This window comes from Ramlibacter sp. P4_H7 (genome assembly GCF_056400765.1).
Genome location: NZ_JBFUKP010000003.1, coordinates 1 through 112,359 on the forward strand (window position 1 = coordinate 1; position 112,359 = coordinate 112,359).

At 69.7% G+C, this 112,359-nt stretch carries 102 protein-coding genes (1 of these 102 only partly in view); 46 read left to right on the top strand and 56 right to left on the bottom strand.

Going from position 1 to position 112,359, the window contains the following annotated elements; all coding sequences use genetic code 11:
* Positions 1-265: 265 nt before the first annotated feature.
* On the bottom strand, positions 266-661 hold the full coding sequence (locus AC1DSA_RS05215) for a hypothetical protein (RefSeq protein WP_477886768.1): 396 nt from the start codon (positions 659-661) through the stop codon (positions 266-268).
* Positions 662-1,127: 466 nt separating this feature from the next.
* Between AC1DSA_RS05215 and AC1DSA_RS05220 the strand changes: the two genes are divergently transcribed.
* Positions 1,128-1,730, top strand: a complete 603-nt coding sequence (locus tag AC1DSA_RS05220) for a DUF3455 domain-containing protein (RefSeq protein WP_477886770.1) — start codon at positions 1,128-1,130, stop codon at positions 1,728-1,730.
* A gap of 8 nt (positions 1,731-1,738) precedes the next feature.
* Here AC1DSA_RS05220 and AC1DSA_RS05225 read toward each other — a convergent pair whose 3' ends face one another.
* Together AC1DSA_RS05225 and AC1DSA_RS05230 are read right to left on the bottom strand one after the other, a co-directional pair.
* On the bottom strand, positions 1,739-2,236 hold the full coding sequence (locus tag AC1DSA_RS05225) for an N-acetyltransferase family protein (RefSeq protein ID WP_477886772.1): 498 nt from the start codon (positions 2,234-2,236) through the stop codon (positions 1,739-1,741).
* Positions 2,237-2,335: 99 nt separating this feature from the next.
* Positions 2,336-3,019, bottom strand: coding sequence for a winged helix-turn-helix transcriptional regulator (locus AC1DSA_RS05230; RefSeq protein ID WP_477886774.1), 684 nt, complete (start codon positions 3,017-3,019; stop codon positions 2,336-2,338).
* Positions 3,020-3,146: 127 nt separating this feature from the next.
* Between AC1DSA_RS05230 and AC1DSA_RS05235 the strand changes: the two genes are divergently transcribed.
* Positions 3,147-4,034, top strand: a complete 888-nt coding sequence (locus tag AC1DSA_RS05235; RefSeq protein ID WP_477886776.1) for a class I SAM-dependent methyltransferase — start codon at positions 3,147-3,149, stop codon at positions 4,032-4,034.
* Between the two features lie 18 nt (positions 4,035-4,052).
* Here the strand turns inward: AC1DSA_RS05235 and AC1DSA_RS05240 are convergent, their stop codons facing one another.
* Complete coding sequence (locus AC1DSA_RS05240; protein ID WP_477886778.1) at positions 4,053-4,874, bottom strand: IclR family transcriptional regulator; 822 nt, start codon at positions 4,872-4,874, stop codon at positions 4,053-4,055.
* A 117-nt stretch (positions 4,875-4,991) separates the two neighbouring features.
* On the opposite strand from AC1DSA_RS05240, the gene AC1DSA_RS05245 reads away from it, so the two are divergent.
* Genes AC1DSA_RS05245 through fahA form a run of 3 tightly spaced genes read left to right on the top strand, consistent with a single transcriptional unit; the run spans position 4,992 to position 8,311 of the window.
* Positions 4,992-5,954 (top strand): MBL fold metallo-hydrolase, encoded by a 963-nt coding sequence (locus AC1DSA_RS05245; protein WP_477886780.1) that lies wholly within the window; start codon positions 4,992-4,994, stop codon positions 5,952-5,954.
* 43 nt (positions 5,955-5,997) lie between these two features.
* Positions 5,998-6,975, top strand: a complete 978-nt coding sequence (locus tag AC1DSA_RS05250) for a Bug family tripartite tricarboxylate transporter substrate binding protein (protein ID WP_477886782.1) — start codon at positions 5,998-6,000, stop codon at positions 6,973-6,975.
* 16 nt (positions 6,976-6,991) lie between these two features.
* Positions 6,992-8,311, top strand: a complete 1,320-nt coding sequence (gene fahA, locus AC1DSA_RS05255) for a fumarylacetoacetase (RefSeq protein ID WP_477886784.1) — start codon at positions 6,992-6,994, stop codon at positions 8,309-8,311.
* Between the two features lie 142 nt (positions 8,312-8,453).
* Here the strand turns inward: fahA and AC1DSA_RS05260 are convergent, their stop codons facing one another.
* Genes AC1DSA_RS05260 through AC1DSA_RS05270 form a run of 3 tightly spaced genes read right to left on the bottom strand, consistent with a single transcriptional unit; the run spans position 8,454 to position 10,823 of the window.
* Entirely contained in the window at positions 8,454-8,660 is a 207-nt protein-coding gene (locus AC1DSA_RS05260; protein WP_477886786.1) for a DUF2783 domain-containing protein, read from the bottom strand.
* Positions 8,657-10,279: an FAD-dependent oxidoreductase gene (locus AC1DSA_RS05265; RefSeq protein ID WP_477886788.1), complete on the bottom strand. Its 1,623-nt coding sequence runs from the start codon at positions 10,277-10,279 to the stop codon at positions 8,657-8,659. Before AC1DSA_RS05265 ends, AC1DSA_RS05260 begins: the two co-directional genes overlap by 4 nt.
* 7 nt (positions 10,280-10,286) lie before the next feature.
* On the bottom strand, positions 10,287-10,823 hold the full coding sequence (locus tag AC1DSA_RS05270) for a VOC family protein (protein ID WP_477886790.1): 537 nt from the start codon (positions 10,821-10,823) through the stop codon (positions 10,287-10,289).
* Positions 10,824-10,995: 172 nt separating this feature from the next.
* Between AC1DSA_RS05270 and AC1DSA_RS05275 the strand changes: the two genes are divergently transcribed.
* A complete protein-coding gene (locus AC1DSA_RS05275; protein WP_477886792.1) occupies positions 10,996-11,436 on the top strand; it encodes a MarR family winged helix-turn-helix transcriptional regulator in 441 nt (146 codons plus the stop codon).
* Positions 11,437-11,475: 39 nt separating this feature from the next.
* On the opposite strand, the gene AC1DSA_RS05280 is transcribed toward AC1DSA_RS05275, so the two are convergent.
* Positions 11,476-11,859, bottom strand: a complete 384-nt coding sequence (locus AC1DSA_RS05280; protein ID WP_477886794.1) for a septal ring lytic transglycosylase RlpA family protein — start codon at positions 11,857-11,859, stop codon at positions 11,476-11,478.
* Between the two features lie 36 nt (positions 11,860-11,895).
* The gene (locus AC1DSA_RS05285; protein ID WP_477886796.1) at positions 11,896-12,375 is read right to left on the bottom strand and encodes a VOC family protein; all 480 of its coding nucleotides are present in this window, start codon (positions 12,373-12,375) and stop codon (positions 11,896-11,898) included.
* A gap of 218 nt (positions 12,376-12,593) precedes the next feature.
* On the opposite strand from AC1DSA_RS05285, the gene AC1DSA_RS05290 reads away from it, so the two are divergent.
* The gene (locus AC1DSA_RS05290; protein WP_477886798.1) at positions 12,594-14,006 is read left to right on the top strand and encodes a phospholipase D-like domain-containing protein; all 1,413 of its coding nucleotides are present in this window, start codon (positions 12,594-12,596) and stop codon (positions 14,004-14,006) included.
* A gap of 92 nt (positions 14,007-14,098) precedes the next feature.
* On the opposite strand, the gene AC1DSA_RS05295 is transcribed toward AC1DSA_RS05290, so the two are convergent.
* The 5 genes from AC1DSA_RS05295 to AC1DSA_RS05315 all read right to left on the bottom strand — a co-directional run bounded on the left by AC1DSA_RS05295 (position 14,099) and on the right by AC1DSA_RS05315 (position 17,826).
* Positions 14,099-14,620: a hypothetical protein gene (locus AC1DSA_RS05295; RefSeq protein ID WP_477886800.1), complete on the bottom strand. Its 522-nt coding sequence runs from the start codon at positions 14,618-14,620 to the stop codon at positions 14,099-14,101.
* 235 nt (positions 14,621-14,855) lie between these two features.
* The gene (locus tag AC1DSA_RS05300; RefSeq protein WP_477886802.1) at positions 14,856-15,074 is read right to left on the bottom strand and encodes a hypothetical protein; all 219 of its coding nucleotides are present in this window, start codon (positions 15,072-15,074) and stop codon (positions 14,856-14,858) included.
* 291 nt (positions 15,075-15,365) lie between these two features.
* Entirely contained in the window at positions 15,366-15,794 is a 429-nt protein-coding gene (locus AC1DSA_RS05305; RefSeq protein ID WP_477886804.1) for a hypothetical protein, read from the bottom strand.
* 25 nt (positions 15,795-15,819) lie between these two features.
* On the bottom strand, positions 15,820-17,223 hold the full coding sequence (locus tag AC1DSA_RS05310; RefSeq protein WP_477886806.1) for a vanadium-dependent haloperoxidase: 1,404 nt from the start codon (positions 17,221-17,223) through the stop codon (positions 15,820-15,822).
* 186 nt (positions 17,224-17,409) lie between these two features.
* Positions 17,410-17,826, bottom strand: a complete 417-nt coding sequence (locus tag AC1DSA_RS05315; RefSeq protein ID WP_477886808.1) for a DUF1801 domain-containing protein — start codon at positions 17,824-17,826, stop codon at positions 17,410-17,412.
* A gap of 126 nt (positions 17,827-17,952) precedes the next feature.
* Here AC1DSA_RS05315 and AC1DSA_RS05320 point away from each other — a divergent pair, with 126 nt between their 5' ends.
* From AC1DSA_RS05320 to AC1DSA_RS05340, 5 genes are all read left to right on the top strand, one after another.
* Positions 17,953-18,792, top strand: a complete 840-nt coding sequence (locus AC1DSA_RS05320) for a PA4780 family RIO1-like protein kinase (protein WP_477886810.1) — start codon at positions 17,953-17,955, stop codon at positions 18,790-18,792.
* A gap of 10 nt (positions 18,793-18,802) precedes the next feature.
* Positions 18,803-19,327 carry a YgjP-like metallopeptidase domain-containing protein gene (locus AC1DSA_RS05325; protein ID WP_477886812.1) on the top strand — a complete coding sequence of 175 codons (525 nt, stop codon included), beginning with the start codon at positions 18,803-18,805 and terminating at the stop codon, positions 19,325-19,327.
* Positions 19,328-19,340: 13 nt separating this feature from the next.
* Positions 19,341-20,288: a pseudouridine-5'-phosphate glycosidase gene (locus tag AC1DSA_RS05330; protein ID WP_477886814.1), complete on the top strand. Its 948-nt coding sequence runs from the start codon at positions 19,341-19,343 to the stop codon at positions 20,286-20,288.
* Positions 20,289-20,675: 387 nt separating this feature from the next.
* A complete protein-coding gene (locus tag AC1DSA_RS05335; RefSeq protein WP_477886816.1) occupies positions 20,676-21,080 on the top strand; it encodes a hypothetical protein in 405 nt (134 codons plus the stop codon).
* Positions 21,077-21,253: a hypothetical protein gene (locus tag AC1DSA_RS05340; RefSeq protein ID WP_477886817.1), complete on the top strand. Its 177-nt coding sequence runs from the start codon at positions 21,077-21,079 to the stop codon at positions 21,251-21,253. The genes AC1DSA_RS05335 and AC1DSA_RS05340 overlap by 4 nt, the downstream gene beginning before the upstream one ends.
* 25 nt (positions 21,254-21,278) lie before the next feature.
* On the opposite strand, the gene AC1DSA_RS05345 is transcribed toward AC1DSA_RS05340, so the two are convergent.
* On the bottom strand, positions 21,279-24,554 hold the full coding sequence (locus AC1DSA_RS05345; protein ID WP_477886819.1) for a hybrid sensor histidine kinase/response regulator: 3,276 nt from the start codon (positions 24,552-24,554) through the stop codon (positions 21,279-21,281).
* A 108-nt stretch (positions 24,555-24,662) separates the two neighbouring features.
* Positions 24,663-24,869 (bottom strand): hypothetical protein, encoded by a 207-nt coding sequence (locus AC1DSA_RS05350; RefSeq protein WP_477886821.1) that lies wholly within the window; start codon positions 24,867-24,869, stop codon positions 24,663-24,665.
* Positions 24,870-25,211: 342 nt separating this feature from the next.
* On the opposite strand from AC1DSA_RS05350, the gene AC1DSA_RS05355 reads away from it, so the two are divergent.
* Both AC1DSA_RS05355 and AC1DSA_RS05360 read left to right on the top strand, forming a co-directional pair.
* Positions 25,212-26,618 carry an FAD-binding oxidoreductase gene (locus AC1DSA_RS05355; protein WP_477886823.1) on the top strand — a complete coding sequence of 469 codons (1,407 nt, stop codon included), beginning with the start codon at positions 25,212-25,214 and terminating at the stop codon, positions 26,616-26,618.
* A gap of 7 nt (positions 26,619-26,625) precedes the next feature.
* Positions 26,626-27,030, top strand: coding sequence for a VOC family protein (locus AC1DSA_RS05360; RefSeq protein ID WP_477886825.1), 405 nt, complete (start codon positions 26,626-26,628; stop codon positions 27,028-27,030).
* Between the two features lie 35 nt (positions 27,031-27,065).
* On the opposite strand, the gene AC1DSA_RS05365 is transcribed toward AC1DSA_RS05360, so the two are convergent.
* Both AC1DSA_RS05365 and AC1DSA_RS05370 read right to left on the bottom strand, forming a co-directional pair.
* A complete protein-coding gene (locus AC1DSA_RS05365) occupies positions 27,066-27,317 on the bottom strand; it encodes a hypothetical protein (RefSeq protein ID WP_477886827.1) in 252 nt (83 codons plus the stop codon).
* Positions 27,318-27,435: 118 nt separating this feature from the next.
* The gene (locus tag AC1DSA_RS05370) at positions 27,436-27,945 is read right to left on the bottom strand and encodes a hypothetical protein (protein ID WP_477886829.1); all 510 of its coding nucleotides are present in this window, start codon (positions 27,943-27,945) and stop codon (positions 27,436-27,438) included.
* Positions 27,946-28,032: 87 nt separating this feature from the next.
* Here AC1DSA_RS05370 and AC1DSA_RS05375 point away from each other — a divergent pair, with 87 nt between their 5' ends.
* The 6 genes from AC1DSA_RS05375 to AC1DSA_RS05400 all read left to right on the top strand — a co-directional run bounded on the left by AC1DSA_RS05375 (position 28,033) and on the right by AC1DSA_RS05400 (position 32,200).
* Complete coding sequence (locus AC1DSA_RS05375) at positions 28,033-28,458, top strand: helix-turn-helix domain-containing protein (RefSeq protein ID WP_477886831.1); 426 nt, start codon at positions 28,033-28,035, stop codon at positions 28,456-28,458.
* An 80-nt stretch (positions 28,459-28,538) separates the two neighbouring features.
* On the top strand, positions 28,539-29,759 hold the full coding sequence (locus AC1DSA_RS05380) for a helix-turn-helix domain-containing protein (protein WP_477886833.1): 1,221 nt from the start codon (positions 28,539-28,541) through the stop codon (positions 29,757-29,759).
* 44 nt (positions 29,760-29,803) lie between these two features.
* Positions 29,804-30,484, top strand: coding sequence for a Vgb family protein (locus tag AC1DSA_RS05385; protein ID WP_477886835.1), 681 nt, complete (start codon positions 29,804-29,806; stop codon positions 30,482-30,484).
* Between the two features lie 136 nt (positions 30,485-30,620).
* Complete coding sequence (locus AC1DSA_RS05390) at positions 30,621-31,415, top strand: DUF899 domain-containing protein (RefSeq protein ID WP_477886837.1); 795 nt, start codon at positions 30,621-30,623, stop codon at positions 31,413-31,415.
* 36 nt (positions 31,416-31,451) lie between these two features.
* Entirely contained in the window at positions 31,452-32,063 is a 612-nt protein-coding gene (locus AC1DSA_RS05395; protein ID WP_477887420.1) for a hypothetical protein, read from the top strand.
* A gap of 14 nt (positions 32,064-32,077) precedes the next feature.
* The gene (locus AC1DSA_RS05400; protein WP_477886839.1) at positions 32,078-32,200 is read left to right on the top strand and encodes a hypothetical protein; all 123 of its coding nucleotides are present in this window, start codon (positions 32,078-32,080) and stop codon (positions 32,198-32,200) included.
* Positions 32,201-32,239: 39 nt separating this feature from the next.
* Here AC1DSA_RS05400 and AC1DSA_RS05405 read toward each other — a convergent pair whose 3' ends face one another.
* The 6 genes from AC1DSA_RS05405 to AC1DSA_RS05430 all read right to left on the bottom strand — a co-directional run bounded on the left by AC1DSA_RS05405 (position 32,240) and on the right by AC1DSA_RS05430 (position 38,941).
* On the bottom strand, positions 32,240-32,845 hold the full coding sequence (locus tag AC1DSA_RS05405; protein ID WP_477886841.1) for an SCO family protein: 606 nt from the start codon (positions 32,843-32,845) through the stop codon (positions 32,240-32,242).
* Positions 32,846-32,876: 31 nt separating this feature from the next.
* On the bottom strand, positions 32,877-34,007 hold the full coding sequence (locus tag AC1DSA_RS05410) for an MBL fold metallo-hydrolase (protein WP_477886843.1): 1,131 nt from the start codon (positions 34,005-34,007) through the stop codon (positions 32,877-32,879).
* Positions 34,008-34,123: 116 nt separating this feature from the next.
* Complete coding sequence (gene mgtA, locus AC1DSA_RS05415) at positions 34,124-36,661, bottom strand: magnesium-translocating P-type ATPase (protein ID WP_477886845.1); 2,538 nt, start codon at positions 36,659-36,661, stop codon at positions 34,124-34,126.
* Positions 36,661-37,401, bottom strand: coding sequence for an RNA pseudouridine synthase (locus AC1DSA_RS05420; RefSeq protein ID WP_477886847.1), 741 nt, complete (start codon positions 37,399-37,401; stop codon positions 36,661-36,663). Before AC1DSA_RS05420 ends, mgtA begins: the two co-directional genes overlap by 1 nt.
* A gap of 71 nt (positions 37,402-37,472) precedes the next feature.
* On the bottom strand, positions 37,473-38,273 hold the full coding sequence (locus AC1DSA_RS05425; protein ID WP_477886849.1) for a class I SAM-dependent methyltransferase: 801 nt from the start codon (positions 38,271-38,273) through the stop codon (positions 37,473-37,475).
* An 11-nt stretch (positions 38,274-38,284) separates the two neighbouring features.
* Positions 38,285-38,941 carry a peroxiredoxin gene (locus tag AC1DSA_RS05430; RefSeq protein ID WP_477886851.1) on the bottom strand — a complete coding sequence of 219 codons (657 nt, stop codon included), beginning with the start codon at positions 38,939-38,941 and terminating at the stop codon, positions 38,285-38,287.
* A gap of 268 nt (positions 38,942-39,209) precedes the next feature.
* Here AC1DSA_RS05430 and AC1DSA_RS05435 point away from each other — a divergent pair, with 268 nt between their 5' ends.
* The gene (locus AC1DSA_RS05435; RefSeq protein ID WP_477886853.1) at positions 39,210-40,598 is read left to right on the top strand and encodes an FAD-containing oxidoreductase; all 1,389 of its coding nucleotides are present in this window, start codon (positions 39,210-39,212) and stop codon (positions 40,596-40,598) included.
* Positions 40,599-40,601: 3 nt separating this feature from the next.
* On the opposite strand, the gene AC1DSA_RS05440 is transcribed toward AC1DSA_RS05435, so the two are convergent.
* Positions 40,602-41,600 (bottom strand): phosphatase PAP2 family protein, encoded by a 999-nt coding sequence (locus AC1DSA_RS05440; RefSeq protein ID WP_477886855.1) that lies wholly within the window; start codon positions 41,598-41,600, stop codon positions 40,602-40,604.
* 542 nt (positions 41,601-42,142) lie between these two features.
* Between AC1DSA_RS05440 and AC1DSA_RS05445 the strand changes: the two genes are divergently transcribed.
* From AC1DSA_RS05445 to AC1DSA_RS05465, 5 genes are all read left to right on the top strand, one after another.
* Positions 42,143-47,941 carry a beta strand repeat-containing protein gene (locus tag AC1DSA_RS05445; protein WP_477886857.1) on the top strand — a complete coding sequence of 1,933 codons (5,799 nt, stop codon included), beginning with the start codon at positions 42,143-42,145 and terminating at the stop codon, positions 47,939-47,941.
* Positions 47,942-48,004: 63 nt separating this feature from the next.
* A complete protein-coding gene (locus AC1DSA_RS05450) occupies positions 48,005-49,717 on the top strand; it encodes a type I secretion system permease/ATPase (RefSeq protein ID WP_477886859.1) in 1,713 nt (570 codons plus the stop codon).
* Entirely contained in the window at positions 49,714-51,042 is a 1,329-nt protein-coding gene (locus tag AC1DSA_RS05455; RefSeq protein WP_477886861.1) for an HlyD family type I secretion periplasmic adaptor subunit, read from the top strand. Before AC1DSA_RS05450 ends, AC1DSA_RS05455 begins: the two co-directional genes overlap by 4 nt.
* Positions 51,043-51,216: 174 nt before the next feature.
* The gene (locus AC1DSA_RS05460; RefSeq protein ID WP_477886862.1) at positions 51,217-52,254 is read left to right on the top strand and encodes a glycosyltransferase family 4 protein; all 1,038 of its coding nucleotides are present in this window, start codon (positions 51,217-51,219) and stop codon (positions 52,252-52,254) included.
* Positions 52,255-52,264: 10 nt separating this feature from the next.
* Complete coding sequence (locus AC1DSA_RS05465) at positions 52,265-54,433, top strand: amylo-alpha-1,6-glucosidase (RefSeq protein WP_477886864.1); 2,169 nt, start codon at positions 52,265-52,267, stop codon at positions 54,431-54,433.
* Between the two features lie 55 nt (positions 54,434-54,488).
* Here the strand turns inward: AC1DSA_RS05465 and AC1DSA_RS05470 are convergent, their stop codons facing one another.
* Complete coding sequence (locus AC1DSA_RS05470) at positions 54,489-55,331, bottom strand: universal stress protein (RefSeq protein WP_477886866.1); 843 nt, start codon at positions 55,329-55,331, stop codon at positions 54,489-54,491.
* A gap of 148 nt (positions 55,332-55,479) precedes the next feature.
* Positions 55,480-56,640 carry a glycerophosphodiester phosphodiesterase gene (locus AC1DSA_RS05475; RefSeq protein ID WP_477886868.1) on the bottom strand — a complete coding sequence of 387 codons (1,161 nt, stop codon included), beginning with the start codon at positions 56,638-56,640 and terminating at the stop codon, positions 55,480-55,482.
* A 234-nt stretch (positions 56,641-56,874) separates the two neighbouring features.
* Here AC1DSA_RS05475 and AC1DSA_RS05480 point away from each other — a divergent pair, with 234 nt between their 5' ends.
* Positions 56,875-57,771 carry a formate/nitrite transporter family protein gene (locus AC1DSA_RS05480; protein ID WP_477886870.1) on the top strand — a complete coding sequence of 299 codons (897 nt, stop codon included), beginning with the start codon at positions 56,875-56,877 and terminating at the stop codon, positions 57,769-57,771.
* On the opposite strand, the gene AC1DSA_RS05485 is transcribed toward AC1DSA_RS05480, so the two are convergent.
* From AC1DSA_RS05485 to AC1DSA_RS05515, 7 genes are all read right to left on the bottom strand, one after another.
* Positions 57,768-58,070 carry a hypothetical protein gene (locus tag AC1DSA_RS05485; protein WP_477886872.1) on the bottom strand — a complete coding sequence of 101 codons (303 nt, stop codon included), beginning with the start codon at positions 58,068-58,070 and terminating at the stop codon, positions 57,768-57,770. The genes AC1DSA_RS05480 and AC1DSA_RS05485 overlap by 4 nt on opposite strands.
* A gap of 205 nt (positions 58,071-58,275) precedes the next feature.
* Positions 58,276-59,352 (bottom strand): FUSC family protein, encoded by a 1,077-nt coding sequence (locus tag AC1DSA_RS05490; RefSeq protein WP_477886874.1) that lies wholly within the window; start codon positions 59,350-59,352, stop codon positions 58,276-58,278.
* 142 nt (positions 59,353-59,494) lie between these two features.
* The gene (locus AC1DSA_RS05495; RefSeq protein WP_477886876.1) at positions 59,495-60,979 is read right to left on the bottom strand and encodes a 3-hydroxyacyl-CoA dehydrogenase; all 1,485 of its coding nucleotides are present in this window, start codon (positions 60,977-60,979) and stop codon (positions 59,495-59,497) included.
* Positions 60,980-60,998: 19 nt separating this feature from the next.
* Positions 60,999-62,291 carry a benzoyl-CoA 2,3-epoxidase subunit BoxA gene (gene boxA / locus AC1DSA_RS05500; RefSeq protein ID WP_477886878.1) on the bottom strand — a complete coding sequence of 431 codons (1,293 nt, stop codon included), beginning with the start codon at positions 62,289-62,291 and terminating at the stop codon, positions 60,999-61,001.
* A 49-nt stretch (positions 62,292-62,340) separates the two neighbouring features.
* Entirely contained in the window at positions 62,341-63,768 is a 1,428-nt protein-coding gene (gene boxB / locus AC1DSA_RS05505) for a benzoyl-CoA 2,3-epoxidase subunit BoxB (RefSeq protein WP_477886880.1), read from the bottom strand.
* A 14-nt stretch (positions 63,769-63,782) separates the two neighbouring features.
* Positions 63,783-65,456 carry a 2,3-epoxybenzoyl-CoA dihydrolase gene (gene boxC / locus AC1DSA_RS05510; protein ID WP_477886882.1) on the bottom strand — a complete coding sequence of 558 codons (1,674 nt, stop codon included), beginning with the start codon at positions 65,454-65,456 and terminating at the stop codon, positions 63,783-63,785.
* 97 nt (positions 65,457-65,553) lie between these two features.
* Positions 65,554-66,525 carry a helix-turn-helix transcriptional regulator gene (locus AC1DSA_RS05515; protein ID WP_477886884.1) on the bottom strand — a complete coding sequence of 324 codons (972 nt, stop codon included), beginning with the start codon at positions 66,523-66,525 and terminating at the stop codon, positions 65,554-65,556.
* A 97-nt stretch (positions 66,526-66,622) separates the two neighbouring features.
* On the opposite strand from AC1DSA_RS05515, the gene AC1DSA_RS05520 reads away from it, so the two are divergent.
* The 9 genes from AC1DSA_RS05520 to AC1DSA_RS05560 are packed head-to-tail and all read left to right on the top strand — an operon-like array spanning position 66,623 to position 75,269.
* Positions 66,623-67,117, top strand: a complete 495-nt coding sequence (locus tag AC1DSA_RS05520; RefSeq protein WP_477886886.1) for a 4-hydroxylaminobenzoate lyase — start codon at positions 66,623-66,625, stop codon at positions 67,115-67,117.
* A 13-nt stretch (positions 67,118-67,130) separates the two neighbouring features.
* Positions 67,131-68,678 carry a 3,4-dehydroadipyl-CoA semialdehyde dehydrogenase gene (locus AC1DSA_RS05525; RefSeq protein WP_477886888.1) on the top strand — a complete coding sequence of 516 codons (1,548 nt, stop codon included), beginning with the start codon at positions 67,131-67,133 and terminating at the stop codon, positions 68,676-68,678.
* An 8-nt stretch (positions 68,679-68,686) separates the two neighbouring features.
* Positions 68,687-70,282: a benzoate-CoA ligase family protein gene (locus tag AC1DSA_RS05530; RefSeq protein WP_477886890.1), complete on the top strand. Its 1,596-nt coding sequence runs from the start codon at positions 68,687-68,689 to the stop codon at positions 70,280-70,282.
* A 45-nt stretch (positions 70,283-70,327) separates the two neighbouring features.
* Positions 70,328-71,491 (top strand): ABC transporter substrate-binding protein, encoded by a 1,164-nt coding sequence (locus AC1DSA_RS05535; RefSeq protein WP_477886892.1) that lies wholly within the window; start codon positions 70,328-70,330, stop codon positions 71,489-71,491.
* 51 nt (positions 71,492-71,542) lie between these two features.
* On the top strand, positions 71,543-72,424 hold the full coding sequence (locus AC1DSA_RS05540; RefSeq protein WP_477886894.1) for a branched-chain amino acid ABC transporter permease: 882 nt from the start codon (positions 71,543-71,545) through the stop codon (positions 72,422-72,424).
* A 13-nt stretch (positions 72,425-72,437) separates the two neighbouring features.
* Positions 72,438-73,454, top strand: coding sequence for a branched-chain amino acid ABC transporter permease (locus AC1DSA_RS05545; protein WP_477886896.1), 1,017 nt, complete (start codon positions 72,438-72,440; stop codon positions 73,452-73,454).
* The gene (locus AC1DSA_RS05550) at positions 73,451-74,200 is read left to right on the top strand and encodes an ABC transporter ATP-binding protein (RefSeq protein ID WP_477886898.1); all 750 of its coding nucleotides are present in this window, start codon (positions 73,451-73,453) and stop codon (positions 74,198-74,200) included. Before AC1DSA_RS05545 ends, AC1DSA_RS05550 begins: the two co-directional genes overlap by 4 nt.
* 2 nt (positions 74,201-74,202) lie before the next feature.
* Positions 74,203-74,922: an ABC transporter ATP-binding protein gene (locus tag AC1DSA_RS05555; RefSeq protein ID WP_477886900.1), complete on the top strand. Its 720-nt coding sequence runs from the start codon at positions 74,203-74,205 to the stop codon at positions 74,920-74,922.
* Between the two features lie 50 nt (positions 74,923-74,972).
* Complete coding sequence (locus tag AC1DSA_RS05560) at positions 74,973-75,269, top strand: hypothetical protein (RefSeq protein WP_477887422.1); 297 nt, start codon at positions 74,973-74,975, stop codon at positions 75,267-75,269.
* Here the strand turns inward: AC1DSA_RS05560 and AC1DSA_RS05565 are convergent.
* From AC1DSA_RS05565 to AC1DSA_RS05610, 10 genes are all read right to left on the bottom strand, one after another.
* A complete protein-coding gene (locus tag AC1DSA_RS05565) occupies positions 75,155-75,934 on the bottom strand; it encodes an MlaA family lipoprotein (protein WP_477886902.1) in 780 nt (259 codons plus the stop codon). The two genes, AC1DSA_RS05560 and AC1DSA_RS05565, sit on opposite strands and share 115 nt — an antisense overlap.
* A gap of 75 nt (positions 75,935-76,009) precedes the next feature.
* Positions 76,010-77,707: a methyl-accepting chemotaxis protein gene (locus AC1DSA_RS05570; RefSeq protein WP_477886904.1), complete on the bottom strand. Its 1,698-nt coding sequence runs from the start codon at positions 77,705-77,707 to the stop codon at positions 76,010-76,012.
* A 155-nt stretch (positions 77,708-77,862) separates the two neighbouring features.
* Positions 77,863-78,438 (bottom strand): MarR family winged helix-turn-helix transcriptional regulator, encoded by a 576-nt coding sequence (locus AC1DSA_RS05575; protein ID WP_477886906.1) that lies wholly within the window; start codon positions 78,436-78,438, stop codon positions 77,863-77,865.
* A gap of 53 nt (positions 78,439-78,491) precedes the next feature.
* Positions 78,492-78,815: a hypothetical protein gene (locus AC1DSA_RS05580; protein WP_477886908.1), complete on the bottom strand. Its 324-nt coding sequence runs from the start codon at positions 78,813-78,815 to the stop codon at positions 78,492-78,494.
* On the bottom strand, positions 78,812-81,184 hold the full coding sequence (locus AC1DSA_RS05585) for a DUF3141 domain-containing protein (protein ID WP_477886910.1): 2,373 nt from the start codon (positions 81,182-81,184) through the stop codon (positions 78,812-78,814). Before AC1DSA_RS05585 ends, AC1DSA_RS05580 begins: the two co-directional genes overlap by 4 nt.
* A gap of 94 nt (positions 81,185-81,278) precedes the next feature.
* On the bottom strand, positions 81,279-82,460 hold the full coding sequence (locus tag AC1DSA_RS05590) for an acetate/propionate family kinase (RefSeq protein WP_477886912.1): 1,182 nt from the start codon (positions 82,458-82,460) through the stop codon (positions 81,279-81,281).
* A complete protein-coding gene (locus tag AC1DSA_RS05595; RefSeq protein ID WP_477886914.1) occupies positions 82,457-83,419 on the bottom strand; it encodes a phosphate acetyltransferase in 963 nt (320 codons plus the stop codon). Before AC1DSA_RS05595 ends, AC1DSA_RS05590 begins: the two co-directional genes overlap by 4 nt.
* Positions 83,416-83,850: a response regulator gene (locus tag AC1DSA_RS05600; protein ID WP_477886916.1), complete on the bottom strand. Its 435-nt coding sequence runs from the start codon at positions 83,848-83,850 to the stop codon at positions 83,416-83,418. The genes AC1DSA_RS05595 and AC1DSA_RS05600 overlap by 4 nt, the downstream gene beginning before the upstream one ends.
* 17 nt (positions 83,851-83,867) lie before the next feature.
* On the bottom strand, positions 83,868-84,614 hold the full coding sequence (locus AC1DSA_RS05605; protein ID WP_477886918.1) for an MgtC/SapB family protein: 747 nt from the start codon (positions 84,612-84,614) through the stop codon (positions 83,868-83,870).
* A complete protein-coding gene (locus AC1DSA_RS05610; protein WP_477886920.1) occupies positions 84,611-86,056 on the bottom strand; it encodes a patatin-like phospholipase family protein in 1,446 nt (481 codons plus the stop codon). Before AC1DSA_RS05610 ends, AC1DSA_RS05605 begins: the two co-directional genes overlap by 4 nt.
* Positions 86,057-86,234: 178 nt before the next feature.
* Here AC1DSA_RS05610 and AC1DSA_RS05615 point away from each other — a divergent pair, with 178 nt between their 5' ends.
* The 3 genes from AC1DSA_RS05615 to AC1DSA_RS05625 are packed head-to-tail and all read left to right on the top strand — an operon-like array spanning position 86,235 to position 87,796.
* Positions 86,235-87,104 carry a S1C family serine protease gene (locus AC1DSA_RS05615; protein ID WP_477886922.1) on the top strand — a complete coding sequence of 290 codons (870 nt, stop codon included), beginning with the start codon at positions 86,235-86,237 and terminating at the stop codon, positions 87,102-87,104.
* Positions 87,101-87,493, top strand: coding sequence for a PRC-barrel domain-containing protein (locus tag AC1DSA_RS05620; protein ID WP_477886924.1), 393 nt, complete (start codon positions 87,101-87,103; stop codon positions 87,491-87,493). Before AC1DSA_RS05615 ends, AC1DSA_RS05620 begins: the two co-directional genes overlap by 4 nt.
* Before the next feature lie 36 nt (positions 87,494-87,529).
* Positions 87,530-87,796, top strand: coding sequence for a hypothetical protein (locus AC1DSA_RS05625; protein WP_477886926.1), 267 nt, complete (start codon positions 87,530-87,532; stop codon positions 87,794-87,796).
* Positions 87,797-87,814: 18 nt separating this feature from the next.
* Here AC1DSA_RS05625 and AC1DSA_RS05630 read toward each other — a convergent pair whose 3' ends face one another.
* The 5 genes from AC1DSA_RS05630 to AC1DSA_RS05650 all read right to left on the bottom strand — a co-directional run bounded on the left by AC1DSA_RS05630 (position 87,815) and on the right by AC1DSA_RS05650 (position 95,271).
* Positions 87,815-89,173 (bottom strand): NAD(P)/FAD-dependent oxidoreductase, encoded by a 1,359-nt coding sequence (locus AC1DSA_RS05630; protein WP_477886928.1) that lies wholly within the window; start codon positions 89,171-89,173, stop codon positions 87,815-87,817.
* Between the two features lie 5 nt (positions 89,174-89,178).
* Complete coding sequence (locus AC1DSA_RS05635) at positions 89,179-92,283, bottom strand: efflux RND transporter permease subunit (RefSeq protein WP_477886930.1); 3,105 nt, start codon at positions 92,281-92,283, stop codon at positions 89,179-89,181.
* Positions 92,280-93,392, bottom strand: coding sequence for an efflux RND transporter periplasmic adaptor subunit (locus AC1DSA_RS05640; RefSeq protein WP_477886932.1), 1,113 nt, complete (start codon positions 93,390-93,392; stop codon positions 92,280-92,282). The genes AC1DSA_RS05635 and AC1DSA_RS05640 overlap by 4 nt, the downstream gene beginning before the upstream one ends.
* Positions 93,393-93,420: 28 nt before the next feature.
* Positions 93,421-94,956, bottom strand: coding sequence for an efflux transporter outer membrane subunit (locus AC1DSA_RS05645; RefSeq protein ID WP_477886934.1), 1,536 nt, complete (start codon positions 94,954-94,956; stop codon positions 93,421-93,423).
* A 108-nt stretch (positions 94,957-95,064) separates the two neighbouring features.
* A complete protein-coding gene (locus tag AC1DSA_RS05650) occupies positions 95,065-95,271 on the bottom strand; it encodes a hypothetical protein (protein ID WP_477886936.1) in 207 nt (68 codons plus the stop codon).
* A 153-nt stretch (positions 95,272-95,424) separates the two neighbouring features.
* On the opposite strand from AC1DSA_RS05650, the gene AC1DSA_RS05655 reads away from it, so the two are divergent.
* Positions 95,425-96,438, top strand: coding sequence for an AI-2E family transporter (locus AC1DSA_RS05655; protein ID WP_477886938.1), 1,014 nt, complete (start codon positions 95,425-95,427; stop codon positions 96,436-96,438).
* Positions 96,439-96,467: 29 nt separating this feature from the next.
* Here AC1DSA_RS05655 and AC1DSA_RS05660 read toward each other — a convergent pair whose 3' ends face one another.
* Together AC1DSA_RS05660 and AC1DSA_RS05665 are read right to left on the bottom strand one after the other, a co-directional pair.
* Positions 96,468-99,383 carry an ATP-binding protein gene (locus AC1DSA_RS05660; protein WP_477886940.1) on the bottom strand — a complete coding sequence of 972 codons (2,916 nt, stop codon included), beginning with the start codon at positions 99,381-99,383 and terminating at the stop codon, positions 96,468-96,470.
* A 4-nt stretch (positions 99,384-99,387) separates the two neighbouring features.
* Entirely contained in the window at positions 99,388-99,612 is a 225-nt protein-coding gene (locus AC1DSA_RS05665) for a hypothetical protein (RefSeq protein ID WP_477886942.1), read from the bottom strand.
* A 79-nt stretch (positions 99,613-99,691) separates the two neighbouring features.
* Here AC1DSA_RS05665 and AC1DSA_RS05670 point away from each other — a divergent pair, with 79 nt between their 5' ends.
* On the top strand, positions 99,692-102,580 hold the full coding sequence (locus AC1DSA_RS05670; protein WP_477886944.1) for an ATP-binding protein: 2,889 nt from the start codon (positions 99,692-99,694) through the stop codon (positions 102,578-102,580).
* A gap of 55 nt (positions 102,581-102,635) precedes the next feature.
* Here the strand turns inward: AC1DSA_RS05670 and AC1DSA_RS05675 are convergent, their stop codons facing one another.
* Both AC1DSA_RS05675 and AC1DSA_RS05680 read right to left on the bottom strand, forming a co-directional pair.
* The gene (locus AC1DSA_RS05675) at positions 102,636-103,337 is read right to left on the bottom strand and encodes a TetR/AcrR family transcriptional regulator (RefSeq protein WP_477886946.1); all 702 of its coding nucleotides are present in this window, start codon (positions 103,335-103,337) and stop codon (positions 102,636-102,638) included.
* A gap of 47 nt (positions 103,338-103,384) precedes the next feature.
* On the bottom strand, positions 103,385-105,364 hold the full coding sequence (locus AC1DSA_RS05680; protein ID WP_477886948.1) for an acyl-CoA synthetase: 1,980 nt from the start codon (positions 105,362-105,364) through the stop codon (positions 103,385-103,387).
* A gap of 114 nt (positions 105,365-105,478) precedes the next feature.
* On the opposite strand from AC1DSA_RS05680, the gene AC1DSA_RS05685 reads away from it, so the two are divergent.
* From AC1DSA_RS05685 to AC1DSA_RS05695, 3 genes are read left to right on the top strand one after another with little or no spacing between them, the layout of a single operon-like run.
* A complete protein-coding gene (locus tag AC1DSA_RS05685) occupies positions 105,479-106,618 on the top strand; it encodes a VOC family protein (RefSeq protein WP_477886950.1) in 1,140 nt (379 codons plus the stop codon).
* Positions 106,619-106,637: 19 nt separating this feature from the next.
* Positions 106,638-107,642, top strand: a complete 1,005-nt coding sequence (locus tag AC1DSA_RS05690) for a fumarylacetoacetate hydrolase family protein (RefSeq protein WP_477886952.1) — start codon at positions 106,638-106,640, stop codon at positions 107,640-107,642.
* Positions 107,639-108,715, top strand: coding sequence for a quinone oxidoreductase family protein (locus AC1DSA_RS05695; RefSeq protein WP_477886953.1), 1,077 nt, complete (start codon positions 107,639-107,641; stop codon positions 108,713-108,715). Before AC1DSA_RS05690 ends, AC1DSA_RS05695 begins: the two co-directional genes overlap by 4 nt.
* A 253-nt stretch (positions 108,716-108,968) precedes the next feature.
* On the opposite strand, the gene AC1DSA_RS05700 is transcribed toward AC1DSA_RS05695, so the two are convergent.
* The 3 genes from AC1DSA_RS05700 to AC1DSA_RS05710 form a co-directional block, all read right to left on the bottom strand.
* The gene (locus AC1DSA_RS05700) at positions 108,969-109,547 is read right to left on the bottom strand and encodes an acyloxyacyl hydrolase (protein ID WP_477886954.1); all 579 of its coding nucleotides are present in this window, start codon (positions 109,545-109,547) and stop codon (positions 108,969-108,971) included.
* Between the two features lie 168 nt (positions 109,548-109,715).
* On the bottom strand, positions 109,716-110,072 hold the full coding sequence (locus AC1DSA_RS05705) for a DUF4148 domain-containing protein (protein ID WP_477886956.1): 357 nt from the start codon (positions 110,070-110,072) through the stop codon (positions 109,716-109,718).
* 124 nt (positions 110,073-110,196) lie between these two features.
* Positions 110,197-111,135 (bottom strand): LysR family transcriptional regulator, encoded by a 939-nt coding sequence (locus tag AC1DSA_RS05710; RefSeq protein WP_477886958.1) that lies wholly within the window; start codon positions 111,133-111,135, stop codon positions 110,197-110,199.
* A 93-nt stretch (positions 111,136-111,228) separates the two neighbouring features.
* Between AC1DSA_RS05710 and AC1DSA_RS05715 the strand changes: the two genes are divergently transcribed.
* Positions 111,229-111,696 carry a DoxX family protein gene (locus tag AC1DSA_RS05715; RefSeq protein ID WP_477886960.1) on the top strand — a complete coding sequence of 156 codons (468 nt, stop codon included), beginning with the start codon at positions 111,229-111,231 and terminating at the stop codon, positions 111,694-111,696.
* Between the two features lie 85 nt (positions 111,697-111,781).
* Positions 111,782-112,359, top strand: the 5' portion of a protein-coding gene (locus AC1DSA_RS05720; protein ID WP_477886962.1) for a pirin family protein. 304 nt of this gene lie beyond the right edge of the window; the window shows 578 of its 882 coding nt (coding positions 1-578); the start codon lies at positions 111,782-111,784; its stop codon lies beyond the right edge, outside the window.

The window sequence follows — 112,359 nt, forward strand, 5'->3', positions numbered from 1 at the left end:
GCGCCAAGGACTGATCGCCCCCTCATGGCCAACAGGGACGAACCCCAGGAAGTGCTGACGCCGATAACAAGTCCGGCTCATTGCAAGCCGATCGAACGTTTGGCGCTGCTTCCTACCACGCGGAACCCATGACGGCACGGGCTCAAGCAGCCCACACACGATGCCGGATATACGACCGCAGGCGTTGCTCTTGAAGCCAACAACAGTGATCAGGGCCTTGTCGTTGGAGAGGAGTCCATATACGACTTGTTAGGCAGCATCGCCCTCATCGCGGCTTCATGTCCGTGATGTCGAAGTAAACAATTCGCTGATTACCGCCGGGCGTGTCGATTCGTGCTGCATAGAGAACGCGGGTCGACAGAATGTACCGGCTATCCAAACGGTTTAGCTTTCCACCCGGAATGTTCGATTCAATCCACTTGGTCATTGCTCGATCTTGTTCCTCGAGCGTCAGCGGGCCAACAAGCCGGACGGCCGAATCAGCTGCGGCTCCATCTCCACCAGCGATACGAGGGCTGCCAACGCATGCGGCGAGCAAGACCGTGATTCCGAGAAGGAGGAGAACCCGGAAGTTCATGCTGTCTAACGTGATATAGCCCGCAACCCTGCGGAATAACACCAAGCTGCTGCCATCAAGATCTCCTGTCGAATGCACGTGCAAGTGCTTGATTTATATCATCGGGCCCTGCGCGCCGCGCCGACTGTTGTCCGCGAAAACCGAGCGCATTCCCGCAAGTCCGCGGGATAACATTTTGGTGACCTGAACACCTGCCGCGTCCACGGCCCTTGCTACATCGACATGGACGCATGTTTCTGGAGGCCTGAACAGCGCCGAAAATGCCGCTGATTCCCGCAGATGAACGCAGGGACTGGGCCAAGCCGATCGGGCTGGTGGTTCTGGCGATGGGCGGGTTGTTCATCGTGATGATGATCCTCGCCCTGATTGCCGGGGCCTGACCCATCGCGACGGCCTCGCGATACGTCCCGGCTACAAATCCGCACCCCGTTCGCATCACCCGCGATACATCGCGCCCGCAGACTGCATTCCGGTCGGAACAGCTGACTCCAGCCGCTTCTGCCGGCAGGTCCGCGGGGCCTGCTCCATCGCCACGCCGAAGGAGAAAACGATGCGAACCTTTCAATTCCAGGACGCAATGACGCGGCCGATTCGCGGCCATGGCGCTCGCCTGCGCCCGCTGCGCTTCCTGGCCGGGCCGCTGGCGGTCCTGCTCGCCGGGTGCGGGACGCTGCCGGCGCCCGTCACCGACGCGCCCGTTCCCGCGCAGCTCGACCCCGGACCCGGGCACCGCCTGGTCGCCACGCTGCATGCGCGCGGCGTGCAGGTGTACCAGTGCCGCGAGGCCAAGGAGACGGCCGGCCGCTACGAGTGGGCGTTCGTCGGTCCCGAGGCCGAACTGTTGGACACGCGGCTGCATCCGGGCGGCCGGCACTTCGCGGGGCCGTCCTGGGAAGCGCCGGACGGCAGCCGGGTCGTCGGCAGCGGCGTGCGCGCACGCGCCGATGCGTCGGTGCCCGGCGCCATCCCGCAGCTGCTGCTCGCGACGCATTCGGAAGGACCCACCGGCCGCTTCAGCGACGTGGTCGCGGTCCAGCGCGTGAACACGCGCGGCGGCATCGCTCCCGACAGCGCCTGCGCACCCGCCAACACCAGCGAGAAGGTGCGCGTGCCGTACACGGCCGACTACCGCCTGTTCAGCGCAGCGCGCTGAGCGCGCCATCACTTCGTGGAGCCTCCCGAGCCCGCAAACTCCAGGAGCGCCGATCCGGCCAGCCGGTGGCGCACCCATTCCTCCATCGGCCGCGCGCCGATGGAGCGGTAGAACTCCAGTGCCGGCTCGTTCCAGTCCAGCACGCTCCATTCGAAGCGCCCGCACCCTTCCTGCACGGCGACGCGCGCCAGGTGCTGCAGCAGGACCTTGCCGGCGCCGAGCCTGCGGTACGCGGGCGTGAGGTACAGGTCTTCGAGGTACAGGCCCTTCCTGCCCTGCCAGGTGGAGTAGTTGAAGAAGTAGACGGCGAAGCCCGCTGCCACGCCGTCCACGCTGCAGATCAGCGCGCGGGCCGGACTGCCAGCACCGAACAGCGACCTGCGGATGTCGTCTTCGTCGGCGACGACCTCCTGCTCGGCCTTCTCGTAGATGGCAAGTTCCCGGATGAAGCGCAGGATCAGCGCGGCGTCGTTCGCCTCGGCGGCTCGGATCTCGATGGAAGGCATGGGGCGACTTTAACTGCGTCGCAATGCCGGTTGGGTGAGGTGCGCGGGATCGGGGTGCATCACCGTTGTGCTGCGGCCTGCGGGCCCGGACCGCGGGCCTCACCGCATGGCGAGTCGTGTCGGCGCGAACATGCTTCGCCCCAGCCAGCGCCACAGCAATTGCCCTTGGCGCCCGGCGCCCTGCACCACCAGCAAACCGGCGCTGATCTCCTGCCCCGGGTCGCTGTCGCCGGTCCAGATCTCGGTCAGCGAGCGGACGGTGGAATCCACGATCACCGTCACCTCGTGCCCGGGGTCGTCCCGGCACAGATCGGCGGCGCCGTCGTCCACCACCAGCCACCACAGCCGCTCCGCCACGGGCGCGTCGCGAAAGCGGAAATGCACGACGGTGCGCCGGCTTGCCGGGAACGCGTCGATGCGCGCGAAGCGCCGGATGTCCCACATCAGGAAACCGGCATCGAGCTGCTCGCGCCGCAGTCGGCTGCCGATCCACCGCGCGCCCCAGTGGCCGATGGCGACCACGATCGGACGCAGTTCCTCGCCGGCCGGGGTGAGGTGGTATTCCCAGCTCTTGCCGGCCCGCCGCCGCTCGACCACGCCGATCGCCTCCAGCTTGCGCAGCCGCTGCGTCAGGAGGGTCGGGGACATCCGCGGCACGCCGCGCTGGATGTCGTTGAAGCGGCAACTGCCGCAGAGCAGTTCCCGCACCACCAGCGGGGTCCAGAGCTCGCCCAGCACCTCAGCGCCGCGGGCCACCGTGCAGAACTGCATGTAATCGATCATGGCGGAGTCTATGCCTCACCCTCCGCATCGAACACTCCAGAATCTGGACTTGAGGCAAGCACCCCCGCGGAATACCTTGCGATCAGCCCTCGCATGTCGCGCCGGCACCCCCACCAGGAGAGCCGCCATGGCTGCAACCCTCCAAGTCCCCCCTGTCGCCACCCGCTTCGACCCGGACAAGTTTCGCGCCACGACCCGAACCCAATGGGAGGCCGCGGCCGGAGCGTGGGACCGCTGGTCTCCCCTGCTGGCCCGCTGGCTGGGCCCGGCGACCGAAGCGATGATGGACGCGGCCGGCGTCGCGCCCGGCGCGCGCGTGCTCGACATCGCAGCAGGAGCCGGCGAACAGACCCTGGTGGCCGCGCGCCGTGCCGGTCCAACCGGGCACGTGCTTGCCACCGACATCTCGCCCGCCATCCTGCGTTACGCCAAGGCGGCCGCAGAGCAGGCCGGCCTGGCGAATGTCGAGACCCGCGAGCTCGACGGCGAACGCCACGACCTGCTGCCGGCGGGCTCTTTCGACGCCGCGATCTCGCGCGTCGGCCTGATCTACTTTCCCGACCAGCAGCGCGCGCTGGCGGGCATCCGCCACGCACTGCGGCCGGAAGGCCGATTCGCCGCGGTGGTGTACTCCACGCCGGAGAAGAACCCGTTCTTTGCGCTGCCGGTCGGCATCATCCGCCGCCGCGCGCAGCTGGCGCCACCGCTGCCGGGCCAGCCGGGACCTTTTTCGCTGGGCGCCGAGGGCGTCCTGCAGCGCACGCTGGAGGAGGCAGGCTTTCGCGACGTGCAAATTCGGAAGGTCGACTCGCCGCTGCGCCTGCCGACCGCGGCGGAGTGCGTGCGATTCGAGCGCGAGTCCTTCGGCGCCCTGCTGCAGATGATGTCCGGCATGAGCGACGACGAACGCGCCGCCACCTGGGACGAGATCGAAAGCACGCTGCGCCGCTTCGAGACGGCGGAAGATGGCTTCGTGGGTCCTTGCGAAATGCTGGTCGGCAGCGGAACGCGCTGATCGAACGCGCGCCGCGCTTCAACCCGCCGCTGCGCCCAGCCCGCGGCTGATGGCCGCGGCGGCCTCGCGCACCGCGCGCGCGCCGGCGCCGTTCCAGTCCGCCTTGAGCCGGTCTTCATGGTCGAGCGCGGTGAGCACCAGGGCCGGCCGGCCCTCGTGGTCGAAGGCCGCGGCGCTGAAGGCATTGACGCCGGGAATCGGCCGGCCCGCGGCGCGTGCCACTCCATGGCGCCGCACCTCCGCGGCGGCCTCGTCGACTTCCTTGCGCCAGGTCCGTGCGCCCGCGCGCGCGGCGCCGACTTCGTAGCCGGGTGACAGGGTGATCGCGCGTTCCAGCTGCTCGGCAGGCATCGCCGCGGCGAATGCGCGTCCCGTCGCCGTGCCCAGCACCGACATCACGCTGCCCACGCGCAGCATGATGTGCAGCGGCTGCTGTGCCTCCTCCAGGCGGACGATGGTCGGCCCGAAATTGCCCCACACCGCGATGGCGACCGCGTGTCCCGTAGTGCGGGCGAGGTCCTGCGCAATGGGCTCGGCGAGCTTCAGCGGGTCGAGCTGGTGCAGGCAGGCCAGCCCGATCTGCAGCGCCGCCGGGCCGAGCGCGTAGTAGCCGCTGCCGGATTCCTGCGCGACCAGGCCGAGCCGCTGGAAGCTCACGAGATAGGGGTGCGCCCGCGAAGGCACGAGCCCGGCGCGGGCGGCCAGTTCCTTCAGGGGCAAGGGGCCGGGACACTCGGCCAGGGCCAGCAGCAGCCGGCCTCCGACTTCCACCGATTGCACGGCACGGCGGCCGTCTTCCGCTTCTTCTGCGGCCGGCTGGTTCTTCTGGGATGCGGGCATTCCCTGATTTTGTTCATTGCAAACCCGTTTGACAAGCGTCGGCCGCTGCGCCATGATCGCAAACTCGTTTGGTATCAACAAATCCCGATCCACGCCCCCTCCTCCACGCCCTCCCCCATGAGCACCAGCACCAAAGCCTTTGCCTCCCAGGCCGACCTCGAGGAAAAGAAGGTCAGCTTCGTCCAGCTGTCGCCGAACGCCTATGCCTACACCGCCGAGGGTGACCCGAACACCGGCGTGATCGTGGGCGACGACGCCGTGATGGTGATCGACACGCAGGCCACGCCGGTGATGGCGCAGGACGTGGTGCGCCGCATCCGCGAAGTGACCGACAAGCCGATCAAGTACGTGGTGCTGAGCCACTACCACGCGGTGCGCGTGCTCGGCGCCTCGGGCTACCAGCCCGAGCACGTGATCGCCAGCCGCGACACCTACGACCTGATCGTGGAGCGCGGCGAACAGGACAAGGCCAGCGAGATCGGCCGCTTTCCGCGGCTGTTCCGCGCCGTCGAATCGGTGCCGCCGGGGCTCACCTGGCCCACCATGACTTTCGAGGGGCGGATGTCGGTCTGGCTGGGCAGCCTGGAAGTGCAGCTGCTGCAGCTCGGTCGCGGCCACACCAAGGGCGACACGGTCGTCTGGCTGCCCCAGCAGCGCATCCTGTTCTCGGGCGACCTGGTGGAATTCGACGCGACGCCCTACGCCGGCGACGCCTATTTCCGCGACTGGCCGCAGACTCTCGACAACCTCGCCAAGCTGGATCCGGTGGCCCTGGTGCCCGGGCGCGGCGCAGCGCTCACCACCCCGGCCCGGGTGCGTGAAGGCCTCGCCTGCACGCGGGCGTTCATCAGCGACGTGCATGCGTGCGTGCAGGCCGGCGTGAAGGCCGGCAAGGACCTCCACGCCGTCTACCGCGACACCTGCGCCAAGCTCAAGCCGAAGTATGGCCACTGGGTGATCTTCGACCACTGCATGCCCTTCGACGTGACCCGCTGCTACGACGAGGCCACGCAGCATCCCGACCCGCGCATCTGGACCGCCGAGCGCGACCGCCAGATGTGGGCCGCGCTCGAGGGCTGAAGCCCCACCGCGCATTCTTTCAACCCTCGTGGAGACAAGACCCGTGAACCTGAACAAGCTTTCCCGCCGCGGCGCGCTGGCGCTCGCCGTCGCCGCCGCCACCCTGCCCGCATCCGTACTGGCGCAGGACAGCCGCCCCATCGAGTGGGTGGTCGGCTACGCCGCCGGCGGCGGCTCTGATGCCGTGGCGCGCACCGTGGCGGAGGCGATGGGCAAGACCCTTGGCCAGCCCATCGTCATCAACAACAAGCCGGGCGCGGCCACCAACATCGCCGCCGCCTACGTCGCCAACGCCCGGGACAACGGGCACCTCCTGTTCACGGCGGACTTCGCCACCCTGGCCGCAAACCCGTGGCTGTTTCCCAAGCTGCCGTACAACGCGGAGAAGGACTTCATCCCGGTCGGCATGCTGGCCCGCTTTCCGCTGCTGCTGGTGGTGTCTCCCAACGTCCCGGCGAAGAACTTCAAGGAGTTCGTCGCGTGGGTCAAGGCGCAGTCGGGTCCGGTGAGCTACGCGTCGGCCGGCGTCGGCAGCCCGCACCACCTGGCCACCGAGCTGCTGCGCGAGCGCACCGGCCTGAAGCTGCAGCACGTGGCCTATCGCGGCGCCGCCCCGGCGGTGCAGGACCTGCTGGGGGGCCAGGTTCCCTTCGGCCTGATCGACACCGCCAGCGTGCAGCAGTACGTGGCCACCGGCAAGCTGCGCGCGCTCGGCGTCGCCAGCCCGGCGCGGCTGGCCACGATGCCCGAGATCCCGACGCTCGCCGAGCAGGGCGTCGCCGACTTCGCCGCCTATGCGTGGCAGGGCCTGGTCGTGCCGGCCGGAACGCCGCCCGAAACGGTGGCCCGCTACAGCAAGGCGTTGCAGGCGGCGCTGGAGTCCACGCCGGTGAAGGCGCGCTTCCAGGCGCTGGGGCTGGAGGGCATGCCCGGCACGCCGCAGCAGATGACCGCCTACGCCCGGCAGGAGCGCGACCGCTGGGGCAAGCTGGTGCAGTCCGCCGGCATCAAGATGGATTGACCGGCACGCAGCGAGCATGCAGATCGACGCCACCCACGACCCGGCCCTGCGCAGCTGGGTCGAATCCGCGAACGAAGACGACAGCGACTTCCCGATCCAGAACCTGCCCTTCGGGCGTTTCCGCCGCGCGGGATCTTCGCAGGCCTGGCGGATCGGCGTGGCGATCGGCGACCAGGTGCTGGACCTGCGCGCCGCGCGCGAGCACGCACCCTGGCCCGCGGACGTGGCGGCCACGCTGGCGCCGCTCGCGGCCGGCGACCTGAACACCTTCATGGCCGCCGGCTCCGCTGCGCGCCGCGCCCTGCGCACGGCGCTGTCGCAGGCGCTGGCGCACGGCAGCGCGCAGCAGCAGGCGCTCGCGCCCTGCCTCTTGCCGCAGTCCGCGATCGAGCTCACCGTTCCGTGCGCGATCGGCGACTACACGGATTTCTACACCGGCATCCACCACGCCACCACGGTGGGTCGCCTGTTCCGGCCGGACAACCCCCTGCTGCCCAATTACCAGTGGGTGCCGATCGGCTACCACGGGCGCAGTTCGTCCATCGTGGCGAGCGGCCACCCGGTGCGCCGTCCGCTGGGCCAGGCCAGGCCAGCGGACGCGCAACAGCCTTCGTTCGGACCCAGCCAGCGGCTCGACTACGAAGTGGAACTGGGCTTCCTGGTCGGCCCGGGCAACGCCCTGGGGCAGCCGATCGCGATCGACGACGCCGAGGACCACCTGTTCGGCGTGACGCTGTTCAACGACTGGTCCGCACGCGACATCCAGCCCTGGGAGTACCAGCCGCTCGGTCCCTTCCTGTCGAAGAACTTCGCCAGCACCATTTCGCCGTGGGTCGTGACGATGGAGGCCCTCGCCCCGTTCCGCGCGCCGCTGCAGCGCCCTTCGGGCTCGGCCGAGCCGCTGCCTTATCTCGACTCGCGCGCCACCCGTGAGAAGGGAGCGATCGCCGTGCGGCTCGAGGCCTGGCTGCAGACCGCCGCGATGCGTGCCGCCGGCGAAGCGCCGGTGCGCCTGTCCAGCGCGCGCAGCGACGAAGCGGCGTTCTGGACCCCCGCGCAGCTGGTGGCGCACCACACCAGCGGCGGCTGCAACCTGCAGCCGGGCGACCTGTTCGGCTCGGGCACCTTGTCGGGTCCGGCGCCGGACCAGGCCGGCTCGCTGCTGGAACTCAGCCAGGGCGGCAAGCAAGCGATCCGGCTGCCCAATGGGGAGTCGCGAACCTTCCTGGCCGATGGCGACACGTTGATGCTGCGCGGGATCTGCGAGCGTCCGGGCGTACGCCGCATTGGTTTCGGTGAGTGCGCCGGAACCGTTCTGCCGGCACACCAGGCGTAGGCTGGCGCGCCCTTCGGCCGCACCCCCGCGCTCCGGCGCGGCTGAATGCGGCTCCCCGTAGGCTGGCGCGGCCGAAGGCCGCGGACGGTGAGCGCAGCGAACCCCAGCATTGCGGCGCCGAAGAGCACCAGCCCTGCAGGGGCTACGAGGCCTTGCGTTCCCCCGCGCGCCGCGCAACGTCCATCGCGTGCGACAGCACGGCGCGGTCGCCGACGTGGTTGGCCAGCACCAGCAGCAGGCGCGCCTGGAACAGCGTGGCCTGTTCGTCGTCGAGGTCGCGCTGCATGCCGATCAGTTCTTGGTAGAAGCCGTCCGGATCGGGAATGTTGGGTTGGAGCTGGAGGTTCATGCGAAGTCCTTCAGGTGGCAGGCGCGCGCGAGCGCGGCGCGGATGCGGGCCGGGTCGAAGCTGCGCCAGCGCGCGGCCACGTGCCGGTCGGGGCGCAGCAGGTACACCGTGCCGGGCCGCGCGTCGTAGCGCTGCGCGAGCAGGCCTTCGGCATCGCTGAAATCAAGGCCGACGCAGACCACCTCGGCGGCAACGTCGCCGCAACGCACCTCGGGCACCGGCGCCTCCGGCGCGAACACCAGCAGTGCAAAGCCCGCCGGCAACTGGTTCAGGAACCACAGTTTCTCGCCGCGGCGCTTGACCGGCGCATCGGCGCAATTGGTGCCGGGGCGCATGGCGCCGGCGAAGCCATCCTCGTCCGGCGTGTTGAGCGAGGACTGCAGGTAGGGCGTGGGCGTCGACAGCCGACCGCTGTTCACCAGCTTGCGGGCGAACGGCTGTTCCTCCGCCAGCTGCAGCACCGCGTCGCGCAGCACCCGGCTGGCCTGGCTCTTGGGCGTGATGAAGTCGGTGGAGCGGGTGGAGTTCAGCAGGTTGTCGTCGGCGGCAAAGGCGCGCTCCTCGTGATACGAGTCGAGCAGTGCTGCCGGCGCGCGTCCATCGAGCACCAGCTTGAGCTTCCACACCAGGTTGTCGACGTCCTGCACGCCGGTGTTGGCGCCGCGGGCGCCGAAGGGCGAGACCTGGTGCGCCGCGTCGCCGGCGAACAGCACGCGGCCGTGGCGGAACCGGTCGATCCGCCGGCAGGCGAACTGGTACACGGAGACCCACTCCAGCTCGAACTCGACGTCCTTGCCCAGCATGGCCTGGATCCGCGGGATCACGTTTTCGGGTTTCTTCTCGCGTTCCGGGTCGGCGTCCCAGCCGAGCTGGAAGTCGATGCGCCAGACGTTGTCGCACTGCCGGTGCAGCAGCACGCTCTGGCCGCGGTGGAACGGCGGGTCGAACCAGAACCAGCGCTCGGTGGGAAAGTCCGCCTTCATCACGACATCGGCGATCAGGAACCGGTCCTGGAAGAACTGGCCGGTGAACTCCGCACCCAGCATCTTGCGCGTGTCGCTGTTGGCGCCGTCGCAGGCGATCACCCAGTCGGCCTCCAGCTGGAAGACACCGTCGGGCGTTTCCAGCGTCAGCCGGGCGTGGTCGGCCTCCTGCGACAGGCTGATCAGCTTGTGCTTCCAGCGCAGGTCCACCAGTCCGCTCTTCTCGCAGGCCTCCACCAGGAATTCCTCCAGGTAGTACTGCTGCAGGTTGATCATGGCGGGCATCTTGTGGCCCTCCTCCGGCAGCAGGTCGAACTGGTAGACCAGGTCGTCGTGGAAGAACACCTTGCCGACGTTCCAGCGCACGCCCCTGCGCGCCATGGCCTCGCCGACGCCCAGCCGGTCCCAGATCTCCAGGGCGCGCTTGGCGTAGCAGACGGCGCGCGAGCCGACGCTGACGGTGTTGTTGTCGTCCAGCAGCACGGCGGGAATGCCGCGGCTCGCGCATTCCAGCGCCGCGGTCAGTCCGATGGGCCCGGCGCCGACGATCACGACCGGGTGCCGCCTCACGACGCCCAGCCGCTGCTCCTCGGACTGCCGGTAGGCGAATTCGGGATACGTGTACGTCTTCTGCATCACCGCCTCACGCAGCCAGCTCGCGCTCGTGCATCCAGGCGGCCTGCTTGGGCGCGCGCTTGGTGCGCGACCACTCCTCCAGCATCTCCCACTTCACGTCGTCGAGCTTCTTCATCTGCTCCGGCGTGGCGGTGTCGGCCGCGAGCTCCAGGCGGTGCCCGTTGGGGTCGTAGAAGTAGATCGACTTGAAGATGGTGTGGTCGGTGATGCCCACCACCGGGATGCCGGCGGCTTCCAGCCGCGTCTTGGCCTCCACCAGCACGGCTTCGCTCTCCACCTTGAAGGCGATGTGCTGCACCCAGTCGGGCGTGTTCGGGTCGCGCCCCATGGGCGGCGAGTTCGGGATCTCGAAGAAGGCCAGGATGTTGCCGTTGCCGGCGTCCATGAACAGGTGCATGTAGGGGTCCGGCGCCTTGGTCGAGGGCACGCGGTCTTCGGCGATGGCGAGCACGAACTCCATGTCCAGGTGCTTGCGGTACCACTCGACGGTCTCGCGGGCGTCATGGCAGCGGTAGGCGACGTGATGGATGCGGTTGATCTTCAAGAGGGTCTCCTTCGGGTCGGTTTGGTAACGGTCGTGACTATCCTAACGTCGCGGATCGCGCTTTGCAAGCGCGTTTGTCATTGGCAAATCTCAAATGGCCCTGAAGCTGCCATGCGCCGCCCTCCGGAAGGCGGCGGCCCACAGGCTGGTAACGGCCGATACAATCCCCTCCATGAAGCTCGAGACGTTCTTTCCCTACCGGCTGGCAGTGCTGGCCGAGCAGGTCAGCCTGGCGACGGCGCAGGTGTATCGCGAACGCTTCGCGCTCAGCCGCGACGAATGGCGCGTGCTGGCTGCGCTGGCGCACCAGGGCGAGATCCGCGCGGCGGACGTGAAGGACCGCACCACGCTGGACAAGATGCAGGTCAGCCGCGCCCTGGCCCGGTTGGAAGACCAGGGACTGGTCGCCCGCGCCCCCGACCCGGACGACGGCCGCGCTTCGCGCGTGCGGCTGCTGCCCGCCGGAACGGCCCTCTACCGCAAGATCGTGCCCATGGTGCAGGCCCGCGAGGAATACCTGTTGTCCGACCTGACGCCCCAGGAGGTGGAGGTGTTCGCCGCCGCCATCGACAAGGTGGAAGTGCGCGCGCGGCAGCTCACGCAGCAGGGTTGAGGCGCAGTCAGGCGGCGCCGCGCGAAGTTCCGCCTGCCGTCAAAGCTCGAACAGGACGACGGGTGCTTCGCCGGCCTGCAGCAGATCGAGCGCTGCACCCGCCGCCTTGCTCAGGTCGATCACGCGCTCCGCGATCTGGGGGCCGCGGTCGTTGATGCGTACGACCACTTCGCGGCCGTTCTGGGTGTTGAGCACGCGCACGCGGGTGCCGAACGGAAGCGTCCGGTGCGCGGCGGTCAGCTCGTTCATGTCGAAGCGCTCGCCGCTGGCCGTGCGCTTGCCGTGGAAGCCCGGCCCGTACCACGAGGCCTTGCCGCGGCCCAGTTCGGCGCCCGGCGACTTCGTCACCGCGGCCGCCGGCGATGCGGGACGACCGCGGCCCGGCGCAGTGGAGCATCCGGCCAGGACCGTCAACACGGCCATCACCAACCAGCCGGCAGGAGCCAACGCCAATTGCGCTCAGCCCCGTCGCGCCGCTTCGATGGCGGCGATGTCGATCTTGCCCATCGTCATCATCGCCTCGAAGGCACGCTTGGCCGCCGCGCGATCCGGATCGGTGATCGCGTCCGTGAGCGCCCGCGGCGTGATCTGCCAGGACAGGCCCCACTTGTCCTTGCACCAGCCGCAGGCGCTGGCCTGGCCGCCGTTGCCGATGATCGCGTTCCACAGGCGGTCCGTCTCCGCCTGGTCGTCGGTCGCCACCTGGAACGAGAACGACTCGTTGTGCTGGAAGACGGGGCCGCCGTTCAGGCCGAGGCAAGGGATGCCGATGACAGTGAACTCCACCGTGAGGACATCGCCCTCCTTGCCGGAGGGATAGTCGCCGGGCGCGCCATGCACCGCACCCACGGCGCTGTCCGGGAAGGTCGCGGCGTAGAACCGCGCGGCGTCCAGCGCGGTGCCGTCGTACCAGAGACAGATCGTGTTCTTGCTGACCATGTTCGTCCTCCGATGCATGAGAGGTCGCGCCGACGGGCGATGAAGACGGCTCGACGGCACTTGGCGATCGCCGGCCCGGGCTGGCGCATCCGGGAGAGAGTCTGCCACCGATGGCAAGGCATGCGGCGCCTGCAGGCGCGCCGACGCGACCGCACGGCGAGCCGCAGGGCCGTGCCCAGCGCCCCGGGGTAACCTCAGCCTTCCCGCCCTCCTCCTCCATGCTCTTCGCCCTCAGTCCGCGCCACTGGCTCACCCTGCACACGGCGGTGGTGCTGCTGGCGCTGGTGGCCTACGTCGCCATCTCGCTGGCGCGGCGGCAGCGCCGCCATCCCTCGGCGGCGATCGGATGGGTGCTGCTGCTGGTGCTGGCGCCCTACGTCGGCCTGCCGCTGTTCCTCATGCTGGGCTCCCGCAAGGTCCTGCGTGCGCAGCGACAAGCGGGCGTCGTCGATCGCGCCATGATGCAGGCGCTGCAGGGCCCCGCAGGGCGCATGCGGGCCGTGGCAATGAGCCTGGGCCTGCCCGCCGCGGTGCGGTGCGACGGGCTGGCGATCCACCCGGACGGCGCGGCCGCACTGGAGCGGCTGAAGGCGCTGGTGCTGTCCGCGCGACAGACCCTCGAGGTGAGCACCTTCGTGCTCGGACGCGATGCGCTGGGGGACGAGGTGGTGCAGCTGCTCGCGCAGCGTGCGCGGGACGGGGTGCGGGTGCGCTTCATGATCGACGGGATCGGCCGCTACCTGGGCGGCATTCCCAGCCTGCGGCCGCTGCGTGCCGCGGGTGTCGAGGTGGCCTTGTTCGTGCAGCCGTGGTCCTCGCCGCTGCGCGGCCGCGTGAACCTGCGCAACCACCGCAAGGTGGCCATCGCCGACGGCGAATGGCTCTGGACGGGCGGGCGCAATCTGGCGGCCGAATACTTCGTTGGCAGCGCAGCCCCGGGCTCGGCGCCGGCCTGGACCGACCTCACCTTCGACCTGCGCGGGCCGCTGGCGGCGCAGGCGCGGGAGCAGTTCGAGCGCGACTGGGCGGTGGCGGCCGGCACCCTGCCCCCGCCAGCAGCGCAGGCCGAGGCAGCCGATGGCCGCACTGGTGCGCCACCGCTCGCGCATTTGCTGACCAGCGGGCCGGACCATGCGGACGACACCGTGTACGAGCTCCTGGTCGAGGCCTGCTTCAGCGCCGAGCGCAGCATCCTCGCCGTGACGCCGTACTTCGTGCCCGATCCTGCCCTGCTCATGGCGCTGCGGCTGGCGGCGCGACGCGGGGTCGCGGTGGACCTGCTGCTGCCGCGCCGCTCGAACCATCGGCTGGCCGATCTCGCCCGGCCGCCCGCCGTCCGCGACCTGCTGGACTCCGGCGCCCGGGTGTGGGTGGCGCCTGCCATGGTGCACGCCAAGCTGGTCGTGGTCGACGACACCGCCGCGCTGGCCGGGAGCCTGAACCTGGATTCGCGCAGCCTGTTCCTCAACTACGAAATGATGGTGGCCTTCTACGACCCCGATGCCATCGCGCGCTTCGCGGCGTGGGCCGACCAGGCCCGCGCGGGCGCCCAGCGGCTGGAGTCGCGGCGGGTGGGTGCCCTACGGGAAGTGGGCGAAGGGCTCCTGCGCTGGCTCACGTTCCAGCTCTAGGCCCGCTGCATTGATCAAGCCCCAGTGACCTGCGCGCCACCCGGCGAACCCGACACTGACGCTGCACCGCTGCCTGACTCGGGGACCACCGGTCAGCTGCGGATCAAGCCCATGTTCATGTCCGCTTGGTGCGTCTGCATGCAGCGCAGGTAGTACGCCAGCACGTCCTTCGTCAGCACGTCAACGTTCGGGTTGCGTAGCAGCACGGGAATCTCGGTTGCGGCAAACACCTTCTCCTCCGGCCGCACACGGGAACCGATGCAGAACGAGACCGCTCCGACCGCGTTGGACGCGAAGATGCCCGAGAGTGCGCGCCACGCGATGAAGCCGTTCTGCTGCCAGGGCTGCAGCGAGTCCAAAGACTGCGCCCAGGACAGCAGGTTCTCGTGGCCCTGCCCAGGAGTTGGAATGCGGGCAAGCAGTTCGACCAGTGTCTGCTTGCTGGCCATCTGCGGATAACGCAGCTTGAGTTGGCTGATTTCCTGCCACATGGGCCGGAAGAAGTTGCCCGCGTAGACCAAGGTGGCATCGCGCCTGGCCGCAATCTGGCTACGCACGTCGGGATTGTCGTGCAGGTACTTCAGAAGCGCCTTGGTGGCGGGCAGCAGTGACATGACGCCTCCTCATCGCGCGCACATCATGGCGTCGCGAATATTGACATCAACTTCCCATTGGCGCCTCCGCGCAATGCAGGGCTCGCCTCGCGCAGCACCCCAACATTCGGCCCGGATGAGGAGCTGCAGGTTGAGTATGAATGCACCGCTCCGGTCCAAAGTGGGACTCCAGTCACTTGACTCGATGTCCCGCCAACCGCGGCGATCGGCCGACAGAATCACCCTCGGCCGCGCCCTACGTCCTGGTCACTGCCGCCAAATCCCACTCTCCTGTGCCGCAGTCACGCCGCAGGACGTAGAAGCCGTCCTCCGTCTCGACCTTCCACCATCGCTGATGCGGTCCGTACCATCGATCGACGATGGAGAGCACGGGGACCCGGCGGCCGCCGAACCAGATCAGCACGGGATCCAGCTCGTCAGATGGTGCTGCCCTCGACTCGACGCGAATGTCCATGCGTCGAACGATACGCTGCAGGCAGCGTGCGACCCGGACGGCCGTGCACGGCGGGAGCCACCCGAAGTGCGCCTCGGCCCCAGCACCGTTTTACTGTGGGATCGCTACTACTGCCGCTTCATGCCCCGCAGCCTGCGCACAGCCTGCGAGCAAGGCGGTAGTGAAAGCGGCGACCAGGAGGGAGGCGGGTTTCTGCATCGTGGTCTTTCTCGGAGCGGTCGAGGTCGTGGCCGCGGGTGCGCGTCCCGCGGCGCTCCGGGATTGTGCAGCTTCCCTGCTCGGGCTCCCTCCTCATTCCCCCGCCACGCACAGCCAGTGCCAGCGCAGCACCGGGCCGTCGCAATGGTCGACGACGGCACGTTGGATGACGCCGCTGCGCAGGAACTCGACCTGGTCCCAGTCCCGCGCGATCCACTGGAAGGCTTCGTACAGGTTGTCCTGCTCGCCGGTCCGGTCGAACCGGTCGAGCAGCAGCTGCGCCAGGCCGACGCTGGCCTCCACGTTCCCCTGCAGCGCATCCACGCGCAGGGGATCGAGCGACTCGGGAAGATCCTGCTGCAGCCGCACGGGCGCAGCGACGGGGGGCTTGCCGTGGACGGCGTGCGCCGCGCCGATCGCGCCGCGCGAGGCCGTCATCGCCAGCATCAGCGCAAGCACGACGGCGACGATGGATCCGGGCAGCCAGAGGCCACGCCGGTGGAATCTGTTCGGAAGGGACATGATCGATCTCCTTGGCTGCCGGCGTTCACGGGTAGCTGCGTTGCTCGGCCAGCTTGTTGCCGGAGAGCGGCTGCATGGAATGGTTGACGGCCCATTGGGCGACCTGCCGGCCGTGCGCGATCCCCTTTTCCACCGCGTCGCGGAAGTGGAAGCCGGCGAGGATCCTGGACTCGCCGTTCTCGATCGCGGCCTGGTCGAAACTGCGGAAGTGGCGGCGCACCGCATTGCCGTCGCCGCACTTGCCTTCGGGCAGGCTCAGGCTGCAGGCATCGAAGGCGATGTCGTTGCGACCGAACACGCTCTTCATGACTTCGGCCGCCGCCGCTCCCTGCAGCGCGTGGCCTGATTCGTAGTCCGGCACCGGCGGCGCGGGTCGCAGCGACATCCAGGTCGGGTCGGCCTGGGTACCGGGGTTGTTGTCGTTCGCGGCTTCGCGGATCGCGGTGATGGGGCGCCAGAAGCGGTAGTGGTACTTGGTGGCCCAGCTCGCCACGTAGCCGTCGGCCTCGGCCGCGTTGAGCAGGGCGAACAGCCGCGCGTTCTGCCACAGGTCCAGGTGCTCGCCCTCGCTCACCGATCGCGCTATGCGGTTCCATGCCGTCGGCGAACTCTCCATCCAGAACAGGGCGACCTCGGTCTGGTCCTTCGAGCGCGCCGACCTGGTGACGATGCCGTCGCCGCCCAGGCGCCGGACCTCCTCGACGTCGCGTGCGTATCGGCGGCAAGCGAGCTTGTCCAGCAGGCGGCTGCAGTCGATCGCCAGGGGCTTGCCCGGCTCGAACTGCGTCGCCGCGCGCAGCACGAAAGGTTTGACGCCGCCCCAGCCGGCCGCGAACGCAATGGGCGGCGAGCCGGGCGTGAAGCGCCACTGACCGGGCAAGGTGCCCTGCTCGAACTTGGGATCCACCAGCACGGTGTCCGACCCGTCCTGCACGCGCAGGGCGATGATCGCCGCTGCCGCACCCTGGCCGAGGGCGATGCCCTGCTGCCTGGCCGCCGTGTCGGGGACGGCGGCCAGTGCCCTGGCGTAGTCGGCTTCCGCGCGGGCCGTGCCCGCTGCGACGCACTCCGGCGGAACGCCGGACCGGGGCAGCTGGCTCACCAGCACGTCGCGCGCCGCCGCCGCCACCGCCGCATCCGGCGAGGCCTCCGGCTGCACCGCGGGACTGAACGCGTACGGGCGCGACTGGCGCTGGATGGCGTTGACGGCGTCGTGCGCCGCCAGGTGCACCATCGCGTACAGGCGCGACTCGTGCAGCGGGTTCTCCCCGGGCACGATGCACGCCGCCACGGCGACGGCGGTGGCATTGGCGTTCGCGTCGATGATCGCGTCCGCGTGCGCGCCGCCTGCGAACAGGCCCAGCGCGAGCATCGAAGCGCCGACGAGCCGCGAGCGCGGTGTCGGCTTGCTGAAGAAATCGCGCAACATGAAGAACCCTTTCGATGGCAGTGAAGCCAGCGCGCAGTCTCGAAGGGGCTGGTATCGGGCGAACGTCGATGGGCGCCCGTATTCCGCATTCTTGTAGTCGGCGCGAATCGCAGCCGTCGCCACGAGCAACGGGGGTGTATCGCGGACGTAGCGTCGGCGGCGGGCGCCAGCGGCCCGCGCGCAGGCCTACTTCACGCGCTTGGGCCTGGCCTTCTTCGCGGAGGTGTTGAGCGCGATTGCCGCCCGGATGAGCGCCTGGAATGCGGCCGCATCGACTTCCTCACCTTCGTGGATGTCGATCGCCCGCCGCGCATTGCCGTCGAGGCTCGCGTTGAAGATCCTGGCCGGATCCTCCAGCGAAGCGCCCTTCAGGAAGGTGAGCTTCACGACCGCCTTGTACGACTCGCCGGTGCACAGGATCCCGTCGTGCGACCAGACGGGCGTGCCCATCCATTTCCACTCCTCGACGACCTCGGGGTCGGCCTCGCGGATCAGCCTGCGCATCCGGGCCAGGGTGTCGCCGCGCCAGTCGCCAAGCTCGACGATCTTGCGGTCGATCAGGTCGGATGCGGACGCGCCCTCGGTCGAAGCCGGCTTCTTCATGTTCGCCTTCCTGGTGTGCTGAAGCCTCCGCATTCTGCCAAGGGTGGGCGAGCGGAGCCAAGGCAGTCTCCCGCGCATCGGCACCCCCTGAAAGGCGGTCCTCCGCAAAAGCCCCAGAATCGGGCGATGAAAACACCCGCCCGCCTTCAGGTCCTGCTGGACGAAGGCCTGATCGACAGCGTCGTACGCCAGCTCAAGAGCGGCAAGGAGGCCGATGTCTACGTGGTGCGCTGCGGCGGGGAAACCTGCGCGGCCAAGATCTACAAGGAAGCCCACAAGCGCAGCTTTCGCCAGGCGGTCGACTACACCGAGAACCGCAAGGTCCGCAACAGCCGGCAGGCGCGCGCCATGGCCAAGCGCACGAACTTCGGCCGGCAGCAGCAGGAAGCCGCCTGGCAGAGCGCCGAGGTCGATGCGCTGTACCGGCTGGCCGCGGCCGGGGTGCGCGTGCCGCGGCCCAGCAACTTCCACGACGGCGTGCTGCTGATGGAACTGGTGGCCGACGGCCAGGGCGACGCCGCGCCGCGCCTGAACGACCTGGACTTCAGCGAGGCGGACGCACACCAGCACCATGCCACGCTGATCGACGAAGTCGTGCGCATGCTGTGCGCCGGCGTGATCCACGGCGACCTGTCGGAGTTCAACATCCTGCTGGCGGCGGACGGGCCGGTGATCATCGACCTGCCGCAGGCGGTGGATGCCGCCGGCAACAACCACGCGCCGCGCATGCTGATGCGCGACGTCGACAACCTGCGCACCTTCTTCGGCCGCCATGCGCCGGCGCTGCTGGCCACGCAATACGGCCCGGAGATCTGGGCGCTGTACGCCGGCGGCCTGCTGGTGCCGGACATGCCCCTGACCGGCCGCTACGAGCGCAAGCCGGGCGCGGTGGACCTGTCCGCCGTGCTGCGCGAGATCGAGGACGCGCGGCTGGAAGAAGCGGCGCGCCTGCTGCGCATGGGCTGACGCGAAGCCGATGGCGCCCGGCATCCCCCTTCCCTACCTGCGCGGCTACCCCCCCGAGCTGCTGCAGCAGGTGCGCGACCTGATCGAGGCCGGCCGGCTGGCCGAGACCCTGGCGCAGCGGCATCCTGAGGCGCACGACGTGCGCACCGAACGCGCGCTGTACGACTACGTGAGCGCGCTGAAGGCGCGGCACATGAAGAGCGCGCCGCCGGTGGCGAAGGTGGCCTACGACCCGAAGCTGCACATCGTGCGCAACGCCCTGGGCACGCACAGCGCCGTCTCCCGCGTGCAGGGCGGGCGGCTCAAGGCCAAGCGCGAGATCCGCATCGCCGCGCTGTTCAGGGACGCGCCGGCGGATTTCCTGCGCATGATCGTCGTGCACGAACTGGCGCACCTGAAGGAGCGCGAGCACGACCGCGCGTTCTACGCGCTGTGCCTGCACATGGAGCCGCACTACCACCAGCTCGAATTTGACCTGCGCCTGTGGCTCACCGCGCGAGAATGGACGAAGGCCGAACCCGATCCGAAGCCCTGAAGCAGCCACCGCCATGCCCTCCGCCCTCGCCTCTTCCTGGCTGGCCCTGAGCCCGGCCGTGGCTTCCGCCCTGGCCGCCGGCCGCGCCGTCGTCGCGCTGGAGTCCACCATCGTCGCCCACGGCATGCCTTATCCGCAGAACGTGCAGACCGCGCGCGAAGTGGAGGCGCTGATCCGCGCACTCGGCGCCGAGCCCGCCACCATCGCCGTGATGGACGGGCGCATCCGCGTGGGACTGGACGACGCGCAACTGGAGCGGCTGGGCCGCTCGGGCGAGGCGCTCAAGGTGAGCCGGCGCGACCTGCCCGCGGTGCTGGCCAGCGGCGCCCTGGGCGCCACCACGGTGGCCGGCACCATGATCTGCGCGGCGCTGGCGGGCATCGAGGTGTTCGTCACCGGCGGCATCGGCGGCGTGCACCGCGGCGCGCCCGAGAGCTTCGACATTTCCGCCGACCTGCAGGAACTGGCGCGCACTTCGGTGGCCGTGGTGTGCGCGGGCGCCAAGTCGATCCTGGACATCGGCCTGACGCTGGAATACCTGGAGACGCAGGGCGTGCCGGTCCTCAGTTGCGGGCAGGACCACTTCGCCGCGTTCTACACGCGCGACAGCGGCTTTGCCGCCGACTACCGCCTCGACGACCCGCAGGCGCAGGCGCGCTTCCTGCGCACCAAGTGGGACCTGGGGCTGGCCGGCGGCGTGGTGCTGAGCGTGCCGGTGCCGGCTGCCTTCGAGATGCCGCGCGCGGAGATCGACGCGCTGATGCAGCAGGCGCTGCACGAGGCGCGCGCGCAGGGCATCAGCGGCAAGGCGGTCACGCCCTTCCTGCTCGCGCGCATCGGCGCGTTGAGCGGCGGCCGCAGCCTCGCCACCAACATCGCGCTGGTGAAGAACAACGCGGCAGTGGGCGCGCGGCTCGCGCTCGCCCTGGCCACGGTCGGGCACGGTGCGGCCACGGTCTAGCAGCGCGGCCACCGCGGCGGCACGATCCGCGCCACGACCCATCCCCCATTCGTGGTACACCTTTCACATTGGATTTGTAAAGCTTACGAACTATGCTGACGTGACACAGGAATTTTCTTAGGGGACCCCCATGACGCACGTCAAGTTTTGGCTTCGCAGACCTTGCGGCCGGCTTCGCTGCGTCGGCCGCCGCAAACGCGGCTGACCCCGCCGCCGGCGCCAACGCGCCGCTCGATCCAACGTTTACAGCCTGTCATGCCGCGCTCGCTGCGCACGGCATGGGGCGGGTGCGTGCCCCGCGACAGGGGCGCCGCCCTTTACCCGACGCGACCGCGCCTTCGACAGGCGGGGCGGACGGCCGCGGCCTGTTCTCTCCAGGAGCTCATCATGAAGTCATTGAATGCCCTGCTCGCGGCGCTGACAGCGATCGCTGCCGGCGGCGCGTGCGCCCAGGCAGCCCCGCTGGCCTACACGGATGCCGCGCCCTACACGGACATTGCCGTACCCGTGGTCTCCAGCACGGGTGCCCCCAGCTACTGGAAGGGCCAGCTCTCGCGCGCCGACGTGCAAGCGGCGATGCAGCAGGCCCGCGTGGACGGAACGATCGCCACCGGCGATGCCATCGGCTATCCGTTCGCGATGAAGGCATCGACGGTGCAGGCATCGGCGCCGTCCGCGTCCGGCGGCACCATGGGCGGCCCGCCCGGCGACGGCCTCACCGCCGACGGCTACCGCTTCGTGGGCGGCGAGGCCGGCTACGAGTACGTGGGCCACGCGAGGGCCGCGCGATGAAACTTTCTCCACCCTCCAGTTCGCACGGCGGCTCGCGGCGCCGGCGTGCGCCGCTGCCCTCGCACGGCGGCAAGGCGCACGCGTATGACCCGCGAACGTCCGGCCTGATGTTGCGCTATGCCGGCGTGTCGATGCTCTGCGCAGCCGCGGCCGCGCTGATCGTGCTGGCGTGAACCGGCCCCGCGCGCCGGCGCGGGCTCAGGAAAGCGGCGGCTGCAGGAGTTCGCCCAGCAGCGGCCGCAAGGCGGCGGTGTCGATCGGCTTGCGCAGCAGGCGGGTCACGCCGCTGTCGACCAGTTCCTGGTCGTCGATGTCGAAGGCATTGCCGGTGTAGAGGAGCACCGGCAGGCCCGGGCACTCGCGGTGGGCGTGCCGCGCCAGCGCCAGCCCCGTCATGCCGGGCATGGTCTGGTCGGTCAGCAGCAGCGTGAACGCTTCCTGCGCGGCCAGCCGCCGCGCCGCCCGCAGCGGATCGCTTTCCAGCACCACCTCCAGGCCCCAGTGCTGCATCAGGTCGCGCATGAAGCCGCCGACCATCGGATCGTCTTCCACCAGCAGCACGCGCCCGTGCAGCTTGGGCGTGGCCGCTGCCGCGGCGGGCGCCGATCCCAGGCACGCCGCCCGATTGGCTTCCTCCGCGGGCACGGGCAGCAGCACCCGGAACGACGAGCCCTGCCCCGGCGCCGTGCTCACCTGGATGTGGCCGCCGTGGTCGTGCACGATGCCGTGCACCATCGCCAGGCCCATGCCGGTGCCGCGGCCGACCTCCTTGGTCGTGAAGAAGGGCTCGAACATGCGGTCGACCACGTCCTGCGTCATGCCGCGGCCGTCGTCGGCCACCTCGAAGCCGACCCAGCGCTCGCCTTCCAGCCGCGCGCTGCACGAGGCGCAGTGGCCCCAGGCCGGGGCGTGGACGATCCGCAGGCGGATGGTGCCGTGCTCGCCGATCGCGTCGCGGGCGTTGATGCACAGGTTGAGCAGCACCTGCTCGAACTGCACCGGGTCGGCCAGCACCGGCGACGCCGACGTGGCGTCCAGGTCGTTCGCATCGCAATCGACGGTGATCGACGAAGGCAGGTTCGGCCGCAGCAGCTGCAGTACCCCCGCCGTCACCTGCGCCGGCGCCAGCAGCCGGCGCTCGCCGCGGCGCGGCCGGGAGAACGCCAGCAGCTGCGCCACGTGCTCGCGCGCCCGCTCGGCGGCCAGCCGCGCCTGGGACAGGTCGCGCGCCAGCACCGGGTCGTGCACGCTGGCGGGCCGCTCCTGCGCCATGTCGATGTAGCCGAGCACGCTGGTGAGGATGTTGTTGAAGTCGTGCGCCAGCCCGCCGGTGAGCTGGCCGATGGCTTCCATCTTCTGCGCCTGGCGCAGCTGGCGCTCGAGCTCGACGCGGCGCTGTTCGGCGGCCACGCGGGCGGTGATGTCACGCACCGCATAGAGCACGTGCGGCTGGCCGCGGTAGGTCATCGGCGTGCCCTGCACCTCGGCTTCCAGCACCGAACCGTTCTTGCGGGTGGCGCTCATCTCGAAGCGCAGTTCCCGGCCGGCCAGCGCCAGCCGGTGGTCCGCGCGCAGGCGCTCGCGCAGCACCGGGTCGCCCAGCGTGAGCACGCCGTCGGCGGCCATCACTTCCTCGCGCGTGTAGCCGCTCATGGAGAGATAGGCCGGGTTGACGCCGACGGCGCGGTAGGCGGCGTCGCGCAGCACCAGCGCGTCGGCGGAGGCGTCGAAGATCGCGCGGTACTGCTCCTCGCTGTCGCGCTGGGCGCGCTCGGCCAGCTTGGCCTGGGTGATGTCGCGGCCGATGTACAGCACGTGCGGCTGGCCGCGATGCAGGATCGGCACGCCGCGCAGTTCCAGCTCGCGGCTGTAGCCGTCGCGCCGCATCAGCTGCGTCTCCAGGCGCACGGTGGCGCCCGCCAGCGCCTGGTCGTGCAGCGCGCGGATGACGTCCCGCACCCCCTGCGGATTGGCCAGCACGCGGTTCACGCCGATCACCTCGGCGCGCGTGTAGCCGGACCACGCCTCGTAGGTGGCGTTGACGTCGACGATGCGGAAATCGGCCGCGCGCAGCACCATCGCGTCGACCGAGGCGTTGAAGATGGCGCGGTACTGCTCCTCGCTGTGCTGCAGCTCGCGTTCGCGCTGGCGCCGCTCGCTGATGTCGCGCAGCACGGCCAGCGCATGGGGCCGGCCGCGGTGCACGAACGGCATGACGCGCAGGTCGGCCTCGAAGGTGCTGCCGTCCGGGCGCAGCACCGTGGTCTCGACGTGCGTGCTCTGGCCCGCCAGCGCGCGCCGGACCATGTCCAGCCGCGATTTCACGTACTCCGTGGGCATGGTGCTCGGGTAGCTGCGGCCGATGACGTCGTCGCGGCCGTAGTTGTACAGCGCCAGCCCGGCCGGGTTGACGTCGCAGATCTGCAGCTGCTCGTCCCACAGGAACAGGCCGTCGAGCGAACCTTCGAAGATGGCGCGGTACTGCTCTTCGCGCTGGCGCAGGTCTTCCACCGCCTGCTTCTGCGCCTCGCCTGCGCGCAGCCGTTCCACCTCCGCCGCGGCGCGCACGGCGAAGATCTTCAGCGTGGCCTGCACGCGGTCCGGCTGCACCAGCGGCCGGCGCGACGCCACCGCGACGAGGCCCAGCGCCTTGCCGTCGGCACCCACGAGCGGATGGCCGGCATAGCTGTCGCTGCCCAGGTCTCGCAGCTCCGCATCCTCGGGAAACAGCGTCTGCACCCCGGTCGGATAGGCACGGAAGCCCTGGCCCAGGACGGTGGCGCAGGGTGATCCGGCCAGGGGATAGCGGATGTCCTGCACCACCTCGCCGCCGCAGTACAAGGCGAGCATCCGCATGCCAAGGGCGACCTCGGGGTCGGGCTGGGCGACGAAGGCGACGTCGACCTGCAGGATCGTCGCCAGCAGCCGCACCAGTTCATCGAACACCGAGCCGCTGCGCGCCGCGGACACGCCCAGCGCGACCGCGCGCAGGGTCTCGTCGATGCGGACGCGCTCGATCTCTGCGGCCGCGCGGGCGGCGACCACCTCGAGCATGGCGTCGGCGTAGCCGGCCGCCGCCGCCATCGGCCGCCGGTCCATCGCGACCAGCATGCCCAGGGGCTGGCCGGCGCTGTCGGCGAGAGGGCGCGCGACGGCGGCGCTCAGCTTCTCTTTCGCGAAGAACGGGTCGGCGGCCGGCTGCGCCAGCGCGGCGGCGTCGACATCGAAGTTGGGCAGGATCCGCCCGTCCAGGCAGACCGCCAGCGTGTGCAACCGGCCTTCGCTCTCCTGCGCCACGACGGCCAGCAGCACCAGCGGTGCTTCGAGCGTGGCGGCCAGCTCGCGCACCAGCCGCTCGAACAGCTCCCGGCCGGAGGCCTGCGCCGTGGCCAGGGCCAGTCGCGCCAGCGCCTGCGCATGCGCCGGGGGCAAGTCCCGGTGCAGGGGCGGCGGCGACGGCGGTTGCCTGCTCATGCGGTCAGTCTAGGGCCGGCCGGGCGCGGAACGCTGTGATTTCCATTCGGATACGAGGCCGATACATCGCGGTTGCAAGACGCGGGAGCGCCGCTCCCGCTGTCGAGTTCAGCGCCGGATGCCGCCGGCGATGCCGGTCGACGGATCCTGCAGCACCTCGGCTTGCACCTGCGCGCGCACCACGCCGCCAACGAACGGCGGCAGGACATCGATGGGCCCCTCGGCCCAGGCCTGGCCGCTCATGACGACGGCGGCCAGCACGGCGGCGGCGACCGTGCCGAGATAGCCGAGGGTGGAAACGATGCGCGGGTCCATGACGATCTCCGTGAGCGAACCGGTGGAAAGGGGGTGGGCGGCCCTCGCTCCGTGCCGCCCGCCCCCTGGCTTGCCTGCAGTCTGGTCGGCGACGGTATTCGCACGATGTCGGTCGCGCGCGAGCTTGTATTGGGTTGGTATCGCTGTCGGACCGGCGTGCGTGGCAGGCATCCGCGCAAGCCGTGTCGCGCCGGAATCCACTCCGCGAGGCCGCGCCGAACGCGCCGAACGCGCCGGGACCGAAGCGCCACGGTCGAGCGCGTTCCAAGTTGCAACAAAATTGAAAATTGGTCCGGCGTGGCGTAGCTTCACTTTTCCCTTGAACCCCCAGGAGAAGCGACCATGACGGCAACAACAACCGGCGCCACGCTCGGCGAAGACGCACTCGCGGCACTGCGACAGACGGTGCGTGGCCGGGTCGCGACCCCGGGCTCCGAGGATTACGAACAGGCACGGACCGTGTGGAACGGGATGATCGATCGCCGCCCGGCCGTCGCAGTGCGCTGCGCCGGAGCAGCCGATGTCGTGCGTGCGATCCAGTTCGCGCGCGAGAAGGACCTGAGGCTCTCCGTGCGCGGCGGCGGCCACAACATCGCCGGCAATGCGGTCTGCGACGGCGGGCTGCAGATCGACCTGTCGCTCATGAAGTCGGTGCGGATCGACCCGGTGCGGCGGACCGCGCGCGTCGAGCCCGGCGCGACGCTGGGTGATTTCGACCGCGAGGCGCAGGCGTTCGGCCTCGCCACGCCGCTGGGCATCAATTCGACCACGGGCGTCGCCGGCCTCACGCTGGGCGGCGGCTTCGGCTGGTTGAGCCGGGCCTATGGCCTGTCGATCGACAACCTGCGCTCGGCCGACGTCGTCACGGCCGCCGGCGAGCTGGTCACGGCCAGCGCGAGCGAGAACGCCGACCTGTTCTGGGGCCTGCGCGGCGGCGGCGGCAATTTCGGCGTCGTCACCTCCTTCGAGTTCGATCTGCATCCGATCGGACCGACCGTGCTGGCCGGGCTGGTGATCCATCCGCTGGACGCGGCCAAGGACGTGCTGCGCTTCAAGCGCGAGTTCGTGGCCAAGGCGCCCGACAACTTCGTCTGCTGGTTCGTGCTGCGGCAGGCGCCGCCGCTGCCCTTCCTGCCGCCCGAATGGCACGGCAAGGAGATCCTGGCGCTGGCCATGTGCTACGCCGGCGACATCGCGGAAGGCGAACGCATCGCGAAGCCGCTGCGCGAATTCGGCAAGCCGATCGCGGACATCGTCGGGCCGATGCCCTACACGGCCTGGCAGACGGTGCTGGACCCGCTGCTGACGCCCGGCGCCCGCAACTACTGGAAGTCGCACGACTTCGCCGCATTGTCCGATGGACTGTCGGACGTGCTGATCGACTTCGCGCGCCGCATTCCCGACCCGCAGACGGAAATCGCCTGTGCCCAGCTCGGCGGCGCCGTCAGCCGCGTGCCGCGCACCGCCACGGCCTACAACCACCGGGACGGCCAGTACGTGATGAACGTGCACGGCCGCTGGGACGATCCCGCCAAGGACGAGGCCTGCATCGCCTGGGCCCGCGACCTGTGGAAGGCGGCCGCACCCTTCGCCACCGGCAGCGTGTACGTCAACTTCCTGACGCAGGAAGAAGGCGGGCGCGTGCGGGAGGCCTACGGCGAGAACTACGAGCGGCTGGTGGCGCTGAAGAACAAGTACGACCCGAAGAACCTGTTCGGCGTCAACCAGAACATCCAGCCCACCGTGTGACGCCGGCGTGGCCGGCGCATCCGCACGCGAGCAGCGCCCGGCATCGATCGAATCGATCAGTGCCCTGACGCTGGCCACGCACGACATGGCGCGCGCCGTGCGCTTCTACGAGGCGCTGGGCTTCGCGCTGCGCTACGGAGGTCCGCAAGCGGCCTTCACCAGCTTCAGCGCGGGCAACGCCTGCCTGAACCTCACCACCGAGGGCAGCGAGCGCAGCTGGTCGTGGTGGGGCCGGGTGATCTTCTACGTGGCGGATGTCGACGCGTTGTACCGGCAGGCGGTGGCCGCCGGCCTGCAGCCCCAGGCCGAGCCGCACGACGCCACCTGGGGCGAGCGCTACTTCCACGTCAGCGATCCGGATGGACACGAACTGAGCTTTGCGACGCCGCTGGACCGCATCCAACGGTCGTGAGGCGACCGCGGGGGTGGGGGCCGGAGCGCGGCGGGTTAGCGCATGGCTTCGGCGGCGCTGCGCGCCGGCGTCCGCTCGCGCGAAGCGACGCTGTCCGCCTGCAGCGCGGCGTCGATGTCGATGCGCGAAACCGACCAGCTCACGCGCCGGTTCTCGGGAAGGAACTGCCGGGTCCTGCACTTGACGCAGTAGTAATGCGCGCGCATGCGGAACAGGCGCATCCAGGGGCCCTTGTCGGTTTGCACCAGGTAGTCCGAGCCGCATGCACAGGCCGTCAATCGAAGCAAGTCCTTCTCCCGAAACGAGGACCCCTGCTTGTAGGCGAGGCGCCGCCCGCCGGGATCACCCGAACGGGTGAGCGAACGGCCCCGGCGTCCTTCGCTCACAGGATTCCCGTGACGCTCTTCACGCCGCGGCCACGGCCTCGTACCGTCCGCGCGCCACACCCTCCAGGTTGGTCCCTTCGATGCGGATCAGGCGCGTCGGTCCCGCCCGGCCGGGTGCGTGCACGTCGCCCTCGTTGTAGACATGCGCGGCGCCGGGGGTGAGCGTGTACTCACGCAGCTTCTTCACCTTGGCGCGGCCGCCGTCCCGCGCGGGCTCGAGCACGGCCCAGTCCGACATGACGGTATCGCCGTCGGCCTGCCCGTAGATCGCCCAGGACGGGCCGTGGTCGTGCGGCGGGCCGCTCCTCGCATCCGTGTAGCGGTGGGCCAGGATGCAGAAGCCCAGCTGCGGGTCCTGGTAGACCACCTTGCGCTCCGGCGAATTCGCGTCGAACAGGCTCTCGACGAAGGCGCGGTCCTTCAGCGCATCGCGCAGCAGCGCGGCCACCTGCTCGCGGCCGGCGGGGTTGTCCTGGGTCTGCAGGATCTCGCGGACGCTCGCCGCGAAGGTAGAAAGGGTGTGGGCCATGGGGTTCCTGTTGACGGTTCGAGCGGGTCTCCGCACGATGGGGGCACTATAGAAGTTCAAGTCGACTTGAGGTCAAGGGGTTTCTGGATGGACATCGCCGAAGTGGCCAGGAGAGCGGGCGTCGCGGCTTCGACCCTGCGGTACTACGAGGAGAAAGGCCTGATCGCGTCCACCGGCCGGCAGGGCCTGCGGCGGCGCTTCGACCCGCGCGTGCTGGACCAGCTCGCGCTGATCGCGCTGGGCAAGGCCTCGGGCTTCTCGCTGGACGAGATCGCCTCGATGTTCGCGCCGGACGGAAGCCCCAGCCTGGACCGCCGCATGCTCTCGGCCAAGGCCGACGAGATCGACGGGATGGTCGCGCGCCTGAAGGCGATGAGCAAGGGGCTGCGGCATGCCGCCGTGTGCCCGGCTCCCTCCCACGGCGAATGCCCGACGTTCCAGCGGCTGCTGCGTGCGGCCGGGTCGGGCGCGCTCGCGCAAGGAATCGGCCCGGCCGGCTTGCGGCGCGCGTGAAGCCGCGCCATGCATGGCGGCGCACGGCCGCGCGAACGCAGCAGCGCCGGCGCATCGCCGCGCCGGTGTAGCCTTCCGCCATGGATTCCCTGATCGCCGCCTCCGCGCGCGCACTGGCGGCCGGCGATGCGCTCGGGGCGCTCAAGCGCGTCGCGCTGCGCGAGGACCCGCCGGCGCTGGCCCTGCGCGGCATCGCCATGGCCCAGCTCGGTGAGCACCCGCGCGCGCGCGAACTGCTGCGCCGTGCGGCGCGCGGCTTCGGCGCGCACGAGGAACTGGCGCGCGCCCGCTGCGTGGTGGCCGAGGCCGAGGTGGCGCTGGCCATGCGCGACTTCGCCGGTTCGCCGCGGGCCCTGCTGGCGGCCTGCGCCACGCTGGAAGCGCATGCCGACCGCGGCAATGCGCTGCAGGCCAGGCTCATCGCGGCGCGCCGGCTGCTGCTGCTCGGACGGCTGCACGAGGCGGAAGCGGCGCTGTCCGGCATCGATGCGCGCGGCCTGCCGCCGGCCCTCGGCGCGGTCGCCGAGCTGACCGCGGCCGAACTCGCGCTGCGCTCGCTGCGCGTGGACGATGCGCGCAGGGCGCTGGAGCGGGCGCGCGACGCCGCGGCGCGCGCCGGCGTGACCGCACTGCAGGCCGAAGTGGACGAGGCCCTGGCGGCGCTCGATCGCCCCGCGGCCCGCCAGCGCGTCGCCGACGGCGAGCGGCTGCTGCGCCTGACCGACGTCGCCGCGCACCTCGCCTCGGACGCGCTGGTGGTCGATGCCTGCCGTCGCGGCCTGGGCGTCGGCGCCGTGTGGCGGCCGCTGGCGCGCCGGCCGGTGCTGTTCGCCCTGGCGCGAGCGCTCGCGGAGGCCTGGCCCGGCGATGCGGACCGCGATGCGCTGATCACCGAGGCCTTCCGCATGCGCCATCCGGACGAGACGCACCGGGCACGCCTGCGCGTGGAGATCGGCCGGCTGCGCGCCCTGGTGCAGCCGCTGGCGCGGATCGAGGCGACGGCGCGCGGTTTCGCGCTGCGGCCGCAGGAGGGGCGCAACGTCGTGGTCCTGGCACCCCCCATAGCCGGCGAGCAGGCCTCGCTGCTGGCGCTTCTGGCCGACGGCGCGCCCTGGTCCACGTCCGCACTGGCGCTGGCCCTGGGCGCCAGCCAGCGCACCGTGCAGCGCGCGCTCGCCGAGCTGGAGGCCGAGGGTCGCGCGCGTTCCATCGGCCGGGCCCGGGCGCAACGCTGGCTGGCTCCGCCGCTGGCCGGATTCACGACGATCTTGTTACTCCCCGCGGCGCTCGCACCTGGATAGAGTTCTCCCACGGCGCAAGGAAACGCGCCAGCAGGAGCCGACCGATGACCCGCAAAGAACCGCAGCCCGCCCCGCGCACCGCCGAGATCGTGCGGGAGTTCGGCCCCTTCGCCGGCGCCGACAAGATCGCCGGCGTCACCCACGACGGGCACGACGTCTGGGCCGCCACCGGCGGTGCGCTGGTGGCCTTCGATCCCGAGAGCGGCGAGCCCACGCGCAAGCTGGACGTGGCCTGCGATGCCGGCACGGCCTTCGACGGCACCTACCTGTACCAGATCGCCGAGTCGCGCATCGACAAGATCGATCCCGCCACCGGCGCCGTGCTGGCGTCCATCCCCGCGCCCGGCGGCGGCAGCGACTCGGGCCTCACGTGGGCCGAGGGCAGCCTGTGGGTGGGCCAGTACCGCGACCGCAAGATCCACCAGATCGATCCCGCCACCGGCGCGATCCGCCGCACCATCGAGTCCAACCGCTTCGTCACCGGCGTCACCTGGGTCGACGGCGAGCTGTGGCACGGCACCTGGGAAGGCGACGAGAGCGAGCTGCGCCGCATCGACCCCGCCAACGGCGCGGTGCTCGATCGGCTGGCCATGCCGTCCGGCACGTTCGTGAGCGGCCTGGAGTCCGACGGCGCCGGCCTGTTCTATTGCGGCGGCGGCAACAGCGGCAAGGTCCGCGCCGTGCGGCGGCCGAAAGCCGCGGCGGATCGGGCGCGCAAGGCCTAGCCGCCTTCACGCCGGAACCCCGGCCGACATCCCCCTCCGGTCGCACGACCGGTCCTTCGAGCGCACCCGCCACCCCAGGCGGTGGGGCCGCGCATTGTCGACAACGCGAACGGCTCATCGAGCCAAGGAGATCACCATGAACAGGACCACTGCCCCAGGGCGCATCGAGAACCATCCCACCGTGTCCAGCGAACGCTGGCTGGCCGAGCGCAAGGCGCTGCTCGCGCAGGAGAAGGAACTGACGCAGCTGCACGACCGCATCGCGCAGGCCCGCCGCGCGCTGCCCTGGGTCCGCATCACCAAGGACTACGTCTTCGACACACCGGACGGACCGCGCTCGCTGGCCGACCTGTTCGACGGCCGCCGCCAGCTGCTGGTGCAGCACTTCATGCTCGGCCCCGACTGGGAGCAAGGCTGCCCGAGCTGCTCCTACATGGCCGACCACGCCGACGGCATGAACGTGCACCTGGCGCACCGCGACGTCACCTTCCTGGCCGTCTCGCGCGCGCCGCTCGCGCAGATCGAGCGCTTCCGCCGCCGCATGGGCTGGCAGTTCCGGTGGGTGTCCTCGCACGGCAGCGACTTCAACCACGACTTCGGCGTGAGCTTCACGCCACAAGAGATCGCCAGCGGCAAGGTGCCTTACAACTACACCACGCAGGCCTTCCCCGCCGAAGAGGCGCCCGGCGTCAGCGTGTTCTACCGCGACGATGCGGGCGCGGTCTTCCACACCTACTCGACCTACGGCCGCGGCGTGGAAGTGATGATGGGCACCTACAACCTGCTGGACCTCACGCCCAAGGGCCGCGACGAACACAACGCGGCCTTCACGATGGACTGGGTGCGCCACCACGACCGCTACGAGCCGCAGGCGCCCGCGCAGGCGACGCCGGCCACCACCGCCGGTTCGTGCTGCCATGCGAACGCCTGAAGTCCACGCGGGCTGAAGCGGAGCACGCCCATGGACCTGGCAAACCTGTGGCCCTGGCTGGCGGTGGCCGGCGTCGGCGCCCTGCACGGCCTGAACCCGGCCAGCGGCTGGATCTGGGCCGCCGCCTGGGGCCTGCGCTCCCGCGACGGCGCGCAGCCGCTGCGCGCGCTGCTGCCGATCGCCATCGGCCACCTGGCCTCCGTCGCGCTGGTGGCCGGCGCCGTGTTCTCCCGCGTCGCCCTGGACCGCGGCTGGCTGCAGATGCTGGCGGTGGGCCTGTGCGTGCTGCTCGTGTGCATGCACCTGTCGCACCGCACGCCCCGGGTGGCGCAAGCGCCGGCGGGCCACGCGGGATTGGCACTCTGGTCCTTCGCCATGTCCACCGCGCACGGAGCCGGCCTGATGCTGGTGCCGGCGCTGGCGCCGCTGTGCCTGGGTGCATCGCCGGCGGCGGCGACTTCCGCGATGGGTGCGCTGGGTTGGGCGCTCGCCGCACTCGGGGTGCACACCGTGGCGATGCTCGCGGTCACCGGCCTGCTGGCCAGCGGCGTGTGCCGCGGGTGGAAGGCGTGCGGCGGCTGGATTGCCGGCAAGGCGCGCGACGGTGCGGGGGAACCTGCGCCGCGCCTCGCGCAGCGCCGGCAGTGATCGCGGGCCTCCCCATGGACCCGGGCTCCATGGTGCTGGTGTGGATCGGCCTGTCGGTGCTGGGACTGGCCGTGACCATCGTCCTCGCGATCCAGGTCCTTCGCGTCGGCCGGTGCACTCGGCGCGGCCAGGCGTGACGGTTCACCTGCAGCACCACGAAGACTTCTGGCGCAACCCTAAGGCCGCGCAAGAAAGGGACGCAGCACTTCGGCCATCCGGTCGGCGGAGGTGCCAGGCGGAAAGAAATCCAGGTACTTGCCGTCGCGGTCCATCAGGTACACGTAGGCCGAGTGGTCGACGCTGTAATCGGTGGGACTGCCGCCGGGCGCCTTCCTGAAGTAGACGCGGTACTGGTCGGCGGCACGCCGCACCGCGCTCGCGCTGCCGCTCAGGCCCACCAGCGTGGGATGGAAGCTGGGCACGTAGGCGGCCAGGCGGCGCGGCGTGTCACGCGCGGGATCGACGGTGATGAACAGCGGCTGCACGCCCTTGCCGGCCTCGCCCAGCCTGTCCAGCGCCTGGCCGATGTGCAGCAGGTCGGTCGGGCAGACGTCCACGCAGCCCGTGAACCCGAAGTACACCAGCAGCAGCTTGCCCCGGTAGTCGGCATCGGTTCGGCGCCTGCCATGGTGGTCCACCAAGGCGAACGGGCCGCCAATGGGTTCGCGGTTCCACATCAGCACGTCCATCAGCTGCGCCGCAGACCGCTGCGGCGGGGGGTCGTGCGCGCCTGCGGCCGTCGAGGCCACCAGCAAGGTCAGCGCCAGAGCCTTCGTCCGCACGCTCTTCTTCCCAGCGGCAGCCGGCGCGCTGCTAGGCGCCGAAGACGATGTGGCTGCCCGTCGTGGACAGCAGCAGGTTGGCCGGCATCTGCACCTTGGCTTCGTCGATGAAGTTCTGGCCGCTGCAGTGCATGGGAATCAGCACGTCCGGCTTGAGCTTCCTGATCTCGCCCACCACCTGCGCCAGGTAATCCTTGGGCGCGGGGCCCAGGTGGAAGCCGCCCATGATGGCGTGCACCTTCTCCACGCCGGAGACCTCCTGCGCCTGGCGCACCGTGTTGACGATGCCCGTGTGGCCACACGAGCTGATCACCACCAGCCCCTTGTCCTTCAGGTGGAAGCAGGTGGCGTGCTCGTGGATGTGTTCGTCGGGGACGATCTTTCCGACCGTGTCGGCCGGCACGTAGCGGGCCGCGTCGCAGCCGAGGCCGTCCTTCATGGCGAATTCCACGAACGAGTTGGGCAGCACCTTCTCGATGCTCCTGCGCTGGATCTTGCCCGTGGTGAACGCCTGGCCGGCGATGACCACCGGGCTTTCGGCGAGCACCGTGGTGATCTTCCTGGCCTCCAGTTCGCGCCGGTCGAAGGTGCCGTATTCGGCGAACTGGCCGGGCGCCCGGCCCCGCGACAGGCGATGGCAGAAGTTGTCCTCGCCGCCTGCGTACAGCTTGATGTCGGGCGACAGCTTGCTGCGGTACCGGTCCAGGAATCCGAGCAGGCCGCCGAAGTGGTCGTAGTGGCCATGGCTCACGATCAACGCGTCGATCCTGGACGGATCCACGCCGAGCAATTCGATGTTGTTCGCCAGGACTTCCGGCGTGTAGCCGTAATCCAGCATCAGGGTGCGCTGCTCGCCGCCGCGCTGCGGCTCCAGCCACAGCGACAGGCCCCATTCGTTGTGCAGGCTGCGGCGGAAGTCGCCGGTGCGCACCGACGAAGCGACCGACACCCCGTTGACCTGGGCAGGCCGCGCGAAGTTGTCGAAGCTGCTGTCCACCAGCACCCGGATCCCGAGCTTGTCGATGACCGGAACCGCCAGCGTGCCGGCGGCGAATGCCCGTCCCGACAGGCCCCCCAGTGCGACGGTGCCGCCCCACAACGCGGAGGCCCGCAAGAACCCACGCCGTCCCAGGAACTCACGCTCTGCCAATGCGCCGGTCATGTCGCTCTCCTAAGGGCGATGCATGCTAGCACTTCCTTCCTGAATCCCGGGGACTCATTGCGGATGGGCTCCGCGCGCAGGTCGCGCGGAGACCGGCCTCCACCTCGCTCGGAGGGCTAGCGACGCGCGTAGAAGAAGCGCTTGGCCACTTCCGCCGCGGCCACGTACGCCAGCGTCAGCGCGATCATGGCCAGCACCAGCGGCGCGGGCAGCGGAACGAAGCCGAACACGGACACGAAGGGCAGGTAGGGCAAGACCAGCGTGAGCGCGATGACGGCGACCGTGCTCGCCAGCAGCAGGTGCCCCGGCGGGCTGCGCCAGAACGGGCCGCGCGTGCGCACCACCAGCGCGATCACCAGTTCCGTCAGCAGCGACTCGATGAACCAGCCGGTGCGGAACTCCTCGGGCGTGGCATGGAACAGCCACAGCAGCGCGCCGAAGGTCAGGAAGTCGAACACGGAGCTCACCAGGCCGAACAGCACCATGTAGTCGCGGATGAAGGCGGTGTCCCAGCGGCGCGGCTTCTCGGTCCATGCCGCATCGACGTTGTCGCTGGCGATCGTCGCGCCCGGGATGTCCGACAGGAAGTTGTTCAGCAGGATCTGCGAAGCGAGCAAGGGCAGGAACGGCAGCATCACCGAGGCCACGGCCATGCTGAACATGTTCCCGAAGTTGGCGCTGATGGTGGTCAGCAGGTACTTGAGCGTGTTCGCGAAGATCACCCGGCCTTCGTCGATGCCGGCGCGCAGGATGGCCAGGTCCTTGCGCAGCAGCACGAAGTCCGCGGCATCCTTGGCCACGTCCACCGCGGTGTCGACCGAGATGCCCACGTCCGCGCTGTGCAGGGCGGGCGCGTCGTTGATGCCGTCTCCCATGTAGCCCACCACGTGGCCGGTCTTGCGCAGCGCCAGGATGATGCGTTCCTTCTGGTTCGGGTCCACCTCGGCGAAGACGGTAGCCTGCTGCGCCGCGTGCAGCAGTGCCTCGTCGCTCATCGCCAGCAGGTTGGCGCCGGTCAGCGTGACCGTGACCGGCAGGCCGATCTCCTGGGCGATGTGGCGCGCCACCTTGTGGTTGTCGCCCGTGATCATCTTCAGCTGCACGCCGCGCTGCGCCAGGTCCAGCAGGGTCTGGCGCACGTCGTCCTTGGGCGGATCCAGGAACAGCAGGAAGCCCTCGAAGCACATGCCCGTCTCGTCGGCGCGCGAGTACGAGCCGGCGCGATCGTCCACCGTGCGCGAGGCCACCCCGAGCACGCGAAAGCCCTGCGCGCTCCAGCCGTCGTAGCGCGCCTCGATCCGCGCCCGGGCGGCCGCATCCAGCGGCGCGTCGCCTGCGCCGTCGCGCACCCGGTCGCACATGCCCAGCACGTTCGCCAGCGCGCCCTTGGTGACCAGGGTTCGACCGCCGGCGGCGTCCGCCGCCACGACGGACAGCGACTTGCGCACGAAGTCGTACGGGATCTCGTCGACCTTGCGCACCGCCGCGAGGTTCACGCCTTCCTTGTCCCCTGCCGCGCTCACCGCCTCGTCCAGCGGATTCGCCAGGCCGGTCTGGAAGCGCGCGTTGATGCAGGCCAGGCGCAGCACCGCCGCACTGCGCTGGCCGGCCACGTCGACCGCGCCATCGAGCTGCACGATGCCCGCCGTGAGCGTGCCGGTCTTGTCGGTGCACAGCACGTCCATGCTGCCCAGGTTCTCGATCGACGCCAGCCGCCGCACGATCACGCCCAGCCGCGCCATGCGCTTGGCGCCGTGCGACAGCGTGACGCTGATGATGGCGGGCAGCAGTTCGGGTGTCAGGCCCACCGCGAGCGCCAGCGCGAACAGCAGCGATTCGATCGGCGGCTTCTGCAGGAAGATGTTGATGGCCAGCACGACCATCACCATCACCAGCATGATGCGCGTGAGCAGGTAGCCGAAGCGCTGGATGCCGCGCTCGAACTCGGTCAGCGCCGGCCGCAGCGCCAGCTTGCCCGCGATCTGACCGAAGACGGTCTCCTTGCCCGTCGCCGCGACCAGCACCCGCGCCGTGCCGCTACGCACGCTGGTGCCCATGAACACGCAGTTGCTGCGCCCGGTCAGCCCCGCATCCGCCGCCACCGCGCCGGGCATCTTCTCCACCGGGAAGGTCTCGCCGGTGAGCACCGCCTGGCTGACGAAGAAGTCGTTGGCCTCCAGCACGAGGGCGTCGGCCGGGATCAGGCTGCCGGCGGCCAGCTGCACCACGTCGCCGGGCACCACCTGCGCCGACGGCAGCGTGCGCGCCACGCCGTCGCGCAGCACCACCGACTTGATCGTGACCTGCGAGCGCAGCTGCTCGATCGCGTGGCTGGCCATGAATTCCTGCAGGAAGCCGAGGATCGTGCTGCCGAACACGACGGCGAGCACGACGCCGGCGTCGACCCATTCCGTGGCGACCAGCGAGACGGCCGAGGCCGCGATCAGGATCAGCACCAGAGGGCTCTTGAACTGGCGGGCGTACAGTGCCAGCGCGCCGCTGCTCCGGGCGCTTTCGAGGGAGTTGGGACCGTACTGCGCGAGGCGCGCCGGCACCTCGGACTCGGCGAGGCCGGTGGGCCGCGCGTGCAGCTGTTCCATCAGCCGCTCGGGCGGCTGGCTCCAGTAGCTTGCCGCAACCGGAGCGGTCCGCATCAGAAGCGCTCGCCCGGCGGCAGGTAGCGCCACTGGCCCGGCGGCAGGCCGGCCAGCGCGATGCGACCGATGCGCAGGCGCTTGAGCGCGGTGAGCTTCAGGCCCACCTGCTCGCACATCCAGGGCACCCATTCCGGTGCGATGCCCTTGGTGGCGAAGCGCAGGCGCTTTTCGCTCTGCCAGCTCACGCGCGCCGGCGGCATCGCCTTGCCCTCGAACACCAGGCCCCGGCACAGGCGCGCCAGGCCGTTGGGTGCGATGGTGCCGTCGACCTCCGCGACCAGTTCCTGCTCGATCAGGCCCGCGTCTTCGGTGAGCTTGCGCACGATGCGCCCGTCCTGGCTGAACACCGCGAGGCCGCTGGCGGGCGTCGGCAGCGCCAGCAGCGCGACCTGGCCGGCGCCATGGTTCTTGATGCGCCGGATGCCCGAGGTGTCGCCGCTCCAGTGGGAGGCCGCGCCCAGCGACGCCTGCGCCTGCGCCGTGCCCATGCCCGCCGGCTTGTGCATCAGGAGCGTGACGGGGCCGGCGGCCTGCAGGCGGGCCTTCGGATCGATCTCGACCCGCTGCGCTGAGCCCACACGGAACTGCGGCTCTTCCACCGGCGTGCCGTCCACGCGCACCCAGCCTTCGGCGATGTACTGCTCGGCCTCTCGGCGCGAGCAAGGCACCAGCGCGGCGACCACCTTGGACAGGCGTTGCGGTTCGTCGGGAACGGTCGAATCGGTTGCGGGAACCATCGTCGGTGCAGGGCCTCCAGTGCGGGCCATTCTGGCAGACGCACGGGCCACCGCCGCCGCGCCGCAGCGCGCTACGGGACCCGGGCCGTCACGATCTTGGCCTGCGCATGCCCCGCATAGGGACTGCCGCCCTGGCGCGCCAGCGCCGCCGCCACTTCGTCGATCACTTCATCCAGCGACACGCCGCGTTCGACCAGCAGCGCGCTGCGGGGCGTGCCGCGGATCTGCCCGCTCGCCAGCGTGTGCGGATCGACGCCCCGGATCGGGAGGCGGCAGGTGTCGATCGTGACGTCGGCGAAGCCCGCCGCCGCGAGCAGGCCCTGCAGGACGCCTTCGTCGCTCATCTCGTAGGGCGTGCGGAACTTCATCTGCGCATCGCCGGGGAAGCGCGCTTCGAGCACCTGGGCGTTCGCCAGCGCGTGCGGATTGGCCTCGATGCGGTCCCACACCGTGAACGCGAGCAGGCCGCCGGGTGCCAGCGCCCGCCGCGCCTCGCGCAGGGCCGCCAGGCGATCCGGACAGAACATGAAGCCGAAGGCGCAGGCCATGGCGCCGAACGCGCCATCGTCGAAAGGCAGCTGCTGCGCATCCGCGACGTGCCACGTGATGCCGGCGCGACCTTGCGAGCGCGCCTGCGCGTAGTCGAGCATGCCAGGGGCGAGATCGGTGGCGACCAGTTCCACCGAAGCAGGGAGCCGCTCGCGCAAGGGCCGGGTCAGGGCGCCGGTGCCGCAGGCGATTTCCAGCACCGGCCCGCGCACGTTCGCCGGAATGCGGGCGACCAGTTGCTCCGCGAACGGGCCGAACTGCACCGGCACGAGCTGCTCGTCGTAGAAGCTCGGGCCGGTGAACGAAGCAGTGGGCGCAACCATCCGCAAGCGCCTCAGTTCCCCGGCTGCTTGGTGACCCGCAGGTAAGGCTTCACGGCCTTCCAGCCCTGCGGGAAGAGCTTCTTCGCTTCCTCGTCGGACACCGAGCCGGCGATGATGACGTCCTCGCCCTGCTTCCAGTTGGCGGGCGTGGCCACGCGGTACTTCGCGGTGAGCTGCATCGAGTCGAGCACGCGCAGGATCTCGTCGAAGTTGCGCCCGGTGGTCATCGGGTACGTGAGCATCAGCTTGATCTTCTTGTCGGGCCCGACGATGAAGACCGAGCGCACGGTCTGGTTGGTGGCCGCCGTGCGGCCGTCGGCGCCCACCTCCTCGGCCGGCAGCATGTTGTACAGCTTCGAGACCGCCAGGTTGCCGTCCGCGATGATGGGGTAGTTCACCTTCGCGCCCTGCGTCTCCTCGATGTCGCCCAGCCAGCGGCTGTGGCTGTCGACCGGGTCGGCCGACAGTCCGATCAACTTCGCACCGCGCTTGGTGAACTCGGGTTCGATGCGGGCCATGTAGCCCAGCTCGGTCGTGCACACCGGGGTGAAATCCTTGGGATGCGAGAACAGGATGGCCCAGTTGTCGCCGATCCACTCGTGGAAATCGATGGAGCCCTGGGTGGTTTCGGCCACGAAGTTCGGGGCCGTGTCGTTGATGCGCAGCATGGTCAATCTCCTGGGTTGGGCAAATGGAAGAGCAGCAGCCTCGCTTGCTGGCCGGTGTTTCAGCGCCGCAGCCCATTGTTGCCCGCTTGTCCGCGTGCCGCTACTCCCACGCGCGCGAAAGGCCCCCCTGGTAGCGACCCTCGCGGACCAGCTGGACCGCAGGGCATCGACCGGGCGCGGTGAGCCGCTCGTGGACAAGCCCCTGGACCGGTGACAAAGTCCGCCGCTGGGGCAAGCCCATCGCACCGCCCCGGCGCAAGGAGAGCCCATGGCAGCGGAAACTTTCGACGCGATCGTCATCGGCGCCGGACAGGCGGGTCCGGCGCTGGCTGCGCGCTGCAGCAAGGAGGGGCTGCGCACCGCGGTGATCGAGCGCCACCACTTCGGCGGCACCTGCGTCAACGTCGGCTGCGTGCCGACCAAGACCCTGGTCGCCAGCGCACGGGCCGTCCGCCTGGCCGGCCGCGGTGCCGACTTCGGCTTTGACACGGGCGAACTGCGCGTCGACATGGCACGCGTCAAGGCGCGCAAGGACCGCATCGTGATGGAGTCGCGCCAGGGCGTGGAGAAGTGGATGCGCGGCCTGAAGGGGGCCGAGGTGATCACGGGCGACGCGCGCTTCGTCGGCGAGCGAACCGTCGCCGTCAACGGCCGGCAGCTGAGCGCGCCGCGCATCTTCCTCAACGTCGGCGGACGGCCCGTGCGGCCCGACCTCCAGGGCATCGACAGCGTGCCGACCCTGGACAACGCGTCGGTCATGGAACTGGCGGCCGTGCCGGAGCACCTGGTGATCGTCGGCGGCAGCTACATCGGGCTGGAGTTCGCGCAGCTGATGCGCCGCTTCGGCGCCGGGGTGACGGTGGTCGAGCGTTCCGCGCGCCTGCTGCCGCGGGAGGACGAGGACGTGTCCGACGGCATCAAGGCCATCCTGGAGGCGGAGGGCGTGCGCTTCGAGCTGGGCGCCGAGTGCCTGTCGCTCGCGCCGCACGCGGACGGGATTTCCGTCGGCGCGGCCTGCGCGGGCGGAGCGGAGGGCGTCGTCGGCAGCCACGTGCTGCTGGCAGTGGGCCGCCGCCCCAACACCGATGGACTGGGCCTGGAGCTGGCGGGCGTCCGCACCGACGCGCGCGGCTACATCGAAGTCGACGAGCAGTGCCGCACCAGCGCCGAGGGCGTGTGGGCGGTCGGCGACTGCAACGGGCGCGGCGCCTTCACGCACACCGCGTGGAACGACCACGAGATCGTCGTCGCCAACCTGTTCGACCAGGACCCGCGCCGCCTCGGCGACCGCATTCCCTGCTACGCCCTGTTCATCGACCCGCCGCTGGGGCGCATCGGCATGAACGAGGCGGAGGCACGCACGGCGATGGCGCAGGGCCGCAAGATCCTGCGCGGCAAGATGCCGATGCAGCGGGTGGGCCGCGCGCGCGAAGCGGGCGAGACGCAGGGATTCATGAAGGTGCTGGTGGACGCCGACAGCCAGCGGCTGCTGGGCGCGGCCCTGCTCGGCCTCAGCGGCGACGAGGTGGTGCACGCGCTGCTGGACACGATGGCGGCCGACCGGCCCTACACGGTCATCTCCCGCGCCATGCACATCCATCCTACGGTCAGCGAACTGGTGCCGACCCTGCTGCAGCAGTTGAAGCCCTTCGCCTGACCGTCACGCGGCGGCCGGTCCAGCCCGGGTGAAGCGACCCACCAACCGCCACAGCCAGAGAGTGGCGGCGATGGAGAAGATGCCGTCCACGGCGTAGTGCCATCCCAGCGCCACGGACCCGACCAGCACGAGCAGCAGCACGCCCACGGAAGCCGCGAACATCTTGGGCCCGACCCCGCGCGCCAGCAGCACCAGCAGCGTGGCCTGCGCGACATGCAGGGACGGGAAGGCGGAGATCGGCAATCCGGTTTCCGTATCTCCATGGATGGCCCGGATGCCGAGCGACCGCGCGAAATCGGTCCAGGGTGCCACCTGGGACAAGTACGCATTCAGGCTGGCGAAGTGGCGTCCATCCACCTGGTCGTAGAGGATCGGGCCGGCGGACATGAAGGCCGCGGCCACGATGTTGCCCAGGATCGCCCAGGTCACGAAGTGGCTCCAGAAGTACTGCCCCCGCAGGTGCCGCAGGCTCGGCGAAAGGGCCGCCGCGATCAGCGAGACGACCATCAGCAAGGCCCATCCGAGAAAGTAGAACAACTCGAATTCGTCCATCAGCCAACCCGGCACCAGCGGCAGGACGACCTTCCAGGCATCGTCCCCCAGCAGCACCCGATCCAGCTGCATCAGCACCCGGTCCGCGTGGAACGGGACCATGTCCGGAAGCATGGCCTTCACGGAGACGAACGTGTCCATGAAGAAAGCCCACGAGCACAGGAGCAGCAGGCCGGACAGCACGTCGGCGCCGCGGCGCTCGACGCCAGCCGCGCCCGTCCGTCCAAGCACCACGTCCGCGCCGGGTGACGTGAGGACGACGATGGCCAGGCAGAGGAGCGTGAGCCCGCCGAGGGACGGGGACTTCTGCGGAACACCGAGCACCTCGGCGGCCGCTGTTCCCGCGAGGAAGTAGCAAAGCACGAACAGGTGCAGCGGCGCTTCCGCCCGGATCGCGGCCAGCAGTCGGTGGGACCGCTTCCGCTTTGCGAGGGTCGATGCCAGTTCCATGAAAAGTGATTACGCCATGGGCCCCCTTCCGCGGCCCGGGATGTTTCTCCTGCCGGTGTCCCTCTTTTCCACTCGCGTCCCCCACCGGCGCCCAGCCGGCGAGTGCAATGAAAACGAAAGGCCCAGCGAAACACCCGCCCGACCGGACCACCGCCGGGAGATCCGAAGGACGTCCCTCCTATGGCCTTCCGGGGTGACGATCGGCAAAGTGCCTTCACTCGATGGAGAGTCACGCGCGCGTTGGACTGCCGGCCGCAGGGCCCGGCCCGGGGCGCCAGCGTGAGGATGGAGCTTGCACGCAGCCAGGTCCTTCCATTTTCTCCATCGGCTTAAAGCAGTCGTCTGGGTTTGGGCATTCGTGTCGAACGAGCGATAGCAGGTCCGCTCGACTCGATGGCTCGAACGGGCCAACTCGTCCGTTTGGCCTGTCTTGTCCGGAGCAAAGCGCACGATAGTGCAGCGGGCACTTCGTAAAGTCAGAACCAATTGCGGTTCGGAGGCGAGGCGAACATTCCTCGCGCTGAACCCCAGGAGTTGTATTGATGGCCACCAGCACGACGAGCACATCGACGGTTTCCTTCAACCTCACCCCGCAGGCCAAGGATGACGTCTACAGCCTCACGGAACAGGGCCTGCTGGGCGGCATCTACAGCGGCGCGACCCTGAACGCGGACGGTTCCGTCACGCTCAACGTGATGGCCAACGACCTGGGCGGCACGGCAAAGACGATGTATTCGGTGGACGACACCTCGGGGTCCCTGCTGACGAAGGATGCGGACACCACCAGCACCGCGGACTACACGACGACGTGGGAGAGCACGGCCGGTGGCAACCAGGTTCGCATCGTCAACGGTTGCGTCGAGTTCCGCCTCATGGAAGGAACGACCGTCAAGAGCATCCGTGCGCTGGATGCGAACGACTCCGTCACGGACACCTTCCTGTACGCCATCCGGATGGCCAACGGGACCCTGAGCTGGGCGTCGGTGACCGTCACGATTTCAGGACAGGACACGGAGGCGGCAGGTGCGCTCGGATATTCCGGCGTGGCGGCGGAAGGTGGTTCCCTCAGCGCGAACCTGAGCGCCACGGACGCCGACGGGAACATCACCGACATCGGCTACCAGTGGCAGGTCAAGCTCGGCGACGGCACGTGGCAGAACATCGCCGGCGCCAATGCGCAGGCCTTGCACATCCCTTCCGACCAGAGCATGGTCAACCAGCACGTCCGCGTGGTCGCCGTCACGACCGACCAGTGGGGCGGCACCACCGTCTTCACGGGCAACGAGCAGACGATCGCGAACGTGAACGACGCCCCGGCCCTCACGCTGGCCCAGGCCGTCCTGGGTGCCGGCTCGGAGGACCAGCCCTATGTCGTGACCCGGGCGAACCTGCTTGCCGGATTCACCGACGAGGACGGCGACGCCCTGAGCGTGTCCGGGCTGGCGGCGAACCACGGCAGCGTGACGGACAACGGCGACGGCACCTACACCATCACGCCCGCGCCCAATTTCAACGGCACGATGACGCTGACGTACAACGTTATCGATGGCAACGGCGGCAGTGTCGCGGGGCAACAAACCTACAGCGTGGCCGCGGTGAACGACGCGCCCACAGGATCGGCCACGGCGAGCCTCGCCGCGGGCTCCGAAGACACCGCCTACGTTGTCACCGCCGCCAATCTCCTGGCGGGCTTCACCGATGTGGACATCGCCACCAATGGCCAGGTGCTGAGCGTGTCCAGCCTGGTGGCCAACCATGGCACCGCGGTCGACAACCACGACGGCACCTTCACGATCACGCCCGCGCCCAACTTCAACGGCACCATGACGCTGACCTACAGCGTTATCGATGGCAATGGCGGCAGCGTCGCGGGGCAGCAAACTTACAGCGTGGCCGCGGTAAACGACGAGCCGACCGGCGCCGCCACGGCGAGCCTGGCAGCCGGCACGGAAGACACTGACTACGTTGTCACCGCCGCCGACCTCCTGACAGGCTTCACCGATGTGGACATCGCCACCAATGGCCAAGTCCTGAGTGTGTCCACGCTGACCGCCAACCACGGCTCGGTGGTGGACAACCATGACGGTACGTTCACGATCACGCCCGCTGCGAATTTCAACGGCACGATGACGTTGACGTACAGCGTCCTCGATGGCAACGGCGGCAGCGTGGCAGGGCAGCAGACGTACAGCGTAGCCGCGGTGAACGATGCGCCCACAGGGTCGGCCACGGCCAGCCTCGCCACGGGCACCGAAGACACCGCCTACGTTGTCACCGCCGCCGATCTCCTGGCGGGCTTCACCGATGTGGACATCATCACCAATGGCCAAGTCCTGAGTGTGTCCGCGCTGACCGCCAACCGCGGCTCGGTGGTGGACAACCATGACGGTACGTTCACGATCACGCCCGCTGCGAATTTCAACGGAACGATGACGCTGACGTACAGCGTGGTCGACGGCAATGGCGGCAGCGTGGCGGGACAGCAGACGTACAGCGTGGCCGCGGTGAACGATGCGCCCACCGGATCGGCCACGGCCAGCCTCGCCGCGGGGACCGAAGACACCCCGTACGTTGTCGCCACCGCGGACCTCCTGGCCGGCTTTACCGACGTGGACATCGCCACCAATGGCCAGGTGCTGAGTGTGTCCGCGCTGACCGCCAACCACGGCTCGGTGGTGGACAACCACGATGGGACATTCACCATCACGCCCGCTGCGAATTTCAACGGAACCATGACGCTGTCCTACAGCGTCACAGATGGCAACGGAGGCAGCGTCGCGGGGCAACAAACCTACAGCGTGGCCGCCGTGAACGATGCGCCCACCGGCGCCGCCACGGCAATCTTGGCAGCGGGCACGGAAGACACTGACTATGTCGTCACCGCCGCCGACCTCCTGGCAGGCTTCACCGATGTGGACATTGCCACGAACGGCCAAGTGCTGAGCGTATCCAGCCTGGCGGCCAACCATGGCACCGTGGTCGACAACCACGACGGCACCTTCACGATCACCCCTGCGCCCAACTTCAACGGCACGATGACGCTGACGTACAGCGTCGTCGACGGCAATGGCGGCAGCGTGGCAGGGCAGCAGACGTACAGCGTGGCCGCGGTGAACGATGCGCCCACAGGATCGGCCACGGCGAGCCTCGCCGCGGGCACCGAAGACACCGCCTACGTTGTCACCGCCGTCGATCTCCTGGCGGGCTTCACCGATGTGGACATCGTCACCAACGGCCAGGTGCTGAGCGTGTCCGGCCTCGTGGCAAATCACGGCTCAGTGGTCGACAACGGCGACGGCACCTTCACGATCACGCCCGCGCCCAACTTCAACGGCACCATGACGCTGACGTACAGCGTCACCGATGGCAACGGAGGCAGCCTCGCCGGCCAGCAAACCTACAGCGTAGCCGCGGTGAACGACGCGCCGACCGGCGCCGCCATCGCAATCTTGGCAGCCGGCACGGAAGACACTGACTATGTTGTCACCGCCGCCGACCTCCTGACAGGCTTCACCGACGTGGACATCGCCACCAATGGCCAGGTGCTGAGCGTGTCAAGCCTGGCGGCCAACCATGGCACCGTGGTCGACAACCACGACGGCACCTTCACGATCACGCCCGCGCCCAACTTCAACGGCACGATGGGGCTGACCTACAGCGTTATCGATGGCAATGGCGGCAGCGTCGCGGGGCAACAAACCTACAGCGTCGCAGCCGTGAACGACGCGCCCACCGGCACCGCCTCGGCAAGCCTGGCAGCGGGCACGGAAGACACTGACTACGTCGTCACCTCCGCCGACCTCCTGGCCGGCTTCACCGACGTGGACATCGCCACCAATGGCCAGGTGCTGAGCGTATCCAACCTGGCGGCCAACCACGGCACCGTGGTCGACAACCACGACGGCACCTTCACCATCACGCCTGCTGCGAATTTCAACGGGACGATGACACTCAGCTACAGCGTCGTCGACGGCAATGGCGGCAGTGTGGCAGGGCAACAGACGTACAGCGTGGCGGCAGTCAACGACGCACCCACCGCCGCGAACCTCAGCGCGCCCGAAACCTACACCGAAGACACGCCATTGAACTTGACGGACATCGTCGTTGCCGACGTGGACAGCACCACCGTCACCGCGACGCTGACTTTGTCGAACATAGCCGCCGGCGCCCTGAGCACCGGCACCTTCGGCACAGTGACGTCGACGTTTAGCGCCGGAACCGGCACCTGGACGGCCAATGGTTTGGTGGCGGACGTGAACGCTGCCCTCGCGGCCGTGACGTTCAACCCCGCCCTGAATTTCAACGGCAGTTTCACCGTCGCCACCAGCGTTAGCGATGGCACGGACACCGTCACCGGCAGCAAGTCCTTCACTGGAGTCGCCGTCAACGACGCGCCCACGGCCACAAATCTCAGTGCACCCGAGACCTATACCGAAGACACCCTGCTGAACCTCACGGACATCGTCGTCGCCGACGTGGACAGCACCACCGTCACCGCAACGCTGACGCTCTCGAACACGGCCGCAGGCGCGCTGAGCACGGGGACCTTCGGCACGGTGACCTCCACATTCATTGGAGCGACTGGGACTTGGACGGCCAGCGGATCCGTCGCGGACGTGAACGCAGCACTGGCTGCGGTGTCCTTCGCTCCGGCACTGAACTTCAACGGCAGCTTCAGTGTCGCAACCAGCGTCAGCGACGGCGTGGACACCGTCACCGGCAGCAAGTCCTTCACTGGAGTCGCCGTCAACGACGCGCCCACGGCCACAAATCTCAGTGCACCCGAGACCTATACCGAAGACACCCCGCTGAACCTGACCGACATCGTGGTCTCGGATGTCGACAGTGCCAACGTCACCGCCACCCTGACGCTGTCGAACACGGCCGCCGGCGCCCTCAGCACCGGCACGTTCACCGGGGTGACCTCGACCTACAACGGCACAACCGGCGTCTGGACCGCGAGCGGCGCCATCGCAGGCGTCAATGCCGCGCTGGCCGCCGTCGCATTCACGCCGACACTGAACTTCAACGGCAACTTCAGCGTGGCCACCAGCGTCAGCGACGGCGCGGCAACCATGACCGGAAGCAAGTCGTTCACCGGCACCCCGGTCAATGACGCGCCAGCCCTCACGGGAACGCAGGCGACCCTGGCCGGCGGTACGGAGGACACCGCGTACACGGTGAGTGCAGCCAACCTGCTGGCGGGCTTCACGGACGTGGACGGTGACACGCTGAGCGTGGCGAACCTGCAGGCCAACCACGGCACGGTGGTGGACAACGGCAACGGCACCTACACCGTGACCCCGGCCCCGAACTACAACGGCACGATGGCGCTGACGTACAACGTCGTAGACGGCCAAGGCGGCACCGTGAGCGGCACGCAAACCTACAACGTGGCGGCAGTCAACGATCCACCGACTTTTACTTCGAATCCAACTCTTGGGACACTTCACGAGCACCTGATCAACCTCGCGTTCAACGCCTTTGACTCGAAGATCGTTGGCAGCGTCGCCGCAACGGATGTCGAAGGCAGCACGCTGCAGTACTCGCTCGTGAGCGACAACTCTGGTGGTGCATTCAAGATCGATGCAAGTACGGGGCAGGTCAGCGTTCGGGACGTCTCTCTCCTGGACTACGAGAGCAGTTCCTTGTCCACCGACATCAACGGCAAGTTCTTTACCCTGGTGGTGCGTGCGAGCGACGGTGGCTCCTCGACCGATCAGACGGCAAAGGTCTATGTCACGGACGTGACCAACACGACGACGAACGCAAATATCAACTTCGTGGACGGCGATGCGAACGGAAATACCTTCAGCCTCAACAACGGCAACGATGTCGCCTTCGGTGATGGCGGCAGCGACACGTTGACGGGCCAGGGAGACAACGATTGGCTATTCGGAGGTGCAGGAATCGATTCGCTGACTGGAGGCAATGGCAACGATGTGCTGTATGGCGGAGCGGGCGTCGACACGCTGACGGGCAGTAACAACGCCGATACGTTCGTGTTCGGGGACGGATGGAACAACGGCGTTGACACAATCTCGGATTTCAACCGTGCAGAGGGCGACACCTTGTTGCTCCTCAACGATCAGCAGGGCCTGTTCACCGAGTTGCCAGCCGGCGCGCTGTCCGCTTCGCAGTTCCTCTTTGGCGCCGGCGTCACCGGCGCCGCTACCGCCGATCAACGGGTGATCTACGACACCAACACCGGCAATCTCTATTTCGATCACGACGGAGCCGGGGGCGACGCTGCGGTGTTGTTCGCGACACTTTCCAAGGTGGGGGGAGCCGCACCGGCCTTGCTTGCCACCGACGTCGTGGCCGGACCGCTGCCGCTGTGAGAGGACACCGCAAGCACCAGCCTCCATCGCGGTGCGTTCACAGGTTTTCGAAGGTGAGCTCGCATGAAAGACCTTAAGGCGCAACTCCGCGCACCTCTGCTCCACGTCGCGGGCTTCTCGGTGCTGATCAACCTGCTCCTGCTGATCCCCTCGATCTTCATGCTGCAGGTGTTCGACCGCGTGCTCGTGTCGCGCAGCACGGACACGCTGGTGGTGCTGGCCCTGGGCGCCGGATTCGGCCTTCTCATGCTGATGGCGCTCGATTACGTGCGGGCCCGGCTGCAGGGGGTGGCGGGCAACCTGATCGCCGACACGCTGGCGCCGGTGGTCACCCGGCTCACGGTGGCCCAGCGCGCCCGGCAGGGCAAGCCGATGGCCGAGGCGCTGCGCGACATCGGCGCCCTGCGTGCGGCCTTCTCGGCGCAGGGCCTGCTTGCCGTGTTCGATGCGCCCTGGCTGCTGGTGTACGTGGCATTGATCTGGCTGGCGCATCCCTACCTGGGCATGACGGCAGCAGCGGCCGCCTTCGTGATGCTGGTGCTCGCGGTGCTGAACGACGTCCTCACCCGCCGCGACATCGAGGCCCTGCAGAAGTCCGCGGCCTCGGCGACGCGCTACCTGGAGGCGTCCTTCGCCAACGCCGAAGTCGTGCAGACCCTCGGCATGGCCGATGCACTGCTGGCGCGCTGGCAGCAGCAGAACGCCGAGGTGGCCGCGCTGCAGCGCCCGACGGCCCGCAAGACCGTGGCGATGGCCGCCTTCACCCGCACGCTGCGCCAGGCGGTGCAGATCGTGATGCTGGCGGTGGGCGCCTGGCTCGTGATCGCAGGCCATGCCTCGCCCGGCGTGACGGTCGCCTGCACGATCCTGCTCGGCCGCGCGCTGGCGCCGGTCGAACAGGTCGTCGGCAGCTGGAAGATCCTGGCGGAAGCGCGTGCCGCATTGCGCCGCCTCGCCGGCCTGCTCGCGACCGCCGACCAGGCTACGCCGCGCATGGAGCTGCCGGCGCCGCGCGGCGAGCTCAGCGCCCAGCAACTCGTGTTCCGCGCACCGGGCAGCGACCGCATCCTGCTGGCGGGCGTGTCGCTGCACCTCGAGGCCGGCGAGTCGCTGGCGATCGTCGGCTCCAGCGGCGCCGGCAAGTCCACGCTGCTGCGCCTGCTCTCCGGCCTGTGGCGGCCCACGGCGGGGACGGTGCGCCTCGACGGCTTCGACGTAGCGCAATGGCCGCGCGAACAGCTCGGGCCGTGGCTGGGCTACGTCCCGCAGGACGTCGAACTCTTCGCCGGCACGGTCGCCGACAACATCGCGCGCCTCGCGGTGCCCGATTCGGCCCAGGTCGTGCAGGCGGCCCTGCGCGCCGGCGTGCACGACCTGATCCAGGGGCTGCCCGACGGCTACGACACCTGGGTCGATCCGGCATCGGCACTGCTGTCGCCCGGCCAGCGCCAGCGCATCGCCCTGGCCCGCGCCCTGTACGGCAACCCCAAGCTGCTGCTGCTGGACGAGCCGAACTCCAACCTCGACGGCCAGGGCGAAATGGCGCTGGCGCAGGCGCTGAAGAACCTCAAGGGCCAGGTGACCGTGGTCGTCGTCACCCACCGCACCACGCTCGTGCAGCACGTGGACAAGATGCTGGTGATCGACGCCGGCAAGCCGCAGCACTATGGGCTGGTGGCCGACGTCATGAAGGACATGCAGGTGAAAGCCCCGCCCGGGCAGGCGCGCCCGAAGGTCGTGCCCATGCCCATGCACGCCATGGAGACGGCCTCGTGAACGCCGCCGCCATCACCCCCGTGCTGCACAACCCGCACCTGCGGGAAGCCCGAAGCCTCGCCCGCGCCGGGTTGCTGGTGCTGGCCCTGGGACTGGTCCCCGCGGTCGCCTGGCTGGCCACCGCGCGGCTGGCCTCGGCGGTCGTCGCGCAGGCGCACGTGAAGGTCGACCTCGACCGCATCCCGGTGCAGCACGCCGAGGGCGGCATCGTGCGCGAGGTGAAGGTGCGCGACGGCCAGCGCGTGCAGAAAGGCGAGCCGCTGCTGGTGCTGGGCGACGTGGGCGTGGATGCCGACCTCAACCGCCTGGGCTACCGGGTGCAGGCCGAGCGCGCGGGCGTCGTGCGTTACGAGGCCGAACAGGGCGGCGCCGGCACGCTGGCGTTCCCGGCCGACCTGCAGCAGGCGGCCCAGCAGGACTCGCGGCTGGCGGAGCAGCTGGCCAAGGAACGCGCGCTGTTCACGGCGCGGCGCGAGGCCCTGGTGGGCCAGGTGTCGCTGCTGCGGGCGCAGCGCGACAAGATCGGCCAGGAGCTCGCGTCGCTGCGCGCGCAGATCGAACAGGCGCAGTCGTCCATGGCGCACCAGCGCTCCGAGCTGGAGCGCAACCGCCAGATGCTCAAGGAAGGCTTCATCTCGGACACGCGCATCTCGCAGCTGGAAGCCTCGGTGGCCGACTACGGCGTGAAGCTGGAGGAGCGCCGCTCCGAGCTGGCGCGCGCGGGCCAGCGCATGGTGGACACGGACCTGAAGATCAAGTCCCTGGAGAGCGATTACCGCCAGCAGGCCAGCGACCAGCTCAAGATCGCCATGGTCCGCATGTCGGAGATCCAGCAGGAACTGCGCAAGTCCACCGACGCGTCGCAGCGCCAGGTGATCGTGGCGCCGGCCGCGGGCGAGGTGATGAACCTGCGCTTCACCAGCCCCGGCACGGTGATGAGCCCCAGGGAAGCGATCGTCGACATCGTGCCGGCCAATCCCAGGCTGCTGGTCGAGGCGCAGATCCGTCCCGAGGACATCCGCCGCGTGCAGCAGGACCAGCCGGCGCACATCCGCTTCAGCGCCTACAACGCGCTGACGACGCCCATGGTGGCGGGCAAGGTGGTGTACGTGTCCGCCGACCGGAACGTGGACCGCCAGACGCAACAGCCCTGGTACACGGTGATGATCGAAGCCGACCCGGCCTCGCTGCACGACGCCGGCCGGATCAGCATGCAGGCGGGCATGCCGGCGGAAGTGTTCATCCAGGGCGAGCTGCGCACGCCGCTGGAATACCTGGTGGAACCGGTGACCCTGCTGCTGCGCCGGGCCGGCCGCGAGCGCTGAGGCAACCGTAGAGCGCGCGGCGCCTGCCGCGCACGGTCCAGGTGCGCCGGGCCAATCCTCGCGCCGCGTCCGTTGCCGTCCTACACACGGCGGAGCGCGGTCTGGTCTACGGTAGGGACTTCCTGGACCCGCCCATGTTGCGGCGGCACTCCCGGACTGTCGAGGAACCCACCGATGAAGATTGCCCAGGTCGCCCCCCTGATCGAGAGCGTCCCACCCCAGACCTATGGCGGCACCGAACGTGTCGTCCACTACCTCACCGAAACGCTCGTGGACATGGGCCACGACGTGACCCTGTTCGCAAGCGGCGACTCCAACACGTCCGCGCGGCTGGTCCCCATCGTCGACCGCGCGCTGCGGCTGCATCCCGGCAAGCCCGACCATGTCATCTGGCACACGCTGATGCTCGACCGCGTGCGCGAGCTCGCCGGCTCCTTCGACGTGATCCATTTCCACATCGACGCGATGCAGCTCCCGGTGGCGCAGCAGTTGCGCACACCCAGCCTCACCACGCTGCACGGGCGCCTGGACCTGCCGGAGCTGGTCCCGCTGTACCGCCGCTTCCACCGGCACCCGCTGGTGTCCATCTCGGACAACCAGCGCACGCCCCTGCCCTGGGCCAACTGGCTGGCGACGATCCACCACGGCCTGCCGCCGGACCTGTACGACTTCCATCCCGCGCGCGGCGACTACTTCGCCTTCGTGGGCCGCATCTCGCCGGAAAAGCGCTGCGACCGCGCCATCGAGATCGCCATCGCCTGCGACACGCCGCTGCGCATCGCGGCCAAGGTGGACCGGGTCGACAGGGAATACTTCGCGCAGAAGATCGAGCCGATGCTGGCCCATCCGCTCATCACCTTCGTCGGCGAGATCGACGACGAGGCCAAGAACGACTTCATCGGCAACGCGCGGGCGCTGCTGACGCCGATCGACTGGCCCGAGCCTTTCGGGCTGGTGCTGATCGAGGCGATGGCCTGCGGAACGCCCGTGATCGCCTATGCCCACGGATCGGTGCCGGAGGTCGTCGACGATGGCGTCACCGGCTTCATCGTGTCCAACCAGGAGCAGGCCATCGCCGCGGCCCGCCAGGTGGACCGCCTCGACCGGCGGGTGTGCCGCGCCACCTTCGAGCGGCGCTTCGCCGCGCCCGTCATGGCCCGCAAGTACGTCGAGCGCTACCGCGAACTCGCGCTGACCCGCGAGCCCGCCTGAGGAGCCGGCCATGCCACGCAGGAAGATCCAGGTCGACGACAAGTGGTACGTGCTCGCGACCTTCGCGCACCACGAGCAGCCGCAGGTGCTGAAGAACGACGAGACCTTCGGGATGTTCGACCGCTTCGGCGACATCGCGGTGCTGGCCCCCGGCCAGGAGGGCCTGTACCACAACGACACGCGCTACCTGTCGCACCAGGAGCTCACCATCGACGGCGCGAGGCCGCTGTACCTGGGCTCGTCGGTGCAGGAGGCCAACAGCCTGCTGGTGATCGACCTGATGAACCCGGACCTCACGGTGGACGGCAAGGTGGTGCTGCCCAAGGGCACGCTGCACGTGCACCGCACCAAGCTGCTGTGGAAAGGCGTCTGCCACGAGGCCATCCGCCTCAGCCACCACGGCGAGGAGGCCGCCACCGTGCGGCTGGAGATGACCTTCGACGGCGACTTCGTGGACCTTTTCGAAGTGCGCGGCATGCAGCGCACGCAGCGCGGCGAGCGCAGCGCACCGGAGGTGGGCCGCTCGGAAGTGGTGCTGCCCTACCGCGGCCGCGACGGGCTGCTGCGCCGCACGCGCGTGCGCTTCGATCCGGCCCCGAAGGCCGTCGACGCCGGTCGCGCCAGCTTCGAACTGCGGCTGGACCCCGGCGAGGAAACGCACGTGTACTGCTGCGTGCTGTGCGAGTGCGAGGGCGAGCCCGCGCCGCGCGCGCTGGGCTACTCGGCGGCGCTGCAGGAGAACAATGCCGCGCGGGCGCGGGGGCGCAACTCCAGCTGCAGCATCAGCACCTCCAATCCGCTGGTCAACCTGTGGCTGGACCGCTCGGTGTCGGACCTGGCGATGCTCACCACCGATCTGCCCACCGGCCCCTACCCCTTCGCCGGCGTGCCCTGGTACTCGACCACCTTCGGGCGCGACGGCATCCTCACCGCGCTGGAATACCTGTGGATCGACCCGTCGCTCGCGCGCGGCGTGCTGGGCTTCCTCGCGGCCACGCAGGCGACCGAATCCGACCCGGAACGCGACGCGGAGCCCGGCAAGATCCTGCACGAGGCACGCGCCAGCGAGATGGCCAACACGCGCGAGATCCCTTTCGGCCGCTACTACGGCACCGTGGACGCGACGCCGCTGTTCCTGGTGCTGGCGGCCGCCTACTGGCGCCGCACCGGCGACACCGCCCTGCTCAAGTCGATCTGGCCGAACCTGCTGGCCGCGCTGCGCTGGATCGACACCTTCGGCGACCCCGACGGCGACGGCTTCGTGGAATACCAGCGCAAGAGCAAGGACGGGCTCACCCAGCAGGGCTGGAAGGACTCGCACGATTCGATCTTCCACGCGGACGGGCAGATGGCGGACGCGCCCATCGCGCTGTGCGAGGTGCAGGGCTACGTCTACCAGGGCAAGAGCATGCTGGCCGAGGTGGCGCACGCGCTGGGCGATGCCGTCCTCGCGGACCGGCTGGTGCAGGAGGCGGACCAGCTCGCCCGCAAGTTCCAGACCGCGTTCTGGTGCGAGGATCTCGGCAGCTACGCGCTGGCGCTGGACGGCGACAAGAAGCCCTGCCGCGTGCTGGCGTCCAACGTGGGCCACTGCCTGTGGAGCGGCATCGCATCGCCCGCCCATGCGCAGCGCGTGATCCAGACCCTGATGGGGCCGGCCTTCTTCAGCGGCTGGGGCATCCGCACCATTGCGCAGGGGCAGCCGCGCTACAACCCGATGTCCTATCACAACGGGTCGATCTGGCCGCACGACAACGCGCTGGCGGCCGCGGGCATGGCGCGCTACGGCCGCACGGCCGAGGCCGGGCAGATGCTGACCAGCCTGTTCGAGGCCAGCCTGCACTTCGACCTGCACCGCCTGCCGGAGCTGTTCTGCGGCTTTGCGCGGCGCGACGGCGCCGGCCCGACGCTGTACCCGGTGGCCTGCTCCCCGCAGGCCTGGGCGGCCGCCGCGCCCTTCGCGATCCTGCAGGCCTGCCTGGGGCTGGAGCTGGAGGCGAACGGCACGGCGATCCGCCTGCACACCCCGCGGCTGCCGGCCTTCATCGACTGGCTGCGCATCGAGCGGCTCGGCTCGCCCGGCGCCAACTGCGACCTGCTGCTGAAACGGCACGAGCGCAGCGTGGGCGTGGAGGTGCTGCGCAAGGATGCGCAGGTGAGCGTGACGGTGGTGGCGTGACGCGCACCGGGACTCGCCGGGGCCTGGGCCGCCGCGTTTCCTGCGGGCCAGGTCGTCAATGCGACAGCAGCAAGGGCAGGGTCATGGATTGCAGCAGCGTGCGGCTGACGCCGCCCAGCACCCACTCGCGCGCCCTGCCGTGGCCGTAACAGCCCATCACCAGCAAGTCCGCGTCCAGGTCGAACACCCGCGACAACAGCAGTTCTCCCAGCGCGGCGGGCTCCGGCCCGCCGCGGTGCCAGACCGCCGTGACGCCGTGCAGTTTCAGGTAGCCATCCAGGTCCAGGCGATGGCCGCCGACGCCGGTTTCGCCGGGGTCTCCCCAGGTGAGGATGTGCACGTGGGAGGCGCGCTGCAGGAAAGGCATGGCCGCGGTCACGGCCCGCGCCGCCTCCGGCGTCTCCTTCCAGGCGATCGCGACGGTGTCGCTGACGGGTGCGGCCCAACCGGTGGATGGGACGACGACCGCCGGGCGGCCGGAGGTCGCCAGCACGGACTCGACGAAGTGGGATGGCACCGAGCGGGCCGCCTCGTCCCGCGGGTCGTGCTGGCCCAGCACCAGCAGGTCGGCGAACAGCGCCTGCTGCACGAAGGCGCCCACCAGCGGCACTTCGCTGGTCTGGCTCCAGGTGGCGCCCGGGCCGGCCGCCGTCATCGCCCGGGCGAAGGCCTTCCGCACGCCGGCGCGGCGCTCCTCGTCCAGCGCCATCAGGTCGGCGGCCAGGCTGGGCCCGACCGCCGGCGTGTAGGGAAGCTCCACGAAGGACGGAACGCCGGCGTAGAGCGCAGCCAGCGCAGCGCCCTGCTGCCCGGCGATCTCCCGTGCGGCCGCGAGGCGGTGCGGGGTCGACTGGGTCGGATCGAGGTGCACCAGCACCTGCTGGAAGGACGTTGCCATGGAGCGGCTCCTTGAGTGGAGACTCCTGCACGTTAGGCCGCTGCCCACGGAAAGAATTGATGCCCGTCAAGATGCGGCTTGCGCCCGAGCCGGTCGCGGCGCGCGAGCTTGCACTGCGCGCCCGGGCGGGCGGCCCAACGCTCGATCTTCAGCGCAGGCTGTCGCGCGCCGCCACGCCGGTCGCGGGGAAGTCCGTGAACAGGCCATCCACGCCCAGCCGCATGTAGTAGGCCATCTCCGCCAGCGGATCGGCAAAGCCGTAGCCGCTCGCGTCGTTGCGGAAAGTCCAGGTGTGCACCAGGAGGCCGCGGGCATGCGCCAGCTCGATCACGCCGGTGCTGCCGTCCACGCGCCGGTCGTTGATGGTCAGGATGCCGTCGCCCGTGCGATCGATGCCGTCCGCCACCGTCTTCACCAGGTAGGGCTTCCACGGGCCGATCGCGTCGGCGTAGCCGCTCACGAAGTCCAGGCCGCCCGGTGTCAGCAGGTCGGCGAAGGTTCGCGGGTCGCCGGCCACCACGAAGTCGTAGGGCCGCTCGAAGGGCGGGACGAGGGACAGGCTGCCATCGGCGCGGACGTCGTCGGCGTCGATCAGCTGCACCAGCCGCATGTTGGTCTGCGTGCGCAGGTACTGCAGGTTGGCCACCTCGAAGGACTGGATGAAGACCGGCGCGCCGCGGCCCCGCCCGAATGCCTCGTGCAGCTTGGCGACCAGCTTGTCCTCGAAGGTGTGCAGGCCGAAACCGACTTCGACCGCGTGGAAGGTGGAGTGCTTGATCTCCGGATAGATGCCGACCCGCCGCTTCGCCCCCTTGGCGAGCGCGATGATCTCGTCCAGGGTCGGGATCTCGTAAAGGCCGTTGAAATTCTGCGGCCGGGCGGGATTCGATTGAACCGCGCGCAGGGTCTTGATCTCGGCGAGCGTGAAGTCGCTGGCGAAGTACGCCGTGGTCGACACGCCGTCGAGATTGCGCGTGGACTTGCGGCTCGCCGGGAACTTGCTCGCGATGTCGGTGGTGTTGTCCAGGATCGGCTCGTGCCGCGCGACCATCACGCCGTCGCGTGTGAGCACGAGGTCCGGCTCGATGAAGTCGGCGCCGACATCGATCGCCCTCTGGTAGCCCGCCAGCGTGTGCTCCGGCAATTCGCCCGCCGCGCCGCGGTGGCCGATGACCAGCGGCAGCTTGCCGAGGCCCTCGCCGACCGCCCGTGACTGCAGCGAAGCATCCGCCGCGCCGTCGCCTCCACCGCCGCATGCCGCCAGCAGCCCCGCAGCGGCCGCAGCCGCCATCCATTCGCGTCTGTCCATGGTGCACCTCCTGAGGAATGCCATTCTGCGCACTGTCCTGCTGGACTGTGACCGGCCGGTGACGGGAAATTCGCCGCCTTCGGCACCGTTGAGCTCACACGCGCTTGATCCAGCGCAAGGGCCGCCGCCGCCCCGTACCTACAGTGAAACGATGCCCAGGGAAACAGCGATCCGCATCGGCATGGCCGCAGCCAGGGAAGGGGCACCGCGCACGCGCGGCGCCCGGCCTCCCGCGTGAGCGCCAACCTGTATGGATTCGATGCCTACACGCCGAGCGAGGTGGCCCGGCGGGTGGACTCCGTCGGCGTGGCCAAGGCGCGGCTCGCGCTGCTGCCGCTGGTGATGCTGGGAGTGCTCGCGGGCGCCTTCATCGGACTGGGGACGATGCTGTCGGTCATCGTCAAGTCCGACCCCACCCTCGGTTTCGCCGCATCGCAGTTCGCGGCCGGCGGCGTGTTCTCGCTGGGCCTGCTGCTCGTGGTGGTCGCCGGCGCCGAGCTCTTCACCGGCAACAACCTCCTCGCCATGGCCTGGGCGGACGGCAGGATCGGCTCGCTGGACGTCCTGCGCAACTGGGTCGTGGTCTGTGCCGGCAACTTCGTCGGCGCCGCGGGACTGGCCGTGCTCGTGTACCTGAGCGGGCACACCGGCCTATCGTCCGGTGCCGTCGGCCGCGCCGTGGTCAGGATCGCGCTGGCGAAGCAGGAACTCTCCTGGCAGGAGGCGTTCTTCCGCGGCGTCCTGTGCAACGTGCTCGTGTGCATGGCCGTGTGGATGGCGATGGCCGGCCGCAGCGTCGTCGACAAGGCGGTGGCGGTGGTCTTTCCCGTGACCGCTTTCGTCGCCGCGGGCTTCGAGCACAGCATCGCCAACATGTACCTGATGCCGCTGGCCATGCTGGTCCAGGCCGGTGGCTCGCCCGAAGGGCAGGCCCTGGTGACGCTGGGCGGGATGGCAAGGAACCTCGCCGTGGTGATCGCAGGCAATCTGGTGGGCGGCAGCGTCCTCGTGGCCCTCGCGTACCACGTGATCTACCGGGAGCCGCTGGCGGGCCGCAAGCAGGCTGCGCCGGTGACTCCTTCGGCGGGCGGAAGCGAAGAGGTGTCAGCGGGCGCCTCGCGCACGGACTAGAACCATTCGCAAGACCGAATGGCCGCGCGGCGGCGGTGCGGTTGCCACCAGCTGCCCGAAGGACCGTCGTCCTCCGGCTGGCCGTGCAAGGGGGGTTCCTTCAAGGATTGCATCGCCACGTGGAACAGGCCGTTGGCGAGTTCACGCAGGTTCCGGACGCCTTGCCATTCCGGCTCCGTGGGAGCAGGAGTCCTGCCGTCCACCGAGGCCATGGCGGCATCGAAGATCGCGCGTTCGGCGTGGCTAGCGATCCGGTCGGCGAGGCGCCAGGCCTCGATCTGGGTACTGGGATTCTTCACGCAACGGCCCTCGGCGGTGCGGAAGCAAAACCCAGCGACGACAAGCGGCGATCGGAGGCACGAAAGGGATCACCCTGGGGGACCCGATCACTCTACTCCCATGGAGGCGGAGGGGGCATCGTCTGGCGTGATCGGCCTACGTCGGCCGGCGCTGGCGGCACTCTTTCCAGCGATCACGGACACGCGTTGCCGGCCGTGAGGGGCACTACGAGCGCGGCGAACCGCCGGGCAACAGCTTGCGCAAGCCGGCGCCGACGACTGCGCGAAAGCGTGGGCTGTGCAGGCAGGCCGCGCCGGCCACGCCGAGCACCGCCCCGACCACGGTGTCCACCAGGCGCGCCGTCATGAGGGCCTGCGGCGCCATCGCGGTCGCCTGCCCGGCCTCGGCCAGCAGGATCGTCAGCGGCGTGATGAAGACGGCGGCCAGCGCGTAGTGGCGCACGACCAGCGTCTCGATGATGAAGGTCATCGCCGTCAGCGCGGCGGCCACGCCCCACGCATCCAGCTGCAGTTTGGCAATCCCGAGGAACGCCAGCAGGCCCACGGCGGTGCCGACGATACGCTGCAGCTGCCGCGACCACGCAGCCCGCAAGGACGCGCCCTGGATGATGGCCAGGCAGCTGACCGGCACCCAGTAAGGTCGATCCAGCTGCAGTGCATGCGCCGCCAGCAGCGACAGGCCCACGAAGCCGCCGATCACCACCGAGTCCACCACCACGAAGTCGAAGTCCAGCCGCGGCAGCGGGCTGGGCGCGGGTACGCCGCGGCGGGAGACGATGTGCAGGCTGTAGAGGAAGCCGATGGCCACGGCCAGCACCGTGCCGAGCGCGAGCGCCCCCGCCTGCACCAGCGCCGCGCGGCCGTGGATCGGGCTGTACGCGGCGATGGCGGCGGTCATCACGAAGAACAGGCTCCCCGGCGGCGGCACGGCATAGAAGCGGCAGACCACGGAGACCAGGATGGTGATGACCACGAGCAGGGGCACCACCAGCGGCGGAACCAGGTGCCCCAGCATGCCCAGGGCATGGCTGCAGCTCATGCCGAACGCACACGCCATCAGCCAGGCCATGCGGTGCGCCAGCCCCGTCGCGGGCAGGTAGAGGAACACCAGCCCGCCCAGCGAACCGATCAGCCCGAGCCCCATCTCGCCGTAGGCCACGCCGATGAAGATCGGCAGCCCGCTGGCAAGCGCGGCCGCCACCGGCATTTCCCAGGGACGATCGCTCCGGTTCAGGGTCGCGAGCTGGCGCAATTCACCTGCGAGGAACTGCTTGACTGGCATGGGTTGAAGTATCGCAGCCGGTGCCTGCCGCCCCGCCACACGGCTTGCCCGGTTGCCATCTCCGGTCGGCATGCGCCTGTTGCGCTTGCACAATGGTCAGACAGCTCCGCCGGCGCGGGGGGCGTCCGCCCGCCGCGGTCGCTCAGGCGAGCTGCTGCCCCTGGAGCCACGGACTGAGCCGGTAGCGCTCCCCGCGGTAGCAGCGATCGAGCTCGCCCATCAGGCTCGTCACCCGTTCCGCGCCGAGAATCGCCAGCCATTCGAAAGGACCGTACGGATAGTTGACGCCCAGCTTCATGGCCGCGTCCGCGCCCTCTTCGGTACACACGCCCTGCTGCACGGCGTCCGCTGCTTCGTTCACGAGCATTGCGAGTGTGCGCGCCACCACCAGCCCCGGCGTGTCCTGCACCGCGTGCGGCTGGAAGCCCAATTGCTGGAGCCATGCGGGTGCGGCGCGCTGCCAGTCCGGGGAGCCGACGACGGAGTAGGCGATGGCGCCGCCTTGCTGCACCGGCAACTCGTCGAAGACGGCGACGTCCGGGCAGCCGCTCTCGCGGGCCACCCGCGCGGCGGGTCGGCCATCGGTCAGCCGCAATTCACCCGAACCAATGCGCAGGCCCGTCCACCCGGACTCCGCGTTCCTCGCCGCTCGCACTCCTGGCACGGCGCTCACCGCCGCGTGCAGGCGTTCGGCGACGGTGCCTTTCCCGTTCACCGTCACCCCTGCTGCGATGTCCGGCACAGCGTAAGAAGCAGGTGGGATGGCCGGTGCTCCAGACGGGTAGGGGTAGAAGCCCTGCCCCGACTTTCGTCCCAGCAACCCGCCTTCCACCAGCTCTCGCTGCACGAGGCTGGGCGTAAAGCGCCGGTCGAAGAAGTTGGCCTCGAACACCGACTGCGTCACCGCGAAATTCGTGTCGTGGCCGATCAGGTCCATCAGCTCGCAGGGCCCCATGCGGAATCCCGCAGACCGCAGCAGCGCATCGAGCACTTCCGGTCTCGCCGCACGCTCCTGCAGCAGCATCAGCGCTTCCGCGTAATAGGGACGCGCGATGCGATTGACGATGAAGCCCGGCGTGCTGCGCGCCTGCACCGGCACCTTGCCCCAGGCGCGAGCCAGCTCGGCCACCTGCGTGGCGATTGCGGGATCCGTTCGCAGCCCGCTCACCACCTCCACGAGGGCCATCAAGGGCACCGGATTGAAGAAATGCATACCGACCACCCGCCCGGGTCTCTTCGCACCGGCGGCAATGGCGGTCACGCTGATCGAGGACGTGTTCGTTGCCAGAATGGCCTCGTCGGGGAGCAGCTCCTCCAGCTGCCGCAGCAATGCCTGCTTCGCCTCCAGCCTCTCGACAATCGCCTCGATGGCGAGCCGCGCGGACGCCGCGTCCTGGAACGCGGCAGCCGGGATCACCCGGCCGACCGCGGCGTCCGCATCGGCGCCGGAAAGCTTTCCCTTCATTGCCAGCTTCCCCAGCACCTCCGCGATGCGGTCACGGGCCAGTTGCGCGGCGCCTTCGCGCTGGTCGAACAGGTAGACGCGGTGTCCCGCCTGTGCGGCGACCTGGGCAATGCCGACGCCCATGATGCCGGCCCCGATCACGAGAACGTCGACTTGCTTCATTGCGGAACCCGGGTGGCCATCAGTACGTCTCGAGGTGCAGTCGGCCGTCGCGCTTGAGGGCAGCACCGATCGTTTCCCAGTCCAGGCCCGCGGCGGTGGCCACCTCTCGCAAGGTCATCACGACACCCTGTTCCATCGCCTTCAGGCCGCACACGAAGAAGTAGGCATTCGGGTCGGCCAGCAGGGGGATCAGGTCGGCCGCGCGCTCGCGCATCAGGTCCTGGACATAGCGCTTGGGCTGGTCGGCCACACGACTGAAAGCCAGGTTCAGGTCGATGAAGTCCTTGGGCAGCTTCTGCAGGGGGCCGAAGTACGGCAGTTCCTCCGGCGTGCGCGCGCCGAAGAACAGCATCAGCTTGCCGCCCTCGAACTTGCCCGAGTTGCGCAGGCGCCGCCGCCACTCGGTCATCGCCCGCATGGGCGCGCTGCCGGTGCCGGTGCAGATCATCACGATGTGGCTCTTCGGATGGTTGGGCATCAGGAAGCTCGCACCGAAGGGTCCGATCACCTCCACCTTGTCGCCCACCTTCAGGTCGCACATGTAGTTGCTGGCGACGCCGCGCACCGGCCGGCCGTCGTGGTCTTCCAGCACGCGCTTGATCGTGAGCGAGACGTTGTTGTAGCCCGGGCGCTCGCCGTTGCGGGCGCTCGCGATGCTGTACTGCCGCGGGTGGTGCGGCCGTCCCTTCTCGTTCAGTCCGGGCGGGACGACCGCGATGCTCTGGCCTTCCAGCACGGGAAAGGGGGTGCTGCCGAAGTCCAGCACGATGTGGTGGGTGTCGTACTCCTTGCCGACTTCGGTGACGCGGACATTGCCGGTGACCGTTGCCGTCAGGGACTTGACCGGCGCCTTGGGCCCGTACAGGTTGGTGAAGGCATGGGCTGCGGACCAGGGCGGCACCGTGGTGCCGTAGTCCGCGCTGCGGAAAGTGGTCTCGCCGGGTTCGATGCCGGCGGAAGCTGCCGGCTCCGGCGCCAGTTGCGGTTGCGGTGCGAGCACGACTTCGGCGCCGCCGGCAGCTTCGGCCAGTTCCGCGTCGGACAGGGCTTCGGGCAGCGACTCCCAGCCGAATTGCTCTTCGAGGGAATAGGCCTTCGCACGGGGCACCGTTCTCCAGTTGTCGATGCTGCCCGTCGGGCACGGCGGCACGCAGGCCATGCACAGGTTGCACTTGCTCGCGTCCACGACGTAGTTGTTGCTGTCGTGGGTGATGGCGCTGACGGGGCAGGTCGCCTCGCAGGTGTTGCAGCGGATGCAGATCTCGGGATCGATCAGGTGCTGCTTGATGAAGATGACGTCGGATGCGTCCATGATCGCTCCTCGCGCGGCGGCGCCGCCGCCGCGCTGTTCATTGCCGCTGTCAGGCGAAGCGCACGTACTCGAAGTTCACCGGCTGGCGGTTGATGCCCATCACCGGCGGCGCAATCCAGTTGGCGAACTTGCCCGGTTCCACCACGCGCCCCATGAGGCTCGCGACGAACGCACGGTCTTCCGCCGTCGGCAACCATTCACCGACCTTCGCCTTCCACTCCGCTTCGCTGATCACGCGTCCGTCGGGGGCGACCTTCACGCCGGCCAATGCGCCGATGTTGCGGTGGAAGGCCTTGTGCGGCACCGTCAGCTTGAACGGGATGCCGGCCTTCTCGATCACCTTGTTCCAGCGGCCGACGCCCGACATGCTGTCCTTGATGTAGTCGTCGCGCAGCACTTCGTTGAGCGCGTTGAGCATCGGCACTTCCCGTTCGGTCAGCTGGCCATTGGCGGCCTGCAGCACCTTGTAGCTCTGGCCGCGCAGCTGGTGGTCGTCGGTGCGCTTGCCTTCCTCGAACCGGCCCTTGAGGCCCGTGCTGTAGAAGGTGGCGGCATTGCTCGACTCGTCGGCTCCGAACAGGTCGATCGTGACGCTGAAATGGAAGTTGAGGTAGCGCTGGATCGTGGGCAGGTCGATGACGCCGGCCTCCCGCAGCTTCTTCGGGTCGTCGGTCTTGAGCTCGTTCATCGCCTGGCAGGTGCGCTGGATGACGCGGCTGATGCCGGACTCGCCCACGAACATGTGGTGCGCTTCTTCGGTCAGCATGAACTTGGTGGTGCGCGCCAGCGGGTCGAAGGCCGACTCCGCCAGGGCGCACAGCTGGAACTTGCCGTCGCGGTCGGTGAAGTAGGTGAACATGAAGAAGGACAGCCAGTCCGGCGTCTTCTCGTTGAAGGCCTGCAGGATGCGGGGGTTGTCCTGGTTGCCGCTGCGGCGCTCCAGCAGGGCCTCGCCCTCTTCGCGTCCGTCCTTGCCGAAGTACTTGTGCAGCAGGTAGACCATGGCCCAGAGGTGGCGGCCTTCCTCCACGTTCACCTGGAACAGGTTGCGCAGGTCGTACTGGCTGGGACAGGTCAGCCCCAGGTGCCGCTGCTGCTCCACCGAGGCGGGCTCGGTGTCGCCCTGCGTGACGATGATGCGGCGCAGGTTGGCGCGGTATTCGCCGGGCACGTCCTGCCAGGCGGCCTCGCCCATGTGGTCGCCGAAGTGGACCTTGCGGTCCTTCTCGGCCGGGTTCAGGAAGATGCCCCAGCGGTAGTCGGGCATCTTCACGTGGGCGAACTGCGCCCAGCCTTCGGGGTCCACGCTCACGGCGGTGCGCAGGTAGACGTCGAAGTTCTGGCTGCCCTCGGGCCCCATGTCCTGCCACCAGCTCAGGTAGTTGGGCTGCCAGCCCTCCAGCGCGCGCTGCAGGGTGCGGTCCTCGCTCAGGTTGACGTTGTTGGGGATCTTGTCGCTGTAGTCGATCGTGCTCATGTCGTTTCCTCGGGTCAGACGCGGTTGAAGTCGAATTGGGCACGCTCGCCCTTGCCGTACACCTTGAGCGCACCCTTGTCGCCCACGGCGTTGGGGCGCTGGAAGATCCAGTTCTGCCAGGCCGTCAGGCGGCCGAAGATGCGGGTGAACATGGTCTCGGGGCCGTTGAAGCGCAGGTTGGCTTCCATGCCGGTCAGCGCATCGGGGTTCATGGAGACACGCTCCTCGATGGCCAGCCGGGTCTCGTCGGGCCAGTCGATGTCATCGGGATTGCTCGTGATCAGCCCCAGCGCGAAGGCCGCGTCGGCATCGAGCGGCTGGCCCGCCCTGGCACGCACGGCTTCCAGCGCCGGCGTCTCCTCGTAGAAGCGACGCTGCAGCCGGCTCTGGCCGGTGGCCATCGGGTACAGGCCGAAGTTGGTCTCGCCCACTTCGATGCTCGGCGCGGCGCTCGGGTCGGACGGGATCGCCAGCTGGTAGCTGCGGTCGCAGGCGAGCGCCAGTTCGAGCAGGCTGCCCACGAAGCAGGAGCCGGGTTCGATCAGCGCGAACAGGCTGCGGCTGGAAACGTCGAGCCGGCTGAAGGTCCGGCGCAGCAGGCCGATGGTCTCCCGCACGAACCAGTGGTGCTGGTTCGCGAGCAGCGCGGCATCCATGGAGCGCACGTTCGCGGCGCTGCCTGCCGTCTTCAGCAGCCAGGTGCCGATGTCCAGTTCGTTCGTGCGCATGGACAGGATCGCGTCCTCCAGTTCGCGCGCCACCAGCAGCGGGTACCAGGCGGCGCCCTTCGCTTCGATGGCGGCGATGTCGCTTTCCACCGCGGCCGCAGGCGCCTTGACCGTGAAGGTGGCGACCCGGCGTGCGCGGTCGATCTCCACGGTCACGTGCGAGTAGCGCAGCGCGTCGGCCTCGATCGTGCGCTGCAAAGGAATCAAAGTCACGCCCTTGGCGCCGGCAGGGCGATCGCTGGCGGCGGCAAGTTCCAGGGCACGCTCCTGCACCCGGGCGGCGAACTGGTTGGGCTTCACGGCCTCGTCGACGAGGCGCCAGTCCACGGCCTTCTGGCCGCGCACGCCTTCGGCGGTCGTGCAGAAGATGTCGGCCAGGTCATGGCGCACGTGGCGCTTGTCCGTCACGCGCGTCAGGCCGCCGGTGCCGGGCAGCACGCCCAGCAGCGGCACCTCCGGCAGGCTGACCGCGCTGTTGCGATCGTCCACGAGCAGGATCTCGTCGCATGCGAGGGCCAGTTCGTAGCCGCCGCCGGCGCAGGCACCGTTCACGGCAGCGAGGAACTTCAGGCCGCTGTACTTCGAGGAGTCTTCCAGTCCGTTGCGCGTCTCGTTGGTGAACTTGCAGAAGTTGACCTTCCAGGCGTGGCTGGAGACGCCCAGCATGAAGATGTTGGCGCCGGAGCAGAACACCTTGTCCTTGGCGCTGGTGACGATGACCGTGCGCACCTCCGGATGCTCGAAGCGGATGCGGTTGACCGCATCGTTCAGTTCGACGTCGACGCCCAGGTCATAGCTGTTGAGCTTGAGCTTGTAGCCGGGACGCAGCCCGCCGTTCTCATCGAAGTCGGCCGACAGCTTGGCGAGCGGGCCTTCGAAACTCAGCTTCCAGTGCCGGTACTGGCTGGGATGGGTCTGGTAGTCGACCGGGGCGGACGTGGAGTGGACAGTGGCGGTCAAGAAAGTCTCCAGGGGGCTGATGCACTAAACTGCGCTTCATCGCAGGCTTGAACGCATCATAATGCATGTCACCCAGAAACTTCAAGCACTTTGATGCCTAGTGTTTACCCTCGATCTGGAGTGCTTTCGTCACCATCCTGCGCAAGGACAGGAAGGATTCGTCCAGTGGCCGGGCACTGGTGTCCAGGTGCATCTCCGCCTTGGCATAGAAGGGCGTGCGATTCGCCAGGATGCCTTTCAGGTCGTCCATGGCCTCCTTGTTGCCCGCCATCGGCCGCAGGTCGCCCTGGGCCGCCACCCGGCGCATGTGGTCCTCCGGGTGCGCCATGAGCCAGACCGTCGTGCAATGCGACAGCACCAGGTTGTAGGTCGCGGGTTCCGCGACCAATCCCCCGGGGACCGCGATGACCGCCTCGGGATAGATCTGGATCGTCTCTTCGACCGCGCGCCTTTCATAGCGGCGGTAGGCGTTCTGGCCGTACAGCGACTGGATCTCGGTGATGGTGCAACCGGCGAACTTCTCGATTTCGCGGCTGAGTTCCAGGAAGGGATAGCCCAGGTCCTCCGCCAGCATCTGCCCCAGGGTGGACTTGCCGGCTCCGCGCAGACCGATGAGGGCGATCCGATGGGGACGCGGCCCCGTGTTCGCGCCGGAGGCATCGACGATGGGCAGGATGGCTTCGCGCACCCGGCGCAGCGTCGACTCGTCCTGGTACTCGAGCAGCTCGCGGATCAGCGATCCCTCGACGGACCGATCGTCATCCCGCAGCAGATCGGCGGGACTGCACTGCAGCGCCGAAGCCACCTGCAGCAGGATCAGGACGGAGGCGTTTCCGACCCCGAGCTCCAGGTTTCCCAGATGCCGTTCGGACACGCCGGCAGCCGCCGCGAGCTCCTTGCGCGTCATGCCACGGCCGTTGCGCCGGCTCCGGACGCGCTGGCCCAGCCGCACCAGGAAGGGGTGCTTTTCGGAAACCGCTCCGCGATCCTCGACGGGCGGCGCTCCGGAATCATCCTGCACTTCGGCACCCGGGGTTAACCCGGCAACATGCATTATTGTGCTTGACATGAAATGGGACCTGCTCCTAAAGTGCACAGGCACGATATTGCATCCAAGTCCCAAACGCAAGCTTGATTCGCGTCAACACCGCAACGACCCCTGCCCCATGCCCGCCAATGCCAGTTCCTCTCCTGCGGTGACGCCGGAAACCCTTCGCACCCAGCTGGGCGAGGTCACCAGCCAGATCGCCGGCCGCCGCCTCGACGCCGAGCTGCAGGATTGGCTCAACGCCAATGTCGGCTCCGGCAGTCCGCTGTACCAGCGCCTGAAGGACAGTTGCCAGGCCGGAGTCGCCGCCGGCTGGCTTTGCAACCGGGAGGCCGGCGGCATCCGCTACGGCCGCATCTTCAAGCCCGAGGCGGACCTGCACGGCTTCTCCGTCGACGTCGTCGACATGAAGGACATCGCGGGACCGCACCACGTGCATCCCGAGGGCGAGGTCGACCTGGTCATGCCGATCGAGGGCGATGCCCGCTTCGACGGCCAACCCGCGGGCTGGGTGGTCTGCCCGCCGGGCAGCGGCCACCGCCCCACGGTCACGCACGGCCGCGCCCTGGTGCTCTACCTGCTGCCGCAGGGCGCCATCCAGTTCACCCGCTGACGCGGGGCAAGCCATGAGCGAACTCCTCCTGAACCATCTGGCCGGTCGTGCCCAGGCCGGCAGCGGCCACGGCACGGCCCTGATCGACCCCGTGCTCGGCAACGAAATCGCCCGCGTGGATGCCAGCGGGCTCGACCTGGCCGCCGGCTTCGCCTACGCGCGCAACGAGGGAGGCGCCGCCCTGCGGGCCCTGCCCTACGCACAACGCGCCAGGCTGCTGGATGCCATCGTCAAGGTGCTGCAGGCCAACCGCGATCGCTACTACGAAATTTCGACGGCCAACAGCGGCACCGTGAAGAACGACACCGCGGTGGACGTCGACGGCGGCATCTACACGCTGGGCACCTACGCAAAGCTTGGCGAGAGCCTTGGAGATCGTCGTCACCTGCTGGATGGCGAATCGGCCGGCCTCGCCAAGGGCGGCGCCTTCCGGTCGCAGCACGTGCAGGTGCCCACGCGCGGCGTGGCGCTGTTCATCAACGCCTTCAACTTCCCCAGCTGGGGCTTGTGGGAAAAGGCCGGTCCGGCCTTGTTGTCCGGTGTCCCGGTGATCGTGAAGCCCGCCACCGCGACGGCCTGGCTCACCCAGCGCATGGTGCACGACGTGAACGAAGCCGGCATCCTGCCGCCCGGCGCACTGTCCGTGGTGTGCGGCTCTTCCGCCGGCCTGCTGGACCAGCTCGCGCCCTTCGACGTCGTCTCCTTCACGGGTTCCGCGGATACGGCGGCCATCATCCGGTCCCACCCGGCGATCGCCCGTGGCTCGGTACGCGTGAACATCGAGGCGGACAGCATCAACAGTGCCTTGCTGCTGCCCGGCGAGTCCGCGGGAAGCGAGGCCTTCGAGCTGCTTGCGAAGGAAGTGGCGCGCGAGATGACGCAGAAGTCGGGCCAGAAGTGCACGGCGATCCGGCGCATCTTCGTGCCGGAGGCGCTGTACGCGCAGGCGGCCCAATCGATCGCTGCTCGCCTGGCGAAGACCACCGTGGGCAATCCGCGCAACGACACCGTGCGCATGGGCGCCCTCGTGAGCCGAGCGCAGCTGTCCGCCGTGCAAGCCGGTCTCGCGGAGCTGAAGCAGCACACCGAGGTCCTGCACGACGGAGCGACCCACGCGCTGGTCGATGCGGATCCTGCGATCGCGTGCTGTGTCGGCCCGACGCTGCTCGGCGCACGGGACCCCGAGGCGAGCGCACAGGTGCACGACCTGGAGGTGTTCGGCCCGGTCGCCACCTTGATGCCCTACCGGGACACGGCGCAGGGCCTCGCGCTCGTGCGCCGCGGGCAGGGTTCGCTCGTCGCTTCGCTGTACGGCAGCGACGCGACCGCACTGGGCGCCGCCGCCCTCGAACTGGCCGACAGCCATGGCCGCGTCCACGTCATCTCGCCCGAGGTGGCGGCACTCCACACGGGCCACGGCAACGTGATGCCGCAGTCGCTGCACGGCGGACCCGGCCGTGCCGGCGGCGGCGAGGAACTGGGCGGACTGCGCGCCCTGAACTTCTACCACCGGCGCGCGGCCGTGCAGGCCGCCACTGCCGTCCTGTCCCACCTGAACTGAGAACCGAGATGCTGCCCACCACCGTCCCGCCGCCGCCCGAAGTCTTCAACTTCGCCCAGCACCTGCTCGCCGCCAATGCCGCACGGCATGACAAGGCCGCCTTCATCGACGATCTGGGCACCCTCTCCTATGGCGGACTGGACGAGCGCGTGCGCCGGTTCGCCGCCGGCGTGCGCGGGCTGGGACTGCGACGCGAGGAGCGCGTGCTGCTGGTCATGCACGACTGCAACGACTGGCCGGTCGCCTTCCTCGGCGCCATCTATGCCGGCGTCGTCCCGGTGGCCGTCAACACGCTGCTCACCGCCGACGACTACGCCTACATGCTGGAGCACTCGCGCGCGCAGGCCGTGCTGGTGTCGGGCGCGCTGTTGCCGGCCATCACGGCGGCCATGACCCGCAGCGACCACGAGGTGGCGAAAGTGATCGTCTCCAGGCCGGTGGCACCGCTGCACCCGGCCGAGGTGGAGTTCGAGGCCTTCCTGAACGCCGCCACCCCCCTGGCGCGGTGCGCACGCACGGGCGCCGACGATCCGGCTTTCTGGCTGTACTCCTCGGGCTCCACCGGCCGCCCCAAGGGAACGGTCCACTCGCATGCCAACCCGTACTGGACGTGCGAGCTGTACGGCAAAGCCATTCTCCAGCTGCGCAGCGACGACGTGTGCTTCTCCGCCGCCAAGCTGTTCTTCGCGTACGGACTGGGCAACGCCCTCACCTTCCCGCTGGCGGCGGGCGCCACCACCCTGCTGATGGCGGAACGTCCCACGCCGGAGGCAACGTTCCGCCGCCTGACCGGTGGCGTGGGCGGCGTGCGCCCCACGGTGTTCTATGGCGCTCCCACCGGCTTCGCCGGCATGCTGGCTTCGCCGCTGCTGCCGACGCACGCGCAAGTGTCGCTGCGGCTCGTTTCCTCCGCAGGCGAGGCGCTGCCGGCGGAGCTGGGAGAGCGCTTTCGATCCCACTTCGGCGTGGACATCGTGGACGGCATCGGTTCGACGGAAATGCTGCACATCTTCCTGTCCAACCGGCCGGGCCGGGTGCGTTACGGCACGACCGGCTGGCCGGTGCCGGGTTACGAGGTCGAACTGCGCGGCGAGGAGGGCCAGACCGTGCCCGACGGCGAGGCGGGCGACCTCTACATCCAGGGGCCGAGCGCGGCCATGCTCTATTGGGGCAACCGGCAGAAGACGCGCGACACCTTCCAGGGCGGCTGGACCAAGAGCGGCGACAAGTACGTGCGCAACAGCGACGGCACCTACACCTACGCCGGCCGCAGCGACGACATGCTGAAGGTCAGCGGCATCTACGTCAGCCCGTTCGAGGTCGAGGCGACCCTGGTGCAGCACCCGGCGGTGCTGGAAGCCGCGGTGATCGGCAAGGAAGACGCCGAAGGGCTCGTGAAGACCAAGGCGTTCGTCGTCCTGAAGAACGGCTGCAGCGCAACCGAAGACGAGCTGAAGGTCTTCGTGAAGGATCGCCTCGCACCCTACAAGTACCCACGCTTCATCGAGTTCCTGGGCGAACTGCCGAAGACCGCCACCGGAAAGATCCAGCGCTTCCGCCTGCGCGAGCGCGAGTCCGCCGTGCAGTCGACGCTGGCGGCGTGACGCCACCGACCCCTTGCTTTCGACCCGAACAAACTGGAGACAACGATGAAATTCACCCACCTCACCCTGGCCGGCGCTCTCGCATACGGCGCCGCGGCCGCCACCGCTCAGCCCGCCGGAAAGCTGAAGGTCGGCCTCATGCTGCCGGCCACCGGCACCTTCGCGTCGCTGGGCTCCGCCATCGAGAACGGCTTTCGCCTGTACGTGTCCGAACAGGGCGGCAAGCTCGCCGGCCGCGAGGTCGAGTTCTTCAAGGTCGACGACGAGAGCGATCCTTCCAAGGCCGTGGACAACGCCAGCAAGCTGGTCAAGCGCGACAACGTCGACGTGCTGGTGGGCACCGTGCACAGCGGCGTCGCGATGGCGATGGCCAAGGTGGCCAGGGACAACAAGACCCTGCTGATCGTGCCCAATGCGGGCGCGGACGCGGTCACGGGTCCCATGTGCGGACCGACCATCTTCCGCTCCAGCTTCAGCAACTGGCAACCCGGGTATGCGATGGGCGAGGTGATGGCCAGGCGCGGCCTCAAGAAGGTCGTGACGATCACCTGGAAGTACGCCGCCGGCGACGAGAGCGTGGGCGGCTTCAAGGAAGCCTTCGAGAAGGGCGGCGGCAAGGTGGTCAAGGAACTGTCCCTGCCTTTCCCCAACGTGGAATTCCAGGCGCTGCTCACCGAGATCGCGGCAGCGAAGCCCGATGCGGTCTACACCTTCTTCGCGGGCGGCGGTGCCGTGAAGTTCGTGAAGGACTACGCTGCCGCCGGCCTGAAGGACAAGATCCCGCTGTACGGTGCGGGCTTCCTCACCGACGGCACCCTCGAAGCCCAGGGCGACGCGGCCACCGGCATGTTCACGACGCTGCACTACGCGGACAGCCTCAACACGCCGCGAGACAGCACCTTCCGCCTGGCCTATGCCAAGGCCTACAAGCTGCAGCCGGACGTGTACGCCGTGCAGGGCTACGACGCGGCACAGATGCTTGCGGTGGGCCTGAATGCCGTGAAGGGCGACGTGAGCAGGAAGGCGGAGTTCGCGGCGGCCGTGCGCAACGCCAGGATCGACAGCCCGCGCGGCCCCTTCACCATTTCCGCCAGCCACAACCCGGTGCAGGACATCTATCTGCGGCAGGTCGGTGGCAAGGAGAACAGGTACGTCAGCGTCGCCTCCAGGGCGCTCGCCGATCCGGGCCGCGGCTGCCGGATGCAGTAAGCGCCCGTCGCCGCCCCTCCCTGCACGCGTCGCCACGCAATCCGCCTCCCCATGGATCTCGCCACTTTCCTCGTCCAGTGCCTGAACTCGGTTCAGTACGGGCTGCTGCTGTTCCTGGTCGCCAGCGGACTGACCCTGATCTTCGGGATCATGGGCGTGATCAACCTGGCGCACGGCAGCTTCTACATGGTGGGTGCCTACATGGCATTCGCCCTCTCGCCCCTCGTGGCGTCGACCTTCGGCGGCGGCTTCTTTGCCACGCTGGCGGCAGGTACCGTGCTGGCGATCGTCCTGGGGTATGTGCTGGAGTGGGCGTTCTACAGCTACCTGTACGAGCGCGACCACCTGCAGCAGGTGCTGATGACGTACGGGCTGATCCTCGTGTTCGAGGAAGGCCGCAGCCTGCTGGTCGGCGATGAAGTGCATGGCGTTAAGCCGCCCGACGTCCTGTCCGGCCTGCTGCCGCTCGGCGACCTCATGTCCTACCCCGTGTACCGGCTGTTCATCTCGGGGGTCTGCATCGCGCTGGCTGCCGGCATGTATTTCGTGTTCACGCGCACGCGCCTGGGCATGATGATCCGCGCCGGCAGCACCAACCGCGAGATGGTGCAGAGCCTGGGCATCGACATCCAGTTCCTCTACCGCATCGTGTTCGCCGCCGGCGTCGCCATCGCGGCGCTCGCGGGCATGGTGGCCGCGCCGGTGAGCAGCGTGTATCCCGGCATGGGCGGCCAGGTCCTGATCATCTGCTTCGTGGTCGTGGTCATCGGCGGCATCGGTTCGATCCGCGGCGCCCTGTTCGCTGCGCTCCTCATCGGCTTCGTCGACACCTTCGGCAAGGTCGTCCTGCCTGCCGCCGCGGGCGTGCTGGTGTACGTCCTGATGGCGCTCATCCTGATCTGGAAGCCGCAGGGCCTCTTCAAGGCCGGCTAGGAAACAAACCGCGATGACACCCTCGATTTCTTCCAAGGCGGCGTTCGTGCTGGCCGCATTCGCCGAGCTGGCGGCGTATCCACTGGTGGCCGGCAACTTCGGCGTCGAACTGGTCAGCAAGATCATGATCTACGCGATCTTCGCCCTGAGCCTCGAACTGCTGGTGGGCGGCGCGGGCCTGGTGTGCTTCGGCCAGGCCGCCTTCTTCGGCATCGGCGCTTACGCGGCGGTGCTGCTGTCGCCGGCCAACGGACCGGGTCAGTTGCTCTGGCTGTTGCCCGCAGCGGCTCTCCTGGCCGCCGCCTACGCACTCGCCGTCGGCGCCCTGAGCCTGCGCACGCAGGGCGTGTACTTCATCATGGTCACGCTGGCCTTCGCGCAGATGGCGTACTACGTGGTGCACGACACGCCCGTCGGTGGCGGCACCGATGGCATCTACCTCAACTTCAAGCCCGCGCTGGGCAAGCTGCTGGAGCTCGACCAGCCGGTCGCTTTCTACCAGTTCACGCTGGCCATGCTGGTGCTGGTCTTCGGCTTCCTCGCGCTGCTCTCCCGTTCGCGCTTCGGCCGGGCACTCGCCGGCATCCGGGTGAACGAACAACGCATGCGGGCCACCGGCTTTTCGACCTACCCGTACAAGCTGGCGGCCTTCACCATTTCCGGGGGTGTTGCGGGCGTGGCCGGCTTCCTGTTCGCCGTGAAGGACGGCCTGGTGAATCCCGAGCTCATGAGCTGGCACATGTCCGGCGCGGTGCTGGTGATGATCATCCTGGGCGGCATCGGCCACTTGCGCGGTGCCTTGCTCGGCGCCTTCGCCTATGCGCTGCTGCAGGAGGCGTTCCGCAGCGAAGCCATCTTCGGCGCATTCGCCAGGCACTGGCTGCTGGGCATGGGGCTGGCCATCATCGCCTGCGTCGCGCTGCTGCCGCGCGGCCTGGTCGGCCTGCCGGCTCAGTGGCGCGGCCGCCTCGCCGGCCGTTCCCCGCGCATCGCAATCCCGTCACCGGTGGCGCAGGAGGTCCGCGCATGAACGACCGTGTCCTCTTGCGTGGGCGCGACATCACGCGCCGCTGGGGTGGACTCGTCGCCCTCGACAAGGTCTCCCTGGACCTCGAACGGGGCTCCGTGCATGCGGTGATCGGCACCAACGGGGCGGGGAAATCGACCCTGGTCAATATCCTGTCCGGTGAACTGTCCGCCTCGGACGGGGCGGTGGAACTTCTCGGGCAGGACGTGACAAGCTGGGCGCAACCACGCCGCGCCCGCGCCGGCCTGGGGCGCAGCTACCAGCGCAACACCATCTATCCGACCTTCACGGTGCTCGAGAACTGCCGGCTGGCCGCGCAGGCGCGTGCGCCGCGTCCGTGGCGCCTGTGGGAGGCGGCCAGCGCCTGCGCAGTCAGCGCGCCCGCGGCCCGTGAAGTCGCCGCGCGCGTCGGACTCTCGGCGGTGCTCGACCGCCCCGCGGGCCTGCTGAGTCACGGCCAGAAGCGGCAGCTGGAGATCGCCATGTGCCTGGCCACGGCACCGCAGGTGCTGCTGCTCGATGAACCCCTGGCAGGCATGGGCGCCGAGGAAACCGAACGCATGCTGGCCTTGCTGGCGGACCTGCGGCAGGACCACGCCATCCTGCTCGTGGAGCACGACATGGACGCGGTGTTCCGCATCGCCGACCGGATCACCGTGATGGTCAACGGCTCGGTCCTCGCGTCCGATACCCCGCAGGGCGTCCGCGCGAATCGGGAAGTGCAGGCCGCCTACCTTGGGGGACATTGAAGATGAAGGACCAGGACCTGATCCTCCAGGCGCGTGACCTCCACGCCTGGTATGGAAGCAGCCATGTGCTGCATGGCATCAGCGTGGACATCGCACGCGGCGAAACCGTCGGCCTGCTGGGGCGCAACGGGATGGGAAAGAGCACCTTGATCCGGACCTTGCTGGGCCATGTCGCGCAGCGGGAGGGGCAGATCGTGCTCGCCGGCCATGACATGAGCCGCGCGCGGCCGCACGAGGTCGCGCGCTGCGGCGTCGCCTACGTCCCCGAGGGCCGCGGCGTGTTCCCCAACCTGTCGGTGAAGGAAAACCTGCTGATGGCCGCCAAACCGGCGGCGGCAGGAGATCGTCGTGGCTGGAGCTATGGCCGGGTGATGGAGACCTTTCCGCGGCTGGCCGAGCGCCTGGCGCATCTGGGCGGGCAGCTGTCGGGCGGCGAACAGCAGATGCTCTCCATCGGCCGCGCGCTCATGACCCAGCCCGATCTGGTCATCCTGGATGAAGCAACGGAGGGACTGGCGCCGCTGATCGTGGCGGCGATCTGGCGTGTGATCGCGCAGATTCGCGCCGATGGGATCGCCACGCTCATCGTGGATCGCGACTATCGCAAGGTGCTGACGCACTGCGACCGCGCCGTCGTCCTGCAGAAGGGGCAGGTCGTCCTGGCCGGTCCCGCGCAAAGCCTGGCGTCCGACCCGCAACTCGGCGGCTTCCTCGGTCTTTGAATCCGGTGCTCCTGGCCACGAACCTGGTCACCGCCTGCGAAGGTTTCGTCATGGGGGCAAGGGCCGGGATCGACCCCGATGCCATGCTCGCGATGGTCAATGTGGGAACCGGCAGGAGCATGGTGACCGAGCAGATGGGCCTCGGGCGCGCCGGCCGCAAGCAAGGTCAAGTTGCCCGCACTTGCACTGGCGGGATGCCGAGCCCTGGTTCCCAGGACCACTGCCCCGACGGCTACCGCGACGTTTCGATGGAAGCCGCGTTCACGCCCGATGCCGCCTCGCCGGGCGGCTCATCCTTGCCGTCACTCCCGTCTCGACCGACCTGCGCGTTCCTGTGCTGCAGGTAGGCATCGCGCATGAACGTGTAGCGGTCCATCGCCCCATCCAGCACCGGATCCAGGGGCAGCAGCCTGTCCCGCACGTCCACGGCCTGCGCGGCGGCCAGGGCATTGCGATCGGCCACGGGCGCCACCTCGCGCAGCGGGTTGCCCAGCCAGTCGACCGGGAGTGCGGCCGCATCGCGCAGTGTCGAGGGCCCCAGCAGCGGCAGCACGACGTAGGGGCCTGCCGGGACGCCCCAATGGGCGAGCGTCGCGCCGAAATCCTCCTTGTGCCGCTCGATCCGCGCCTCGGTGGCGATGTCCAGGATGCCGCCGAGCCCGAAGAAGGTGTTGACGGCGAACCGCATGCCGTTCTGCGCGGCATCCCCCGGTTTCATCTGCAGCAGGCTGTTCACCGCCGACCAGGGATCGCCGAGGTTCGCGAAGAAGTTGGTCACGCCGGTGCGGACCGGGCGGGGCAATGTCCGTTCGTACGCCTTGGCCACCGGCTTGAACAGGGCCTGGTCGACTTCGCGGTTGGCCGAGTTGACGCCCCGGTTGAAACCTTCCAGGGGGTCGCGCGGGTCGGCCGCCGGTGTGCTGGCGCAACCGGCGAGCAGGACCGCGCAAGCCGCCAGGGCTGCGGTGCGCCAGGCCGCGCGGGGAAGGACGATCGGGTGTGCGTTGGACATGCACGCACCTTATTCGCGGCGGGCCGCGAAGTCGTCAACGCTGCGTCGCCTTTCGGTCCGAAGCGCGTCGTCCTGCTAGAACTGGCGCCACTCACCCGGCGCGCCGGGGCCCGACGCGGTGACCAGCAGGCGGTCATGCTCGCGAGGGGCGGCCTTGAACCGGATGGGCGCCATCGTCGTGGCCGCCGCAGTTGCGGGACGCGCGTCCCCCAGCCGGAAGCGGCTCACGAGCTCCTGCAAGGTGCCGGCCTCGCTCTTCAGGGATTCCGTGGCCGCCGCGGCCTCCTCCACCAGGGAGGCATTCTGCTGGACGACCTGGTCCATCTGGGTGACGGCCACGTTGATCTGTTCGATGCCGCTGCTTTGCTCCTGGCTCGCCGCGGCGATCTCCGCGATGAGGGCGCTCACTCGGCCGGCCGCGCCGACGATGTCCTGCATCTTTCGCCCCGCGACATCGACCTGGCCCGTGCCGGCCTCGACCTGCGCCACGGATTCGCCGATCAGCGCCTTGATCTCCTTGGCCGCCTGCGCGCTGCGCTGGGCGAGGCTGCGCACTTCCGACGCCACGACGGCGAATCCGCGGCCCTGCTCGCCCGCCCGGGCCGCCTCGACCGCCGCATTGAGCGCGAGGATGTTGGTCTGGAAGGCGATCCCGTCGATCACCCCGATGATCTCGGCGATCCGGTTGGACGATGCCGAAATGCCACCCATGGTTGCGACGACCTCGCCCATGGCCGTGCCTCCCTCCGAAGCCACTGCGGCGGCGACGACGGCCAGTTCCTTGGCCAGGCGCGCGTTCTCCGCGTTGCGGGCCACCGTGGCCGTGAGTTCCTCCATCGAAGCGGCCGTCTCCTCCAGCGTGCTGGCCTGTTCCTCGGTTCTTTGCGACAGGTCGGCGTTGCCCTGGGCAATCTGGTGGCTGGTCTCGGCGACGGTGCCGGCGCCCTGCGCGACCTCGCTCACCAGGGCACGCAGGCGCGATGCCATGTCGCCCAGCGCCCGGAGCAGCTGCGCCATCTCGTCGCTGCCGCGCGCGGCCACGGTGACCGTCAGGTCGCCGTCCGCCACGCGCCGGGCCATGGCCACCGCCCTGCGCACCGGCCGGGTGATCGACGTGGTGATGAGCCACGACGAAACGGCCGCCAGCAGCACGCCCAGGCCGCAGCAAAGCAGCAGGACCAGCCGGCCGTCGCGCGCGTTGTCGGCAGCGGACTGGGCATCGCGCGCGGAGTCCGCTGCGTAGTACGCGCGCAAGGCCTCGAGGGCCGCGACGTAGGCCTGCTGGGCGGGAATCATCTGGTCGCGCAGAAGGCCCTGCGCCGCATCGTGGTTGCCGGCCTTCTTCGCCTCGGCCATCGCCCGCCGCAAGCCGAGGTAAGCCTGGCGCTTCTCCTCGATCGTCTTGAGCAGTGCGCGCGCTTCGGCGGCGTCGATCACCTTCTCGATCGCCTCATGGAGTTCATCGATGCGCCGGGTGGTGCTTTCGACTTCCGGCGCCAGCGCCTGCTCCAGCGCAGGATCGTCCGTCTGGGCGATCACCTGCCGGCGCAGCAGGTTGATGCGCGTCTGCGCGACCCATTCGCCGATCAGCCGCTCGAGCCGCAGGTTCACGCCGACCAGGTCATCGGTCCGCTCGTGCAGTTGCGCCAGGCGCCAGAGGCCGACCGCGCACATGACGGCGAGCATGAAGGTCAGCATCCCGAACGCAGCCGTCAGGCGCGCGCCGATGGTGAAGCGGCGTCCCGACGCGCCGTCCTGAAGTTTCTTTTGCATGGTGGTCCTCGTCCCAAGAAGAATTGGCGCTTGCCGGCTGCGGCTCCCGCGCGCGCAGCCGGCGCACTGGTGCCGCTCGACGCTGGTGCGCGCGATTCAAGAAGGTAAGCAGCTTATGCAATAAGCGGACCGGGCGGCTGACCGCCCTTCGGCTGTCAGCCCGCGTCCAGCAGCCGCTCCGCCGCTTCGGCGTCTTCCAGCAGGCGCGGCAGCAGGGTCTCGAGCTGGGTCAGCTGCCGCGCATCGAGCGAGCGGAAGGCCCGGTTGTTGACCGGCCGGATCAGGTCGGCGACTTCGTCCACGCACCGCTCGCCCTGCTTCGACAGGCGCAGCAGGCTGCGCCGGCGGTCCGCGGGATCGTCGACCTTGCTCACCAGTCCCCGTTCGGCCAGCACCTTGCTCTCCGCGGCGATGAAAGGGCCGCTCACCCGCATGTATTCGGCCAGGGCGCGCACGCTCACGCCGTCCGCGCCCTGCTGCTCCGCGATCGCGGTCAGGATCTGGTGGTGGGACAGGCCCATGCCCAGGCGCTCCGCCACCTTGCGGCGCGAAGAGGCGATCTGGGCCTGCAGGCGGAACAGCGAGGCCATCAGCTGCCGGAAGCGCCGGTAGTTGTCCGGCGACCGGAACAGGGCCAGATCCACCGTCGGCTTCGGAGCGAAGCCTTGCGTTCCGCGCGCAGCGCGGGTCGGCGAGCCGGCCTTGCGCGCGGTGGTCTTCGGGCGTTCCATCTGCCGCAGCATAGCGAAGTGCGACCCGAAGCCAGCCGCGACCGGGCGGCGAGTCAGGGCTCGGCGAGCCGGGGAAAAGACTTCTTCAGCCGTTCGACCACGAACTGTTCGACCCCTGCCGCCTCGCGCTGGCCGATCGCGTCCGCTTCCTTCTGCAGGATGGCGAAATGCACCAGGAGCAGCTCGCGCATCTTCTTGAAGGCACGCTCGTTGCGGCATGCGCACACGGACGCATCGTCGTGGAGCACGCGGACGATCACGCCAGCATCGAGGATCCTGACCTGGCAGACCATCGCCATCCGGGCGATCTCGCGGTCGAGGTCTTCCAGGTTCATCGCCCACCGGGCCTGCATGTAGATGTCGTTCGGCAGGTTCATGCCAGTCTCCCCTGGCGCGAAGCGGCCCGCGACGGCGCCGGCAGCGCCGCCATCTTTCGCAGCTTGCCGCCCACGCGGGCGCTGGCACCCGGCTGCAGCAGCGCGCGGATGCGCGCGAGCATCGCGGCTTGCTGCGTCGAAGGCTGGATGCGCTGCACGCGGCGGTCGGCGAACACGCGGTCCAGCAGCTTGAGCAGGCGTTCGCGGTCCTTGCCCCCCGCCAGCAGCAGCGGCAGCGTCTCGACGGCCTGCTGCGGCGCGAAGCGCGCAATGATTTCCTGCTCGCCGGCGATACGGCGCACCTCCTGCGGCGGCAGGTCCGGCAGCAGATCCCGGTACTCCACCAGCATCTCGTGCGCGAGCTGCAGGCGCGACAGCGGCAGCGGCTCGTCCTTGTGCGCCAGCAGGAAGGCGACCCGGGCCAGGGCTTCCGGGTAGCCGCCTTGGGCGACCGATGCGAGGACCCGCTTCACCAGCGGAAGCTCGCGCGGGTCGGCGGGCGCCGTCGCTGCCGCATCCTGGTCCGCGTCGCCGCCCGCGAAAGCGAGCAGGTTGCCGTAGACCTGGAAGAAGGCGGCCTCGCCCGCCGTGTCGCGCAGCGCGCGCAAGCCATCGAGCCAGGCGCTGGCCAGCTCCGACAGGCCGGCTTCCAGCTTGCGTGCCGGCGCCTCCGGTGGCAGTGCCTGTCGCTGCTCCTTCACGGCCTGCGCCGCAGGCGCGAGCCACCACAGCGCAGGATTCAGGTCCGACAGCAGCCAGCGCTGCAGGCGCAGCGGATGGAAAGTGCGCGAGAGCTTCGCCATGCCCTCATTGGCCAGGGCCTGGACCAGCGGCCGCCCGAACAGCTCGTAGGCGCGCTGGTTGAATTCCGAGACGGCGCGCATCGCCTGGAAGGGCTGCTCGTCCTCGCGCTCGAAGCGGTTCAGGCGCGATGCGACATCTTCCAGCCGCAGTTCCACGAAGCGGACCTCGTAGGCCGCCTTGCCAGCACCTTCCTTCGGTTCGCTGATCTCCATGCCGTACAGGCCGGGCGCCAGCGCCTCGATCGACTGCAGGACCGAGAAGATCTGCGTGTATTCCTTCTGGGCCACCTTGCCGGACACGAAGATTCCCAGGTGGCCGACCTGCTCGTGCATCAGGCCGACGATCACCTGCCCGCGGGCCTTGATCTCCTCGGTGCTGCCGTAGACGTCCGCCACCCAGTTGAAGGCCTGCTGCGGCGGCGTGATGTTGTCGCCCAGCGAGGCAAACAGCACGATCGGCACCTTGACCTCGCGCAGGTCGAACGCGCCGCCCTCGCCCGCCCCGGCCGTTCCCGACCAGAGCCGGTTGCCCACGAACAGGTTCTGGGTGATCCACTCGATCTCCTCGCCGTTCAACAGGAAGTAGCCGCCCCACCAGCGCTCGAATTCGAGGAAGCGGTCGGTCTCGCTGTCGATGTTGGCGAACACGTGGTAGTACTTGTCCCAGAACGTGTTGGCCGGATTCAGGTTCTCGAAGTTCTGCACCAGCCACGCGCCGTCGAACTTGCCCGCGCCCAGGTCGGAGGTCAGCGATGCGAGCCAGGTGCCGCCCAGCAGGCCGCCGGCATAGCGCATCGGGTTGTCGCCCTCCCCTTCGCGCCACGCGCCACCCCAGTACGACATCGGGGCACCCACCACCACGATCGGGCCGGTGTCGTCGGGGCTCGCAGCGGCCATCATCATGGCGGCCCAGCCCGCCTGGCAGTTGCCGACGACAGCGGGCTTGGGGGCATCGGGATGCAGCGAGCGCACGTGCCTCACGAACTCGATTTCCGCGGTGCACACGTCCACCAGCGTCTGGCCCGGTTCGGGCGTCGGCGAGAACGTGACGAAGTACACCGGGTGGCCCGCGCGCAGCGCCACGCCGACCTGGGAGTCGTCCTTCATGCCGCCGATGCCGGGGCCATGGCCGCCACGCGGATCCATGATCACGTAGGGACGGCGCCCGGCGTCCACCTGCACGCCCGCGGGCGGGACGATGCGCAGCAGGGCGTAGTTGACCGGACGCTCCAGCGTGCGCCCGTCCAGGATCACTTCGTGCTCGAAGTGCAGCACCGGCGGCAGGCCCTGGCGCTCGTGCTCGAGGAAGTTGTTGCCGCGCTGGCGCAGCGTGTCCCAGAACAGGACGCTGCGCTGCGCGCTGTCGACCAGGTACTGCGCGGCACCCGCCGCGATGTCCCACGGCCGCGCCGCGGAAGCCTGCCCGCCGGCGAGCTGTTCCTGCCACACGCGCTGCACGCGCTGCGTGAACTGCTCCAGGTTCGCCCGCGTGCGGGTCTGCAGCACCTGCGCGCCCCGGATAGCGAGCTCCTGGCTCGCGGTCGACTTTCTTGCGTTGTCATTCATCGCTTGGTCCTTTTCGGTGAAGCCAAGATAGCGGTCGGCCTCTGCGAAGTCCTCAGCGAAAGGTCTTCGTTCGGTCGGGGTTCGGGCCACGCACTCAGCACGTGGCCAGTGCCCGCGTGTGGCGGGCGATCATCAGTTCCTCGTTGGTGGGCAGGACCCATGCCGAGACCCGGCTGCGCGGGGCGCTGATGCGCTGGTCGTGGTTCGCGTTCGCCGCTGCGGCGAGCTCGACGCCCAGCCACTGCGCGGCCTCGCACACGCGCTGGCGCACGAAAGCCGCGTGCTCGCCGATGCCGGCGGTGAACACCAGCGCGTCGAGCCCGCCGAGGACCGCGGCGAGCGCGCCGAGTTCGCGGGCGATCCGGTAGACGAACAGGTCGATGGCGAGGCGAGCGCTCGGCTCGTCGCTCGCCAGCAGGGTGCGCATGTCGCTGGAGATGCCCGACACGCCCAGCAGCCCGGACTGCTGGTACAGCAGCCGCTCGACGGCGCGCAGGTCCATGCCGCGCTGCGCCAGGAGGTACAGCACGACGCCCGCGTCGAGCGCTCCGCAGCGCGTGCCCATGGGCAGGCCGTCGAGGGCGGTGAAGCCCATGGTGCTGGCGACGCTGCGCCCCTGCGCCAGCGCGCACATGCTGGAGCCGTTGCCCAGGTGCAGCACGATGGTGCGGCCCTGCGCCGCGAGCGGGTCCACCTGCGGCAGCACCGAGGCGATGTACTCGTAGGACAGGCCGTGGAAGCCGTAGCGGCGCACGCCTTGCGCATGCAGCTGCGCAGGCAGGGCGAACATCTGGGCCACTTCCGGGTTGCTGCGGTGGAACGAGGTGTCGAAGCAGGCGACCTGCGGCAGCTGCGGCAGCCGCTCCAGCACGATGTCGATGGGCGAGAGGTTGTGCGGCTGGTGCTGCGGTGCCAGCGGCTCGAAGGCGCGCAGCTCCTGCAGCACCTGCCGCGTGACGCGCACCGGCTGCGTGAACTGCATGCCGCCGTGCACCACGCGATGGCCGATGGCGACCAGCCGGTCGCCGCGCAGGTGTTCCTCCAGGAAGGGAACGAGATGGTCCAGGGCACCGGCGTGCCCGAGCTGCATGCCCTCGGGCCAGCAGCGCTCCTGCAGCAGCTCGCCCGCCGCATCGCGGGCGACGAAGTGCGGCCGCGTGGAGAGGCCTTCCACCTGGCCGCGCAGCACGAGCTCCAGCGCGTCGGCGCGCAGCCGGAACAGGGAAAACTTGAGGCTGGACGAGCCCGCATTGAGGACGGCGATGGCGTCGGTCATGCCGCCCCGTCCTTCAGCGCGGCGCGCCGGGCATGGACGACCAGCGAAGCGACGGCGCAGGAAGCCAGCCGTGTCGTCACGGAGTCGGCGCGGCTGGTCAGGATCACGGGCACTCGGGCGCCCAGCACGATGCCGGCGGCATCCGCCCCGGCCAGGAAGGTCAGGCTCTTGGCCAGCATGTTGCCGGCCTCCAGGTCCGGAACGATCAGCACGTTGGCGCGGCCCGCCACCGGCGAGTCGATCTTCTTGATCTGCGCGGCCTGCAGGTTGATCGCGTTGTCCAGCGCGAGCGGTCCGTCGAGGATGCCGCCCGTGATCTGGCCGCGGTCGGCCATCTTGCACAGCGCCGCCGCCTCGATCGTCGACTGCACCTTGGGATTGACGGTTTCCATCGCCGACAGGATTGCCACCCGGGCCTCGACGCCCCCCAGCGCGTGCACGAGGTCGATCGCGTTCTGGACGATGTCGGTCTTTTCCTCCAGGGTCGGCGCGATGTTGACGGCGGCGTCCGAGACGACCAGCGGCGTGTCGTAGGCGGGCACGTCCATGACGAAGCAGTGGCTGATGCGGCGCGCCGTGCGCAGTCCGGCTTCGCGCGAGACCACCGCGGACATCAGTTCGTCGGTGTGCAGGCTGCCCTTCATCAGGCACTCGGCCCGCCCTTCCGTCACCAGCCGCACGGCCGCGACTGCCGAAGCATGGCTGTGGGGCGTGTCGACGAGCTCGAAGCCGGAGATGTCCAGGCCGGCCTGCTGCGCGACGGCGCGGATGCGCGCTTGCGGGCCCACCAGGATGGGCGCGATCAGTCCCGTCCTGGCGCCATCGACGGCGCCGGTGAGCGAGGATGCGTCGCACGGATGCGCGACGGCGGTGGCGACGGGCGCGAGCATCCGGGCGCGCGCCAGCAGGCGTTCGTACTGCTCGTGGGCGACAGGCGACTGTGTTGAAGAAGCGTTCATTGCTGTTCTCCCTTGGCGGCAGCGCCGTGGGCTCCGTCGGTCCTCGCTGCGGCCGCGGACCGGATGGCCTGGTTGATGCGTTCCGGGTTCACCGGCTTCTCCAGGTAGGCGCACGCGCCGGCGCGCAGGGCGGCAGGGGCCGCCCTGGAGGCCGGATCGGCCGAGAGCACGACCACCTGCACGCCTGGTGCGGAGCGGCGCAAGTGCGGCAGGACCTCGATCCCGCTCGTTCCCGGCATGTTCGCGTCGAGCAGCAGGACGTCGACGGGCCGCACCTTCACCAGCTCCAGCGCCTCCAGGGCACTGGCGGCTTCTCCCGCGAAATGGAAATCGGGGAAGGAGGAAAGGTAGCGCCGCATGCCCGCGCGGACGAACATGTCGTCGTCGGCGATGGCGATGCGGATGCCGGAGGGGGAAGGGATGTGCGTCATGGGTTGGGTTGGTGGGGTCAGTTCTTCAAGGGGACGATGCTGAAACGCAGCACTTCGTGGGATTGGGAAAGGTCCTGGGCCAGGCGTGCCGGCGAGGTGGAGCGCGAGCGGTCGAGTGCGATCACGCAGAAGCGCCAGACGGGTTCGTTGTCCGCGTAGCTGATGCTGAAGCTTTCGTGCACGAGGCGGTAGCCGTGCGTCAACGCCACCGCGCCCAGTTGCTCCAGCGCCGGCGCCGCATCGCGGCGAAAGCACAGCGACACGTCGAACACGGCGCGGCCGGGCAGCTTGCGCTCCACCTCGTGGACCAGCGACATCGACAGCACGCACAGCACGGCCAGCACCAGCGCCGCACCGTACAGGCCGACGCCCAGCAGCACGCCGACGGCCGACGCCGCCCAGATGGAGGCGGCCGTGGTCAGCCCGCTCACGTTGAGGCCGTCCTTGACGATGACGCCCGCGCAGACGAAGCCCACGCCCGTGACGACGCCCCCCACGACGCGCGTCGCGTCCGGTGTGACGTGCGTGGCCGCGCCGCCGTACCAGAGCGGTGCGTACCCCACGAAGATCGTCAGGGCCGTGGACGCCATGCACACCAGGCCATAGGTGCGCATGCCGGCGGCACGGCCGTTGAACGAGCGCTCGTAGCCGACCAGCATCCCCAGCAGCAGCGCCCCCAGCAGGTTCAGCCCGATGAAGGCGTTGGCCGCGAGGAAAGTGCCGGTCCAGTAGACCTGCAGGCTGGCCGGCGACAGCGGCGTCATGGCGAATCCGTCGCGTCGTCGGACGCGGACCCCGTGGCCATGGCCGGCGTGCCCAGGCTGCGCCGCAGCCGCTGGAACTCCGGGTGGTCCCGCAAGGCCTGGCGGCCCGCGGCCTCCAGGTCGCGGGCGTGCGCGGGCAGGATCTCGAAGGCGGTGGGCACGTCCATCAGCACCTTGCGCATGCGCTCGTCCTTCAGGTCGTGCAGGCTGACGTTGACGAGATAGAGTTCCGCGTCGGCTGCGAAGGGGCTGCTGCCGCGGCCTCGTGCTTCGCGCAGTTCGCCCGCGATCCGCTGGGCGGCATCCTTCACCATCTCCGTGGTCTCCTCGCTGAACCGGGAGCCGGCCCCGAAGACCAGGGTGTTCAGAACCTGCGGGATGTTGGGCACGTGGTCGGTCGCGTCGATGTCCGTGACGATGCCGCGCTCGGAGTTCACGGTCACCAGCACGACCTTGTGCACCGAGCCCGGCGGCAGGCTGCGGAAACTGGCGAGCAGCGAGCCGCTGGCGATCGTGTGGTCCACCAGGCTGCGCACGCCCAGGTTGTCGACGATGCCGCCGTCCACCAGGTGGATGTAGGGACGCTCCTGCGCATTCCGGTAGCTCTCGGCGATCCGGTACAGCACGCGCGCCGACAGGTTTCGCTCGGACGGCATCGCCGTTTCCACGTCCTGCGCCTGCGTGCAGGTCCCGGCATAGTTGCGCACGGTCACGGGGCTCAGCAGGACGGGCACCGCGGACGATGCCGCCACGGCGAACGACAGCGGCACGGCGTCCAGGTCCGAGCAGATCAGCGCGAACTGCTCCGGCGTGAACTCGAAGGGAACGCCGGTCGTGAGGTCGGTGGCGGTGACCAGCAGGCGCGGCCAGGGTCGGCGGTGGCGCAGGTCACCGAAGGTCTTGCCGCGGAAGACGGTCTCGAGCCGCTCGGCGAGGATGTCCGTGCGGCCCCACCAGGGCGACGTGAGCCGGTACGTCGAGCGCGGCGACATGATCTGGTGGACCAGCCCCGTCTGGAAATTCACCAGCAGGAAGTCGCTCTCGAAGTTCGTGAACACGTCGTCGCCGAAGGCCGCGTAGTAGGCCGCGAGGATGCTGCCGCCGGAGACGCCGCTCACCAGGCCGACTTCGTCCAGCAGGGTGGTCTCGCCCGCTTGCGTATCGAACCGGGTGGCCTTGAGCTCCTGCAGCACGCCCAGCCCGAAGGCCGCCGCGCGCGCCCCGCCACCGGAGAGCGTGAGTGCCGCGATCACCGGCCTCTCCCTGGCTTGGGTGTCGGTGGTCGCGACCGTCCTGACCATCGGCTGCACGGGCGCATCCGGCGGAATCTGCGGGTTGATCCAGGGACGCACCGTGGAACACGCTGCCAGCAGCAGGCCCAGCGCGCAGGCCCATGCGCTGCGCGCGAGCCGGCGCGCTGCTTGGGGTTCGGACAGGTTCATGGGCTCCTCGTGCGGCTGGTCTCTGCAACCCCGGAAGGTAGGCTTGCGTCCGCACGCCGTCGTCTCGTTGCGGTCTCGTTTCGGTGGCTTTTTGCTCAGGAGGCAAGCGCACCGAATCCGGACCGAAAGCCGACGGATCGTCCACGACTTCAACGCGCGCGCCGCTTAGGCTGCGCCCATGTTGAAGCACGACGTCAAGCGCACAGGGACACTGCTGCTGAGCCTCGCGGCGGCGGCGGCCGTCGGTTACGCCGGGGCGGCGTGGCAGCTGCGCGGCAAGGGTCCCGGCGCCCTGGCGACGTCGCGCATGGAGGCGCGTCACGCAGAGCCCCAGGTGCCGGGCGTCAACCTGCGGACGGCCGCCGCGCGCGCCCGCGCCTCGGTGGTGACCGTCTATTCCGCCGGCCCGGACAGGCCCGGATCATTGAACGTCGCACTCGGCTCCGGCGTGGTGATCGATGCCCGCGGAACGATCGTGACGACCAGCGCGCTGGCGGGCCACCCCGGTGCATTGCGCGTCGCGCTGCCCGACGGCACGCTGGTCGGCGCGCGGCTGATCGGGTCGGACCCCGACTCGGCCCTCGCGGTGCTCCAGATCGAGAGTGCCGCTGTGCAGCCGATCGCCCTAGGCGACCTGGCCACGTCCGCGGTCGGCGATACCGTGCTGGCGGTGGGCGACGCGCTGGGCCAGGGCTTCACGGCCACGCAAGGCATCGTCAGTGCCATCGGCCCGGGGCAACTGCGCGACGGCGCGCCGGCCACCTTCATCCAGACCGACGCGATGCTGCACTCCGGCAGCCTGGGCGGCGCGCTGGTGGACGGCTCCGGCCGGCTGCTGGGCGTCACCGTGGGCTCCGTCCCGGGGGCCGATGGCTCCCAGGGACTGGCGGTGGCCGTTCCCGTCGATCGCGTGCAGCAGGTCATCACGCGCCTGCGCAGCTCCAACCGCGCCGACCCGGCGCCGCATCCGGACACCGCGTCCCGCGCAGCGAAGATCGCCGCGCTGGGAACACTTCCCCTTTCCATTTCACCAGGAGAATCCACATGAAGAACACGATTGCATGCACGCTCGCGGCGCTGACACTGATGACCGGAGCGGCGACGGCCCACGCGCAGGTCGCCGGCTCGACGCTGGTGGGCATGGGCATCATGGAAGTGCGCGAGGTCGCCAACGGCTACAGCGCGAAAAAGCAGATCCTCGGCCGTCAGGTCTTCAACGAGAACGGCGAAGCGGTGGGCCGCATCGACGACGTGATCGTCACCCCCGACGCGTCCATTTCCTATGCCATCCTGGGTGCCGGCGGGTTCCTCGGCGTGCGCAGGCACGACGTCGCGGTTCCCGTGGGCCTGTTCCAGGTGTCCGGCGACAACCTGGTGCTGCCAGGCGCCACCCGCCAGGCGATCAAGTCCATGCCCGCGTTCGAGTACGCCCGCTGACGGCACGGCCGCCGCCCACGCCACGGAGGTTCCACGATGCGCCACGCGCTCTCCTCTTCCCTAGCCCGGGCGGCTGCAGCCGCACCGCCCGCCGCGCCGGCTTCCTTCATCCTGCTGTTCCGGCCCCTGCTCCACAGCGGCCGGGCCTTCGCCTTCCCGTGCGACCCGCACGGCCGCGTCGACCTGGACGGCATGAGCGAACGGGCCCGCAACAACTACCTGTACGCGCGGGCGATGATGGGCCGCGAGCTGGCCTTTCCCAGCGTGCACGCGCACTGCGGGCAGGACGCGCAGGGCGGGTAGCGCCGGCGGCGCTGCGCTTCAGCGCTGGGGCGCTGCGTCCGCGGCTTCCGCGGCGCGGGCGCTGTCCATCAGCTCCTCGAGCCGCCGCGAGACGACGCTCTGGGCCGTGAGCAGCTGCACCGAGTCACGCGGAAAGCCGAGCTCCAGCGCCCATTGCAGGAACACGCGCAGCTTGCGGTTCGCGCCCGGCAGCATCAACAGGTAGGCCCCCCGCCACAGCAACCAGGCGACGAAGCCCGAGAATTTCAGCCCGAACAGCGTCGCGACGGCGGTCCTGCGGCCGATGGTGGCGAACTGCGCCCGCATCTGGTAGCGAAACGGGCGGATGCGCTCCGGTTGCTGCCGCACGGCGGCGGCGATGTTGCGCGCTGCCTGCCGGCCCTGGTGGACCGCATGCTGCGCCGTGCCGGGGTACGGTTTGCCGTGCGGGTCCAGCACCGCGGCGCAGTCGCCGCACGCCCACACCCCCTGGTAGCCCGGCACCGCCAGCGTGGCGTCGACGAAGATGCGGCCCCGGTCCTTGCCGAGCGACAGCGCGTCGACGACAGCGGAGGGCGCGACACCCGCGGTCCACACCAGCGTGCGGGCCAGCAATTGCGCCGGCGCGCGGCTTTCGTCGCGGCCTTCGAGCCACAGGGTGCGACCGTTGAAGGTCGAGACCTGCGTGCGCAGGCGCACGTCGATGCCGGCGGCACGCAGCTTTTCGGCGGTGTAGTCGCCCAAGGCGGGGGCGAACTCCGGCAGCAGCCGCTCGTTGCGGTCGACCAGGACCAGTCTGGGGACTTCCCGGCCGACCCTCGGGTACTGCGGACCGAGCTCGCGCAGGAAGTCATTGATGGAGCTGATGGTCTCGACGCCGGAGAAACCGCCGCCTGCCACCACGATGGTCAGCAGCGCGCGCCGCTGCGCCGGATCTTCCTCGATCTCCGCGCGCTCCAGCAGCGCGACCAGCCAGTTGCGCAGCACCAGCGCGTCGTGGATCGTCTTCATGCCGTGCACATGCCGGCGCAGCTCGGGCGGAAAGCGGGTCTGCGCGCCCGCCGCGATCAGCAGGTGGTCGAAGCGCAGGTTGCGGGTGCGGCGATCCAGGCCATAGGCGACGGTCACCGCGCGGTTCTCGAAGTCCACCGCCGTGGCCTGCGCCTGCAGCAGGCGGACGTGCCGCAGCGACTCGCGGATCGGCACCACGACCGAATGCGGGTCGAGGGCGCCGGCCGCCACCTCGTGCAGCATGGGCGTGAAGACCTGGAAATTCTGCGGAGTGACCAGCACGACGTCCACCGAGGGATCGTGCGCCAGCGTCCGTTCGAACTCCAGCGCCGCGTGGAAGCCGGCGAAACCGGCCCCGAGAATGACGATGCGTTTCGTCTCTCCCATCATCCTCATTGCGCCGCCACCGCCATCGTCTCGCCGGCTGCGGGTGCGGGGCCGGCCTCCGCCGCAGGACGGCGGACCTTGAACCAGGCTGCGTAGAGCGCCGGCACGAAGAAGATCGTCAGCAGCGTGGCGATGGTCAGGCCGCCCATGATCGCAATGGCCATCGGACCCCAGAACACGCTGCGCGTCAGCGGCACCATGGCGAGCACGGTGGCCAGCGCGGTCAGCAGCACCGGGCGCGTCCGGTGGATCGCGGCGTCCAGAATGGCGTTCCAGGGGTCGCGGCCTTCGGCGATCTCGGTCTGCACCTGGTCGATCAGGATCACCGAGTTGCGCATGATCATCCCGCCCAGGGCGATGATGCCCAGGATCGCGACGAAGCCCAGCGGCGCCTGGAACACCAGCAGCGCGGGCACCACGCCGATCAGCCCGAGCGGCGCGGTCAGCACCACCATCCACATCCGTGAGAAGTCCTGCAGCTGCAGCATCAGCAGCAGCAGGATGGCGATCACCATCAGCGGCGCCACGGCCAGCAGCGCGCGGTTCGCCTTGTCGCTTTCCTCCACGGCGCCGCCCACGTCGATGCGGTAGCCCGAGGGCAGCGCGGCCCGGATCTCCTTGAGCTGCGGCACGATGGCCTGCGTGACCGACACGCCCTGCTCGCCGTCCTTGACGTCGGCCCGCACGGTGATCGCCATGTCGCGGTTGCGTCGCCACAGGACCGGCTCCTCGAGCTCGTAGCGCACGCGGGCGACCTGGGACAGCGGCACGACGGTGCCCTGGCGGGTGTACAGGTTGACGTCCTTGAGTGTGTCGACGTTCAGGCGCTCCGCCGGCACGGCGCGCGCGACGATGTCGATCAGGTCCTCGTGCTCGCGCAACTGCGAGACGGTGGCCCCGTTCATCACGGTCTGCGTCACCAGCGACACGTCGGCCGGAGTCAGGCCGAGCGCGCGCGCCTTGTCCTGGTCCATTTCCACCTTCAGCGCCCGCACCGGATCGTTCCAGTCGAGCTGCACGTCGCGCACCTTGTCGCTGGAAGCCACCACGTGCTCCACTTCGCGGGCGATGCGCCGCACCACCTGCTTGTCGGGACCGACGACGCGGAACTGCACCGGGAAGCCCACCGGCGGCCCGAGCTCGAGCCGGGTGACGCGCACCCACGACTGCGGAAGCTCCTGGTCCGCCGAGGCCATCAGGCGCCCCCGGACGCGCTCGCGCGCCTCGATGTCCTGGGTCATCACGACGAACTGCGCATAACCCGGATTGGGCAGTTCAGGATTCAGCGCGAGGTAGAAGCGCGGGGCGCCCGCGCCGGTATAGGCCGTGAAGAAGCGCACGTCCTTGTCCTTGGCCAGGATGGACTCCAGCTTTTTCACCTGCTCGGTGGTGGCGGCGAACGAGGCGCCTTCCTTCAGGCGCAGGTCCACCACCAGCTCGGGGCGCGAGCTGCTCGGGAAGAACTGCTGCGGCACCAGCTTCATGCCGGCCAGTGCCAGGGCGAGCGCGGCGACCGTGGTGCCGATCACGACCCAGCGGCGCTCCACGGCGAGGTCGATCACGCGCTTGAGCTTGCGATAGAACGGCGTGTCGTAGGGGTCGCCCGCGTGGTGGTGCTTGCCGAAGTCCTTGGGCAGCAGCTTGGCCGCCAGGTAGGGCGTGAAGATGCCCGAACAGATCCACGAGAACACCACCGCAGCGCCGACGATCCAGAAGATGCCGCCCGCGTACTCGCCGGTGGTGGACTTGGACAGGCCGACGGGCAGGAAACCCGCCGCGGTGATCAGGGCGCCGGTCAGGCGCGGCATGGCGGTGGCGGAGTAGGAGAAGGCAGCCGCCTTCACGCGGTCCCAACCCGCCTCCATCTTCACCACCATCATCTCGATGGCGATGATGGAGTCGTCCACCAGCAGGCCCAGCGCGATGATCAGCGAGCCGAGCGAGATGCGCTCGAGGTTCCAGCCCATCGCCAGCATCACGATGGCCACCCCGCCGAGCACCAGCGGCACGGACAGGGCCACGACGATGCCGGTGCGCCAGCCCAGGCTCACCAGGCTGACCGCGATCACGATGATCAGGGCCTCCATCAGCGAACGCTCGAAGTCCCAGATCGCGTCCTTGACGGTGGTCGGCTGGTCGGCCACGCGTTCGAGCTCCACGCCGTGCGGCAGCTCGCCCTGGATCTTCGCGACGGCGCTGTCCATGGCCTTGCCCAGGTCGACGATGTTGCCGTCGTCGGTCATCGAGATGCCGAGCATCAGCACGGGCTGGCCGTTGTGGCGCACCGTGTAGGTGGGCGGGTCCTCGAAGCCGCGGGTGACGGTGGTGAAGTCGCCCAGCTTGATCTGGCGGCCGCCGGCCGTGATGGGCACGTTGCGGATGTCCTCCTCGCTGGCGAACTGGCCGGTCACGCGGACCACGACGCGGTCGCCGCGGGTGTCGATGGAGCCCGCGCCCTGGATCGCGTTCTGGCTCTTCAGGCTTTCCGCCACGGCCAGGGGCGTGAGGCCCAGCGTGGCCAGGCGCGCGTGCGAGAACTCGATGTAGACGCGCTTGGCCTGCTTGCCGATGAGGTCGACCTTCTTGACCATGGGCACCTTCAGCAGGCGGCGCTTGATGTCCTCCGCCTGGTCGGTCAGTTCCGCGTGGCCGATGCCGTCGCCCTTGACCGCGTACATCAGGCCGTACACGTCGCCGTACTCGTCGTTGACGATCGGGCCGATCACGCCGTCGGGCAGTTCCAGCTTGATGTCGTTGAGCTTCTTGCGCGCCTGGTACCAGGCTTCGCGCTGGTCGGCCTGCGAGGTGCCGCCGCGCACGGTGAGCGTCATGCCGCCGTAGCCCTGCCGCGCGAAGGTCACGACCTTCTCGAAGTGGTCGATCTGCTCGAACTTCTTTTCCATGCGGTTGAGGACTTCGTCCTGCATCTGCTGCGCGGTGGCGCCCGGCCACACGACCATGGCGGTCATCGAGGGCACCGAGAACTTCGGGTCCTCGAGCTGGCCAAGCTTGGCGAAGCCCAGCCCGCCGGCCACGGCGACGATGACCATCAGGAACAGGACGAAGGCGCGGTGCCGCAGCGCCCAGTCGGTCAGGTTGAAGGAGTTCATCGGGCGGCCTGCAGGTTGGGTTTGGCGTTGGGCGCCGCGCTCAGCGCGACGTGCAATCCGGGGGCCATCTTCTGCACACCGGCGGTGACCACCAGCGTGCCGGCCGGCAGCCCGGAGACCAGCACCTCGTCGTTGCGGTAGCCGTGCAGCGCGACCGGCATCAGCTCCACGGAGCCCACCGGTTCCTTGCCGGACTGGCGGACCACCCACAGGGCCGGCTTGCCGTTGGACTGTGTCATCGCGCTGGCCGGAACGGCCGCCACCGCTGCGTCGGTCACCACGCGATCGGCCAGCAGGTTGGCGGTCGCGCCCAGCGGCAGCGCCTGCGGATTCACCGGCTTCAGGCGGGCCCGGTAGGTGCGCGTCTGCGCGGCGGCCTGCGGCGACAGTTCGCGCAGGGCGACGTCGAAGCTGGTCTCCGGCGCGCTGGCCAGCGAGGCCTTGAAGCGGGCCGACCTGAATGCGGCGAGGTGGTCTTCCGGCACGTCGACGACGATTTCCGCCGTGCCGGGATCGGCGATGGAGACGACCGGCTGACCTTCGGGGACCACCTGTCCCACTTCGAACTTCACTGCCGTCACCACGCCGCTGCGCGGCGCGCGCAGCACGGTGTAGGCCAGGCGGTTGCGCGCGAGCTCCAGCTGCTTCGCCTGCGCTTCCATCGCGGCGTGCGTGGTCTGGGAGCTGCTCTGGGCATGTTCGTCGTCGGCGACGCTGACCGAGCCGTCGGCCTTCAGCTTGCCCAGGCGCTGCCGGTCCGACTCGGCCTGGCGCGCCTGCGCGGTGGCCACGGCGAACTGCTGGCGCGCCGCTTCTTCCGCGAGCCGGTAATCGTTGGCGTCCAGGATCGCGAGGACATCGCCCTCGCGCACGACCTGGCCCACGTCGACCTTGCGCTGGGCGACCTTGCCGCCCACGCGGAAGGCCTGGTCGACCTCGTGGCGGGACTGCACGGTGCCGACGTAGCGGTTGGCTTCACGGGCGGTGTCGTAGCGCATCTCGAAGGTGCGCACGGTCCGCGGCGGCTCCACGGGCGGTTTGTCGGGAGTGCAGGCGGAGAGAAGGGCGGCAATCGGCAGGGCGAGGACCGCGGCAAGGGAGTTCTTCAAGGGAGTTCCTCGTGGGGTGCGACGGGTTTCAGGAATGCGAGGGGCGCGCGGCCCCGGCGTTGGCGGGTTGGGCAGCAGGCTCGAAGACCTCCCACCCTCCTCCGAGCGCCTTGTAGAGCTGGACGCTGTCCAGCAGCAGCCGGGTGCTGCTGTCGTTGGCGCTGAGCCGCACGGACAGGCGCGAGCGTTGCGCATCGAGCAGCGGCAGCAGGTCGATCTGGCCGCCGTCGTACAGCGACTGCGCGCGGCGCAGGGCGGCATCGGCGGAGGTGGCGGCCAGCTGCAGCGAGGCATCGCGCTGGCGTTCGCTGGACAGGGAGACCAGTGCGTTCTCCACGTCCTCCAGCGCGCGCACCATGCCGTCCTCGGCGCGCAGCACGGCTTCGGACTGCGCGCTTTCCGCCATGTCGTTGATGCTGCGCGTGCGGCCCGCGTTGAAGATCGGCATGGCCAGCAGCCCGGCCACCTGCGTGAAGCGCGCGGCGCCGAGGTCGATGCCGTTCAGCTCCATGCCCTGGCGGCCGAAGGAAGCGCCCAGGAACAGCCGCGGAAACCACTCGGCCGCGGCCTGCTGGCGACGCGCGTTGGCCGCATCGAGCTGCGCCATCATGGCGAGCACGTCGGGGCGCCGCTGCAGCAGCGCGGCGGGTTGCCCCGGCCTGGCCTCGGGCACGGCGACCTTGCCGTCCCACGGCACGATGGTTTCGGCGTGGAAAGCCTGATCGCCGATCAGCACGGCGATGCGGTGCCGTGCGACGGCCGCCGTCGTTTCCAGCGGCGGGATCTGCGCGCGGGCCGAGGCGGCGTCCGTCTGCGCGCGCTCGACGTCGAAGGCCGTCGCGACGCCCGCGCGTTGCCGGGCGCTGACCAGGCGCAGGGTCTCGTCGTGCGCGGCGGAGATCGCGCGCAGGGTTTCGATCTGGCGCAGCGCGCCCGTCAAGGTGAAGTAGTTGCTGGCGACGTCGCTCACCACGAGCAGGCGCACGCCGCGCACGCCATGTTCGGCCGCCAGCGTGTCGGCGGCGGCCGCGGCGGCCCCCGCGCGCAGCCGGCCGCTCAGGTCCAGTTCCCAGGAGACCTCCAGCCCACCGGACACCGTCTTGGTGTCCGGGACGGCCGCCCTGGCCGCTCCCTCGTAGCCAGTGTCCCTGTGCACGCCGGATGCGTTCAGGTCGACGCTGGGAAACAGGCCGGAGCGGCTGATCGTTTCGCCGGCGCGCGCCGCGCGCAGGCGCTGCGCCGCGATCTTCACGTCGCGGTTCTCGCGCGCCGCGCGGCGCACCAGGTCGCTCAGCACGGGGTCGCCGAATGCTTCCCACCACGCGGCCTCGGGTTCCATGTCGGCCGCCTTTGCCGCGGCGAACGTGCCGGGCACTTCCACGGCAGGGTGGGACACCGGCGTGGCGCAGCCGGCGAGGCCGACGGCCAGCGCCGCGGCGAGGGCCGCGGCGGCGACGCGTGCCGGCAGCACGCCGGGCGGCAAGGGCTCGCGCCCTGGATTCGAAGGTGGCGAAATCATGATGGGAGAAGGCGGCATCGGAAGGGACTCGTCTGGATTCGACATGGCGTCAGCGTAGGGATGGAGGCGCCGGAAGTCGTCCTGGAACGGTCGACGTTCGGTCGCAGTTCGTGGACCGGGAAGGCGGCGGCATGGGGCGGACGCGGCATGGGTTCACCCGCAATCCACGCGCCCATCACGCCCTGCTTCGAGGTCGCGCACCAGGGCCTGCAGCAGCTCGTGCGCGGATGCGAACTCGCGCTGCTGGCCGGTGACCAGGTTTTCCAGGCGGCCGGCGAGCGCGGCCGATGTTGCGTCGCCGCGCAGTTTGAGCACGTACGAGCGGCGGTTCGGGTACTTGGATTCGGGGTTCAGGACCATGGACGGAACCTTAGGGCCTGGCTCCCGCGAAGTCGTCGGCGAACCGTCGCGCTTCGGTCGGGATTCGCTGCGGGCGCGGCGCCGCCCGAACGCGGACCCAATCGCGACCTGTCGCTGACCACGCGCGGCGCACGCGTGCCCACAATGGCCTGCATGAACAAGCTCACCCCGGGGCGCATCCAGGCCGGCGTGCTCATCGCCCTTTCACTGTGGGTCGTGCACGATTTCATCGAGGCCTTCCTCGCCGCCTGCGTGATCGCGACCGCCAGCTGGCCGCTGTACGCACGCTTCGCGGCCCGCGTGGCGCGCCGGGTCGGGCGGGGCGCAGCCGCGGTGCTGTTCACCGGGGCCCTGACCGTGTTCGTGCTGGCGCCGCTGGTGTTCGCGGGCTGGGCGCTGGCCACGGAAGCACATGCCCTGTTGCTGGGTCTGGCCGCTGCCGACGGTACCCCGGTTGCGCTGCCCGGGTGGCTGACGGACGCACCCGTGGTCGGACGCTGGATCGCGACCCACGGCAGGCTGGACGACCTGCTGCTGCCGCAGCGCACGGAGCCGGCGGCGATCCTGGGCCTGGCGCAGTCGCTGGGGCAATTCACCGCCCGGCACATGCTCACCGTCGGCTTTGCCATCCTGCTGCTGTGCTTCCTCTACCGGCACGGTGCCGTGCTCGCGGGTGCGCTCACCAGCGCATTGCGTCGGGGCATCGGCGAGCACTCTGAGCGCTATGTCCAGATCGCGACGCGGGCCGTGCGCGCTTCCGTCGGCAGCATGCTGGTGGTGGGCCTGTTCGACGGGCTGGCCACCGCCGGGGCGTTCGCGCTGTCGGGTGCCCCGCGGCCGCTGGTGTGGGGAGCCATCACCGGCGCGCTGGCCGCCGTGCCGTTCCTGGGCTACCTGGCGGTGGCGGCATTGGTGGTGGAACTTTCGGTCCAGGGAGCGACGTCGGCTGCGCTGCTCTCCCTGCTGCTCGGGTGCGCCGTGCTGCTGTGCGGCGACAAGATCGTGCGACCCATGGTCGCGCGCGAAGGCATCCGCCTGCCGTTCGTGTGGGTGCTGATGGCCTGCATCGGCGGCTTCGGCGTGCTCGGGCTGGCCGGGCTGGTGGTCGGCCCGGTCGTCCTCAGCCTCGCCAGGGAAATGGGGGAGCAATGGATCCGGAACCGGTGAGCCATCCGGCGCTCGGCCGCGCAGGTCGGCTAGCGCCGCTCAAGCAGCCGGCGCGTCCGCTGGCCCAACTCCGTATCGTGCACTTCGGGGAGTCGACGGATCGATTCTTCCAATGCCTGGCGCTCGTCGGCAGGACCTGCGTGGTGCTCACACAGGTCGGCCAGCGCCAGCAGTTCCAGCCAGGGCGCCTCCTGCTTGCGCGCCTCCTCGATCGCGCGCCGCACCGAGGTGGCGCCGGCGTCGCCGTGCCCGGTCGCGCGGGCGATCGCGCCTTCCAGCAGCCACAGCTGCGGAAGCACCACCCGCTCGCCCAGCTCGTGCGCGACCTGCAGCGCCTCCTCCAGCTGCCGTTGCGCCCCGTCCGCATCGCCCGCGAGCAGCAAGGCCTCGGCGGCGTAGCCGAGCACCTCGCTCGCTCCGGAGCGCATCCCCAGGCGGATGTTTTCTTCGTAGGCCTCGCGGATCCGGCGGTGCCCATCGACCGGCTGGCCGCGGCGTGCATCCGCCCAGCCCCGGTACCACTGGCAGGCCGTGCGTCCTTGTGCGAGGGAGAACTCCTCCACCAGGGATTGCATCTCGGTCGCGAGTGCCGCCAACCGGTCCACGTTGCCCAGGCGGACCTCGAACAGCGCCTCGTGCCAGGTCGCGACCAGCCGTGTCATGGGTTGCCGCAGGACCTGCGCTCGCGCGGCCGCCCGCTGCAACTGGCCGCGGGCCTGGTCGATCAGGCCCGCATGGACGAGCTCGATCGCCAGCATCCCGCCGAGCGTCACCTGCGGATCGGCCGCAAAGATCTCGTTGGCGGCAACGCCGAGCGCTTCGGCGGCCCCAAGTCCTCGCTCGATCCAGGCGCGTGCCTCGCGCGAGCGGCCCTGGAGCTGGTGAACCTCGCCTTTGACGATGCACGCCGCCAGCGGGAGCACCGGATCGTCCTGGCCGGACACGAGCGCCTCGGCTCGCTCGGCGACGGCCAGCGCCTGCGCGTATTCGCCGCGCAGGCTCAGCACGTAGCCGAAGGCGTGCAGCAGGCGGCCGCGCAGGGGATGGTCCGGCACGCCCGCGAGCAGCGCGTAAGCGCGCTCGAACGCCTGCCGCGCTTCGTTGCCGACGCCCAGCGCGTGGAAGGCCGACACGCCGCGCAGCGTCGAAATGGCGATCTCCAGGCTGTCACGCTCCTGGCCTTCCTGCGCCTGCGCGATCAGGGCGGACGCGCGCTGCGTCAGGCCCAGGCACGCGACCGGGCTGAAGTGAAGCAACGCGGACTCCGCGGCCTCGGCGTAGCAGCGAAGCGCCGCCATCGGCTGGCGTCCGCGGTCGAAGTGCATCGCCAGTTCCGCCGGCGCGACGGGCGCGCCCGCCGCCCGCTCGGCGTCGAGCGCCTCGCCGACCTTGCGGTGCAGCTGCACGCGGGCCGAGGGAGCCGTACGGTCATACAGCACCTGGCGGAACAGCGCATGCCGGAACTGGTAGCACGACTGCGCCAGGTCGGCGTCGTCCGTCGAGCGCGCCGCGGTGAGCCACACCTGCGCGCGCACCAGCTGCTCGCAAAGATCGGCGACCTCGGCTGCATCGCGCTGGAGCGCGAGCGCCATCGTGCCGACGCGGAACTGGACCCCGCACACCGCGGCCGCGGAAAGCAGTCCAAGCTGCCCCGGGTCGAGGCCGTCGATGTAGTGGTCGATGATGGCGGCCAGGTTCTCCGGCACCGAGCTTTCCGCGAGCCTGGCCGGCCGGGTCGCGTCGGTGCCCGTGCGCGTCATGGCGTCGGCGATCAGCGACGAGACGAACAGCGGCACGCCGTCGCTGCGCTCGTGCAAGGTCCGCACGAAGGCTTCGTCGCGGGCGAGCACCTCGGATCGCTGGGCGACGTAGTCGGCGACCTCGGCCTCGGAGAACGGGTCGAGCACGACTTCCTCGCACAGGCCGTGCAGGCGCAGCTCCTTGCGCAAGGGATTGAGCGGATGGTCGAGCGCCACGACCTCGGCAAGCCGGAAGCTCGCCAGCCACATGACGCGCGCACGGCTGCGCCGCCGCGCGAGGTAATCGATGAGCTGGATCGTGGCCCGGTCGCTCCAGTGCAGGTCTTCGGTCACCAGCAGCAGCGGCCGCTGCTCCGTGTAGCGGTCCAGCAGCTCGCCCATTTCGCGCAGCATGCGATCGGGGCCGACCCCGGCGAGCTCGCGCCGCAGCGCGTCGCGTTCCTCCACCGTGCTGAGCCAGGGCAGCTGCAGCAGCCAGGTGGGCGCAACGGTGCGCAACAGCCCCGGCAGCGTGGGGTCGCCGCGGCACAGCTCGGACAGCGCCTCCAGCACGGGGAGGTAAGGTTCGCCGGTGCCGTAGTTCTCGACGCACTGGCCGCGCGCGCAGGTGATGTCGCCCAGGCTGGCAGCGAAATGCGCGATCAGCGTGGTCTTGCCAATGCCCGGTTCGCCGGCGACCCAGACCACGGCGCGCTCCCCGCCGCAGGCACGCTCCCAGCCCCGCTGCAGGCGCGACAGTGCGTCGGCGCGGCCGACGATGGGCCGCAGGTCCCGGGGATCCGCCGTCCTCAGCCCGCCGTGGTTAGTGGGCGGCGCCGGCACGGTGGACGGTGCCGCGATGAACCGGTAGCCCCGTCGCGAGACGGTCTCGATGAAGCGCGGCTGGCGCGGATCGTCGCCGAGCACCGTCCGCACGTCGCTGATGGCGGTCTTGAGCACCGATTCGCTGACGAACTGGTGGCCCCAGACCGCGTCGAGCAGGGCATCCTTGGTGAGCAGCGCCCCCGGCCGGCGCGCCAGCGTGCACAGCAGGCTGAACGGCGTGGGGGTCAGGGCGACCGCCTTGCCGTTGCGCAGCAGGCAGGCATTCCCCTCGTCGAGGTCGAATTCGGCGAAGCGGACCCGCACCGGGTCCGGAGGGGACGGCAGTCGTGCCACGGCTTGCGTCATCCGGGGAAGGTGCATGGAGTTATACATCGTCGCCGGTCCGGTTCGACGCGGGCGTTCCGGTCCTCGCGGCGTGCTGCACAAGCCACGCATTCAACTGCTGGAGGGTGCCAAAATCACTGCAGTCGCCGCTGGCCACGTGCACGACCTGGCCGGCCAGGCACCCGGCCTCGGGCCGCGCGTCACGGTGGAGCCGCAGCACATAGGCCCCGGCAGCAGGATAGGTCGGTTGCGCGCTCAAGGTCATGCAGCGAGTGTGGAAGCGCCGGTTCCCTCAAGTCGTCTCGACGGGGTCCCGGTTCGGTATCGATCGCGGTCTCCCGCCCATGAGTGAAACGACACCCCTCCAGGCCCGCTTCGGGCCGTTCCGGCTGGACGAGGCCGAGGCCCTGCTGGTGCGCGACGACGCGCCGGTCGACCTGACACCGCGCTCGTTCCAGGTGCTGTGCGCCCTGCTGCGCCACCCCGGCCAGCTGGTCACCAAGGACGCGCTGCTGGACGAGGTCTGGGGGCACCGGCACGTGAACGAGGCGGCCCTCAAGAACATCGTGAGCCAGCTGCGCCAGGCGCTGGGGGACGATGCCAGGGAAGCCCGGTTCATCCAGACGGCCGCGCGCCGCGGTTACCGCTTCATCGCGCCCGTCGTGCTCGGAACGCAGGCCGCCGCGGTGGCGCCGATCCTGCCCGCGCCCGCGCCCGTGCCCGTGCCGGTGCGGGCGCCACGCACTGCGCTGGTCGTCGGCCGCGATCGGCCCCTGGCGCAACTGCAGGCCGCCCTGGCGGCTTCGTTGCGCGGCGAGCGCCGCCTGGTCTTCCTGCTCGGCGACGCCGGCATCGGCAAGAGCACGCTGGTCGACCGCATTGTGGCGGCGCCCGGTACGCGCCCGGCGTTCGGCCAGTGCATCGAGCACTACGGCCGCGGCGAGCCCTACATGCCGGTGCTGGAGGCGCTCAATGCACTGTGCCGCGCCGACGATGGGACGGAGGTGGTGGGGACGCTGCGCCGCGTCGCTCCCACCTGGCTGTTGCAGCTGCCCTGGCTGGTCGGCGACGAGGACCGGCGCGCGCTGCTGCAGGAAGCCGCCGGCGCGACGCAGGACCGCATGCTGCGCGAATTCGGCGAGCTGGCGGACCGCCTCGCGGCGCAGCGCCCCCTGCTGCTGGTGCTGGAAGACCTGCACTGGAGCGATCACGCCACGGTGCAGCTGCTGGCTTACCTCGCGCGCCGCCGCGGCCCCGCGGCCGTGATGGTCCTGGGCACCTTCCGCCCCACGGAACTGATCCTGGAAGACCATCCGCTGGCCGACCTGCGCCTGGAACTGCGGATGCACGGGCTGAGCGAAGAGATCGATCTCGAAGCGCTGTCGGAAGCGGAGCTCGGCGCCCTGGCGCAAGCCCGGCTGGGCCGGCCCGTGCCGGACGGCTTCGCGCGCGCGCTGCACGCCCATACCTCCGGCCTGCCCCTGTTCGTGGCCAACATGCTCGACGAGCTGGTGGCCTCCGGCAGCATCGGTCCCTGCAGGGAATTTCCTGAGCCAGGGCAGCTCGCGGTGCCGAGCAGCATCGTCGGCCTGGTCGACCGGCAGGTCAGCCGCCTCACGCCGCAGCAGCAGGCGCTGCTTGCCGCAGCGAGCGTTTGCGGAATCGATTTCCAGCATGTTCCGCTGGCCGAAGTGCTGGAGTTGCCAGGCGATGAGGTGCAGCCGCTGCTCGACGAGGTCGCAGCACGCCTGCCGTGGCTGCGCAGCACCGGCGGCTCCACGCTGGCGGACGGCCGCATCGCCGCCAGCTATGCGTTCACCCATTCGCTGTACCGGCGGGTGCTGTACGAGCGATTGCCGGCCAGCCAGCGGATGCAGCTGCATCGCCTGTGGGCCACGGCGCTGGCGCGCCTGCATGCGGCCGACGCCCGCGGCATCGCGGCGGAACTGGCGCTGCACTTCGAGCGCGGGGGCCTGCCGGCCGCGGCCGCTGCGCAGCTGGCGATGCTCGCCGCGCGCGCCTTGCGGCGCGGCGCCGGGCACGAGGCGCTGCAGGCGGCACGGCACGCACTGCGCATCGGTGCGCAAGGATTGGACGCACCGCTCGAACAGGAGCTGCGCGTGCTGGAAGCCGTCGCCCTCAGCCGCATGCACGTCGTCTCGGAACCGGAAGTCGCCGACGCTTTCGCCCGCGCGCGCGCGGTGGGCGCGGTCGAGAGCCCGTCCTGGCCGCAAGCGCTGCAAGGCTGCTGGTGGGTGCACTTTGCGCGGGCCGAGTTCGGGCCGGCGCGTGCGCTCGCCTCGGAGATGCTCGCGCTCGCGCAGCGCAACGGCGACCAGGCGCTGCAGATCATCGCGCTGAACGCCATGGGGTTGGTGCTGATGATGACCGGCGAAGAGGGAGCGGCACGCGTGCAGCTGGAGGCCTCCCTCGCAGCCTGCGCCGCCGCCGGCGAGCTCCCGTCTTCCCGCTTCGTGCAGGATCCCGCGTCGGAAGCCACCGCCAGCCTCGCGATGGTGAGCTGGGTGACGGGCCGCCCGGTGGAGGCGCGCGCGCTGGCACGCAAGGCCGTTGCGCTGGCCACGGCCCGCCGCCATGCCCTGAGCGAAGTGACGGCGCTGTACAGCGCGGCCATCGTGCACTCGCTGGCCGGCGAATTCGATGCGGTGCATGCGCTGACGGAGCAGTTGTACGAGGTCCTGCGGCGGGACGAAGCGCCCGGATCGCGCGGCGGCTTCGCCTGGATGCACGGGCGCGCGCTGGCCGCGCTGGGGCAGGTGGACGAGGGACTGGCGGAAATGCGGGCCGCGGCCGAGACCAACATGCGCCTCGGGTCGCGCACCGGCCTGGCCAGCTACCACTTCCACTACGCGCAGGCCTGCCGCCTCGCCGGGCGCCTTGCCGAAGCGCGGACGATGGTCGAAGCCGGCCTGCCGCTGGCCGAACACAACGAGCACATGCTGCTTTCGCCCCTCCTGCTCGAACGCGCTGAGTTGCACGCGGCCGCCGGTGACACGGCGGCGGCCGACGCTTGCCTGACCCGCGCGATCGCCGTCGCCCGGCAACAGGATGCGGTGTTCTACGAGCTCATGGCACTGGCGAGCGCGCAGCGGCTGGGCGCGCCCAGCGCGAACACGGACCGGCTGCGCGCGCTGCTGGCCCGGTACGAGGGCGATCCCAGTCCGGCCATCGCAGCGGCGCGTGCCGTGCTGGACCGGGGTCCGGCAAGCTGAGGCCCCGCGGTCTCCCTGCGCGACGGCGCCGGGGCCGCAGCCGTCCCGGGTGGTCCTAGTTCGCTCGCGCGGCGCGGCGCACGGCGCGCGCGGGACTGCCAGATTCGATCAGGCCCTGCAGCACCGGCTGCGGGGCCGGCAGGTCCCGGGTCGCGAGCTTCAGCGCTTCTTTCGCTTCCACCCCCAGCGCCCGCAAGCCACTGGCCACCGCCTGCTCCGCGAAATCGCGCGGCGACCGCATTCCCAGCATCGCATGCACGCTGCCCAGGACCGTCATGGAGACGATGTTCAGCGCCAGCGGCACGGGCAGCGGCAGGAACCGGCGCTGCTTCATCCCCTGTTCCAGGTCGCGCTGGACGAAATCCAGCAGCACCTGCCCGTTGCGCACCCCGGGCCAGCCCAGGCGCACGAGAAAGGCCGCCACCTCGCTCCTGCCCATGGCCAGCTGGATCACCAGGCGCATGCCGGTCGCCACCCTCTGGGCCGGGTCCGCGATCGGCGAGACCGCCGGTTCGGCCATGCAGATGATCTCGTTGGCCACCTCCAGCGCGAGCGCGTCGAACAGCGCGTCCGGCGCATCGAAGTACTTGTAGAAGGTGCCGCGCGAGACCTCCGCCGCCTGGATCACGTCGTCGATCGAGGTGGCGGCAGGCCCCTTCTCCGCCGCGAGCCGCAGGGCACTCTCGAACAATCGCCTGCGCATCCGCTCGCGCCGCTCGGCCGCGACCCGGGTCCGGTGGTCTTCCTTCTTCTGCATCGGACGATTGTGCCGTCCAGGACCGGCGTCGAGGACGGCCGGCATGCTCAGGCCATTTCCTGCCGGAAGGTGTAGAGCGCCAGCCGGTCGCGCAACGCCTTCGCGTCGCCGGCAGCGGACCAGCGCACGACCACGCCACGGCCAGGATCCCGCACGACCTCGCAGGAGACGAGGTCCACGCCGATGGACGCGGCTTCCTCCTGCACCACCGCCAGGATCTCCCGCTCCGCGAGCGCCGGCTTGAAGATCTTGCCCACGGCGGTGAGCGGAAGGGTGGAAAGGATCTGGATCCTGCGGGGCCAGGCCGCGCGCTCGGCAATGCGGGCCTGCGCCCAGGCCTGCAGTTCCTGCTCGCTCACCTGCGCATCCGGGCGCAGCAGCACGTACGCGGTCGGCACCTCGCCGGCGTGCACGTCCGGCCGCGGCACCGCGGCTGCAAACGCCACGGCGGGATGCGCGTGCAAGGGCTCCTCGATCCACTTGGGGTCGATGTTGTGGCCGCCGCGGATGATCAGTTCCTTGCTGCGCCCGGTCAGCCAGAAGTAGCCGTCGGCATCCACGCGCCCGAGGTCGCCGGTGTTCAGCCACTGCTGCAGCGGCCCGCCCGGAGTTGCAGCCGCGACCAGCCACACGCCCTCGTTGTGCGCGGGATTCAGGTAGCCGGCAAACAGGTTGTCGCCGCGGATCGCGATCGTGCCCACCTCGCCGGGCGCGGCTTCCCGCGCGGGCGTGTCCGCGCTGCCGGGGACCAGCACCTTCACCTGCTGCCATGGCAGGCCGATGCCGATGGAGCCGGGCCGCGCCGGTCCCCGCGGCGGATTGAGCGTGGACACGCAGCCGCCTTCCGTGAGGCCATAGCCCTCCAGCACCTGGACACCGGTTTCCTCGCGGAAGCACTCGATCAGTTCGAAGGGCATCGGCGCAGCCCCGCACAGGCCGTAGCGCAGCGACCCGGGCGGGCGGCCCGCACGCGGGGCCGACAGCAGCGCGGAATAGATGGTGGGAACGCCCGAGAAGGAGAACAGCGCATAGTGCCGCGCGATCTCCCAGAATGCCGCGATCAATCCACGCGTGCGGTAGCCACCCGCCGTGCCGAGCACGACGTGGCCACCGAGCGACCACGGCATCAGCCCGGTGCCGATCTGCGCATTGACATGGAACAGGGGCAGTCCGCAGAACAGCGGTCCGCTGGCGGCCTCCTTGCCGAACATCGCCGCGAGCTGGATCGCATTGGCCGCTTCGGTGCGATGCGTGCGGACGGCGATCTTCGGCGTGCCCGTGGTCCCGCCGGTACAGAAGTAGGACGCTACGTCGTCCAGCTCTGGCTCCCGGAACGACAGGGAATCGCCCTGCACGCCGCGCAGGGCCTCGTGGAAATCGAGCACTTGCATGGGAGCCTCACGAGCGTCGCAACCCAGCGCGGGCGGTGCTGCCTTGAGGAAGGCTGCCGCCCCGCGCGCGTAGCGCTGGGGCGAAACGGTGAGCACGGTGCGCAAGCTCGGAACGTCCAGGGCGGCCGCCGTCGCACGCTCCCACAGGTCCGCATCGGGAGCGGGCGCGAGGGTCACCAGCACCTTCGGGCGGACTGCGTTCATCAGCTGGCGCAGCATGGCCGCATCGAGCTGCGGATTCAGCGCGAACGCCGCGCCCGCCGCTTCGCCGCCCCAGAGCACCCAGTGCGTTTCCGGCAGGTTCGGCAGCACGAACGCGACTGTGTCGTGCCGGCCGACGCCGAGACTGCGCAGGAGGTTCGCCGTCGCCGTGATGCGCTCCAACCACTCGCGGTGGCTCCAGGTCATCGGCTGCGCGAAATCCTCCGCCTCCAGGAAGAAGGACAGCGCCGGTGCGTTCGGGTTGCGCAGGGCCCCCTGCCGAAGCAGCGCATAGGTGCTGGCGACGCCGGCGAGTGGATCCGGCAAGGCCGCCTCCAGCTGCCGCGCGTCCTCCGCGCAAGCGACAGCGCCGCGCCCGAGCAAGCAGTCGAGCACGGGGGCGGCGGCGGGATGGGCAGGATGGTCAGTGTTCATGTCGCGGGTAATAAACAAACTCTTGTCATCATGACACGTTTGTCATTATTATCGCGGCCCATGCACTGCCTGTCCATCCCCGCACCCTGCCGGACCAGCTGATCGGAGCCCCCCATGCGCAAGAGCATTGCCCTGCACCAGCCGGAAGCCGTACCGGAAAGCCGGCTTCCCGCGAATGTCCAGCGACTGGCGCGCCCTGGCGCGGCAGGCCGGGCCTGCGCGCTCGCCTTCCTGCGCTGGGAAAAGACCTCGCTCGCCGAGACGGAACGCTTCTGGCGCGGTTTCGGGCTGGAGATCGTGGCGTCGTCGCCGGTGAGCCTGGTGGCCCGCGGCACCGGCGTCGCTCCGTGCATTGCCATCGCACAGCGCGGCAGCAGCAACCGTTTCCTGGGCCCGGCATTCCTCATGGACGGCGGGACGGACCTGGCGATCTATGAACGCGAGTTCGGCGGCCGCTGGCTGGATGCGCAGCAACTGCCCGGTGGGGGCCGCGGCATCGAGGTCCAGGATCCCTCCGGCCGGCCCGTGTGGCTTCTGCAGCATCAGGCGCAGGCCGCTGCGCTGCCGACCCGCACTCCCGTCACCCCGCTCACCAATACGGCCGTGCACACGCCGCGCGTGAACGCCACGGTGCGGACCCCGATCGAGCCCGCGCGGGTCGTGCGCCTCGGCCACCTGGTGCTGCAGACCATCGACTTTGCCGGGATGGCGCAGTGGTACATGCGCGTGCTGGGGCTGATCCCCACCGACGTGCAGTACCTCGCCGACGGCAGTCCCGCCCTCGCCTTCATGCGGCTGGACCTCGGCAGCACGCCGGCCGACCACCACACGCTGGTGCTGGTGGGCGCCATCGAGGACCGCTACGAGCACAGCGCGTACGAGGTCGTCGATCTCGACGCGCTGGGTCAGGGACAGCAGGTGCTTCGCGCCCAGGGCTGGCGGCACCTCTGGGGCATCGGCCGGCACCTGCTGGGCAGCCAGCTGTTCGACTATTGGCGCGATCCCGACGGCTTCGAATACGAGCACTACACCGACGGCGACGTGTTCACCGCGGACGTGGAAACGTGCTACTCGCCGCTCTCGTTCGGCAGCATCTGGGCCTGGGGTCCCGACGCGCCGGCGTCGATGAAGCCGGCCATGAACCTGCGCACGCTGCTGCGCGTGCTGCGCCTGCTGCGCGCCAAACGCATCACCTTGCAGCGCCTGAAGCTGCTCGCCCAAGCCATGGACGCGCCCGCGCGCCCCTGGTCCTGATCTCTCCCGGAGTCCCCCCATGCCACGCATCCTGCTTCGCTGCGACGACGGCACGCGCACCTTCTGGGCCGTGCAGTTCGGAGCCCTGCTCGCCCCCCTGGACATCGCTGCCGCCACCACGGGCGAAGTCCTCTCCCGCCACTGGGAGGCGCTCTGGCGCACGCGCCCCGAGGACGCCCGCATCCCCCGCGCCGAGGTGCGCGTGCTCGCGCCGGTCACGACCAATCAGCAGTTCCTCTGCCAGGGCGTGAACTACCGCAGCCACGTGCGCGAGTCGGGGCTGAAGGTGAGCGACTTTCCGTTCAACACGCTCTTCACCAAGGCCAGTTCGTGCATCACGGCGGCGGACGCGCCCGTGACACGGCCGCAAGGCGTGAAGCTCCTGGACTACGAGATCGAGCTGGGGCTCGTCATGCGGCGCGACCTGCCCGCAGGCACCCGCGTCGCGGCCGACCGGCTGCACGAGTGGGTGGCGGGCGTCACGATCGTCAACGACCTGTCCGCGCGGGACGTGCAGCTGCCGCAGGGACAGTTCTTCAAGGGCAAGAGCTTCCGCGGCTTCGGCCCGGTCGGCCCCGGCATCGTGCTGCTGGACGCGCAGGACTGGCTGCGCTGGCCAGAGTTGCACATGCGCCTGGCGGTCAACGGCAAGCTGCGCCAGGACTCCTTGTGCGGCGACATGATCCACCAGCCCGCGGCCACCCTCACGGAACTCGCCTCGCTTCTCGACGTGGCGGCCGGCGACCTGATCGCCACCGGAACTCCGGCGGGATGCGCCGCGCGGGCTCCCGGGAAGCCGGTGCTGTTCCTCATGCGCCACTTCATGAGCGAGGCGACCAAGTGGCGCCTCTTCATCGCCAAGGGCGCGGCCAACCCGATGTACCTGCGGCCGGGCGACCGCATCAGCGCCACGATTCGCACCGACGACGGCGCGATCGACCTGGGCGAACAGACCACCACCATCGTGAGCGCGCCCCCGCCGGCGCGCGCCGTCACGAGGCAAGTGGAAGGAATGGCTGCATGACCACCGCCCGCAGCATCGTTTGTGTCGCTCCGGCGGATCCGCCCCAGCTGAGCGTGCGCGACCTGCCGGTGCGCTCCCCCGGCCGCGACGAGGTGCTGGCGGAGCAGATCGCCAGCTCCATCAACCCGATCGACGTGAAGCGCGCCGGCGGCTACGGGGCCCGCCTGCTGTCCTTGCGCGGCGCCGGCCGCTTTCCGCTGGTGCTGGGCAACGACGTGGTCGGCATCGTCAGGGAACTCGGCGCCGGCGTGACCGCGCCTGCGGTGGGAACCCTGGTGGTGGGCGTGAAGCCGACGGGCCCCGCCGGGGCCCATGCCTCGCGCGTCGTCGTGCCGGTGCAGTGGCTGCGCCCCGTGCCCGCCGGATCCGATCTCCAGGCGCTGGCCGCACTGCCGTACAACTTCACGACCATGTGGCTCGCGCTGCGCTCCGCGGGACTGCACGCATCGACAGCAGCCGGACGCAAGGTGCTGGTGAACGGGGCCGCCGGAGGGCTCGGGCGCATGGCCTTGCACGTGCTGAACGGCTGGGGTGCGGAAGTCACTGCGGTGGACAGTGCCCACCTGCTCGCCGCCTGCAGTGAACTCGGCGCACGCGAGTTGGTCGCGCGCGGACCGCAGGCCTTGCAGCGGCTGCCTGGCGACTACGGCGCCGTGCTCAACTTCGGCAGCTGGGACGACGACGCGCCGCTGTCCGCGCGGCTCGCGTTCGATGCGCTCGGCCATGCGACGACCGTGCATCCGCTGCTGGGCATGTTCGACGCGCTCGGCTGGGTGCGCGGCGCGTGGCGGGCCCGCGGAGCGCTCCGTGCCGCGCGGGACCGGGTGACATCGCGCAGCCCTTCCGGGCGCTACACCTGGGTGGTGTTCCGGCCGGACGCGGAGGCACTGGACAGCCTGCTCGCGTGCTTCGCGACCGGACTGCGCCTGCCGGTGGGCTGGACGGGAACGCCGGACCATGCATTGACCGGATTCCAGCGGGTGGCCGCGGGTGCGGCGGGGCGCTCCGTGCTGCTGCTTGGATCGCGCCCACCGCGGCCCTGCGGATCAGAGGGCGTGCATCCCCCGGCTTGAGCGTGGCCATGACGCCTTTGCATTTCCACCATCGGCCGTCCGCACCGCTCAGGGACCGCCCCTTGGCGGGGCGCACCATACAGGAAGCCGACAGTGGGTTGCCGCTGCCAGACTATCCGCGTCATCGGGCAGTCACCGCGCCCAGCGTCGGCAGCGTGGAGCTGTTCCGGGCGGTCAAGGCCGCGATCGTGGTCGGCTGCCACCCGCAGGAACGCTGACGGCGCCGGCCGCGTCTCCTGGGTGCATGCCGCACTCAGAAGTGCCGAACGTACCGCATCTGCAAGAAGTTCTCGCCGGGGTTGGGATCGCTCACGCCGCAATTGGAAAAGTGCTCCACCCGCAGCGCGAACTCGTGTTCCTGGTGATCGCCGAAGCGGCGGCCGACACCGAGGCGATCGCCGAAGTTGAAGACGGTGGAGAACTTGCGCGTTCCGTTGTGGTACACGGGGCTGATGGCGTTGGCGCCGATGCCGGCTTCGACGAACCATCCCGCGGTCGCCCCCGCGGGGTACAGACGCAGCATGGGCGTGATCCCGACTTGCGTCGCAAGCTGGTCGTCAACTCCGCGGGTGCCGCGCCACCGCGCCAGCGAGAGTTCGGTCGAGCCCGTCACCAGGCCTGCGCCCGTGTGCTCGTGCCAGTTCCAATCCCAGGCGGCGCCCAGGCCCACGGAGTCGACCTGGTGCCCGGCACCGGCCTGCGCGGAGAGTGAATCGGGACGCCACCACGCATCCGCCTCGGAGGCGGGAGCGGATTTCGCGGTGCAGGTGAATCCAAGGATGCAGATGGCAGCGGCAAGGTGAGCGCCGAGAATTCGGTACTTCTTCTTCATGGGTCGAGGAAAGGGACCTGTGGCTGCGCCCCGTCAGCCGTGGAGCTCCACGCGTCAAGATGGGGTCAGCGCAGGACAGCGCCTGCCCCGTGTGAGGGAAGGGGCGTGCCCCATGCCGGATCCTGGCATCGTCCGGGCACGGCTCGCTTGTCGATCAGGATTTGCCGGTCACTGGTGGCGGCTGGGGAAACCGGCCACGTGCGATGGAGCCTCCGCGCCACGGTGCTGTGCCAGCCACGCCGCGCCGCTGTCCTCCCCCGAGAGTGCGCCCACTTCGTCGCGCGAGGCGAGGTATTCCTGCTCCACCTGGGCGCGCGTCTTCTCGGAATGGAATTGACGCAACGGGTTGTACGCAATGGACCACGGGTTCACGCCCTCGCGCTTGTACTGCGCCAGCTCCGCCTGCACTTGCGCGGGTGTGCGCGTCGAGGCGAAGGAATGGGGATCGATGGTGATGTCATCGGCGAAAGCGCCGGTGGCGGCGGTGGCGAGGACAAGCGCTCCGAATAAGAGTTTGCGGCTCATGGTTTCCTTCTTTCACTCCGTGTTGAGGGATGAAGGAAGCTTAGGACCGCCTCTCGTTCGAGTCGTCAGCGATCCGTCGGGGATCGGTCGGACTTGGGTCTTGGAGTCGTTGCAGCGCGCATTGCTAACGTGCTGACCGACCTGCCGCGGCGTCGTCTGCCCCCAACGCAATGCGCAGCATGTCGATGAACGCGCGCGTCTTGGTCGGCATCAGCTTGCGCCCGGGGAACACCGCCCACGCCGTGACGCTGGGTGCGCACCAGCCCGGCAACACGCGCTGCAACAGGCCCTGGCGCACGTCCGGCAGTGCGAAGTCGTCGGGCACGGAGGCAATGCCCGCCCCTGCCCGCGCAAGGCGCACCAGCAAGTCGGGAGAATTCGCGATCAGTCGCCCCGGTGGCAAGCCTTCCCAGCGCTGCTCGCCCTGCGCCAGGGTCCACGGTGCGGGTTCGCCGCTGGCTCCGGGCAGCCGCACGGCCGCGTGGTTCATCAGGTCCTCGGGCGTCGCCGGCTGGCCGTGTTCGGCCAGGTAGTTGGGCGATGCATAGAGGCCGTTGGACATCACCTTCAGCTGTCGTGCGGCCAACAGGCTGTCGTCCGGCAGGTCGCCCGCGCGCACTGCAAGGTCGAAGCCTTCCGCCAGCAGGTCGACGCGGCGGGGCGAGAGATCCAGCTCCAGCGTGATGGCCGGGTGCAGCGCCACGAAAGCCGCGAGCGAGTCCGCCAGCAGGAGGTTGGCGAAATCGGCGGGCATGGACACGCGCAGCCGCCCGCTGGGTGCCGCTTGCCGATGCGCGCTCAGTGCTCCGACTGCCTCGACCTCGTCAGCCACTTGGCGCGCATGCGCCAGCAACTGCTCGCCGAACTCCGTCAGGGCCTGCCGCCGCGTCGTGCGCAGCAGCAGCCGCTCCCCCAGGCGCTGCTCCAGCCCCGCGAGGCGCCGCGACACCGTGGATTTGGGCAGTCCCAGTCGTTCGGCGGTGCGGCTGAAGCTCCCCAGTTCGGCCACGTACGCAAAGATCAGGAGATCGTTGGGGTCGACGAGGTCTTTGCTTTGTTCCATCGAGGGAACAATGTTATCCATTTCCATGGATTTTCAGCAGGATTTGTGCGGAATACAGTTCATTCACCGTATTCAAACCCACTGGAGACCCTCATGACCGCCCGCACCGCTTCCGCCGCTTTCGTCCCGTCCAGCTCCGCGCAAGACGCCTTCTCCTTCGCAGCCCGCCTGCTGTTGGTGGCGCTATTCCTGCCCGCCGGCATCGGCAAGCTCACGGGCTTTGCCGGCACCGTCGGCTACATCTCGTCGGTGGGCCTGCCCTTGCCCACCGCGGGTGCGGCGCTGGCCCTGGCGGTCGAGATCGTGGGTGGCCTGGCCCTGCTGTTCGGCTACCAGACGCGCATCGCGGCGCTGGTGCTCGCGGCCTTCACGCTGGTGGCCAGCTACTTCTTCCATGCATTCTGGGCCGTGCCCGCCGACCAGGCCTTCGTCACGCAACTGCTGTTCTACAAGAACATCGCAGTGGCGGGCGGCCTGCTGGCCCTGGTGGCGAGCGGCGCCGGCGGCTGGAGCGTGGACGCGCGCAGTGCGCCGGCCACCGCGCGACTCGCAGCAGCCTGACACGCTAGTACGACCGGACGACGGCGGCACCCCGCCGTCGTCTGCGCATGAATTTCAACCTGCATCGAACCCGCAAGGCAAGGACATGAACAGCACCACACTCTCCCCCGCCGTCACCCTTTCCCGCTCCGTCGAGCGCCTGGTCTCCGGACAGGCCACTTCCGACGGCGCCGGCGTCAAGCTCACCCGCGTGCTCACGCAGGACCTGCAGCAGCGGCTCGACCCGTTCCTGATGCTGGATGCCTTCGGCAGCGACAACCCGCACGACTACATCGCCGGCTTTCCCGACCACCCGCACCGCGGCTTCGAAACCGTGACGTACATGATTGCCGGCCGCATGCGCCATCGCGACAGCGCCGGCCACGAAGGGCTGCTGCAAAACGGCGGCGTGCAGTGGATGACGGCCGCGAAGGGCGTGATCCATTCGGAGATTCCGCAGCAGGAAGAAGGTGTCATGGAAGGTTTCCAGCTCTGGCTGAACCTTCATAGCAGCGAGAAGATGAAGGACCCGTGGTACCGCGACTTCCAGGACGCGCAGTTGCCCAAGCTGACCACGCCGGAAGGTGTCGCCGTGACGGTGATTGCCGGCGAGAGCCACGGGGTGCAAGGCGCGGTGACGCGCGAAACGACGCAGCCCCTGTACCTGGACCTGCACCTGCCGCG

Bases quoted from the DNA above. Each gene is read 5' to 3' on its own strand.
- AC1DSA_RS05220 (WP_477886770.1), top strand. From the start codon at position 1,128: ATGCGAACCTTTCAATTCCAGGACGCAATGACGCGGCCGATTCGCGGC.
- AC1DSA_RS05225 (WP_477886772.1), bottom strand. From the start codon at position 2,236: ATGCCTTCCATCGAGATCCGAGCCGCCGAGGCGAACGACGCCGCGCTG.
- AC1DSA_RS05230 (WP_477886774.1), bottom strand. From the start codon at position 3,019: ATGATCGATTACATGCAGTTCTGCACGGTGGCCCGCGGCGCTGAGGTG.
- AC1DSA_RS05235 (WP_477886776.1), top strand. From the start codon at position 3,147: ATGGCTGCAACCCTCCAAGTCCCCCCTGTCGCCACCCGCTTCGACCCG.
- AC1DSA_RS05240 (WP_477886778.1), bottom strand. From the start codon at position 4,874: ATGCCCGCATCCCAGAAGAACCAGCCGGCCGCAGAAGAAGCGGAAGAC.
- AC1DSA_RS05245 (WP_477886780.1), top strand. From the start codon at position 4,992: ATGAGCACCAGCACCAAAGCCTTTGCCTCCCAGGCCGACCTCGAGGAA.
- fahA (WP_477886784.1), top strand. From the start codon at position 6,992: ATGCAGATCGACGCCACCCACGACCCGGCCCTGCGCAGCTGGGTCGAA.
- AC1DSA_RS05260 (WP_477886786.1), bottom strand. From the start codon at position 8,660: ATGAACCTCCAGCTCCAACCCAACATTCCCGATCCGGACGGCTTCTAC.
- AC1DSA_RS05265 (WP_477886788.1), bottom strand. From the start codon at position 10,279: ATGCAGAAGACGTACACGTATCCCGAATTCGCCTACCGGCAGTCCGAG.
- AC1DSA_RS05275 (WP_477886792.1), top strand. From the start codon at position 10,996: ATGAAGCTCGAGACGTTCTTTCCCTACCGGCTGGCAGTGCTGGCCGAG.
- AC1DSA_RS05280 (WP_477886794.1), bottom strand. From the start codon at position 11,859: ATGGCCGTGTTGACGGTCCTGGCCGGATGCTCCACTGCGCCGGGCCGC.
- AC1DSA_RS05285 (WP_477886796.1), bottom strand. From the start codon at position 12,375: ATGGTCAGCAAGAACACGATCTGTCTCTGGTACGACGGCACCGCGCTG.
- AC1DSA_RS05290 (WP_477886798.1), top strand. From the start codon at position 12,594: ATGCTCTTCGCCCTCAGTCCGCGCCACTGGCTCACCCTGCACACGGCG.
- AC1DSA_RS05295 (WP_477886800.1), bottom strand. From the start codon at position 14,620: ATGTCACTGCTGCCCGCCACCAAGGCGCTTCTGAAGTACCTGCACGAC.
- AC1DSA_RS05300 (WP_477886802.1), bottom strand. From the start codon at position 15,074: ATGGACATTCGCGTCGAGTCGAGGGCAGCACCATCTGACGAGCTGGAT.
- AC1DSA_RS05305 (WP_477886804.1), bottom strand. From the start codon at position 15,794: ATGTCCCTTCCGAACAGATTCCACCGGCGTGGCCTCTGGCTGCCCGGA.
- AC1DSA_RS05310 (WP_477886806.1), bottom strand. From the start codon at position 17,223: ATGTTGCGCGATTTCTTCAGCAAGCCGACACCGCGCTCGCGGCTCGTC.
- AC1DSA_RS05315 (WP_477886808.1), bottom strand. From the start codon at position 17,826: ATGAAGAAGCCGGCTTCGACCGAGGGCGCGTCCGCATCCGACCTGATC.
- AC1DSA_RS05320 (WP_477886810.1), top strand. From the start codon at position 17,953: ATGAAAACACCCGCCCGCCTTCAGGTCCTGCTGGACGAAGGCCTGATC.
- AC1DSA_RS05325 (WP_477886812.1), top strand. From the start codon at position 18,803: ATGGCGCCCGGCATCCCCCTTCCCTACCTGCGCGGCTACCCCCCCGAG.
- AC1DSA_RS05330 (WP_477886814.1), top strand. From the start codon at position 19,341: ATGCCCTCCGCCCTCGCCTCTTCCTGGCTGGCCCTGAGCCCGGCCGTG.
- AC1DSA_RS05335 (WP_477886816.1), top strand. From the start codon at position 20,676: ATGAAGTCATTGAATGCCCTGCTCGCGGCGCTGACAGCGATCGCTGCC.
- AC1DSA_RS05340 (WP_477886817.1), top strand. From the start codon at position 21,077: ATGAAACTTTCTCCACCCTCCAGTTCGCACGGCGGCTCGCGGCGCCGG.
- AC1DSA_RS05345 (WP_477886819.1), bottom strand. From the start codon at position 24,554: ATGAGCAGGCAACCGCCGTCGCCGCCGCCCCTGCACCGGGACTTGCCC.
- AC1DSA_RS05350 (WP_477886821.1), bottom strand. From the start codon at position 24,869: ATGGACCCGCGCATCGTTTCCACCCTCGGCTATCTCGGCACGGTCGCC.
- AC1DSA_RS05355 (WP_477886823.1), top strand. From the start codon at position 25,212: ATGACGGCAACAACAACCGGCGCCACGCTCGGCGAAGACGCACTCGCG.
- AC1DSA_RS05370 (WP_477886829.1), bottom strand. From the start codon at position 27,945: ATGGCCCACACCCTTTCTACCTTCGCGGCGAGCGTCCGCGAGATCCTG.
- AC1DSA_RS05375 (WP_477886831.1), top strand. From the start codon at position 28,033: ATGGACATCGCCGAAGTGGCCAGGAGAGCGGGCGTCGCGGCTTCGACC.
- AC1DSA_RS05380 (WP_477886833.1), top strand. From the start codon at position 28,539: ATGGATTCCCTGATCGCCGCCTCCGCGCGCGCACTGGCGGCCGGCGAT.
- AC1DSA_RS05385 (WP_477886835.1), top strand. From the start codon at position 29,804: ATGACCCGCAAAGAACCGCAGCCCGCCCCGCGCACCGCCGAGATCGTG.
- AC1DSA_RS05390 (WP_477886837.1), top strand. From the start codon at position 30,621: ATGAACAGGACCACTGCCCCAGGGCGCATCGAGAACCATCCCACCGTG.
- AC1DSA_RS05400 (WP_477886839.1), top strand. From the start codon at position 32,078: ATGGACCCGGGCTCCATGGTGCTGGTGTGGATCGGCCTGTCGGTGCTG.
- AC1DSA_RS05410 (WP_477886843.1), bottom strand. From the start codon at position 34,007: ATGACCGGCGCATTGGCAGAGCGTGAGTTCCTGGGACGGCGTGGGTTC.
- mgtA (WP_477886845.1), bottom strand. From the start codon at position 36,661: ATGCGGACCGCTCCGGTTGCGGCAAGCTACTGGAGCCAGCCGCCCGAG.
- AC1DSA_RS05420 (WP_477886847.1), bottom strand. From the start codon at position 37,401: ATGGTTCCCGCAACCGATTCGACCGTTCCCGACGAACCGCAACGCCTG.
- AC1DSA_RS05425 (WP_477886849.1), bottom strand. From the start codon at position 38,273: ATGGTTGCGCCCACTGCTTCGTTCACCGGCCCGAGCTTCTACGACGAG.
- AC1DSA_RS05430 (WP_477886851.1), bottom strand. From the start codon at position 38,941: ATGCTGCGCATCAACGACACGGCCCCGAACTTCGTGGCCGAAACCACC.
- AC1DSA_RS05435 (WP_477886853.1), top strand. From the start codon at position 39,210: ATGGCAGCGGAAACTTTCGACGCGATCGTCATCGGCGCCGGACAGGCG.
- AC1DSA_RS05440 (WP_477886855.1), bottom strand. From the start codon at position 41,600: ATGGAACTGGCATCGACCCTCGCAAAGCGGAAGCGGTCCCACCGACTG.
- AC1DSA_RS05445 (WP_477886857.1), top strand. From the start codon at position 42,143: ATGGCCACCAGCACGACGAGCACATCGACGGTTTCCTTCAACCTCACC.
- AC1DSA_RS05450 (WP_477886859.1), top strand. From the start codon at position 48,005: ATGAAAGACCTTAAGGCGCAACTCCGCGCACCTCTGCTCCACGTCGCG.
- AC1DSA_RS05460 (WP_477886862.1), top strand. From the start codon at position 51,217: ATGAAGATTGCCCAGGTCGCCCCCCTGATCGAGAGCGTCCCACCCCAG.
- AC1DSA_RS05465 (WP_477886864.1), top strand. From the start codon at position 52,265: ATGCCACGCAGGAAGATCCAGGTCGACGACAAGTGGTACGTGCTCGCG.
- AC1DSA_RS05470 (WP_477886866.1), bottom strand. From the start codon at position 55,331: ATGGCAACGTCCTTCCAGCAGGTGCTGGTGCACCTCGATCCGACCCAG.
- AC1DSA_RS05475 (WP_477886868.1), bottom strand. From the start codon at position 56,640: ATGGACAGACGCGAATGGATGGCGGCTGCGGCCGCTGCGGGGCTGCTG.
- AC1DSA_RS05490 (WP_477886874.1), bottom strand. From the start codon at position 59,352: ATGCCAGTCAAGCAGTTCCTCGCAGGTGAATTGCGCCAGCTCGCGACC.
- AC1DSA_RS05495 (WP_477886876.1), bottom strand. From the start codon at position 60,979: ATGAAGCAAGTCGACGTTCTCGTGATCGGGGCCGGCATCATGGGCGTC.
- boxA (WP_477886878.1), bottom strand. From the start codon at position 62,291: ATGGACGCATCCGACGTCATCTTCATCAAGCAGCACCTGATCGATCCC.
- boxB (WP_477886880.1), bottom strand. From the start codon at position 63,768: ATGAGCACGATCGACTACAGCGACAAGATCCCCAACAACGTCAACCTG.
- AC1DSA_RS05515 (WP_477886884.1), bottom strand. From the start codon at position 66,525: ATGTCAAGCACAATAATGCATGTTGCCGGGTTAACCCCGGGTGCCGAA.
- AC1DSA_RS05520 (WP_477886886.1), top strand. From the start codon at position 66,623: ATGCCCGCCAATGCCAGTTCCTCTCCTGCGGTGACGCCGGAAACCCTT.
- AC1DSA_RS05525 (WP_477886888.1), top strand. From the start codon at position 67,131: ATGAGCGAACTCCTCCTGAACCATCTGGCCGGTCGTGCCCAGGCCGGC.
- AC1DSA_RS05530 (WP_477886890.1), top strand. From the start codon at position 68,687: ATGCTGCCCACCACCGTCCCGCCGCCGCCCGAAGTCTTCAACTTCGCC.
- AC1DSA_RS05535 (WP_477886892.1), top strand. From the start codon at position 70,328: ATGAAATTCACCCACCTCACCCTGGCCGGCGCTCTCGCATACGGCGCC.
- AC1DSA_RS05540 (WP_477886894.1), top strand. From the start codon at position 71,543: ATGGATCTCGCCACTTTCCTCGTCCAGTGCCTGAACTCGGTTCAGTAC.
- AC1DSA_RS05545 (WP_477886896.1), top strand. From the start codon at position 72,438: ATGACACCCTCGATTTCTTCCAAGGCGGCGTTCGTGCTGGCCGCATTC.
- AC1DSA_RS05550 (WP_477886898.1), top strand. From the start codon at position 73,451: ATGAACGACCGTGTCCTCTTGCGTGGGCGCGACATCACGCGCCGCTGG.
- AC1DSA_RS05555 (WP_477886900.1), top strand. From the start codon at position 74,203: ATGAAGGACCAGGACCTGATCCTCCAGGCGCGTGACCTCCACGCCTGG.
- AC1DSA_RS05560 (WP_477887422.1), top strand. From the start codon at position 74,973: ATGGGGGCAAGGGCCGGGATCGACCCCGATGCCATGCTCGCGATGGTC.
- AC1DSA_RS05565 (WP_477886902.1), bottom strand. From the start codon at position 75,934: ATGTCCAACGCACACCCGATCGTCCTTCCCCGCGCGGCCTGGCGCACC.
- AC1DSA_RS05570 (WP_477886904.1), bottom strand. From the start codon at position 77,707: ATGCAAAAGAAACTTCAGGACGGCGCGTCGGGACGCCGCTTCACCATC.
- AC1DSA_RS05575 (WP_477886906.1), bottom strand. From the start codon at position 78,438: ATGGAACGCCCGAAGACCACCGCGCGCAAGGCCGGCTCGCCGACCCGC.
- AC1DSA_RS05580 (WP_477886908.1), bottom strand. From the start codon at position 78,815: ATGAACCTGCCGAACGACATCTACATGCAGGCCCGGTGGGCGATGAAC.
- AC1DSA_RS05585 (WP_477886910.1), bottom strand. From the start codon at position 81,184: ATGAATGACAACGCAAGAAAGTCGACCGCGAGCCAGGAGCTCGCTATC.
- AC1DSA_RS05590 (WP_477886912.1), bottom strand. From the start codon at position 82,460: ATGACCGACGCCATCGCCGTCCTCAATGCGGGCTCGTCCAGCCTCAAG.
- AC1DSA_RS05595 (WP_477886914.1), bottom strand. From the start codon at position 83,419: ATGAACGCTTCTTCAACACAGTCGCCTGTCGCCCACGAGCAGTACGAA.
- AC1DSA_RS05600 (WP_477886916.1), bottom strand. From the start codon at position 83,850: ATGACGCACATCCCTTCCCCCTCCGGCATCCGCATCGCCATCGCCGAC.
- AC1DSA_RS05605 (WP_477886918.1), bottom strand. From the start codon at position 84,614: ATGACGCCGCTGTCGCCGGCCAGCCTGCAGGTCTACTGGACCGGCACT.
- AC1DSA_RS05610 (WP_477886920.1), bottom strand. From the start codon at position 86,056: ATGAACCTGTCCGAACCCCAAGCAGCGCGCCGGCTCGCGCGCAGCGCA.
- AC1DSA_RS05615 (WP_477886922.1), top strand. From the start codon at position 86,235: ATGTTGAAGCACGACGTCAAGCGCACAGGGACACTGCTGCTGAGCCTC.
- AC1DSA_RS05620 (WP_477886924.1), top strand. From the start codon at position 87,101: ATGAAGAACACGATTGCATGCACGCTCGCGGCGCTGACACTGATGACC.
- AC1DSA_RS05625 (WP_477886926.1), top strand. From the start codon at position 87,530: ATGCGCCACGCGCTCTCCTCTTCCCTAGCCCGGGCGGCTGCAGCCGCA.
- AC1DSA_RS05630 (WP_477886928.1), bottom strand. From the start codon at position 89,173: ATGGGAGAGACGAAACGCATCGTCATTCTCGGGGCCGGTTTCGCCGGC.
- AC1DSA_RS05635 (WP_477886930.1), bottom strand. From the start codon at position 92,283: ATGAACTCCTTCAACCTGACCGACTGGGCGCTGCGGCACCGCGCCTTC.
- AC1DSA_RS05645 (WP_477886934.1), bottom strand. From the start codon at position 94,956: ATGTCGAATCCAGACGAGTCCCTTCCGATGCCGCCTTCTCCCATCATG.
- AC1DSA_RS05650 (WP_477886936.1), bottom strand. From the start codon at position 95,271: ATGGTCCTGAACCCCGAATCCAAGTACCCGAACCGCCGCTCGTACGTG.
- AC1DSA_RS05655 (WP_477886938.1), top strand. From the start codon at position 95,425: ATGAACAAGCTCACCCCGGGGCGCATCCAGGCCGGCGTGCTCATCGCC.
- AC1DSA_RS05660 (WP_477886940.1), bottom strand. From the start codon at position 99,383: ATGCACCTTCCCCGGATGACGCAAGCCGTGGCACGACTGCCGTCCCCT.
- AC1DSA_RS05665 (WP_477886942.1), bottom strand. From the start codon at position 99,612: ATGACCTTGAGCGCGCAACCGACCTATCCTGCTGCCGGGGCCTATGTG.
- AC1DSA_RS05670 (WP_477886944.1), top strand. From the start codon at position 99,692: ATGAGTGAAACGACACCCCTCCAGGCCCGCTTCGGGCCGTTCCGGCTG.
- AC1DSA_RS05675 (WP_477886946.1), bottom strand. From the start codon at position 103,337: ATGCAGAAGAAGGAAGACCACCGGACCCGGGTCGCGGCCGAGCGGCGC.
- AC1DSA_RS05680 (WP_477886948.1), bottom strand. From the start codon at position 105,364: ATGAACACTGACCATCCTGCCCATCCCGCCGCCGCCCCCGTGCTCGAC.
- AC1DSA_RS05685 (WP_477886950.1), top strand. From the start codon at position 105,479: ATGCGCAAGAGCATTGCCCTGCACCAGCCGGAAGCCGTACCGGAAAGC.
- AC1DSA_RS05690 (WP_477886952.1), top strand. From the start codon at position 106,638: ATGCCACGCATCCTGCTTCGCTGCGACGACGGCACGCGCACCTTCTGG.
- AC1DSA_RS05695 (WP_477886953.1), top strand. From the start codon at position 107,639: ATGACCACCGCCCGCAGCATCGTTTGTGTCGCTCCGGCGGATCCGCCC.
- AC1DSA_RS05700 (WP_477886954.1), bottom strand. From the start codon at position 109,547: ATGAAGAAGAAGTACCGAATTCTCGGCGCTCACCTTGCCGCTGCCATC.
- AC1DSA_RS05705 (WP_477886956.1), bottom strand. From the start codon at position 110,072: ATGAGCCGCAAACTCTTATTCGGAGCGCTTGTCCTCGCCACCGCCGCC.
- AC1DSA_RS05710 (WP_477886958.1), bottom strand. From the start codon at position 111,135: ATGGAACAAAGCAAAGACCTCGTCGACCCCAACGATCTCCTGATCTTT.
- AC1DSA_RS05715 (WP_477886960.1), top strand. From the start codon at position 111,229: ATGACCGCCCGCACCGCTTCCGCCGCTTTCGTCCCGTCCAGCTCCGCG.